The sequence below is a fragment of the Microbacterium sp. NPDC089320 genome (genome assembly GCF_040684875.1).
GTDB lineage: Bacteria > Actinomycetota > Actinomycetes > Actinomycetales > Microbacteriaceae > Microbacterium.
Window position 1 is genome coordinate 1 of sequence record NZ_JBFBGY010000006.1, and the last position, 106,811, is coordinate 106,811.

At 68.7% G+C, this 106,811-nt stretch carries 94 protein-coding genes; 50 read left to right on the forward strand and 44 right to left on the reverse strand.

Annotation, left to right across the window (positions count from 1 at the left end; genetic code table 11):
* Window positions 1–58 precede the first annotated feature (58 nt).
* The 4 genes from AB0N61_RS16270 to AB0N61_RS16285 all read right to left on the reverse strand — a co-directional run bounded on the left by AB0N61_RS16270 (window position 59) and on the right by AB0N61_RS16285 (window position 4,535).
* Complete coding sequence (locus AB0N61_RS16270) at window positions 59–964, reverse strand: carbohydrate ABC transporter permease (RefSeq protein WP_363365400.1); 906 nt, start codon at window positions 962–964, stop codon at window positions 59–61.
* Window positions 961–1,911 (reverse strand): sugar ABC transporter permease, encoded by a 951-nt coding sequence (locus AB0N61_RS16275; RefSeq protein ID WP_167948351.1) that lies wholly within the window; start codon window positions 1,909–1,911, stop codon window positions 961–963. Before AB0N61_RS16275 ends, AB0N61_RS16270 begins: the two co-directional genes overlap by 4 nt.
* A 3-nt stretch (window positions 1,912–1,914) precedes the next feature.
* Window positions 1,915–3,228 carry a sugar ABC transporter substrate-binding protein gene (locus tag AB0N61_RS16280; protein WP_363365401.1) on the reverse strand — a complete coding sequence of 438 codons (1,314 nt, stop codon included), beginning with the start codon at window positions 3,226–3,228 and terminating at the stop codon, window positions 1,915–1,917.
* A 71-nt stretch (window positions 3,229–3,299) separates the two neighbouring features.
* Window positions 3,300–4,535 (reverse strand): aminotransferase class V-fold PLP-dependent enzyme, encoded by a 1,236-nt coding sequence (locus AB0N61_RS16285; RefSeq protein WP_363365402.1) that lies wholly within the window; start codon window positions 4,533–4,535, stop codon window positions 3,300–3,302.
* Window positions 4,536–4,700: 165 nt separating this feature from the next.
* Here AB0N61_RS16285 and AB0N61_RS16290 point away from each other — a divergent pair, with 165 nt between their 5' ends.
* On the forward strand, window positions 4,701–5,420 hold the full coding sequence (locus tag AB0N61_RS16290) for an FCD domain-containing protein (protein WP_363365403.1): 720 nt from the start codon (window positions 4,701–4,703) through the stop codon (window positions 5,418–5,420).
* Window positions 5,421–5,563: 143 nt separating this feature from the next.
* Here AB0N61_RS16290 and AB0N61_RS16295 read toward each other — a convergent pair whose 3' ends face one another.
* The 7 genes from AB0N61_RS16295 to AB0N61_RS16325 all read right to left on the reverse strand — a co-directional run bounded on the left by AB0N61_RS16295 (window position 5,564) and on the right by AB0N61_RS16325 (window position 11,909).
* Window positions 5,564–6,076 (reverse strand): ACT domain-containing protein, encoded by a 513-nt coding sequence (locus AB0N61_RS16295; RefSeq protein ID WP_167948355.1) that lies wholly within the window; start codon window positions 6,074–6,076, stop codon window positions 5,564–5,566.
* A complete protein-coding gene (locus AB0N61_RS16300; protein WP_363365404.1) occupies window positions 6,073–7,446 on the reverse strand; it encodes an MATE family efflux transporter in 1,374 nt (457 codons plus the stop codon). The genes AB0N61_RS16295 and AB0N61_RS16300 overlap by 4 nt, the downstream gene beginning before the upstream one ends.
* Window positions 7,447–7,668: 222 nt before the next feature.
* Window positions 7,669–8,727, reverse strand: a complete 1,059-nt coding sequence (locus AB0N61_RS16305) for a PLP-dependent cysteine synthase family protein (protein ID WP_363365405.1) — start codon at window positions 8,725–8,727, stop codon at window positions 7,669–7,671.
* 20 nt (window positions 8,728–8,747) lie between these two features.
* Window positions 8,748–9,662, reverse strand: a complete 915-nt coding sequence (locus AB0N61_RS16310) for a hypothetical protein (RefSeq protein WP_363365406.1) — start codon at window positions 9,660–9,662, stop codon at window positions 8,748–8,750.
* 69 nt (window positions 9,663–9,731) lie between these two features.
* A complete protein-coding gene (locus AB0N61_RS16315; RefSeq protein WP_167948360.1) occupies window positions 9,732–10,535 on the reverse strand; it encodes a GntR family transcriptional regulator in 804 nt (267 codons plus the stop codon).
* 1 nt (window position 10,536) lies between these two features.
* Complete coding sequence (gene rbsD, locus AB0N61_RS16320; RefSeq protein WP_363365407.1) at window positions 10,537–10,941, reverse strand: D-ribose pyranase; 405 nt, start codon at window positions 10,939–10,941, stop codon at window positions 10,537–10,539.
* Window positions 10,942–10,958: 17 nt separating this feature from the next.
* Window positions 10,959–11,909, reverse strand: coding sequence for a ribokinase (locus AB0N61_RS16325; RefSeq protein ID WP_363365408.1), 951 nt, complete (start codon window positions 11,907–11,909; stop codon window positions 10,959–10,961).
* Between the two features lie 107 nt (window positions 11,910–12,016).
* On the opposite strand from AB0N61_RS16325, the gene AB0N61_RS16330 reads away from it, so the two are divergent.
* Window positions 12,017–12,679 carry a transaldolase family protein gene (locus AB0N61_RS16330; protein WP_363365409.1) on the forward strand — a complete coding sequence of 221 codons (663 nt, stop codon included), beginning with the start codon at window positions 12,017–12,019 and terminating at the stop codon, window positions 12,677–12,679.
* Between the two features lie 10 nt (window positions 12,680–12,689).
* Here the strand turns inward: AB0N61_RS16330 and AB0N61_RS16335 are convergent, their stop codons facing one another.
* Window positions 12,690–13,367 carry a FadR/GntR family transcriptional regulator gene (locus tag AB0N61_RS16335; protein ID WP_363365410.1) on the reverse strand — a complete coding sequence of 226 codons (678 nt, stop codon included), beginning with the start codon at window positions 13,365–13,367 and terminating at the stop codon, window positions 12,690–12,692.
* 46 nt (window positions 13,368–13,413) lie between these two features.
* Here AB0N61_RS16335 and AB0N61_RS16340 point away from each other — a divergent pair, with 46 nt between their 5' ends.
* Window positions 13,414–14,394, forward strand: coding sequence for an amidohydrolase family protein (locus AB0N61_RS16340; RefSeq protein ID WP_363365411.1), 981 nt, complete (start codon window positions 13,414–13,416; stop codon window positions 14,392–14,394).
* Window positions 14,395–14,572: 178 nt separating this feature from the next.
* Here AB0N61_RS16340 and AB0N61_RS16345 read toward each other — a convergent pair whose 3' ends face one another.
* The 3 genes from AB0N61_RS16345 to AB0N61_RS16355 form a co-directional block, all read right to left on the reverse strand.
* Window positions 14,573–15,424, reverse strand: coding sequence for a hypothetical protein (locus AB0N61_RS16345; protein ID WP_363365412.1), 852 nt, complete (start codon window positions 15,422–15,424; stop codon window positions 14,573–14,575).
* 383 nt (window positions 15,425–15,807) lie between these two features.
* Entirely contained in the window at window positions 15,808–16,581 is a 774-nt protein-coding gene (locus AB0N61_RS16350; RefSeq protein ID WP_363365413.1) for an SDR family oxidoreductase, read from the reverse strand.
* Window positions 16,563–17,423 carry a fumarylacetoacetate hydrolase family protein gene (locus tag AB0N61_RS16355; RefSeq protein ID WP_363365414.1) on the reverse strand — a complete coding sequence of 287 codons (861 nt, stop codon included), beginning with the start codon at window positions 17,421–17,423 and terminating at the stop codon, window positions 16,563–16,565. Before AB0N61_RS16355 ends, AB0N61_RS16350 begins: the two co-directional genes overlap by 19 nt.
* Before the next feature lie 134 nt (window positions 17,424–17,557).
* Here AB0N61_RS16355 and AB0N61_RS16360 point away from each other — a divergent pair, with 134 nt between their 5' ends.
* Complete coding sequence (locus AB0N61_RS16360; RefSeq protein WP_363365415.1) at window positions 17,558–18,853, forward strand: L-fuconate dehydratase; 1,296 nt, start codon at window positions 17,558–17,560, stop codon at window positions 18,851–18,853.
* Window positions 18,840–19,805: an aldo/keto reductase gene (locus AB0N61_RS16365; protein WP_363365416.1), complete on the forward strand. Its 966-nt coding sequence runs from the start codon at window positions 18,840–18,842 to the stop codon at window positions 19,803–19,805. Before AB0N61_RS16360 ends, AB0N61_RS16365 begins: the two co-directional genes overlap by 14 nt.
* A gap of 16 nt (window positions 19,806–19,821) precedes the next feature.
* Here AB0N61_RS16365 and AB0N61_RS16370 read toward each other — a convergent pair whose 3' ends face one another.
* Window positions 19,822–20,832, reverse strand: a complete 1,011-nt coding sequence (locus AB0N61_RS16370; RefSeq protein WP_363365417.1) for a LacI family DNA-binding transcriptional regulator — start codon at window positions 20,830–20,832, stop codon at window positions 19,822–19,824.
* Window positions 20,833–21,047: 215 nt separating this feature from the next.
* Here AB0N61_RS16370 and AB0N61_RS16375 point away from each other — a divergent pair, with 215 nt between their 5' ends.
* The 4 genes from AB0N61_RS16375 to AB0N61_RS16390 all read left to right on the forward strand — a co-directional run bounded on the left by AB0N61_RS16375 (window position 21,048) and on the right by AB0N61_RS16390 (window position 25,687).
* Window positions 21,048–21,917, forward strand: coding sequence for a sugar phosphate isomerase/epimerase family protein (locus tag AB0N61_RS16375; protein WP_363365418.1), 870 nt, complete (start codon window positions 21,048–21,050; stop codon window positions 21,915–21,917).
* A 187-nt stretch (window positions 21,918–22,104) separates the two neighbouring features.
* On the forward strand, window positions 22,105–23,607 hold the full coding sequence (locus tag AB0N61_RS16380; protein WP_167948372.1) for a sugar ABC transporter ATP-binding protein: 1,503 nt from the start codon (window positions 22,105–22,107) through the stop codon (window positions 23,605–23,607).
* A complete protein-coding gene (locus tag AB0N61_RS16385; protein ID WP_363365419.1) occupies window positions 23,607–24,638 on the forward strand; it encodes an ABC transporter permease in 1,032 nt (343 codons plus the stop codon). The genes AB0N61_RS16380 and AB0N61_RS16385 overlap by 1 nt, the downstream gene beginning before the upstream one ends.
* Before the next feature lie 47 nt (window positions 24,639–24,685).
* Window positions 24,686–25,687, forward strand: a complete 1,002-nt coding sequence (locus tag AB0N61_RS16390) for an ABC transporter substrate-binding protein (RefSeq protein ID WP_167948373.1) — start codon at window positions 24,686–24,688, stop codon at window positions 25,685–25,687.
* Window positions 25,688–25,765: 78 nt separating this feature from the next.
* Here AB0N61_RS16390 and AB0N61_RS16395 read toward each other — a convergent pair whose 3' ends face one another.
* The 8 genes from AB0N61_RS16395 to AB0N61_RS16430 all read right to left on the reverse strand — a co-directional run bounded on the left by AB0N61_RS16395 (window position 25,766) and on the right by AB0N61_RS16430 (window position 32,920).
* On the reverse strand, window positions 25,766–26,062 hold the full coding sequence (locus AB0N61_RS16395) for a putative quinol monooxygenase (RefSeq protein ID WP_363365420.1): 297 nt from the start codon (window positions 26,060–26,062) through the stop codon (window positions 25,766–25,768).
* A 56-nt stretch (window positions 26,063–26,118) separates the two neighbouring features.
* Window positions 26,119–27,090, reverse strand: a complete 972-nt coding sequence (locus tag AB0N61_RS16400) for an aryldialkylphosphatase (protein WP_363365421.1) — start codon at window positions 27,088–27,090, stop codon at window positions 26,119–26,121.
* A complete protein-coding gene (locus AB0N61_RS16405; RefSeq protein WP_363365422.1) occupies window positions 27,090–28,046 on the reverse strand; it encodes a shikimate dehydrogenase in 957 nt (318 codons plus the stop codon). The genes AB0N61_RS16400 and AB0N61_RS16405 overlap by 1 nt, the downstream gene beginning before the upstream one ends.
* Before the next feature lie 11 nt (window positions 28,047–28,057).
* The gene (locus AB0N61_RS16410; protein WP_363365423.1) at window positions 28,058–29,014 is read right to left on the reverse strand and encodes a phosphoglycerate dehydrogenase; all 957 of its coding nucleotides are present in this window, start codon (window positions 29,012–29,014) and stop codon (window positions 28,058–28,060) included.
* Window positions 29,014–30,516, reverse strand: coding sequence for a xylulokinase (xylB, locus tag AB0N61_RS16415; protein WP_363365424.1), 1,503 nt, complete (start codon window positions 30,514–30,516; stop codon window positions 29,014–29,016). Before xylB ends, AB0N61_RS16410 begins: the two co-directional genes overlap by 1 nt.
* A 9-nt stretch (window positions 30,517–30,525) precedes the next feature.
* A complete protein-coding gene (locus tag AB0N61_RS16420; protein WP_363365425.1) occupies window positions 30,526–31,116 on the reverse strand; it encodes a glucose-6-phosphate isomerase family protein in 591 nt (196 codons plus the stop codon).
* A 247-nt stretch (window positions 31,117–31,363) separates the two neighbouring features.
* Window positions 31,364–32,344: an acetylxylan esterase gene (locus AB0N61_RS16425; RefSeq protein ID WP_363365426.1), complete on the reverse strand. Its 981-nt coding sequence runs from the start codon at window positions 32,342–32,344 to the stop codon at window positions 31,364–31,366.
* A gap of 39 nt (window positions 32,345–32,383) precedes the next feature.
* The gene (locus AB0N61_RS16430) at window positions 32,384–32,920 is read right to left on the reverse strand and encodes a CGNR zinc finger domain-containing protein (RefSeq protein WP_363365427.1); all 537 of its coding nucleotides are present in this window, start codon (window positions 32,918–32,920) and stop codon (window positions 32,384–32,386) included.
* A gap of 39 nt (window positions 32,921–32,959) precedes the next feature.
* On the opposite strand from AB0N61_RS16430, the gene AB0N61_RS16435 reads away from it, so the two are divergent.
* The 5 genes from AB0N61_RS16435 (at window position 32,960) to AB0N61_RS16455 (ending at window position 38,243) form a co-directional block, all read left to right on the forward strand.
* The gene (locus tag AB0N61_RS16435; RefSeq protein WP_363365428.1) at window positions 32,960–33,940 is read left to right on the forward strand and encodes an EamA family transporter; all 981 of its coding nucleotides are present in this window, start codon (window positions 32,960–32,962) and stop codon (window positions 33,938–33,940) included.
* Between the two features lie 73 nt (window positions 33,941–34,013).
* A complete protein-coding gene (locus tag AB0N61_RS16440; RefSeq protein WP_363365429.1) occupies window positions 34,014–34,682 on the forward strand; it encodes a GntR family transcriptional regulator in 669 nt (222 codons plus the stop codon).
* On the forward strand, window positions 34,679–36,205 hold the full coding sequence (locus AB0N61_RS16445) for an MmgE/PrpD family protein (RefSeq protein WP_363365430.1): 1,527 nt from the start codon (window positions 34,679–34,681) through the stop codon (window positions 36,203–36,205). The genes AB0N61_RS16440 and AB0N61_RS16445 overlap by 4 nt, the downstream gene beginning before the upstream one ends.
* Window positions 36,205–37,107 (forward strand): methylisocitrate lyase, encoded by a 903-nt coding sequence (prpB, locus tag AB0N61_RS16450; RefSeq protein WP_363365431.1) that lies wholly within the window; start codon window positions 36,205–36,207, stop codon window positions 37,105–37,107. The genes AB0N61_RS16445 and prpB overlap by 1 nt, the downstream gene beginning before the upstream one ends.
* A gap of 2 nt (window positions 37,108–37,109) precedes the next feature.
* Complete coding sequence (locus AB0N61_RS16455) at window positions 37,110–38,243, forward strand: bifunctional 2-methylcitrate synthase/citrate synthase (RefSeq protein WP_363365432.1); 1,134 nt, start codon at window positions 37,110–37,112, stop codon at window positions 38,241–38,243.
* Window positions 38,244–38,339: 96 nt separating this feature from the next.
* On the opposite strand, the gene AB0N61_RS16460 is transcribed toward AB0N61_RS16455, so the two are convergent.
* Window positions 38,340–38,771: an META domain-containing protein gene (locus tag AB0N61_RS16460; protein WP_363365433.1), complete on the reverse strand. Its 432-nt coding sequence runs from the start codon at window positions 38,769–38,771 to the stop codon at window positions 38,340–38,342.
* A gap of 304 nt (window positions 38,772–39,075) precedes the next feature.
* On the opposite strand from AB0N61_RS16460, the gene AB0N61_RS16465 reads away from it, so the two are divergent.
* Entirely contained in the window at window positions 39,076–41,238 is a 2,163-nt protein-coding gene (locus tag AB0N61_RS16465) for a hypothetical protein (RefSeq protein WP_363365434.1), read from the forward strand.
* A 218-nt stretch (window positions 41,239–41,456) separates the two neighbouring features.
* Window positions 41,457–42,950, forward strand: a complete 1,494-nt coding sequence (locus tag AB0N61_RS16470) for an MFS transporter (protein ID WP_167948389.1) — start codon at window positions 41,457–41,459, stop codon at window positions 42,948–42,950.
* Window positions 42,951–43,012: 62 nt separating this feature from the next.
* On the opposite strand, the gene AB0N61_RS16475 is transcribed toward AB0N61_RS16470, so the two are convergent.
* The 5 genes from AB0N61_RS16475 to AB0N61_RS16495 form a co-directional block, all read right to left on the reverse strand.
* Window positions 43,013–44,536, reverse strand: coding sequence for an alpha-N-arabinofuranosidase (locus AB0N61_RS16475; RefSeq protein ID WP_363365435.1), 1,524 nt, complete (start codon window positions 44,534–44,536; stop codon window positions 43,013–43,015).
* A gap of 37 nt (window positions 44,537–44,573) precedes the next feature.
* Window positions 44,574–45,488 (reverse strand): carbohydrate ABC transporter permease, encoded by a 915-nt coding sequence (locus AB0N61_RS16480; RefSeq protein ID WP_167948391.1) that lies wholly within the window; start codon window positions 45,486–45,488, stop codon window positions 44,574–44,576.
* Window positions 45,488–46,444, reverse strand: coding sequence for a sugar ABC transporter permease (locus tag AB0N61_RS16485; RefSeq protein ID WP_363365436.1), 957 nt, complete (start codon window positions 46,442–46,444; stop codon window positions 45,488–45,490). The genes AB0N61_RS16480 and AB0N61_RS16485 overlap by 1 nt, the downstream gene beginning before the upstream one ends.
* Window positions 46,441–47,778, reverse strand: a complete 1,338-nt coding sequence (locus AB0N61_RS16490; RefSeq protein ID WP_363365437.1) for an extracellular solute-binding protein — start codon at window positions 47,776–47,778, stop codon at window positions 46,441–46,443. Before AB0N61_RS16490 ends, AB0N61_RS16485 begins: the two co-directional genes overlap by 4 nt.
* 166 nt (window positions 47,779–47,944) lie before the next feature.
* Window positions 47,945–48,991, reverse strand: coding sequence for a LacI family DNA-binding transcriptional regulator (locus AB0N61_RS16495; RefSeq protein ID WP_363365438.1), 1,047 nt, complete (start codon window positions 48,989–48,991; stop codon window positions 47,945–47,947).
* Window positions 48,992–49,029: 38 nt separating this feature from the next.
* On the opposite strand from AB0N61_RS16495, the gene AB0N61_RS16500 reads away from it, so the two are divergent.
* From AB0N61_RS16500 to AB0N61_RS16545, 10 genes are all read left to right on the forward strand, one after another.
* Complete coding sequence (locus AB0N61_RS16500; RefSeq protein ID WP_363365439.1) at window positions 49,030–50,289, forward strand: D-arabinono-1,4-lactone oxidase; 1,260 nt, start codon at window positions 49,030–49,032, stop codon at window positions 50,287–50,289.
* 140 nt (window positions 50,290–50,429) lie between these two features.
* Window positions 50,430–51,449 (forward strand): LacI family DNA-binding transcriptional regulator, encoded by a 1,020-nt coding sequence (locus AB0N61_RS16505; protein ID WP_363365440.1) that lies wholly within the window; start codon window positions 50,430–50,432, stop codon window positions 51,447–51,449.
* Window positions 51,446–52,993: a sugar ABC transporter ATP-binding protein gene (locus AB0N61_RS16510; RefSeq protein WP_363365441.1), complete on the forward strand. Its 1,548-nt coding sequence runs from the start codon at window positions 51,446–51,448 to the stop codon at window positions 52,991–52,993. The genes AB0N61_RS16505 and AB0N61_RS16510 overlap by 4 nt, the downstream gene beginning before the upstream one ends.
* A 177-nt stretch (window positions 52,994–53,170) precedes the next feature.
* Complete coding sequence (locus AB0N61_RS16515; protein ID WP_363365442.1) at window positions 53,171–54,169, forward strand: substrate-binding domain-containing protein; 999 nt, start codon at window positions 53,171–53,173, stop codon at window positions 54,167–54,169.
* Window positions 54,170–54,252: 83 nt separating this feature from the next.
* Window positions 54,253–55,860 (forward strand): sugar ABC transporter ATP-binding protein, encoded by a 1,608-nt coding sequence (locus AB0N61_RS16520; protein WP_363365443.1) that lies wholly within the window; start codon window positions 54,253–54,255, stop codon window positions 55,858–55,860.
* Window positions 55,857–56,924 (forward strand): ABC transporter permease, encoded by a 1,068-nt coding sequence (locus AB0N61_RS16525; RefSeq protein ID WP_363365444.1) that lies wholly within the window; start codon window positions 55,857–55,859, stop codon window positions 56,922–56,924. The genes AB0N61_RS16520 and AB0N61_RS16525 overlap by 4 nt, the downstream gene beginning before the upstream one ends.
* Window positions 56,921–57,958 carry a sugar ABC transporter permease gene (locus tag AB0N61_RS16530; protein WP_363365445.1) on the forward strand — a complete coding sequence of 346 codons (1,038 nt, stop codon included), beginning with the start codon at window positions 56,921–56,923 and terminating at the stop codon, window positions 57,956–57,958. Before AB0N61_RS16525 ends, AB0N61_RS16530 begins: the two co-directional genes overlap by 4 nt.
* Window positions 57,959–58,171: 213 nt before the next feature.
* Window positions 58,172–58,423 carry a hypothetical protein gene (locus AB0N61_RS16535; RefSeq protein WP_363365446.1) on the forward strand — a complete coding sequence of 84 codons (252 nt, stop codon included), beginning with the start codon at window positions 58,172–58,174 and terminating at the stop codon, window positions 58,421–58,423.
* Window positions 58,423–59,541 (forward strand): hypothetical protein, encoded by a 1,119-nt coding sequence (locus tag AB0N61_RS16540; protein ID WP_363365447.1) that lies wholly within the window; start codon window positions 58,423–58,425, stop codon window positions 59,539–59,541. The genes AB0N61_RS16535 and AB0N61_RS16540 overlap by 1 nt, the downstream gene beginning before the upstream one ends.
* A complete protein-coding gene (locus AB0N61_RS16545) occupies window positions 59,538–59,954 on the forward strand; it encodes a hypothetical protein (protein ID WP_363365448.1) in 417 nt (138 codons plus the stop codon). The genes AB0N61_RS16540 and AB0N61_RS16545 overlap by 4 nt, the downstream gene beginning before the upstream one ends.
* A gap of 21 nt (window positions 59,955–59,975) precedes the next feature.
* On the opposite strand, the gene AB0N61_RS16550 is transcribed toward AB0N61_RS16545, so the two are convergent.
* From AB0N61_RS16550 to AB0N61_RS16565, 4 genes are all read right to left on the reverse strand, one after another.
* Window positions 59,976–61,838 carry a beta-L-arabinofuranosidase domain-containing protein gene (locus tag AB0N61_RS16550; RefSeq protein ID WP_363365449.1) on the reverse strand — a complete coding sequence of 621 codons (1,863 nt, stop codon included), beginning with the start codon at window positions 61,836–61,838 and terminating at the stop codon, window positions 59,976–59,978.
* A 2-nt stretch (window positions 61,839–61,840) separates the two neighbouring features.
* Window positions 61,841–62,737, reverse strand: coding sequence for a carbohydrate ABC transporter permease (locus AB0N61_RS16555; protein ID WP_363365450.1), 897 nt, complete (start codon window positions 62,735–62,737; stop codon window positions 61,841–61,843).
* A gap of 17 nt (window positions 62,738–62,754) precedes the next feature.
* Window positions 62,755–63,660, reverse strand: coding sequence for a sugar ABC transporter permease (locus tag AB0N61_RS16560; RefSeq protein WP_363365451.1), 906 nt, complete (start codon window positions 63,658–63,660; stop codon window positions 62,755–62,757).
* 69 nt (window positions 63,661–63,729) lie between these two features.
* Window positions 63,730–65,028, reverse strand: a complete 1,299-nt coding sequence (locus AB0N61_RS16565; RefSeq protein ID WP_363365452.1) for a sugar ABC transporter substrate-binding protein — start codon at window positions 65,026–65,028, stop codon at window positions 63,730–63,732.
* A gap of 190 nt (window positions 65,029–65,218) precedes the next feature.
* On the opposite strand from AB0N61_RS16565, the gene AB0N61_RS16570 reads away from it, so the two are divergent.
* Window positions 65,219–66,241: a LacI family DNA-binding transcriptional regulator gene (locus AB0N61_RS16570; protein ID WP_363365453.1), complete on the forward strand. Its 1,023-nt coding sequence runs from the start codon at window positions 65,219–65,221 to the stop codon at window positions 66,239–66,241.
* Window positions 66,242–66,277: 36 nt separating this feature from the next.
* Here AB0N61_RS16570 and AB0N61_RS16575 read toward each other — a convergent pair whose 3' ends face one another.
* Entirely contained in the window at window positions 66,278–66,991 is a 714-nt protein-coding gene (locus AB0N61_RS16575; protein ID WP_363365454.1) for a hypothetical protein, read from the reverse strand.
* A gap of 67 nt (window positions 66,992–67,058) precedes the next feature.
* A complete protein-coding gene (locus AB0N61_RS16580) occupies window positions 67,059–67,904 on the reverse strand; it encodes an NAD(P)-dependent oxidoreductase (protein ID WP_363365455.1) in 846 nt (281 codons plus the stop codon).
* 57 nt (window positions 67,905–67,961) lie between these two features.
* On the opposite strand from AB0N61_RS16580, the gene AB0N61_RS16585 reads away from it, so the two are divergent.
* The 5 genes from AB0N61_RS16585 to AB0N61_RS16605 all read left to right on the forward strand — a co-directional run bounded on the left by AB0N61_RS16585 (window position 67,962) and on the right by AB0N61_RS16605 (window position 73,870).
* A complete protein-coding gene (locus AB0N61_RS16585; protein WP_363365456.1) occupies window positions 67,962–68,975 on the forward strand; it encodes a LacI family DNA-binding transcriptional regulator in 1,014 nt (337 codons plus the stop codon).
* A gap of 87 nt (window positions 68,976–69,062) precedes the next feature.
* Window positions 69,063–69,782, forward strand: a complete 720-nt coding sequence (locus AB0N61_RS16590; RefSeq protein WP_363365457.1) for an L-ribulose-5-phosphate 4-epimerase — start codon at window positions 69,063–69,065, stop codon at window positions 69,780–69,782.
* Window positions 69,779–71,383, forward strand: coding sequence for an FGGY-family carbohydrate kinase (locus AB0N61_RS16595; RefSeq protein WP_363365458.1), 1,605 nt, complete (start codon window positions 69,779–69,781; stop codon window positions 71,381–71,383). Before AB0N61_RS16590 ends, AB0N61_RS16595 begins: the two co-directional genes overlap by 4 nt.
* 37 nt (window positions 71,384–71,420) lie before the next feature.
* Window positions 71,421–72,944, forward strand: a complete 1,524-nt coding sequence (araA, locus tag AB0N61_RS16600) for an L-arabinose isomerase (RefSeq protein WP_363365460.1) — start codon at window positions 71,421–71,423, stop codon at window positions 72,942–72,944.
* Window positions 72,944–73,870, forward strand: coding sequence for an aldose 1-epimerase family protein (locus AB0N61_RS16605; protein ID WP_363365461.1), 927 nt, complete (start codon window positions 72,944–72,946; stop codon window positions 73,868–73,870). The genes araA and AB0N61_RS16605 overlap by 1 nt, the downstream gene beginning before the upstream one ends.
* A 108-nt stretch (window positions 73,871–73,978) precedes the next feature.
* Here AB0N61_RS16605 and AB0N61_RS16610 read toward each other — a convergent pair whose 3' ends face one another.
* Window positions 73,979–74,566, reverse strand: coding sequence for an antibiotic biosynthesis monooxygenase (locus AB0N61_RS16610; RefSeq protein ID WP_363365462.1), 588 nt, complete (start codon window positions 74,564–74,566; stop codon window positions 73,979–73,981).
* Between the two features lie 266 nt (window positions 74,567–74,832).
* On the opposite strand from AB0N61_RS16610, the gene AB0N61_RS16615 reads away from it, so the two are divergent.
* A complete protein-coding gene (locus AB0N61_RS16615) occupies window positions 74,833–76,017 on the forward strand; it encodes a thiolase family protein (RefSeq protein ID WP_363365463.1) in 1,185 nt (394 codons plus the stop codon).
* A gap of 213 nt (window positions 76,018–76,230) precedes the next feature.
* Here the strand turns inward: AB0N61_RS16615 and AB0N61_RS16620 are convergent, their stop codons facing one another.
* Window positions 76,231–76,563, reverse strand: a complete 333-nt coding sequence (locus tag AB0N61_RS16620; RefSeq protein WP_363365464.1) for a hypothetical protein — start codon at window positions 76,561–76,563, stop codon at window positions 76,231–76,233.
* A 10-nt stretch (window positions 76,564–76,573) separates the two neighbouring features.
* Entirely contained in the window at window positions 76,574–76,903 is a 330-nt protein-coding gene (locus AB0N61_RS16625) for a hypothetical protein (protein ID WP_363365485.1), read from the reverse strand.
* Window positions 76,904–77,593: 690 nt separating this feature from the next.
* On the opposite strand from AB0N61_RS16625, the gene AB0N61_RS16630 reads away from it, so the two are divergent.
* Window positions 77,594–77,965 (forward strand): helix-turn-helix transcriptional regulator, encoded by a 372-nt coding sequence (locus AB0N61_RS16630; RefSeq protein WP_363365486.1) that lies wholly within the window; start codon window positions 77,594–77,596, stop codon window positions 77,963–77,965.
* Window positions 77,966–78,460: 495 nt separating this feature from the next.
* The gene (gene pulA / locus AB0N61_RS16635) at window positions 78,461–84,502 is read left to right on the forward strand and encodes a pullulanase-type alpha-1,6-glucosidase (RefSeq protein WP_363365465.1); all 6,042 of its coding nucleotides are present in this window, start codon (window positions 78,461–78,463) and stop codon (window positions 84,500–84,502) included.
* A gap of 58 nt (window positions 84,503–84,560) precedes the next feature.
* Here the strand turns inward: pulA and AB0N61_RS16640 are convergent, their stop codons facing one another.
* The gene (locus AB0N61_RS16640) at window positions 84,561–86,606 is read right to left on the reverse strand and encodes a beta-galactosidase (protein WP_363365466.1); all 2,046 of its coding nucleotides are present in this window, start codon (window positions 86,604–86,606) and stop codon (window positions 84,561–84,563) included.
* A 197-nt stretch (window positions 86,607–86,803) separates the two neighbouring features.
* On the opposite strand from AB0N61_RS16640, the gene AB0N61_RS16645 reads away from it, so the two are divergent.
* From AB0N61_RS16645 to AB0N61_RS16660, 4 genes are all read left to right on the forward strand, one after another.
* Entirely contained in the window at window positions 86,804–88,306 is a 1,503-nt protein-coding gene (locus tag AB0N61_RS16645; protein WP_363365467.1) for a CoA-acylating methylmalonate-semialdehyde dehydrogenase, read from the forward strand.
* A gap of 26 nt (window positions 88,307–88,332) precedes the next feature.
* Window positions 88,333–89,514, forward strand: a complete 1,182-nt coding sequence (locus AB0N61_RS16650) for an acyl-CoA dehydrogenase family protein (RefSeq protein WP_363365468.1) — start codon at window positions 88,333–88,335, stop codon at window positions 89,512–89,514.
* Window positions 89,511–90,413 (forward strand): 3-hydroxyisobutyrate dehydrogenase, encoded by a 903-nt coding sequence (gene mmsB, locus AB0N61_RS16655; RefSeq protein ID WP_363365469.1) that lies wholly within the window; start codon window positions 89,511–89,513, stop codon window positions 90,411–90,413. Before AB0N61_RS16650 ends, mmsB begins: the two co-directional genes overlap by 4 nt.
* A 94-nt stretch (window positions 90,414–90,507) precedes the next feature.
* The gene (locus AB0N61_RS16660) at window positions 90,508–91,284 is read left to right on the forward strand and encodes an enoyl-CoA hydratase (RefSeq protein WP_363365470.1); all 777 of its coding nucleotides are present in this window, start codon (window positions 90,508–90,510) and stop codon (window positions 91,282–91,284) included.
* A gap of 25 nt (window positions 91,285–91,309) precedes the next feature.
* On the opposite strand, the gene AB0N61_RS16665 is transcribed toward AB0N61_RS16660, so the two are convergent.
* From AB0N61_RS16665 to AB0N61_RS16675, 3 genes are read right to left on the reverse strand one after another with little or no spacing between them, the layout of a single operon-like run.
* Complete coding sequence (locus tag AB0N61_RS16665) at window positions 91,310–91,753, reverse strand: YdeI/OmpD-associated family protein (protein ID WP_363365471.1); 444 nt, start codon at window positions 91,751–91,753, stop codon at window positions 91,310–91,312.
* Window positions 91,750–92,220 carry an SRPBCC family protein gene (locus AB0N61_RS16670; protein WP_363365472.1) on the reverse strand — a complete coding sequence of 157 codons (471 nt, stop codon included), beginning with the start codon at window positions 92,218–92,220 and terminating at the stop codon, window positions 91,750–91,752. The genes AB0N61_RS16665 and AB0N61_RS16670 overlap by 4 nt, the downstream gene beginning before the upstream one ends.
* Before the next feature lies 1 nt (window position 92,221).
* The gene (locus AB0N61_RS16675) at window positions 92,222–92,758 is read right to left on the reverse strand and encodes a MarR family transcriptional regulator (protein WP_363365473.1); all 537 of its coding nucleotides are present in this window, start codon (window positions 92,756–92,758) and stop codon (window positions 92,222–92,224) included.
* Between the two features lie 130 nt (window positions 92,759–92,888).
* Here AB0N61_RS16675 and AB0N61_RS16680 point away from each other — a divergent pair, with 130 nt between their 5' ends.
* From AB0N61_RS16680 to AB0N61_RS16690, 3 genes are read left to right on the forward strand one after another with little or no spacing between them, the layout of a single operon-like run.
* Window positions 92,889–93,665 carry an electron transfer flavoprotein subunit beta/FixA family protein gene (locus AB0N61_RS16680; protein WP_363365474.1) on the forward strand — a complete coding sequence of 259 codons (777 nt, stop codon included), beginning with the start codon at window positions 92,889–92,891 and terminating at the stop codon, window positions 93,663–93,665.
* A gap of 1 nt (window position 93,666) precedes the next feature.
* Entirely contained in the window at window positions 93,667–94,638 is a 972-nt protein-coding gene (locus AB0N61_RS16685) for an electron transfer flavoprotein subunit alpha/FixB family protein (protein WP_363365475.1), read from the forward strand.
* Between the two features lie 2 nt (window positions 94,639–94,640).
* Window positions 94,641–96,374: a cytochrome b/b6 domain-containing protein gene (locus tag AB0N61_RS16690; protein ID WP_363365476.1), complete on the forward strand. Its 1,734-nt coding sequence runs from the start codon at window positions 94,641–94,643 to the stop codon at window positions 96,372–96,374.
* Window positions 96,375–96,485: 111 nt separating this feature from the next.
* Here AB0N61_RS16690 and AB0N61_RS16695 read toward each other — a convergent pair whose 3' ends face one another.
* Window positions 96,486–96,992 carry a GNAT family N-acetyltransferase gene (locus AB0N61_RS16695; RefSeq protein ID WP_060928760.1) on the reverse strand — a complete coding sequence of 169 codons (507 nt, stop codon included), beginning with the start codon at window positions 96,990–96,992 and terminating at the stop codon, window positions 96,486–96,488.
* A 130-nt stretch (window positions 96,993–97,122) separates the two neighbouring features.
* Here AB0N61_RS16695 and AB0N61_RS16700 point away from each other — a divergent pair, with 130 nt between their 5' ends.
* From AB0N61_RS16700 to rocD, 8 genes are all read left to right on the forward strand, one after another.
* The gene (locus AB0N61_RS16700) at window positions 97,123–97,683 is read left to right on the forward strand and encodes an acyl-CoA thioesterase (RefSeq protein WP_363365477.1); all 561 of its coding nucleotides are present in this window, start codon (window positions 97,123–97,125) and stop codon (window positions 97,681–97,683) included.
* A 4-nt stretch (window positions 97,684–97,687) separates the two neighbouring features.
* Entirely contained in the window at window positions 97,688–98,512 is an 825-nt protein-coding gene (locus tag AB0N61_RS16705) for a hypothetical protein (protein ID WP_363365478.1), read from the forward strand.
* A gap of 130 nt (window positions 98,513–98,642) precedes the next feature.
* A complete protein-coding gene (locus tag AB0N61_RS16710; protein WP_363365479.1) occupies window positions 98,643–102,338 on the forward strand; it encodes a bifunctional proline dehydrogenase/L-glutamate gamma-semialdehyde dehydrogenase in 3,696 nt (1,231 codons plus the stop codon).
* A 95-nt stretch (window positions 102,339–102,433) separates the two neighbouring features.
* Window positions 102,434–102,868 (forward strand): hypothetical protein, encoded by a 435-nt coding sequence (locus AB0N61_RS16715; RefSeq protein ID WP_363365480.1) that lies wholly within the window; start codon window positions 102,434–102,436, stop codon window positions 102,866–102,868.
* Entirely contained in the window at window positions 102,868–103,098 is a 231-nt protein-coding gene (locus AB0N61_RS16720; RefSeq protein WP_363365481.1) for a helix-turn-helix transcriptional regulator, read from the forward strand. The genes AB0N61_RS16715 and AB0N61_RS16720 overlap by 1 nt, the downstream gene beginning before the upstream one ends.
* Window position 103,099: 1 nt before the next feature.
* Entirely contained in the window at window positions 103,100–104,116 is a 1,017-nt protein-coding gene (locus tag AB0N61_RS16725) for an NAD(P)-dependent alcohol dehydrogenase (protein ID WP_363365482.1), read from the forward strand.
* A gap of 165 nt (window positions 104,117–104,281) precedes the next feature.
* Window positions 104,282–105,169, forward strand: coding sequence for a dimethylargininase (gene ddaH, locus AB0N61_RS16730; protein WP_363365483.1), 888 nt, complete (start codon window positions 104,282–104,284; stop codon window positions 105,167–105,169).
* Window positions 105,166–106,377 carry an ornithine--oxo-acid transaminase gene (gene rocD, locus AB0N61_RS16735; RefSeq protein WP_363365484.1) on the forward strand — a complete coding sequence of 404 codons (1,212 nt, stop codon included), beginning with the start codon at window positions 105,166–105,168 and terminating at the stop codon, window positions 106,375–106,377. Before ddaH ends, rocD begins: the two co-directional genes overlap by 4 nt.
* Window positions 106,378–106,811 lie beyond the last annotated feature (434 nt).

Consider the following 106,811-nt stretch of genomic DNA (forward strand, 5'->3'; position numbering starts at 1 on the left):
AATCGCTTACTTTGCAGAAATCGCGGCCCAGAATCTGCAAAGTGCGCGATTCGAACGGCTATTCCTTGACGGCGCCCGCGGTGAGGCCCTGCACGATCCAGCGGCTCGCGAGTGCGAACATCACCATGGTCGGCAGGATGGTCAGCACGGCTGCGGCGCTCATCGAGCCCCAGTCGATGTTGAACGTCGAGATGAAGCCGTTCAGCGCCGAGGGCACGGTGCGGTTCTCGTCGGTGTTCATCAGCACCACCGACAGGAACAGCTCGTTCCAGCAGTTGACGAAGTTGAAGATGAACGCCGCGATGATGCCCGGGGTCATTACCGGGACCAGCACCCGGAACAGGGCGCCGAAGCGCGAGCATCCGTCGATCATCGCGGCCTCTTCGAGCGCATCGGGGACGTTCTCGAAGAAGCCTCGCAGCATCACGGTCGAGAACGGGATGCAGATCGCGATGTAGACGAGGATCAGGCCCGGCTTGGTGTCGACGAGCCCGAGGTCGGTCATCATCGAGTACAGCGGACCGAGCGCGATGAAGGCGGGGATCATCTGCGTGAGCAGGAACGCGACCAGCACCGTCCCCTTGCCGCGGAACTCGAAGCGGGCGATCACATAGGCGCTGAGCAGGGCGATCAGCGTCGCCACCGCACCGGCGACCGTCGCCACGATCGCCGAGTTCGCGAGGAAGACTCCGAACGAGCTCTGCTGGAACAGGCTGACGTAGTTGACGAAAGACGGCTCGCTGGGCCAGTACTCGATCGGGAACGAGTTGATCGTGCCGGGCGACTTGAAGGACGTCAGTGCGATCCAGTACAGCGGGAACAGCGTGATGACGAGCCAGAGGGCGAGACCGACGACGCGGATGACGCCGCCGACCGAGATCTTGCGCGCCGGTCGCGGTGCCTTCGCGATGTCGGGGACGGTGAGCCGCCGGGTCTCGGTGACCGTGGTTCCGGTGATGGTCATCGCTGGACCCTCCGCATCGCCATCAGGTAGAACGCGCAGAACACGAACAGGAACGCGACGACGATGAGTCCGATGGCGCTCGCGATGCCGTAGTTGCCCTGCTGTGTGTAGTTGATCATCCACGTCGTGATGATGTGGGTCTGGTTCGCCGGCCCGCCGTTGGTCATCGCGTAGATGATGTCGGGGAAGTTGAAGATCCAGATGACCCGCAGCAGGATCGTCAGCAGCAGGGTCATCGAGATGTACGGGATGATGATCGAGAACAGCTGACGCACCTTGCCGGCGCCGTCGAGGCTCGCCGCCTCGAGCATCTCATCGGGCACCGACTGCAGCGCCGCGAGGATCATGATCGCGAAGAACGTCACTCCGTACCAGATGTTGGCCACGATGACCGCGAACATCGCGAGCTTCGGGTCCGCCAGCCAGGGCAGCGGGGCGTCGATCAGGCCCGCCTTCATGAGCAGGTCGTTCACTACGCCGAACTCGGCGTTGAACATCCAGCGGAAAAGCATGCCGATCAGGAAGCCCGACACGGCCCAGGGGAAGAACACCAGCGCCTGGTAGACCCCGCGGAAGCGGAACCGCTTGCGCAGCGCGAGCGCGATCAGGAATCCGATCACGAGCTGGGGGACGAGCGAGCCGACGACCCACAGGACGGAGTTCCAGGCGACGATCGGGAAGGCCGGGTCCTGGAAGACCGTGACGAAGTTGTCGAAGCCCACCCAGGGGGTCGACGTGAGGTCCCACAGGTTCCAGTCATGGAAGGCCATGCGCGCGCCCTGCAGCATCGGCCAGTAGGTGAACCAGCACACGAACACGATCGCCGGGGCCATGAAGGCCAGCAGCGTCAGCGCGTGGCGGCCACGGAAGGGGCGGCGCCGGCGGGATGCCGGGGAGGCCCCGCCGGCGGTGCCGACGGAGCCCCCTTCGAGAGTGGTCCGGGACAAGGATCAGCCCTTTTCCGCGGCGTACTTCTCGGTCCAGAAGGTGTCCCACGACTCGAGCAGCTCGGCGGTGCTCATGTTGCCCAGGAGTACGTTCTGCACGTCCTGGTCGGACTTCTGGATCCACTCGGTCCACCAGCTGACCCCACGCGGCTGACGCACGTTGACGTAGGTCTCGGGGTCTTCGGTCATGGTGACGTAGCTCGTCCACGGGCCGGTCGAGTAGAACTCGTCGTCCGCGGCCTCCGAGATGATCGGCACGAGGCTGTTGGCCTGGGCGAATTCGGTGGCGGGCTCGGCCGACGAGAGGAACTCGACGAGCTTGACCGCGGCATCCTGGTGCTCGCTGTTCTCCGCGACACCCCAGCCGGCGACGGCGAGCGGCTGAGCCGCCTTGCCCGAGGGGCCGACGAGCAGCGGGGCGGTGTCCCACTGATCCTCGGTCAGCGAGGAGTCCTGCACGGTCGCGATGACCTCGGGGTCCTGCAGCAGGAACGCCGTGGTGCCGTTGGTGAAGCCGGCGACCATCTCGGGGTAGCCCCACGACACGGCGGAAGGCGGGGATGCCTCCTTGAAGAGGTCGAAGTAGTCGTCGACGGCCTCCTGCGCCTCGGGAGCGGCGAAGATCGTCGATCCGTCTTCCATCAGGAATGCGTCGTCGACGTCGAGGCCGTCGATCGTGTAGGCCTCGATCGCCGCGACGACGTTGCTGTTGGCGTTGGCGCCACCGCGGAAGGCGTAGCCGTAGATGTTGTTCGACGGGTCCTGGATCGCGCTGGCCTGCTCGAGCAGGTCCTTCCAGCTGTGCGGCGGTCCGTCGAAGCCGGCTTCCTCGACGAGGTCGGTGCGGTAGAACAGCGACAGGCCATAGAAGCCGTAGGGCACGAAGTAGCTCTTGCCGTCGGCGGCCACGGAGGCCGACTGCGCGTTGTCGGTCAGGGCGTCCCAGCCGTCCCAGTCCTCGAGGTCGGCCGAGATGTCGTGCAGCCAGCCGTTGTTCGCGAACGGGCCGACGGTGATGTCGCGGACCTCGAGCACGTCGACGCCCTTGCCCGACTGCAGCATCTGCTGGATCTTCGCGTCGGCCTGCTCGGTCGGGGGCGAGACGAGCGTGACCTTGATGTCGGGGTTCTGCTTCTCGAACTCGTCGAGCAGGCCGCGGATCAGATCGGTGCGCGCAGGGTTGGTCAGGCTCTCGACCATCTGCAGGGTGACGGTGCCGTCGGCGGAATCGCCGCCGCCTGCGGAACAGCCGGTGAGCGCGAGTGCGGCGACGGTGCCGATTCCCGCGGCGGTCGTCAAGATTCGGTTCTTCTTCACGAGGTGCCTCTCAGTTGGTGATGTGGTGGGTCGGGTGGTGGTTCGGGTGGTGGGTGGTGTGGTGAGTCGGGTCAGGAGACGATGATCGAGTCGGCGGTGCGGATGCCGGCCCGGCGGAGGATCTGCGGGATGCAGCGCTCGACGAAGGCCTCGAAGTCGGACGCCTCGGTGTAGAGGTGCGCCGAGAGGCGGAAGTACCCGATGCCGCGGAAGCTCGTGAACGCGGTCTCGACACCGGTCTCGTCGAGCAGGTCCATGCGCAGCGCGTCGGCCTCTTCACGGGTCGATCCGAGTCCGAGCGGCAGGCGCACGAGGCGCATCGACGGCACGGGGGACGGCAGGGGAGTCAGAGGGTCGACGTCGGCGAACGGGCGGAAGCCCTCGGCGATGATCTCGGCACCGGCATCCGCCATCTGCGCCATCGCCTGGCGGGCGTTGTGCCAGCCGAACTCGGCCTCGATGAACTCGATCGATGCCGGGGTGGCGAGATAGGTCGTCGCGTCGATCGTGCCCTGGGTGTCGAAGCGCTCGGGGTAGGTCTCGTTCGCGGCCCACGAGTCGATCAGCGGCCAGAGCTCGTCGCGGTCGGGAGCGGTCGTGACGAGCAGCGCCGAACCGCGGGGGGCGCAGGGCCACTTGTGCAGGTTGCCGAACCACCAGTCGCCGCCGGCGACCGCGGCGGCATCGGCGACGAGTCCCGGAGCGTGCGCGCCGTCGACCAGGGTGCGGATGCCGCGCTCGGCGGCGAGCTCGGCGATGCGGCGGGTCGGCAGCATCCGCGCGGTGGGCGAGGTGATCTGGTCGACCACGATCAGGCGCGTCGCGGGGGACAGCGCGTCGGCGAAGCGCTGCACGACCTCGTCGTCGGAGGCGAGCAGCGGCAGCTCGACAGCGCGGACGGATGCTCCGAAGCGGCGGGCCAGGCGCTGTGCGCCCATCGTGATCGCGCCGTAGCCCTGGTCGGTGACGAGGATCTCATCGCCGCCGTCGAGCTGCAGCGAGTTGTAGACGACCGTCGCGGCCGCTGAGGCGTTGGGGACGAAGACGCTGTCTTCGGCGTGGGCACCCACGAACGGGGCGGTGTGCTCGCGGGCGTCGCGCACCCGCTCGGCGATGCGGGGGAACCACTCGACCGGGCTGAGGTCGGCGCGGCGCCGCAGGGCGTCCTGCTGCGCGACGACGGCCGTAGGCACCGCGCCGAACGAGCCGTGGTTCAGATGGATGACGTCGGGATCGAGCGGCCACGCATCACGGGCTCGAATGCCGGAGTTCAGCGTGAGCGGTGCGGGAAAGAGTGGTGCGGGCATCGGTCCTCGTCGGTGCAGTGGGGGAGTTGTTGCACAACTTTGCCACACGGCTTGGGAAATGGCTACGAAAAGACGAGGATGAAACATAGTTGTCATACGAATTTGACGAAGGGTCTGTGTCCGACAGACTTCTCGACAGGGCGGGGCGGTGTCAGGAGGATGACGATGAGCGCTTTGGACACGGCTCTGCACGGGCTGCGGACGCTGATCGCCGACGGCGAGCTGAAGCCCGGCGACCGGCTGCCCAGCGAGGGCGAACTGTGCGAGACGCTGGGCGTCTCACGAGGATCGCTGCGCGAGGGCATCCGGATGCTGGCCGCACTCGGTGTGCTCGAGACCCGCCATGGCTCGGGCAGCTATGTGAGCGAGCTCCGCGCCGCCGACCTGATCGGCAGTCTCTCGCTCACGGTCGGACTGCTGCCCATGGCCGGAGTGCTGGAACTGACCGAGCTGCGTCGAGTGCTCGAACCGCACGCGGCTGCGCTCGCCGCCGCCCGGATCGATGCCGCGACGATCGAGGAGCTCAGCGGGGTGCTCGACGAGATCGAAGCCAGCGACGACTTCGAGCTGCATTCCCGCCTCGACCACGCGTTCCACATGACGATCTCGGAGGTGGCCGGCAACGACGCCCTCACGAGCCTGATCGACGTGCTGCGCTCGCGCTCCCGGGCGTATCGGATCCCGGATGCCGGCGACGCCGCCGAACTCAAGCTGCACTCGGATGCCGGGCACCGGGCGATCCTTCGCGGACTCGCGGCGGCCGATCCCGTGGCTGCATCGGCTGCGGCGTCCGCTCATGTGGCTCAGACCGAGTACTGGGTGCGCCGGTACACGGATACGGACATGCGAGCCGAGGGGTCGTCTGTCCCGTCGACGTCTCCGTGAGGTTCGCGCCTGCGGCGTTGTGCGCCCGCGGACGTTCCCGTCGCAGTTGGTGCCGCTTCGCCTGGTTCTCGGCGTCACGAAGTGCGACCGGAACGGAGGGTGGCGGCACGAAGTGCGACCGGAGCTGAGGGCGCTCCGACGCGTCAGGCGAGGGTGATGTCGACCTGGATCTCGGTGGCGATGCGCTCGAGGTCGCGGCGCAGCGCGTCGAGGTCGACGGATGCGGGGACCCGGGCGATCACGGATGCCTCGAACAGGCGGCCGCCGGCCATCGCGGCGTCCCTCGTCTCGGTCGCGAGCTCTTCGATGCTGAGTTCGTGCGCGTTCAGCACGTTCGACACCTCACGGACGATGCCGGATCGGTCGTTGCCGAGCACGCTGATCTCGAGCACCTGCGCCTCGGCATCCGCAGCGGGCGCGCCGGTGAGCACCGCCAGCGTCAGCAGACCCTGGCCCTGGAGCTCGCGGAGCGCGGCTTGAAGCCCGTCCGAATGCTCAGGAGCGACCGAGACCTCGATCACGCCCGCGAACGTGCCGGCGAGTTCGGCGAGCGAGCTGTTCTCCCAGTTGCCGCCGTGTGAATCGACGACATCGGCGACCGCCGCGACGAGACCCGGACGATCGGCACCCGCGACAGTGAGGATGAGAGTAGTCATGCGGCCAGCGTAGCCGGGGGTCGGTCGGTGCGCAGCGAATGCCGCCGCCACGCGAACCACGCGAGCAGCAGGGGGATCACCGCCACGACCCACGATGCCGGGCTGCTGATCGCGATGGCGAACACCCCGCCTCCGGCGACCGTGATGGCCGCGCACGCAGACTTCGCCACGAGCTCGCCGAGCCCGGACAGCACCGCCGGGCGAGTGATCGAGACGCCCTGCAGAGACGCGCGCAGCAGGAAGACGAGCGCCACCACCGGGTAGAACAGTGCAGACACCCGGATGTAGGTCGTCGCCGCATCGACGACCGTCGCATCCGTGTCGCCCAGGAAGGCTGTGGCGATCTCACCGGCCCACGCGATGACGAGCGCGCTCTCAGCGATCGCGAGCAGCACGCAGAGGGCACTCGCCTGCCTGACGCCGTGGCGCACGCGTTGCAGATTCGCCGCTCCCGCATTCTGCGCGCAGTACACCACCATGCAGATGCCGAATGCCGCGAGTGGGGCCAGTGCGAAGCCCTCCACGCGCATCCCGATCGACACGCCTGCGATGCTGGCGGCCCCGAGGGAATTCGCTGCCGCTTGGAGCAGCACGTTGCCGACTCCGATGCCCGCGGACTGGAAAGCCATGGCTGCGCCCTGTCGTGCCTGGGGACCTCCTCCGGCCAGCGCAGGCCACGAGCGCGTATGCAGATTCCGGTGAGCTCGGAGCAGAACGACGAGGCTCAGTGCAGCGGTGCAGAGACCGGCGCTCTGCGTGGCGAGTGCGGCTCCGAGCACGCCCATCTGCGCCGCAGCGACGAGCCACAGTGCGACGGCGGCATTCACCACTCCGCTGACGAGCATGATGATCGTGGGGCGGATGCTGTCGCCGAGACCTCGGATCGAGTGCGTGCAGAAGTTGGCGAACGCGGTCAAGGGCAGACCGAGGCAGAACACGAGGTAGAACGTGGTGGCGTCCGAGCGGATCTCGTGCGGAACGCCGATGAGAGTCATCGCGACAGGCGCTGTCAGGGCGAGCAGGGCACCCGCCACCCCGCCGACCGTCGTCGCGATGAGAGTGCCGGTCCAGAAGCTGCGTGCCACTGCGTTGTGGTCTCCTGCGCCGTGAGCCTGAGCCAGCCGGATGGCGACCCCGGCCGTGAAGGCGAAGACCGTGCCGAACAGCAGCGACACGAGACCGAAGGACGAACCGACCGCGGCGAGTCCGTCTTCGCCGACGAACCGGCCGAGGATCAGCGAATCGATCGTGTAATACGACTGCTGGATGACGTTGCCGATCCAGATGGGGACGATGAATCGCAGGATCGCTCTCCATGGCGCACCCTCGAGCAGCGTTCTCGCCGGGCGGCGGACTCGAGCGTCACTCATCGCTCACCGGGGTCTCGGTCTCGGTCGATGCCGTCGCGGCAGAGTCGAAAAACGGCACGGGCGCCCCCGGGTTCATGTCGTTGATCGCGCGTCTGCACGGATCGGCAGCGGGCCGCCGCGAAGATTCGCTCGGCACTACCGAAGCTAACTGCTCGAAACCTGTATTCCGATATGAAGCGGAGCGCTCCGGTGCCCCGGTCTGCGGGCAGAAGGTGGCGCGGCTCAGCCGACCCAGTCGCCGGTCTCGAGGAAGTGATCGAGGCGGTCACGATGCGGGGCGAGATCCCAGCCCTGCCCAGCGACCCACTCGTCGTTGAAGTAGGTGCCGGCGTATCGGATGCCGCTGTCGCAGATGAGCGTGACGATGCTGCCCGTCTCTCCCGCCGCGCGCATGCGCGCGATCAGCTGGAAGGCGCCGTACAGATTCGTGCCGGTCGAGCCGCCTGCCCAGTGCAGGGTGCGCTCGCGCAGCATGCGGATCGCGGCGATCGACCCGGCGTCGGGAACGCGGATCATCTCGTCGATCACGGTGGCCACGAACGAGGCCTCGACGCGCGGACGGCCGATGCCCTCGATGCGGCTGGGGCGCCCCGCGGGCGGATCGACGGTGCCCGCCCACCCGTCATAGAACGCCGAACCCTCGGGGTCGACGACCGCGATCTGCGTCTCGTGGCGGCGGTACCTCACATAGCGGCCGAAGGTGGCGCTCGTGCCGCCGGTGCCCGCGCCGACGACGATCCACCGGGGGATCGGATGCCGCTCCTGCGACAGCTGGCTGAACACGCTCTCGGCGATGTTGTTGTTGCCTCGCCAGTCAGTGGCCCGCTCGGCGAAGGTGAACTGATCGAGGTAGTGACCGTGGCACTCCGACGCCAGGCGCTGCGCCTCGGGGGACATGTCCTCGGCGCGGTCGACGAAATGACAGCGTCCGCCGTAGAACTCGATGAGGTCGATCTTCTCCTGGCTCGTCGAGCGCGGCACGACGGTGACGAACGGCAGCCCCAGCATCCGCGCGAAGTACGCCTCGGAGACGGCGGTCGATCCGCTCGAGGACTCCACGAGAGTCGAGTCCTCGGTGATGCGGCCGTTGACGAGTCCGTACAGGATCAGCGAGCGCGCCAGGCGGTGCTTGAGCGACCCGGTCGGATGCACCGACTCGTCTTTCAGATAGAGGTCGATGCCCCACTCGGGCGGCAGGGGGAAGAGGTGCAGGTGGGTGTCGGCACTGCGGTTGGCGTCGGCTTCCAGCAGGGCGATCGCGGTGCTGGTCCAGTCGCTCATGATTCGAGCGTAACGCCCCGCTATCTGGCGGTGTAGCCGCCCTCGCCCGTCTCGCCGTCGTAGGTGAAGATCTTCTCTTCCAGCGTGATGTTGATGTCGTCGCCGAGAGGCTGCTGCGCCAGAAGACGCTCCTCGAGCATCGCCATGCGCTCGTCGTACTCCTGCGCCTGCGCCTCGTCGACGCCCCAGATGGTCGCGACCTTCATGTCGGTGAGGAAGTAGAGGAAGGCCGAGACGGCCGTGCGATTGAACTCGGTGTCGGGGATGCTCTGCCAGAGCGCGCCGCTGTCGCGCAGGCGCTTGTATTCGTCGATCTTCGCCTGGAGCGCGTCGGCGATCTCGGCGCCTGCCGCGGCGTCGGGATCACCGCTGCCGTCTGAGGGGTCCTCGGACGGAGGATCGGACGGGGCCTCGGAAGGCTGGTCATACGGGTCTTCCGCGATGCCGCTCGGGGGTGCGACGGGCGACGGTGATGCCTGGGATCCCCCGGCCAGCAGGCCGATGAAGACGGCGATCGCGACGATGCCGAGCGCGACGACAGCGCCGATGACGCTGAGCAGCACAGCGGTGCTGCGCGAACCCGACCGCGCGGGCGGCGGTGCCACGCTCGACAGCGGGTATGCGCCCTGGTCGTAGAGCGGCGGCTGACCACCCGACGACGGGTATGCGGGCTGGGTGTACCCGGGCTGCGGGTATGCGGTCGGGTTGTAGCCGGGCTGCGGGTACCCGGGTGGCGGCGGCGGAGTCGCGCCGGGCCAGGGAGCCTGAGGAGCCCCGGGCGCGCCCAGGGGCGGCGCGAGCGGCGTCGTGGCCCAACCGGGCGAGTCGTTCGGGGCGATACCGCCCATCGGAGCATCGGCCGGCTCGGGCGGGCGCACCGCCTCCGGTGGTACGACGTGCTCCGGTGGCGATCCGGCATCCTGCTCGTTCGTCATCAGACGACCTCCCCCGAGACGGAGCGCACTCCGCACCCCCTGCGAGAAGGCTAGCCGAGGCCGCCGACGTCAGCTCACGGTGCCGGCGCGTGACGTGCTGCCGTCGCCGTCGACGTGCAGCAGCGACGCCTGCGACTGCTCCTGCTGCAGCTGGAACTCGAAGCGCGAGCGGTCACCGCGGTGATGGGCCACGAAGTACTCGATCGGCGTGCCGTCGGCGGACCGGCTCACGCTGCGCAGCCGCAGCAGGGCGGAGCCGGCGCTCACCCCGAGGTGCTGCGCCTGCTCGTGCGTCGCGACGGTCGCCTCGGCCGAGCGCACGCCGCTGGTGGCTACGATGTCGTGATCGGCGAGCAGGCGGTACAGCGACCTCTCCGACAGATCGACGCCGAGTGTGACGCCGCCGACGGCATCCGGCATCCAGGTCGTCGAGAGCGACCAGGGTTCGCCGTCGACATGACGGAGGCGGTCGAGCACCACGACCGGCGCGCCGGGCTCGACCTCGAGCGCCGCCGCGATCTCGTCGTCGGCGAGTGTCTGCTCGTGGCGCAGCACGTCGCTGTGCACGTGGCCGCCGCGGCGCTCGACGTCGTCGTAGAGTCCGATCAGGGTGTGCACCAGGCTCTCGCTCGTGCGCGGACGCGAGACGAACGTGCCCTTGCCCTTGACGCGCTCGACGAGCCCCTCGTGCTCGAGCTGTGCGAGAGCCTGACGCACGACGGTTCGCGAGATGCCGTAGCGCTCGCACAGGCGGTGCTCACCGGGCAGCGGGTCGCCGGGCTGCAGGCCGTCTCTCGAGATGCCGTCGACGATCAGCTGACGCAGCTGGTCGTACATGGGCGCGGCGGAGTGGCGGTCGATCGCGTCGTTCATATCAGTACGCCACGCCCGCGTGCAGGATCACGTTCGCGTAGGGGGTGAACTCTCCCGAGCGCACGAACGCGCGCGCCGAGTGGGTGAGCTCCTTGAAGGCGACGTGGGGGATCAGCTCGATCTCGAAGTCCTGGTCGGCGAAACGCTCACGCAGCGCGGCGAGCACCTCCGGGCTCTTCTCGGCGACCTCCGCCGACACGGTCGCCCCTTCGACGACAAGCTCGGCGAGCACGGTGTCGAGCACGTCGAAGAAGGCCGGGGCGCCGGGGCGGTAGGCGAGGTCGATGCGCTCGGATCCGGGTGGGATGGGCAGGCCCGCGTCGGTCACCACGATCAGATCGGTATGGCCGGTCTCGCTGATCACGCGCGAGAGTGCCGGGTTGATGGTCGTCGCTGTCTTGCGCATGGTGTCTCCTCGGGAGGTCAGTGGGCTTCTCGGGCGGCCAGGAAGGCGTCGACCTCGGCGCGCTGCGGAAGACTGGGCGATGCGCCCTGCTTCGTGACGGCGAGGGCCCCGGCGGCGGTCGCGAGACGCACGGCATCCGTCAGCTCCCAGCCGTTGGCGAGGGCGGCGCCGAGGTACCCGGCGTACGCGTCGCCGGCCGCGGTGGTGTCGACGGCCTCGACGGGGAAGGGCGGGATGACGGATGCTCCGGCTGCCGTCACGACGCACGAACCCTGGCCCGCGAGCGTGATCACAGCAGCCCCGACTCCGCGGTCGAGGAACCAGCGTCCGGCGAGCGCCGCCGAGTCGGCATCGGTCACCTCGAGGCCGCTGAGCACGGAGGCCTCGGTCTCGTTCGGGGTGACGATGTCGATACTCGCCCACACCGCGTCGTCGAGCGGAGCTGCGGGGGCGGGGTCGAGGATGACGGTCATGCCGCGTTCTCGCGCTCGGGCCGTGATGTGCGCGGTGAGGGCGGAGGGGGTCTCGAGCTGGGTCAGCAGCACCGAGGTGCTCGGTGCGAGCGCTTCGAGCGCGGCGTCGATCTGCTCGGTGCTGAGGGCGGCGTTGGCGAGCGGCACCATGACGATGTCGTTCTGCGCCGATGCGTCGACGCGGATGTGCGCGATGCCGGTCGGTCCGGGCACCGTGCGCAGGTGCGAGAGGTCGACTCCGGCCTCGCTGAGTCCGTCGACGACGAGGTCATGGAAGAGATCGTCGCCGACGCATCCGACGAAGCTCGTCCGGGCGCCCGAGCGTCCGGCCGCGACGGCCTGGTTCGCGCCCTTTCCGCCGAGCATCAGCGTGAACTCGTCGCCGAGGATGGTCTCGCCGCGGGCCGGAAGCCGGGTCGAGAAGGTCGTCACGTCTGCGGTCACGCTGCCGACGATGACGACGCCGGTGCGATCGGGCGAGGTGGCGGCTGTCATGGCACTCCTGATCGTCGTCGATGCGGGGTGCTTTGACATCCTCCGCGGCTGTCATTACATTAGCCGAATCCGAACCTGTAACGACAGGTTGTGCACAAGGAGACCCGATGACCTCGCTGGCCCCCCGTCTCTACGTCGACAGCGCAGACGTCGATCGCGTCTCCTCGCTCCTCGCTGCGGGTGTCGTGCACGGCGTGACGACGAACCCCACGATCCTCGAGCGCGGGGGTCGCAGGGCCGCCGAGATCCCCGATCTCTACGCGCGCTGGTCAGAGGAGGGCGCCCGAGAGATCTTCTTCCAGACGTGGGGCGGCGACGCGGCCTCTTTCCTGCGCAACGCCGAGGGCATCCGTGCACTCGGGGACCGCGTCGCCGTGAAGGTGCCGGCGACCCGCGACGGCTTCGCCGCAGCATCCGCTCTGGTCCGTGGCGGCGCGACCGTGCTGGTCACCGCCGTGTACTCGGTCGCACAGGCGCTGGCGTGCGCCTCGATCGGTGCGCACTACATCGCTCCGTACCTGGGGCGCATGCGGGATGCCGGCATCGACGGCGACGCCATGATCGCCCGGATGCAGGAGGTGTGCGCCGGGAGCGGATCGAACGTGCTGGCGGCCAGCCTGCGCTCGCCCGACGACATCACCGGCCTGCGCCTCGCGGGGGTGCCGTACTTCACGGCGGCGCCCGACGTGATCGAGCAGGTGCTGTTCCACGAGGTCAGCGACAGCTCGGCCGCCGAGTTCGACGCCGCGATGGTGCGACTCGGGGCCTGACGCCCGGCCGTCAGGCGGATGCCGCCTGACGCAGCCACCGCTCGACGCCGGCGATGTGCGCCGTGGCGAGCGATGTCGCGAGACCGGAATCGCGCCGGGCGATGGCATCCGCGATCGCGCGATGCTCCGACAGCGTGCGTTCGACGGCTCCCCCCTCGGTCAGGCCCCGCCACACCCGCGCGCGGACGGTCTGGCTGCTCAGGTGCTCGATGAGGCTGGCGAGGTAGGCGTTGCCGGCCATGCCGACGATCTCGCGGTGGAAGCGGATGTCGTGCTCGACGAGCTCCTCGATGCTGACCGTCGAATCGATCGATGCGACTTCTCGCTCGAGCCCTGTGATCGCGTCGTCGGTGCCGAGCGTGGCGGCGAGGCCGGTCGCCTGCGACTCCAGCATCCGTCGCACCGCGAAGATCTCGAGCATCGAGTCATCGTCGTGCATGTCGACCACGAACGAGATCGCCTCGAGCAGCAGATGGGGTTCGAGGCTGGTGACATAGGTTCCGTCGCCGCGCCGCACATCGAGCACCCGGATCACCTCGAGCGCCTTGACGGCCTCGCGCATCGAATTGCGTGACAGGCCGAGTCGCTCGGACAGCTCCTTCTCGGGAGGAAGCCGGTCGCCGGGAGCGAGTTCGCCCGACACGATCATCGCCTTGATCTTCTCGATCGCGTCGTCAGTCACTGCCATGGCGTCATCCTAACCATTCATCGGATGTCTGAGGCAGGATGGGGGCATGCGCGTACTCGATTCGCACCTGCACCTCTGGGATCCCGAGCTTCTGCACTACACCTGGCTCGAGGGTCCGCTCGCGTGGTTGTTCGGCGCGACCGAGATCGAGCACGCCCGCATCGCCCGTGCGACGACCGAGCGCGCCGTGTTCGTGCAGGCCGAGACGATCGAAGACGACTTCCTGGGCGAGGTGCAGTGGGTCGCCTCGCTCGCCCCGCGCGTGGGCGTGGTCGGCATCGTCGCCGGTGCGCGACTGGATCGCGGCACCGACACCACGGCCCACCTGGAGGGTCTCGACGCCGAGCCGCTCGTGGTCGGGGTGCGGCACAACCTGCAGGGCGAACCCGACGGTCTCGCTGTGTCGGCCGACTTCGTGACCGGAGCGCGCGAGGTCGCGGCGCGAGGGTGGTCGTTCGATGCGTGCGTGCGCGCCGCACAGCTGCCCGAGGTGGCCCGCCTCGCTGGGGCGGTGCCGGAGCTGCGGATGGTGCTCGATCACCTCGGCAAGCCCGAGGTCGGCACGGCGGATGCTCCCGCGGCGCCGACGATGGAGTGGGTGCGCGACCTGGACGACCTGGCCCGGCATCCGAACGTGTGGTGCAAGCTGTCGGGCCTGCCGGGCGAAGCCGGCGGCGACTGGTCGGCGGAGCAGCTGCATCCGTTCCTCGACGCGGCGGCCGACGCGTTCGGAGGCGAGCGGCTCATGTGGGGCAGCGACTGGCCGGTGTCGGTCATCGGGCCCGCCGAGGAGGGCGACCCGCACGCCAACGAGGACGGCTCGCCGATGTATCAGCCGACGGCGCGCATCCGATGGGCGGATGCGGTCATCGCCTGGGCCGAGCGCCGCGGGCACGACGTCGACGCGATCATGTGGCGCAACGCCGAGGAGTTCTACCGCATCGGTCAGCGCCCGGCACACGCGGATGCCAGCGACGAACGCCCCCGCCGCGGCATCCTGGGGTGGCTGCGGGGCGGGCGCTCGTAGGCATTCCGTCGCCCCGCGCCTTTCGTTCCGGTCGCACTTCGTGTCGCCAGCCTGCGTTCCGGTCGCACTTCGTGTCGTGTGCCTGCGTTCCGGTCGCGCTTCGTGTCGCCAGATGCCGCATCGGGCGGCACGAACTGCGACCTGAGGGCCAGCAAGGCAGGGCTGGGCACGGGGCGTGTCACCGGGATGCGGCGAGCGCCCGTCGCACGCGGTCGACGAGATCGACCGGTCGGGCGAGGAGCTCGGCGGACACCTCGATCACCGTCCACCCCGCGTCTCGGAGCGCGGCGATCCGTTCGACATCCGCCGCGTAGCGCGAGTGATGGAGCATGCTCTGATACTCGATCGCGACCTTCCGCTCGGGGTAGGCGAGGTCGACGCACGCGAGGAAGCGCCCGCCGGCGTCGTAGACGTCATGATTGAGCTCCGGCTCCGGCATGCCTGCGAGTACAAGATGACATCGGACCTTCGATTCTCGCGGCGACCAGGAATCCTCCCGCACGAGATCGACGGCCTGCCGCAGGCGCTGGATGCCGACGCGCCGGCCCGACGCGATCGTCGCCCGCAACGTGTCTACGGTGGCCATCGGGCGCCGCCCGGCGTCCGGGCGGCCGTAGCCTGTGCGCCAAGCCCGGCAGAAGTAGTCGCCGAGAGCCACCAGATCCAGGAGGTCCCACGATCCGAGCTGAGCCCACGCAATCTCAGGCCGGGCGATGCGCGCGCCGCCGATTCCTTCGAAGGTCGCCGCTGAGGTCTGAGCCCTGTGATGCGCGATGCCCTTCGCTCTGACGAGCGGTCCTGACCCGGCCGTGGAGACGTGGACAGGCAAGGTCATCCCATTCACCGGACGGCCCTCGTGCCGCACGAGAGGCAGCGGACCGCCGAGCAGCGCGACGGCCGACTCGTGGCTGAAGAACTGATCGCCTCGCAGTCGGGGAACGTAGTGCTGAGCGCGCAGGCGACGCTGGGCGGCCTGTCGCTCGAACGGATCGAGGTCGTCGAGCTCCGGCTTCTCCTCACAGATGCGCACGCCGCGAAAAGGGATCTCCAGATCTGCCCGGCGCAAGCGTCCACGACTCACGCCGGCGGACCCGGCATCCTGCACGCTGAATCGAGGTCCGAGGTGTTCCGGCAGTGCCCGTGGTCGTCCCATCCCGACACGGTGCCAGTGGATCGCCGGGCATTCGCGACTATCCACAGGGTTCGGACACCGCAGTCCCGGTTGAGGGCCGGCATCCCGGTCGCAGTTGGTGCCGCTCGCCGCTGCCTCGACGCTGTTCCGGTCGCACTTCGTGCCGGTAGTTCACGTTCCGGGCGGCACAAAGTGCGACGGGAGCATGGCCGGGCGGCACGAAGTGCGACCGGAGCGCGGGGCAGCGGGCTGGAGCAGCACGCTGCGGGGCTGAGGGAGCCTCAGCTGCCGACGGGGCGAAGACGCAGCTGAGCCATGCCTCCGTCGACCTCGATGAACGTGCCCGTGGTCGAGCCGGCGGCAGGGCTCACCAGGTAGGCGACCGCTGCGGCGACCTCGTCGGGGGAGACCAGACGGCCGTGCGGCTGGCGTGCCTCCAGGGCGGCGCGCTCGGCGGCCGGATCGTCGGCCGAGTCGAGCAGGCGTCCGACCCACGGGGTGTCGGCGGTGCCCGGGTTGACGGCGTTGACGCGGATGCCTTCGCGCAGGTGGTCGGCGGCCATGGCGCGGGTCAGGGCCGAGACGGCACCCTTCGACGCGCTGTAGAGCGCGCGCTGGGGCAGGCCGGTGGTCGAAGCGATGGATGCCGTGTTGCAGACGGCCGCGCTCGGCGACTTCTTGAGCCAGGGCAGCGCCGCCGAGGTGACGCGCGCGATGCCCGTGACGTTGATCGAGAGCACGCGCGCCCATTCGTCGTCGTCGTTCGCGCTGATGTCTCCCTGTGCACCGACCCCGGCGTTGTTCACGACGATGTCGATGCGGCCGAACTTCTCGGCGACGGCGGCCACGGCGGCATCCACGGAGGCGCGGTCCGAGACGTCGGCCGTGAACGCCGCGTGGGCGGCATCCGTCCCGGAGGTGTCGCGGTCGAGCACGGCGATCTGCGCGCCGTCGGCGTGCAGGCGGGCGGCGATCGCCGCGCCGATGCCCGATGCCCCGCCGGTGACGATGGCGACGAGTCCGTCGAGTGCTGCGCTCACTTCTGTGCCTCCCATGCCACGAACTCCTGGCGCTGATGCCCGAGTCCCTCGATCTCGATCTCGACCACGTCGCCGGCCTTCAGATACGGGAACTTGCCGCCGAAGGCCACGCCCTGCGGGGTGCCCGTGAGGATCAGGTCGCCGGGCTCGAGCGTGACGTACTGCGACAGGTGGTGCACGATGACGCGCACGTCGAAGATCATGTCGTCGGTGTTCGAGTCCTGGCGCGGCTCGCCGTTGACCCAGCTGCGCAGCCGCAGGTTGTCGACGTCGACCTCGTCGGGTGTGACGAGCCAGGGGCCGGTCGGGTTGAAGCCCGGGGCGATCTTGCCCTTCGACCACTGCCCGCCCGAGACCTCCATCTGGAACGCGCGCTCCGAGACGTCGTTCGCCACGACGTAGCCGGCGATGTGCGCCTCGGCCTCGTCGGTTGAGTCGAGGTAGGCCGCGCGTGCCCCGATCACGATGCCGAGCTCGACCTCCCAGTCGGTCTTCTCGCTGCCCCGCGGGATCGTGACCGCATCGTTCGGGCCGACCACCGTGTTCGGGGTCTTCAGGAACATGATCGGCACGGTCGGCGGCTCGGAGCCTGACTCGCGCGCGTGGGCCGCATAGTTCTGACCGATGCAGATGACGGCGCTGGGCCGGGCGATGGGCGCTCCGATGCGCAGCGTCTCGGCGCCGTCGAGCGCCGGGAGCTCGTCCGCGGCTCGGGCGGATGCGACGCGGGCGCGAAAGTCGCCGGCGAGGAAGTCACCGTTCACATCGGATGTCACGGAGCGCAGATCGAGGTACCGGTCGCCCTCGACGAGGACGGGGATCTCGGCACCGAGGGTGCCTAGCCGTGCGAACTTCATGTCTCTCCTGCTCAGTGAGGTGTCCGTGGTGACGAGACGCCTCAGCGCGGCCCGTCTCGTTGACAGTATAGACATCCGATGTTTACACTCCAAGAGATCTGCACGGATATCCTTCCCGTGCACGAGAGGAACCCGTGAGCCGCATCGTCGCCCTCGACACGACCGACATCCGCTTCCCGACATCGCTGAGTCTGGACGGGTCGGATGCCATGAACCCCGACCCCGACTACTCGGCGGCATACGTGATCGTGCGCACGGATGCCGAAGACGGCATCGACGGTCACGCCTTCGTCTTCACGATCGGGCGCGGCAACGATGTGCAGGTGGCCGCGATCGACGCACTCGCCGGACACCTCGTCGGCAGAGAGATCGAGCCGCTGCTCGACGACATGGGCGCGACGTTCCGCGACATCATCGGCGACTCGCAGCTGCGCTGGCTCGGTCCCGAGAAGGGCGTCATGCACATGGCGATCGGCGCGGTCATCAACGCGCTGTGGGACATCAAGGCCAAACGCGCAGGTCTCCCGCTGTGGCAGCTGCTGGCGCGCATGACTCCGGAGGAGCTCGTCGGCCTCGTCGACTTCCGCTACCTGACGAACGCGCTCACCCCCGAGGAGGCCCTCGAGATCCTGCGTGCCGCAGAGCCCGGGCGGCTCGACCGCGAACGTGAGCTGCTCGCCACCGGCTACCCCGGATACACGACCAGCCCGGGCTGGCTCGGATACTCCGACGAGAAGCTCGAGCGCCTGGCGCGCGAGGCCATGGCCGACGGCTTCACGCAGATCAAGCTGAAGGTCGGCGCCGACCTCGACGACGACATCCGCCGGTTCCGCAAGGCCCGCGAGGTGTGCGGCCCCGACTTCCCCATCGCGATCGACGCGAACCAGCGCTGGGAGGTCTCGGAGGCGATCGAGTGGGTCAACGCGCTGGCCGAGTTCCACCCCGCGTGGATCGAAGAGCCCACGAGCCCCGACGATGTGCTCGGCCACGCCGAGATCGCCAGGGGAGTGGCGCCCATCAGGGTTGCCACCGGCGAGCACGCGCAGAACCGCGTGATCTTCAAGCAGCTGCTGCAGGCCGAGGCGATCTCGGTCATGCAGATCGACGCCGTGCGCGTCGCGGGCGTCAACGAGAACATCGCCAACCTGCTGCTCGCCGCGAAGTTCGGTGTTCCGGTGTGCCCGCATGCCGGCGGGGTGGGGCTGTGCGAGGCCGTGCAGCACCTGTCGATGTTCGACTTCGTCGCCGTGACCGGCACTCGAGAAGGGCGCATGATCGAGTTCGTCGACCACCTGCACGAGCACTTCGTGATCCCCACCGACATTCAGGGCGGCTCGTACACGGCGCCCACGGCGCCCGGCTCGGGCATGGAAATGAAGGCCGAGAGCATCGCCGCCTACACGTGGACGGGGCAGCATGTCGGGGTCTGATCGACTGAGTGTCCCCCGACTCGGGTACGGGGCCGCGAACGTCGGCAATCTCTTCCGAGAGCTCAGTGACGACGAGTCATGGGCCGTGCTCGAGGCGGCGTGGGACAGCGGCATCCGCTACTTCGACACGGCTCCGCACTATGGGCTCGGGCTCTCGGAGCGTCGTCTCGGAGCGTTCCTGCAGACGAAACCGCGTGACGACTACGTGCTGTCGACGAAGGTGGGGCGTCTGCTGCGGCCCAACCCCGACCACGAGGGCGGTCTCGACACCGCGAACGACTTCCACGTGCCCGACGACCTCCGGCGCGTGTGGGACTTCTCGGCCGACGGCATCCGCACGAGCCTCGACGAGTCGCGCGAGCGTCTCGGGATCGAGCGTATCGATCTCCTCTACCTGCACGACCCCGAGCGGCATGATCTCGACCTCGCCCTCGCCGAGGCGCTACCGGCACTCGAGCAGCTGCGCGCCGACGGCCAGGTGACCGCCGTCGGCATCGGGTCGATGGTGACGGACGCGCTCGCCGCATCCGTGCGATCGGCCGACCTCGACCTGGTCATGGTCGCCGGTCGCTACACGCTGCTCGAACAGCCCGCCGCCGTCGAGGTGCTGCCAGCGTGCCGGGAGACCGGCACGGGCATCGTCGCGGCATCGGTCTTCAACTCGGGCCTTCTCGCCTCGAGCGAGCCGCGGCGCGACGGACGGTACGAATACGGGCAGCTTCCCGACGAGCTGTGGGAGAGACTGCTGCGCATCGCCCGGGTGTGCGCCGAGCACGACGTGCCGCTGCCCGCCGCCGCGATCCAGTTCCCCCTGCAGTCGGACGTCGTGCGCTCAGTGGTCGTGGGCGGCAGCCGGCCGGCGCAGCTCGCGCAGAACGCCGAGTACGCGTCGCTCGAGATTCCCGGTGCGCTGTGGGACGAACTGGCGGCGGAGGGCCTGATCCCAGCCTGAGTCCGACGCGGAGAGCTCAGCGACCGACGGTCGACTCGCGGACGATCAGCTCGGCGGCGAACGGCGTCGGCGCGGGCAGGTCGGCCGCCGGGTCGGTGAGCTGGCGGATGAGCGCCGAACCCGCAGCCCGGCCGATCTCGTAGCCGGGCTGTCGCACGCTGGTCAGCGGTACGACGGTCTGGTGCGCCTGCGCGACGTCGTCGAAGCCGACCAGCGCGATGTCCTCGGGTACTCGGATGCCGTGACGCAGCAGCTGCGTGAGCACGCCGATCGCCACCATGTCGTTCGCGGCGAAGATCGCGTCGGGGCGCTCGGCGGCGGGCATCTCGGCGATCCGGGCGCCGACGTCGAGACCGTCCTCGGTCGTCAGGTGCGGCACGTCGATCACGTCGATCGCTTCGGTCGCCGCGTCGGCAGCCGTGACGGCATCGCGCAGCCCCTGCAGCCGGTCGTTCGACTGGCTGACGCTCGGCGTGCCGACGAAGGCGATGCGGCGGCGCCCGAGCGACAGCAGGTGCTCGCCCGCGAGCCGCCCGCCGCCGCGATCGTCGAACAGCACCGAGGCGACGGTGGTCGACGGGGGGATGGGGCCGACGACGACCGAGCGGATGCCGCGGTCAGCCAGCTGTTCGAGCCGAGGCACCACGTCTTCGAGGGGGTAGATCACGATGCCCTGCACGCGGTGCGCCTCGAACATGTCGATGTTGCCGCGTTCGACGTCGGCGTCGCGATTGCTGTTGCTGAAGAACAGCGACCAGCCGCCTTCTCGCGCGACGTCCTCGACCCCGCGAGAGAGCTCGTGGAAATACGGCAGCCAGGCGTCGAGCAGGATCAGGGCGAGTGCCTTGCTCGAACCCGCGCGCAGCTGCCGCGCGGACTCGTTGGGCACGTAGCCGAGCTGCGCGATCGCGTCCCTGACCTTCGCCGCACTCGTCTCGCCGAGCACGTGCGGATGGTTGAGGTAGTTCGAGACGGTCGAGGAGGACACCCCGGCGAGGGCGGCGACATCTTTGACGCTGGCGGGCATGGAGCTCCTTGTCGGCGGTGTCGGTGCGCGCATGCGCGAAGCCGGCCGCGCGATCGAGCGGCACCGATCCGTCCACAGTAGCCCAGCGGTTGCAACGTGCCAAGAAAGTTCTTGACACCGCCTCGCAGACCCGCGTACCGTGACCTGAACGCAGAGTTGCAACGTGCCAATCCTGCCGAGGCGAAGGTGCCGCACACCCGTCTCCGAGAGGTCTCATGAACATCGGATGCCACGGACTCGTCTGGACCGGACACTTCGATGCCGACGGCATCCGTCTTTCTGTCGAGAAGACCAAGGCGGCGGGATTCGACCTGATCGAGTTCCCGCTCATGGATCCGTTCTCGTTCGACGTCGCTGCCGCGAAGAGCGCTCTGGAAGAGCACGATCTCGCGGTCAGCGCTTCGCTCGGGCTCTCGGGGGCGACTGACGTCACCAGCTCCGACCCGGCCGTCGTGGCCGCGGGGGAGGCGCTGCTGCTCAGGGCCGTCGACGTGCTCGCGGACCTCGGCGGCCAGCACTTCTGCGGCGTGATCTACAGCGCCATGCAGAAGTACATGGATCCGGTGACGGCCGAGGGTCTGGAGAGCAGCCGCCGCACGATCGCTCGCGTCGCCGACCATGCTGCCGAGCGAGGCATCTCGGTCTCGCTGGAGGTCGTGAACCGCTACGAGACGAACGTGCTGAACACCGCTCGGCAGGCGCTCGCGTACCTGGCGGAGGTCGACCGCCCGAACCTCGGCATCCACCTCGACACGTACCACATGAACATCGAGGAGTCGGATATGTTCGCGCCGGTGCTCGATGCCGCCCCGGCCCTGCGCTACGTGCACATCGGCGAGAGCCACCGCGGCTATCTGGGCACCGGCACGGTCGACTTCGACACCTTCTTCAAGGCGCTGGGACGCATCGCGTACGACGGCCCGATCGTGTTCGAGTCGTTCTCGTCGGCAGTCGTCGCTCCCGACCTCAGTCGGATGCTGGGCATCTGGCGCAACCTCTGGACCGACAACGTCGAGCTCGGTGCGCACGCGAACGCCTACATCCGCGACAAGCTCGTCGCGGTCGACTCGATCAGGCTCCACTGAGCCGGCTCGACCCTCCGATCGGCAGACCTGTTGCCAACTTGTTATTACAGGTCTTCCCTTCAGAAGAAGTCTTAGTTACATTTAGATACAACTTGCGCAGGGTGGGGCGCAGGCCGCAGAATTGATCCGATGTTTCCGGACCCGACCGGAACATCGCATCACGACCTTCAAGGAAGCAGGTGAGCACATGAGTGACCCCATTCTCAGAGTCGAGGGGATCAGCAAGGGATTCCCCGGCGTGCAGGCTCTCAAGGATGTGCACCTCGAGGTGCGAGCCGGCGAAGTGCTGGTGCTCGTGGGCGAGAACGGCGCCGGCAAGTCGACCCTGATGAAGATCCTCTCGGGGATCTACACCAAGGACGAGGGCACCATCACCTTCGAGGGCCAGGAGGTCGAACTCACCAGCCCGCTGCAGGCGCAGCAGCTCGGCATCACGATCATCCATCAGGAGCTCAATCTGATGCCCGATCTCACCGTGGCGCAGAACATCTACGTCGGTCGTGAGCCCACTACGGGCCCCTTCCTCTCGGAGCGCAAGCTCAACCGGCAGACGGCCGAGCTGCTGCAGCGCCTGGACATCAGGGTCAACCCGAAGCAGCTGGTCGGCGAGCTGACCGTGGCCGAGCAGCAGATGGTCGAGATCGCCAAGGCGCTCTCGTTCAACGCCAAGGTGCTCATCATGGACGAGCCGACCTCGGCGCTCACCGACTCCGAGACCGAGACGCTCTTCGTGCTCATCGAGCAGCTGCGGGCCTCGGGCACCGGCATCGTCTACATCTCGCATCGCATGGACGAGCTGCGGCGCCTCGCGGACCGCGTCACGGTGCTCCGCGACGGCACATACATCGGATCACTGGAGAAATCCGAGGCGAGCATCCCGAAGATCATCGAGATGATGGTCGGCCGAGTGATCGACGAGGGAACCCGCCCCGTGGCGCGCGAGCACCTGAACGACCCGGTCGTGCTCGACGTGCAGGGGCTGTCGACCAAGAGCCTGCTCAGCGACGTGTCATTCCAGCTGCACAAGGGCGAGATCCTCGGCTTCGCCGGCCTCATGGGGGCGGGGCGCACCGAGACCGCGCGGGCCATCATCGGAGCCGACCATCGCGACGGCGGCACCGTCTCGATCGGCGGTCGTGTCGCACGCATCACGCAGCCCGCGGATGCCGTCAAGCACGGCGTCGGCTACCTCTCGGAGGACCGCAAGCTGCTGGGCCTGATGCTCGAGCAGGACGTCACCTTCAACACCGTGCTCGCATCCCTCGGGTCGTACGCCAACGCGATCGGCTGGATGGGTGACGGCAAGGCGAAGAACCGCACCAAGGACTACGTCCAGCAGCTGCGCGTCAAGACGCCCTCGGTCAACCAGGTCGTCAAGCTGCTCTCCGGAGGCAACCAGCAGAAGGTCGTCATCGCCCGGTGGCTGATGCGCGACTGCGACATCCTCATCTTCGATGAGCCGACGCGAGGAATCGACGTCGGCGCCAAGGAAGAGATCTACCGCCTGATGCAGCAGCTCGCTGATCAGGGAAAGTCCATCATCGTCATCTCGTCGGAGCTCCCGGAGATCCTCCGAGTCGCGAACCGCATCGCGGTCTTCGCGAACGGTCGCATCACCGGCACGCTCCGCAACGAAGACGCCAGCCAGGAGAAGATCATGCAACTCGCAGCCCACGGAGAGGAAGACTGATGAGCGCTCCGCAGAACGGGTCGTCGACGACGACGATCATCCAGACGGCTCTCGACGAGAACACCGACAAGCGCGACGTGGTCGGCTTCCTGAAGCGTCAGGTGCAGCAGTCCCTCGCATTCGGCACCCTGATCGTGCTCGTGATCTTCTTCTCGATCGCCAGCCCGAACTTCTTCACCTTCAGCAACATCGCGACCGTGCTGCTCTCGACCGCGGTCATCGGCATCCTCGCCCTCGGCACGACGTTCGTCATCATCACCGGCGGCATCGACCTGTCGATCGGCACCGGCATGGCGCTGTGCGCCGTGATGACCGGCGTGATCGTCACCAACCTCGGGCTGCCGGTCTGGGTCGGCGTGATCGGCGGCATCGCGACCGGTGTGCTGATGGGCCTCGTGAACGGCGTCAACATCACGTTCCTGCGGCTGCCCCCGTTCATCGCGACCCTCGCGATGATGATGATCGCCGGCGGACTCGCCCTCGTCATCTCGAACGTCGCGCCGATCTACTTCTCGACCTCGGCACCCGACTTCAAGAAGATCGCCCTCGGCGTGATCATCCCCGGCATCCCGAACGCCGTGCTGATCACCGCCGCCCTCGCGATCGTCGCCTGGCTGGTGCTGTCGAAGACGCTCCTGGGCCGGTACACCTTCGCGATCGGCTCGAACGAAGAGGCCACGCGTCTCTCGGGCGTCAACACGCGCCGCTGGACGATCTTCATCTACATGTTCGCGGGAGCCTTCACCGGCATCGCGGGCATCGTGATCGCCGCCCGTCTCGACTCGGCGCAGCCGCAGATCGGCACCGGCTACGAACTGCAGGCCATCGCGGCCGTCATCATCGGCGGCACCTCGCTGCTCGGCGGACGCGGGTCGATCCTGGGCACCGTGATCGGCGCGCTGATCATGAGCGTGCTCGTCAACGGCCTGCGCATCATGTCGATCCAGACCGAGTGGCAGAACATCGTGGTCGGCATCGTCGTGCTGCTGGCCGTGTTCCTCGACTCGCTGCGCAACCGCCAGCACACCTGATCAAGATCTATCCCCCCCACCACCACACAGAGAACAATGGAGTTTCCATGAAATTCGGCAAGAAGACCGCATTCGCGGCACTCGTGGCCGCATCCGCCCTCGTCTTCGCGGGCTGTGCAGGCGGCGGTGACGTCATCGAAGAGGGCAGCGGCAGCGACGGAGGCAGCGGCGACGGCGAGATGTACATCGCCATGGTCTCGAAGGGCTTCCAGCACCAGTTCTGGCAGGCCGTCAAGAAGGGCGCGGAGCAGAAGGCCGAAGAGCTCGGCGTCCGCATCACGTTCGAGGGCCCCGCAGCCGAGACCGAGATCGCCCAGCAGCTCGAGATGCTGACCGCCGCGATCGACAAGAACCCGGATGCCATCGCCTACGCAGCGCTCGACCCCGAGGCGTGCGTCGCCCCGCTCGAGCAGGCGAAGTCGAAGGACATCCCCGTGGTCTACTTCGACGCTCCGTGCGACGGAGACGTGGGCCTGAGCCTCTCGGCCACCGACAGCAAGGTCGCCGGCGCGCTGGCAGCCGAGCACATGGCCGACCTGATCGGCGGATCGGGCGAGGTCGCGATCGTCGGCCACTCGCAGATCAACTCGACCGGTGTCGAGCGTCGCGACGGCTTCGTCGAGAAGATCGAGGCGGACTACCCCGACATCAAGATCGTCGACATCCAGTACGGTGACGGCGACCACCTGAAGTCGGCCGACATCGCCAAGACGCTGATCGCGGCGCACCCCGACCTCAAGGGCATCTACGGCACCAACGAGGGTTCCGCCATCGGCGTCGTCAACGCCGTGAACGAGCTGGGTCTCGAGAAGGGCAAGATCACGATCGTCGGCTTCGACTCGGGAGCGGCCCAGATCAACGCGATCAAGGACGGCACGATGGCCGGCGCCATCACGCAGGACCCGATCGGCATCGGCGAGCAGGTCGTGCAGGCGGCCTACGACGCGGCCAACGGCGAGGATGTCGAGGAGTTCTACGACACCGGTTCGTACTGGTACGACAGCACGAACCTCGAGGATGAGGACATCGCAGCGGTCCTCTACGAGTGATCCGCTGAGATCGACAGAAGCCCCCCGCCTTCGGGCGGGGGGCTTTCTGCGTGGCGCCGGAGTGGAGCGGGCGCGGGGTCAGATGCGGCGCAGGAACGTGAGGATCGACGACGGCTCGACGATGAGCTGCTGCAGGGCCTCGTTGAACGGCACTCCGGCAGGCGCGGCGATGTGCGCCTGGAAGGCCGCCTCGTCGCGATAGACCTCGTAGACGAAGAACCGGTCGGGATCGTCGACGAGGCGTGTCGCATCGAAGACGATGTTGCCCTCCTCGGCGCGGACGACCTCGGCGAAGTCACGCAGCAGCGCGGCGACCTCGTCGCCCTTCTCGGGGCGGGCGGTGAAGACGGCGTGCAGGATGGTCGGCTCGGTCATGCGGGCTCCTTCGGTTCGAACGGACGGACGGTGCGGGCGGTCGACACGACGCGGGGTCAACGGGCGGAGAGCGTGAGCAGGTGCGCGGGATTCGCGACCAGCATCCGCTCCACGGCGTCGTCGCCGACCGCGGACCGCAGCCGGGGCAGGTAGCGCTCGCCGAGGTAGGCGAGACCCGGCATCCCGCCGTATGCGAGGTAGCGGGTGCGGCGGGCGACATCGCCACCGAGCAGGATGCGGTCTGCGCACCCCAGGGAGAGTGCCTTCTCGGTCAGGGCGAGCAGCTCGGCATCCGATCGGGTGCGCGGCCGGGCGAATCCGTCGTACCCCAGGTAGGCGCCGCGCTCGGCGAGGGAGGCGTGCAGTCCCGCGTCCGGATCGCGGTCGGCGTGTGCGAGCACCACGCGATCGGATGCCACGCCGTCGGCCTCGAGCAGATCGAGCACCTCGTGGGCGGCTGTGCAGAACTCCAGATGCACCATGACCGGAGCCCCGGTCGCCCGGTGAGCGGCCGCGACGGCGAGCAGGGTCGTGTGCTCGAAGGGCGAGATGCGCCAGTAGTCGACGCCGGCCTTGAGCAGGCCGGCGCGCACGGGCGAGCCGTCGGGCGCAGCTGCCCGGGGCACGTCAGGGGTCTCGAAGACCAGGGCGTCGTCGACGACCATTCCGTCGGCCAGCTCGCCGATGAACAGGGCAGTCAGGCGCTCGACGTCCCACACCTGCATCGGATGGTCGTCGCCGTAGTGCGCCTCCCGGTGTCGCCCGGTCGTCGCGACGATGTGCATCCCGGTGCCCGCACTGATGCGTGCCACCGCCTCGGGGTCGCGCCCGAGGCCGAAGGGCGTGGCGTCTACCATCGCCGCGAAGCCGCTGGCCCTGAGCAGGGCGGCCTCCTGGCCCGAGAGGTCTTCGTCGTCGAGCTCGTCGCCCGCCAGCAGCGGCGAGATCTGGAACAGGTGCTCGTGATAGTTCGTCGCCCCGAGCTGCGCCGGGTCGATGTCGCCGAGCACCGACCGGACGACGGGCATCAGCGCACCGACTCCGCGGCCTCGGCGAGCCGCTCGACGATCTCGGGGGTGAGGTCGATCTCGAACACGTCTGCGACGACCTGCGACCAGCCGTGGATGAAGTACCGCCACCCGTCGATCACGTGCAGGCCGCGCGCGGCCTCCTGGGCTCGCGCCTGGTGCAGGAACTCGAGCGACCCGCGGTAGTTGAACTCCCACACCCACGCGCCCTCGGGGAACACGACGTCGTCGGGCAGAGGTGAGCCGGGGCGGTCCTTGCCGAGGCCCGTGGCGTTCACGATCAGCGACCCCGCCGGGGCTGCGGCGACGATGGCGGCGCCATCCTGCACGGTGTCGGTGCGCACGTAGGCGATGAGGCCGTCGGGGGTGCCGTGCTGGCGGTGCACCTCGCGCAGGTGGTCGAGCTTGTCATCGTCGCGGGCGGTCACGGTGATGCGTGCCGGAGCATCCGCTCGCTCGGCCAGCGCCCAGCTGAGTGCGGTGCCGGATCCGCCGGCCCCGAGGATCACGACCTCGGCCCCGGTGCGGGCGAAGTGATCGATCGGCAGGAAGTCGTTCAGCGCGAGGTCGACCGTGAGGGGGTCCTTGGCGCGGCCGATCAGGCGGTCGCCGCGCTTCGAGATGCTCGAGATCTCGGAGCACGAGACGGCGAACGGGTCGAGCTCGTCGAACAGGTCGGATGCCGCGGCGAACACGTTCATCTTGTGGGTCGTGACGAGCGCGCCCCGGTGGTGCGGATCGTCGCGGATCTGCTCGACCATCCCCACGTACTGCTCGGGCGTGGCATCCATCGGCAGGTCGTGGCCGACGAGGTTCCGGGTGGGGAGGCCCAGCACCTCGGCCCACGTCGGGAACACCTTCATGATCGACGACGAGCCGGTGCTCACGCCGACGAACCCCATGTAGCCGCCGGTCTCGGCAGTCGTGGGAGTCGCGGGGGTCTCGGTGATGGTCATCGCGGGATCCTTCAGGGTCGGGGAGAGACGGGGTGGGCGGGCGCGGTGCCCGCGAGGACGGCCAAGACGTCGTCGAGCGACATCGAGCCCATGTTGTCGACCGCCTGCGTGGTCTGCGCACCGAGATGCGGGGTGACGGTCACACGGTCGGCGAGGTCGTCGGCGAGCAGCGGGCTCGCGCTCGCCGCGGTGTCGCCGGTCAGGGTGTCAGCGGCGTAACCGCCGAGGCGTCCGTCGCGCAGAGCCTGCGCGAGAGCCTCCTCGTCGACGAGATCGGGGCGGGCGGTGTTCACGAGGATCGTTCCCGGACGGATGCCGTCGAGCCGGTCCGTATCGACGAGCGTCTGTCCGCCGGGAGCATGCAGGGTGATGAGGTCGGCGATCTGGAACAGCTCGTCGAGGCCCACCGGCTCGGCGCCATGGCCCGCGATGACGTCGGCGGGCAGGAACGGATCGGCCGCCAGCACTCGCGCGCCGAAGCCGCTCAGCCGTCGGGCCACGCCCTGGCCGATGCGACCGAAGCCCACGATGCCGACCGTCGCGGCACCGAGCTCCCGCCCGCGGCGCACACTCCAGTCACCTGCGCGCACACGACGATCGCCGTCGGGGATGAACCGGAGGGCTGCGAGCATGAGCCCGACGGCGTGGTCGGCGACGGCATCCGCATTCGCTCCGGGGGTGTTCGTCACCGGGATGCCGCGCCGCAGCGCCGCCTCGAGATCGACCGCTTCGGTGCCGACCCCGTAGCGGGCGACGACCCGCAGGTTGGGGGCGGCGGCGAGGTGCTCGTCGGTCACCGGGCCCGTGCCCGCGATCCACCCCTCGGCGGCGGCGAGCAGCGGGGCGAGCTCCGTGAGGCCGTGATGTGCGGGACCTCGGACGATCTCGTGGCCCGCGGCCCTCGCGCGCCCGACGAGGTCGAGGTCGCCGTCCGAGAACGATCGGCTGGTGGCGAGGATGACACCCATCAGGCGCCCCGGGTGGACGGCGCCTGGGCGAACCACGGCTCGAGGGCCGTGTAGGCGTCGACGAAGCGGTCATGGCGCCGAGCGTGCACGCTGTGCCGGCCGGCATCCGGAGTGAACTCCGCCGTCACCTCGCTGAGCGCCCGCGCCGCCGAGAAATCCGCAAGACCGAGGCCCACGGCGCCGGTCACCGCTGCTCCGAGGCTGTTGGCCTCCTCGACGATCGTGCGGCGTCGGATCGGCACGCCCCAGACGTCGGCCAGGATGCCGAGCCACGCGTCGCTCTGCGCACCGCCGCCGACCGCGTCGATGCGGTCGATCGTGGCGCCCGACTCGCGGAAGGCCTGGATGCAGGTGAGCAGGTTGTAGGCCACGCCCTCGAGCACCGCGCGGGTGAGGTGCGCGCGGGTGTGATGACGCCCGAGCCCGACGAACGCCCCACGGGCGTGCGGATCCCACAGCGGCGAGCGCTCGCCGAGCAGGTAGGGCAGGAAGTAGAGGTCTTCGGTGTCGAGGTCGCCGGCGGCCTCGGCCGTGAGCCGGGCGGTGTCCGGGTGCGCGGGATCGGGCGACAGCGCCTCGGCGATCCACTGCACCGAGGCTCCGCCGGCCTGCATGGTCGCGGTCGGCACGAAGGATCCCGGCACGACGTTGTCGAACGTCATGGTGCGCATCTGCGGATCGTGCAGCGGGGTGAGGCTCGCGAACGAGATCCACGACGAGGTGCCCAGGCACACGTAGGCGCCGTCCTCCGGGGCGACGATGCCCGATCCGACCGCGGCGAGCGGGCCGTCTCCGCCGCCCATGACGACGCGCACGGAGGCGGGGAGTCCCAGAGCGTCCGCCGCCGCGTTGGTGAGCGAGCCCGCGACGGTCGTCGACTCGAGGATCTCGGGGAACAGGGCGGCGTCGAGTCCCGCGGCGCCGAGCACATCGGTCGACCACGTGCCGCGCTGCTGGTCGTAGGCGTTCGTGCCCGAGGCGTCGGAGCGTTCGGTGGCGAGGCGCCCGGTGAGGCGGTAGACGATGTAGTCCTTGGCGACGCAGAAGTGCCGCACGCGCGCCCACACCTCGGGTTCGTTGTCGCGCACCCACATGATCTTCTCGACCGAGTAGGTGGGGTTCAGGCGGTGGCCGAGCGTGCGGTAGGCGTTCTCCGCGCCGAGCGCCTGTTCGAGTGACCGGGTCTGCGCGCCGGATCGCGTGTCGGCCCAGATGATCGCGGGGCGCACGGGGTCTCCGTGCGCATCGAGCAGCACGGTGCCCATCATCTGGCCGCTCACGACGAGACCTCCGATGGATTCGGGGGCGACGGCCGCGCTGGTCAGCAGCTGCCGGGTGGCGGCGACGACGGCATCCCACCAGTCCGCCGGATCCTGCTCGGCGATGCCCCCGGCGGCGAAATGCGCCGGATAGGGAACGGTGACCGACGTGATGAGGCGACCGTCGTCGTGGTGCAGGGAGGCCTTGTTGCCGGTGGTCCCGAGATCGTGCGCGATCAGCATGGCCGGAGCCTATTCCGCGGAGGGGGACGCGGAATAGGGGCGCAGGTCCACGCCCTCGCCCGCGCGATACGCCCGCGAGCCCATCCCGTGCTCGAGCACCCAGCCGTAGTCATGGCCCGCGCCGCCCGGGTAGACGGCGAGGAACGCGTAGGGCTCGTCGCCCGTGTTGACCGAACGGTGCGCCCACCCCGGCGGGATGTAGCCGATCGTGCCCGGCAGCATGTCGAGCCATTCGGTGCGCTCGCCGTCGAACATGAGCAGCCCGCCGCGACCCTTCAGGGCGAGGTAGATCTCGCCCTGGTGGTCCGGGTGCTGGTGACCCTTGGTCATCCAGAGCTCACCCGAGGTGTCGCCCGGCATGATCGTCGTGATCGACTGCGGCAGCTCGCGGTCGACCTCGGGCACGGGCGAGCTGACCACGGTGTAGACGACGGGGTTGTCACCGGCGGACGACGCGGCCCAGGCATCCGCGTCGAGGAACAGGCCCTCCAGATCGGACATCCGCCGGGTGAGCGTCGGCCCCTCGGGAGAGAGCGTGAGCTTCTCGGCGTCGAAGGCGATCGCCATCGGCGAGATCGGGGGAGTGTGGAACTGGGGCATCGGTGCTCCTCGTACGGGTGCTGCGGCGCTGCGCAACCTGTAATGACAAGCTGAGCATACCTGTTATGACAAGTTGCGTCCAGTGCTCGGATGCGCGGCGCGTGGAGCGCGCGTGCGCGGCGCCGGATTCGCTGTCCCCGGTTCCGGTCGCAGTCTGTGCCGCGTTGACGTCGACGGAGCGGCACGAAGTGCGACGGGAGTGGGCGGGTGCGGAAACGGAGCGGCGCGAAGTGCGAGGGGAGTGGGCTCAGGATGCTGCGCGCAGCACGCGGGCGAGATGCTCTCGACCGTCGCGGATGGCCTCGGCGGTCACCGCGACGACCCCCGGGTACTCGGCATGCCCCGCAGGAAGCACGGCGAGCTCGAGCACCCGCGCCGCATTGGCGACGGCGTACTGCCCCTGCGGCGGAACGGACTGGTCCCACAGGGCTGCTTCGACCCGCACCGGCACGTCGGCGAACCCGAGCGCGGTGGACGCGTCGAACCAGCGCAGCGCGTCGCGGGCCTCGGGATGCGTCGCCACATGCTCTCGCACAGCCTCGCCGCTGCCCAGGCATCGCACAGCCAGTCGTTCGTCGTACTGCCCGAAGCTCGGCACGACGAGCGTCGCCCCGATGTACCGGTCGTCCCACGGGAGGGCGAGGGCGCCGATCCCTCCGCCGAAGCTCTCGCCCACGTAGTAGAGCGGAAGGGGACCGACGAGCGTCTCGAGAGCATCTGCGGCGAGCCAGAGATCGCGAGCGCACAGCCCCAGCGCGTAGTGCTCGGGGTCGTCGATGCCCGAGATCACGTGCTCGAGTGGCTGCTCGGGTGCGCCGACGCCCCTGTTCAGCGTCGTGAGGCCGCGAGCCACAGGGAAGATCGCCACCGCATCATCGGGAACCCGAGCGAGATCGATCGCATCCCGTCCGCCGTAGCCGTGGCTGTGCACGACACCGACCCGCGCCGGCGTGGTGACGGACTCGACCACCCACGCCCGCAGACGGATGCCGTCGGCGCCCGTATGCTCGACGATCGACACGCGCCGACCGTCGACGATCTCCGCCGAGAGCTCGGTGGGCGCGGCATCCACCGTCTTCGCGTGATCTCTCCACTCCTGCCATCGGGCGGCGAAGTCGGCGGGCGCGGGAACCGGCGCGACCTCGCGCAGAGTCGCGAGGGTGTGGCCGTAGCTGCCATCGAACTCTGCGTCGGGGAACCAGGTGTCGTAGGGAGAGGGGAAGGTCATGGCGAGACGACGCTACCGAATCCGCATCGGAGGCGCCGGTCAGGTGCTCGCGCGGCGGGCTCGATAGGCCGCCACCGCATTGCGATTGGTGCAGGCCGTCGAGCAGTAGCGCTTCGACCGGTTGCGGGAGAGGTCGAGGGCGAGGGCCTCGCACGTGTCGTCGGCGCAGATCGTGATGCGCGATCCCTCGTCTGCGCGGATGACGTCGATCAGCGCCATCGCGGTCTCGATCAGCACGCGCTCGGCGAGGGGGCGCTCGTCGGCGACGGCGTGCAGATGCCAGTCCGCGCCGTCGTGTCGGACCAGCCGCGGCGACAGATGTGCTTCGGCGAGCGCGGAGTTGACGTGCTCGACCATCTCGTCTCGGGGCGCGATGAGCATGCTGCGCAGGCGCGGACGGATCTCGCGCAGCGACGTGAGCTCGGCGTCGTCGCGGTCGAGGCGCCCGGAATAGGGGAAGTCCGACAGGAAGGCCTCGTAGTCGGCGAGCGTCTCGAGCGTCTGCGGATCCTCCGCCGAGTTCACCAGCCAGACGGCCGAACGCAGCGCCTCTTCGGTGTCATCGGTGAAGTTCATGTTGACACCTTACATCCTGCGCGAGTAGCGTCACCTGTCATGAGCACAGTCGCAAATGACAGCGGGGCGCACGGCGTGCGGTTCGGTCTGCCGCTAGCGATCGGCGCAGCCTTCGCGTTCGGCATGTCGGGAGCGTGGGCTCGGGGGCTCATCGACGCGGGGTGGACGCCCGGCGCGGCCGTGACCGTACGGGTCTGGGTCGCCGCGCTCGTGCTGCTCGTGCCTGCCGTCCTGTCTCTGCGCGGGCGGTGGGGAGTGCTCCGCAAGAACGCCGGCATGGTCGCCGCCTACGGCCTGCTCGCCGTCACGGCCACGCAGCTCTGCTACTTCCAGGCCGTCGCCGTGATGGACGTCGGCCTCGCCCTGCTCATCGAGTACACCGCGCCGATCGCCGTCATCCTCTGGCTCTGGCTGCGGCGCGGTGAACGCCCGAGTCGGCGCAGCGTGATCGGCGCCGCCATCGCGTTCGTCGGACTCGTGCTGATGCTCGACATCATCACGGGTGCCGAGGTCAACGTCGCCGGAATCCTCTGGGCGCTCGCCGCCATGGTCGGCGCCGCGACATACTTCCTGCTCTCGGCCAAGGCTGACACGGGGCTGCCGCCGATCGCACTCGCCGGGGGAGGACTGCTGCTCGGCGCGGTCGCGCTCACGGTCGCCGGAGGCGTCGGCATCCTGCCCATCGCCTGGACGACCGACGACATCGCCTACCGCTTCGGCACCGTGCCGTGGTTCGTGCCGGTGCTCGCGATCGGTCTGATCGCGACGGCCCTCGCCTATGTGCTCGGCATCGCCTCGACGCGGATGCTGGGCTCGCGCCTCGCATCGTTCGTGGCTCTCTCGGAGGTCGTCGCCGCGCTCCTCTTCGGCTGGCTCCTGCTCGGTCAGCTGCCTGACCTGCTGCAGGCTCTCGGAGGAGCGCTCGTGCTGGTCGGCGTCGTCGTGGTGAAGCTGGGCGAGCCGCGTCCTGCCGAATTCGTCGAGCCCGTGCCGGATGCCGCGACGCTGTCCCAGCGGTAGACCAATGTATACGTGAAGCGGCCTTTAGTAATTCCAGAGCGCTCCGATCCGGATTTATGTATACACTGAGGGAATGAGTTCCGTCGCCGATCGCATCACGGCGAGCGACCGAGCCCACGCAGCGCTGTTGGACGAGATCCAGTCGGGCGCCCTCCCCGCCGGCTTCGTGCTCGGCGAGGTCGAGCAGGCCGCGCGCCTCGGCGTCAGCCGCACCCCGATGCGTGAGGCGCTGCGCCGACTCGCCGCCGACGGGCTCGTCGTGCAGCAGTCGCCTCGGGTCACGGTGGTCGCAGACCTGGATGCCGACGACATCCGCGCGCTGTTCGAGATCCGCCGTGCGCTGGAGGAGACCTCCGCCCGACTCGCCGCCCAGCGGGGCGATGCCGCGCTCTTCTCCGCGCTCGCCGACGAGTTCGCGCACGTCGACCTCGACGCCGTCGAGGGGCGCGACGCCTACTACGCGCTCATCGCCCGCTTCGACGCCGCCCTGGACGCGGCCGTCGACAACGACTACATCGCCTCGGCGCTGCGCACCGTGCGCACCCACCTGGTGCGAGTGCGCCGCATGGCCCGCGACAAGCCCGACCGCCTCGCCGCCTCAGCCGCCGAGCACCGCACGATCGCCGCCGCCCTGGGCGCACGCGACGGCGAGCTCGCCGCCCACGCCACGCATGTGCACCTGCACAACGCGCTCACCGGCATCCTCGACTCCCTGACCGCCAACCCCGAAGGTGTGAAATGACCGTCACCCACCACGTCCGCGTCCACCGCAGCGACGAGAACCTCGCCCGTGAAGACCAGCTCGCCTGGAAGATCGCCGAGGTCGCCGCCGACCCCGTCGAGGTCGAGCAGGGCGTCACCGACATGATCATCAACCGCATCATCGACAACGCGTCGGTCGCCGCGGCATCCCTCACCCGCGGGCCCATCAACGCTGCCCGCGCCCAGGCGTTCAGCCACCCCGTCTCGACCGGCGGCATCGGCGCCACCGTGTTCGGCGCAGCTCTCGACAACCGCACCAGCCCCGAGTGGGCGGCCTGGGCCAACGGCGTGGCCGTGCGCGAGCTGGACTACCACGACACGTTCCTCGCGGCGGAGTACTCGCACCCTGGCGACAACATCCCGCCGATCCTCGCGGTCGCCCAGCACGTGCAGGCCGACGGTCGCGCGCTGCTGCGCGGCATCGCCACGGGCTACGAGATCCAGATGGACCTCGTGCGCGCGATCTGCCTGCACAAGCACAAGATCGACCACGTCGCGCACCTCGGCCCGTCGGCAGCCGCCGGCATCGGCACCCTGCTCGGGCTCGATGTCGAGACGATCTACCAGGCTGTCGGCCAGGCGCTGCACACCACCACCGCCACGCGTCAGAGCCGCAAGGGCGAGATCTCGACCTGGAAGGCCCACGCCCCCGCATTCGCCGGCAAGCTCGCCGTCGAAGCGGTCGACCGGGCCATGCGCGGCCAGACGAGTCCGGCCCCGATCTACGAGGGCGAAGACGGCGTGATCGCGTGGATGCTCGACGGCAAGGATGCCGCATACGAGGTGCCCTTGCCGGCTGCCGGCGAGGCGAAGCGGGCGATCCTCGACTCGTACACGAAGGAGCACTCTGCCGAATACCAGGCGCAGGCGTGGATCGACCTCGCCCGCAAGCTCGGCATCGAGAACCCGGCGCTGCGCGACCCCGCGAACATCGAGTCGATCGTGCTGCACACCAGCCACCACACGCACTACGTGATCGGCTCGGGTGCCAACGACCCGCAGAAGTACGACCCGACGGCATCGCGTGAGACGCTCGACCACTCGATCCCGTACATCTTCGCGGTCGCGCTGCAGGACGGCGGCTGGCACCACGTCGACTCGTACACCCCCGAGCGCGCCGGACGCGCAGACACCGTCGCCCTGTGGCACAAGATCACCACGGCCGAGGATGCCGAGTGGACGCGCCGCTACCACTCCGAAGACCCCGATGTGAAGGCGTTCGGCGGTCGCGTCGAGTTCCGTCTCACCGACGGCACCACCGTGATGGACGAGATCGCCGTCGCCGACGCGCATCCGCTGGGCGCCCGTCCGTTCGCCCGTGAGAACTACATCGCGAAGTTCCGGCTGCTGGCCGAGCCCGTGCTCGAGCCCGCCGAGATCGAGCGCTTCCTCGAGCTCGTGCAGCGTCTGCCCGAGCTCACGGCCGCCGAGGTGGGCGAGCTGTCGATCATCGCGAAGCCCGGCCTGCTCGAGAGCGCCGACGCGCCGAAGGGCCTGTTCTGATGCTGTACTCGCACGTCACCCCGGCCGAGAAGCGCCGCCTGTTCCGCGAACGCCTCGCGAGCGGCGAGCTGCTGCGCTTCCCCGGCGCGTTCAATCCGCTGAGCGCCCGCCTGATCGAGCAGAAGGGCTTCGACGGGGTCTACATCTCGGGTGCCGTGCTCTCGGCTGACCTCGGCGTGCCCGACATCGGGCTCACCACGCTCACCGAGGTCGCCGGTCGCGCGAAGCAGATCGCGCGCATGACCGACATCCCCGCGATCGTCGACGCCGACACCGGCTTCGGCGAGCCGATGAACGTCGCCCGCACGATCCAGGAGCTCGAGGACGCGGGGCTCGCCGGCACGCACATCGAGGACCAGATCAACCCGAAGCGCTGCGGCCACCTCGACGGCAAGAGCGTCGTCGACGAGAGTACCGCGATCCGTCGCATCCGCGCCGCCGCCGATGCCCGCCGCGATGAGAACTTCCTCATCATGGCGCGCACCGACATCCGGGCCATCGAGGGCCTGGACTCCGCGATCGACCGCGCCAAGGCGCTGGTGGATGCCGGAGCGGATGCCGTGTTCCCCGAGGCGATGCGCACCCTCGGCGAGTTCGAGGCGATGGCGAACGCCCTCGACGTGCCGATCCTGGCCAACATGACCGAGTTCGGCAAGAGCGATCTGTTCTCGGTCGACCAGCTGCGCGACGCCGGAGTGAACATGGTCATCTGGCCCGTGTCGCTGCTGCGCATCGCGATGGGCGCGGCCGGCCGTGCGCTCGATACTCTGAACGAGGAGGGGCACCTCACCGCGAAGCTCGGTGAGATGCAGCACCGTGCCGATCTCTACGACCTGATCGACTACGAGTCCTACAAGGAGTTCGACTCGGGCGTCGCAGGCTTCACCGTCACGAAGGAGTGAGCATGACCGAGCCGGACATCAAGAAGGGCCTCGCCGGGGTCGTCGTCGACACGACCGCGATCTCGAAGGTCAACCCCGAGACCAACAGCCTGCTCTATCGTGGCTACCCCGTGCAGGAGCTGGCGGCGACGCAGCCCTTCGAGGCGGTCGCCTACCTGCTCTGGCATGGCGAACTGCCTACGGCCGATCAGCTGGCGGCCCTGCGGGAGACCGAGCGCGAGCACCGCGCGCTGGCCGACAACGTGAAGACGGCGATCGACCTGGTTCCTCTCGAGGCGCACCCGATGGACGAGGTGCGCACCGCGGTCAGCCTGATCGGCGCGTCGGACCCGAACGCGGGCGGCTCGGTGCTGAATGCCGGCGGCAGCCCGGAGGAGAACCTCGAGCGCAGCATCCGTCTGTTCGCCTCTCTTCCCGCGATCGTCGCCTACGGCCAGCGCCGTCGCCGCGGGCAGGAGCTGATCGCACCGCGCGACGACCTCGACTACTCGGCGAACTTCCTCTGGATGACGTTCGGCGAGGAACCCGATCCGGTCGTAGTCGACGCCTTCAACCGCTCGATGATCCTCTATGCCGAGCACTCGTTCAACGCCTCGACCTTCACGGCCCGCGTCATCACGTCGACGCTGAGCGACCTGTACTCGGCCGTGGTGGGCGCGATCGGAGCGCTCAAGGGGCCGCTGCACGGCGGTGCCAATGAGGCCGTGCTGCACATCTTCGACGAGATCGGCGACGCCTCGAACGTGGTGCCGTGGCTGGATGCGGCCCTCGCCGAGAAGCGCAAGATCATGGGCTTCGGGCACCGCGTCTACAAGAGCGGCGATTCGCGTGTGCCGACGATGAAGGCCGCGCTCGACACGCTCGTCGAGCACTACGACAAGCCCGAGGTGGCCGCGCTGTACGACGCACTGGAGTCGGAGTTCGTCGCGCGCAAGGGCATCTACCCCAACCTCGACTACCCGTCTGGGCCGGCCTACAACCTGATCGGCTTCGACACGCTGACCTTCACGCCGCTGTTCGTCGCAGCGCGGGTGACCGGGTGGACGGCGCACGTGATCGAACAGGCCGGCGCGAACGCGCTCATCCGTCCGCTGTCGTTCTACGACGGCGTCGACGAGCGCCACATCGAGAACTGAGGGACGGCTCGACTCGCCGCTCGTTCGAATCGCGCACTTTGCAGAAAAACCGCAACCGGAACTGCGAAGTGCGCGATTCGAATGGTGTCTTGGGGGTCAGCTGGCGCGCGGGAGGGTGCCCAGCTCGGTGCCGGACGCGTCCTTGATCACGAGGACATCGCCGTCGATCTCGACCGCGCGCACGCCCCGCATCCAGTCGTCGACTCCGGGGCACGCCTTCAGCGTCGAAGCGAATCGGGCGAGGTCGACGCGGTCGCCGTTCACCGAGTAGGTCGTGGTGACGCCGTTGCAGCCGTCGCTTCCGTGCACCTCGCCCCCGGCCGTGAACTCGAGGTGCGGCTGACCCGGGGCATCCTCTCCCCACACTCCGACGAGCTTCTCGACGATGGCGCTGTCGTCGCCGTTCGGTTCGGCGCTCGACGTCGGCGCGCTGCTCGGACCGCCGCTGGCGCACGCCGCGCCCATCACGGCGACGGCTCCCAGGATCGCGAGGCCGACGAGGGTGCGTGGGCTGCGCTGGGTGCTCATGCTGGCCATGGTAACGGTGTCGTCTGCGAACGCAATCCGCTGGCCAGCGGGGTCAACGGCCCCCGTATCGCAAACGATAGGTCCAGGTCAAGAAGCGAAATTCTGGTAAACAATTTCCCCATTCTGTGGATTTACTGGGTACTCTGCATGAGATCCCTGTTCGTCTCGACGGACTGGATCCTGCTTGTCGGGGGGCCAGCGTCGCAGTTCACGCTTCCACCCGGGGCGAACGGTTCTGTGTGCAACGCACACTGCCGACGATGAAACTGACTGACGATCCGTGACCAGCAAGGACATACATCACATGACGCACAGAGTGACAGGCCGCCGCCCACTGGCGCTGACGGCCGCCACCACGCTCGCCCTGTCGGGGCTCTTCCTCGGAGCGCCCGCGGCGTTCGCGGAGGACTCCGCAGATTCATCCGGACAGGATGCTCCTGTCGAGGTGCTCAAGACTCAGGCGGAACTCGACAAGGTCGGCACCGACATGGTCGCCGTCGGTCAGACCGCTGATGGCGGCAATGTCGTCGTCGTGACTGCGGACAGCGCGGCTGCGGACTCCGAGATCGCCCAGATCGCGGCATCCGAGGGCTTCCCTGACGCATCCGTCGTGAAGGTCGACACCGCGCTCTCGGCATTCGATGAGGGCGACGTCGTCGGCGGACAGGGCTACCTGTCGGTCGCCCCCGACCTCGACGGATTCCTCGCCAACGAGCCCGGCAGCGCGGCATGGTCGTGCTCCATCGGCTTCGCCGCCTTCACGCCCGAGGGTGACCCTGCGCTCCTGAGCGCCGGCCACTGCGCATTCGGCGCGAACGACGAGCGCCTCACCGACACGACACTGACCGTCCCCAGCAGCGAAGACGCAGCCGGGAGCAGCCAGGTGCAGCTGCCCGCCACCATCGACCTGCTCGGCACGTTCGGCTTCGCCCAGTTCGGCGGCGGCGACGGCGGGCTCGGCTCGAACGGCGACACCACCGCGACCGACATCTCGGTCATCGACATCGACGAGTCCGCGGGCTGGAACCCTGTTCCCGCGGTCACCGACTGGAGCACGGCCGGCGAGTCGCTGAGCTCGCTCGCCGACGGCGTCATCGCGATCAAGTCCGTCGCCGCTCCGGCGGTCGGCGAGGTCTCGAAGAGCGGTCGTACGACCGGCTTCACCACCGGCGTGGTCGCCAGCGACGACGTTCTCGACGGCTGGGCGAACATCGACGGTCACTGGGTGCAGGGCTTCTCGAGCAACACGCCCGCCGCGCCCGGCGACTCGGGTGGCGCGGTCATCCAGGGCAACGCGGCCGTCGGCCTCATCAGCGGTGGCACGGAGGCGACCGCCACCCAGGAGCAGTTCACCTGGGCGGCTTCGCTCGTGACCGCTCTGCCCAAGACGGGTGGCTACCAGGTCGCGCTCGACCTCGACGCACCGGTCATCACGAGCCCCGCCGACGGAGCCGAGGTGCAGCCGGGAACGGCCATCACCGGCACGGTCTCCGGCGCTGAGAAGGTCACGGTCAGCGGCTTCGGCGCCGACCAGACCGTCGATGTCGTCGACGGCGCGTTCTCGGTCGTGGGCCCCGTCGAGCTCGGTGAGCACACCGTCTCGGTTCGCGCACGCACCGGCTTCAGCTCCTCCGAGACCGTCTCGATCGACGTGACCGTGGTTCCTGCGCCGCTCGTCGCACCGGTGATCACGTCACCGGCTGACGGCTCGACCGTCAACGACACCGTCACCGCGATCAGCGGCACCGGCCTGCCGACCACCGCCATCACGGTGACCGACGCCGAGACCGACGACGTGCTGGGAACGACCGAGGTCGCCGCAGACGGTTCCTGGACCGTCGACGGACTGGACCTCGGATTCGCGAACGAGGACTACAGCGTCGTCGTGACGCAGACCCGCACGATCGACGGCGTGGATGAGGTCTCGCCCGAGGCCACCTCGACGTTCGCCGTCCGCCCCGCCTCGCCGGCCGTGACCTCGGTCGCCAACGGCGCGGAGTTCGCCCACAACGGCGGTCCTTCCGGGCTCGCGGGTTCGGGCATCGACGGAGCGACCGTGACGGTCACGCTCAACGGCGCCGAGCCGGTCTCGGCCAACACGGCAGCCCTCGCGGGCGCGTTCGCCGCGGCGAGCGGCACCTTCACGGCCACGGTCGAGGACGGTGCCTGGAGCGTCGACTTCGGTGCGGCTCTCGAGTCGGGCACCTACACGGTCTCGGCCACGCAGGCCGTCGACGGCGTCTCGTCGACCCCGACCGACCTGTCGTTCGCTGTCCTCGCCGCACCGGTCGCCGGTGGTGGCGGAGCCGCCCCGGGCGAGGGTGGCGCAGCCGCACCCGGTGACGGTGGGCTCGCAGCGACGGGTGCCGACATGCTCGTGCCGCTGACGGCCGGAGCCATCGCGCTCGCTCTGCTGTCGGGCGGACTGCTGCTGGTCGTCCGTCGTCGCCAGCAGGTCCAGAGCTGATCTCGCTGAACACGATCTGACGGAGTGACCGGCCTCGGCCGTGAACCCGATCGCTGAGAAGCCCGGTATCGATCGATACCGGGCTTCTTCGCGTCTGCAGGATGCCGGTTCAGGGGCATTAGCGCTCGGAGCGCGTCGCGGTCAAGCGGATGCGCAGACGGCGGCCCGAGGAGTATCACTGTTGCGGGGCACACGCGCCCCCGCGAGAAGGAGGCTCCATGTCCGCATCCGATTCTCCCGTCAGGGAGGTCCGGTCGCTCGTCCCCGCGCGCATGGACCGTCTGCCGTGGTCGAGGTTCCACTGGATGATCGTCGTCGGACTCGGGTTCTCATGGATCCTCGACGGCCTCGAAGTGCAGATCGTCGCCGCGAACGGCTATGCCGCCACGCTGGGGATGGGTCCGGCCGAGGTCGGCCTCGCGGGCACCTGCTATCTGCTCGGCCAGGTGTTCGGCGCGCTCGTGTTCGGACGCCTGACCGACAAGCTCGGCCGCAAGAAGCTCTTCATCCTGTCTCTCGCGATCTACCTGATCGGGTCGGCCGTCGCCGGTCTCGCCTTCGCTCCCTGGTTCTTCTACATCTGGCGCTTCGTGGCCGGAGCCGGGATCGGCGGCGAGTACGCCGCCATCAACTCGGCGATCGATGAGATCATCCCCGCCAAGTACCGTGGCCGCGTCGACATCGCGATCAACGGCACCTACTGGGGTGGCGCGGCGCTCGGCGCGGTCGCGAACCTCTTCTTCCTCAACACCGACATCCTCCCCGCCGACATCGGGTGGCGGCTCAGCTTCTTCCTGGGTCCCGTGCTCGGCCTGCTGATCATCTGGCTGCGCCGGCACATCCCCGAGAGCCCGCGCTGGGAGATGACGCACGGGCGGGAGGATGCCGCCGAGCGCAACGTCGACGCGATCGAGGAGCGCATCCGCAAGGAGGGCAAGACGATCCCTCCCGTCGACGAGAGCAAGGCGATCACGGTCAAGGAGTACGGTCGCGTCCCGTTCCTCGTGATCGTGAAGGTGCTGTTCAAGAAGTACCCGCGGCGCACCCTGGTCGGGATCACCATGATGGTGACCCAGTCGTTCCTCTACAACGCCATCTTCTTCACCTACGCGCTGGTGCTCGAGAACTTCTACGACACGCCCCCGGCCTCGGCCTCGCAGTACTTCATCATCTTCGCGGTGGGCAATCTCGCCGGTGCCCTCCTGCTGGGGCACTTCTTCGACACGTGGGGTCGGCGACGGATGCTGTTCGCCACCTACGTGCTCGCCGGCAGCATCCTGCTCGTCAGCGCGTTCCTCTTCAATGCGGGAGTCCTCAACGCCGCGACGCACACGGCGTTCTGGTGCGCGTCGTTCTTCTTCGCCTCCGCAGGCGCCTCGGCGGCCTATCTGACTGTGAGCGAGATCTTCCCGCTCGAGCTGCGCAGCCAGGTCATCTCGTACGTCTTCTCGATCGGGCAGCTCGTCGGAGCCATCGCTCCCGTGCTCTACGGCTCGCTGATCGGCGCGAGTGCCGAGACCGGTGACCGCGGACCGCTCTTCTGGGGCTATGTGCTCGGCTCGGGGGTGATGATCTTCGGCGGGGTCGTCTGCGGGATCTTCGGGGTGAGCGCGGCCGGGAAGTCCCTGGAGGACATCGCCGACCCGCTCTCGCTCGTCGAACCCGGAGACAAGCCCGTGACGCCCGACCCCGCGGAACGCGCGTCGTCCTGACCCGCTGCACCCGCAGAGATGCCCGGGTCCTCCGAGGACCCGGGCATCGTCAAGTCAGGCGATCACGCCAGCTCGATCACCGACCACGACAGCGGCGGCAGCGTCGCACGCACCTGGCCGTCGACGACCTCGGCGCCCGCGAGCGGCACCATGTGCACGGCATCCTGCGTGGTCTCGAGGTTGGCGGTGTGGCGGTCGCCGCCCTCGGGGATCGTCAGCGTCTCGGCGTTCACGACGCGCAGACCGGTGAGGCCGCGCAGCTCGACCGTCAGGTCGCTCTCCTCGTCGAGCGACCGGTTCGCGACGAACACCACGACGCGTCCGCTCTCCTCGTCCCAGGTCGCTGCGGCATCGACCGCGTCGACACCGCCGTAGCGCTTGGTCTCGATCTGCGGGGCCGACACCGCGAGGCGCAGGATGCGACCCTTCGCCAGGCGGGCCATGCGCTCGAAGGGCCAGAAGCTCGTCTGACGCCAGGCCGGGCCGTTCTCCTCCGAGCGGATCGGAGCGATCACGTTCACGAGCTGCGCCTGGTTGGCGATCTTCACGCGGTCGCCGTGGCGGAGCAGGCTGTTGAGCAGCGTGCCCACGACCACCGCATCCGTCACGTTGTAGGTGTCTTCGATCAGACGCGGATGCTTCTTCCACCCGGCCTTCGCGATCTCGACCGACTCGACGTCGTTGAACTTCACCTGGTCCCACACGTTCCACTCGTCGAACGAGATGTCGACCTGCTTCGAGTGCTTGCCCGCGGCCTTCACCGCGTCGATCGTGGCGATCACGCCGTCGATGAACGCATCCATGTCGACCGACTCCGCGAGGAACGACTCGGCGTCGCCGTCGTGCTCCTGGTAGTAGGCGTGCATCGAGATGAAGTCGACCTCGTCGTAGGCGTGGGTGAGCACGGTGTGCTCCCAGGTGCCGAACGTCGGCATCGAGCGGCCGGACGAGCCGACCGCGACGAGCTCGATCGTCGGGTCGACGAGCTTCATGGCCTTGGCCGACTCCTGCGCCAGACGCCCGTACTCGGTCGCGGTCTTGCCGCCGATCTGCCACGGGCCGTCGAGCTCGTTGCCCAGGCACCACAGCTTGATGTCGAAGGGCTGCTCGGCGCCGTTCTTGCGGCGAAGGTCAGACCAGTACGTGCCGCCCGGGTGGTTGGCGTACTCGACGAGCGAGCGGGCCTCTTCGACGCCACGGGTGCCGAGGTTGATGGCCTCCATGACCTCGACGTCGGCCTCCTTCGCCCAGTCCATGAACTCGTGCAGGCCGAAGGCGTTGGTCTCGATCGTGTGCCAGGCGCCGTCGATGCGCACGGGGCGGTCCTCGACCGGGCCGACCCCGTCTTCCCAGCGGTAGCCCGAGACGAAGTTGCCTCCGGGGTAGCGGACCACGGTCGGGCCCATCTCCTTCACCAGGGCGAGGACGTCCTGACGGAAGCCGCGCTCGTCGGCCTGCGGGTGCCCGGGCTCATAGATGCCGGTGTAGACGCAGCGCCCCATGTGCTCGACGAACGAGCCGAAGAGCCTCCGGGGGACGTCGGCGATGGTGAAGTCGCGGTCGATGGTGATGCGGGCCTTGCTCATTGCTCTCCTTGATCGGCGGATGCCGGGTTGGTGGGGACTACTGACCGCCGAAGCCGCTGGTCGCGACGCCCTTGACGATCTGCTTCTGGAAGATGATGAACACGATGATCAGCGGCAGTGCGGCCAGCACGGCCTGCGCCATGACCTGCGCATACTGCACGCCGTAGGCGCTGATGACCGTCTGGAGTCCGACCGGAAGCGTCATCAGCGTGGTGTCGTTGATGACGAGGAACGGCCAGAGGAAGTTGTTCCACGCGGCGATGAACACGAAGATCGCGACGGATGCGAGGATCGGCCGCGAGAGCGGCAGCACAATCGACCAGAAGATGCGGAACCGCCCGGCGCCGTCGACCCTCGCCGCGTCCTCGAGTTCGATCGGCACGGCGTCGAAGAAGCGCTTGAGGATGAACACCATCGCCGGTGCGACGACCTGCGGCAGGATCAGGCCCCAGTACGTGTCGATGAGGTTGAACGCCAGCATCTCGTAGAACAGCGGGATGATCAGCGCCTGCGGCGGAACGACGATCGAGGCGATGATCACTCCGAACAGCCACTTGCGCCCGGTGAAGTCGAGACGCGACAGCGCATACGCGGCCATCGCCGAGATCGCGAGGGTGATCACCGTGATCGCGACCGACGTGAGAAGGCTGTTGAACGCCCAGGTGTAGACATTGCCCTGCGACAGGATCGCGGTGAACGCCTCGATGGTCGGCCCGCTCGCGCCGATCCAGTTCGGGTCGCCCGACGCGGCATCCGTCTCTGTCTTGAAGGCGGTCGCGACCGCCCAGAGGAACGGCAGCAGCCAGCCGACCGCGAGCAGGAGGAGGACGACGAAGGCGGCGATGCGGAGCGGACCGAAGGGCTTCTGGCCCGGGAGGTGAGAGCGCCGCGGGCCGCGGGCCTGTGTCGTGGTGATGGTTTCAGTGCGGGTGGCGGTGGCGGTGGAAGACATCACAGCTGCTCCTTCCGGCGGCGCATGATCAGAGCCTGCGCGACGCCGATGATGACGATGAGAGCGAAGAACACATAGGAGATCGCGGCGGAGTAGCCGAATCGGTAGCTGACGAAGCCTGCCTCGTAGATGTACTGGACGATCGAGCGGGTGGTGTCGCTCGCGACGCCGCCGAGCATCTGGTACGCCTGATCGAAGAGCTTCAGCGATGCCAGGATCTGCAGGATCAGGATCAGCACGGTCGCCGGGCCCAGCTGCGGAAGCGTGATCGACCAGAACTGCCGCCAGGCTCCCGCTCCATCGAGCGCCGCCGCCTCGTACTGCTGCGGCGGGATGTTCTGCATCGCGGCGAGGTAGAGCAGGAAGTTGAACCCGACCGTCCACCACACGGTGGCGACGACGATCGACAGCATGTTGGTGTCGGGGTTCTGCAGCCACGCGATCGGCTCGAGACCGAAGAACACGAGGATGTTGTTGGCTGCACCCACCTGCGGGTTGAAGATCCACACCCAGATCTGCGAGATCACGGTCGAGGCGAGCAGGAACGGCATGAAGAACGACAGTCGCCAGAGCCACTGCCCCGGGATTCCTCGGTCGACCAGCGCCGCCATCAGCAGGGCGATCACGACGAGCGGCACGGTGGAGATGAGGGTGAACCACACCGTGTTGCCCATCGACTGCCACATCTTCGGGTCGGCGAGGGCCTCGGCGTAGTTGGCGAAGCCGACGAACGATCCGCCGGCACCGGTGAGCGACTGGTCGGTGAAGCTGAGGATGATGCCGTGGATGATCGGCCAGACCAGGAACAGCGCGAAGGCGACGAGGAACGGGGCCAGGAATGCCCAGCTGATCAGCTGTTCGCGATTGCGTGAGCCGGCGCGGCGGCCGCGCGACGTGCTGCGCGAGCCGGTGACGATCGTGCGGGTGGAGTCCGTGGGGGCGGTCGAGATGCTCATGATGCGAACGTCCCCTCGGGGTCGGCCGGGTTGGGTTGGCGCAGCAGCGCGTTGACGCGGGCTTCGAAGCGATCCACCGCCGCCGCGGGGTCGTCACCCGAGAGCAGCACGCCCTGGACGGCGGCGCCGAACTCGGCTTGGAAGTTGGATCCCGACCCGGTGAACCACGCGGTGGGATCGTAGACGACGTGCTGCGCGGCCTCGGCGTAGTGCGCCTGGGGGATCAGGTCGTCGTACTCGGGAGACTCGGTCACCGGCAGGAAGGCGGGGATGTGCCCGGCCTCCGCCCATCCGAACGACCCCTTCAGCATGTCGGCGACGAACTGATAGGTCAGGTCGCGCTTCTTCTCGTCGGCATTGGTCTGATGCGGCAGGACGAACGAGTGCGAGTCCGCATAGACGGCGGGCGTGCCGTAGAGAGTCGGGATCATGGTCGCGTCGAACGGGAGCTCGGCCGCCTGCATGGTGCGCAGCTCCCAGACGCCGGTGAACAGCATCCCGCTCTTGCCGGTCGCGAACTCGGCGACCGCGCTGCCGTAGTCGGCCTGCGCGAGCGCGATCTCGCCGTCGAGCAGGGTGCGCATGAGCGTGAGGGACTCGACCGCGGCATCCTTGTCGATCACGGCCGTGCCGCCGCTCGGGAGCTCCATCGGGGCACCGTGCTGCGAGTAGAACGTATAGAAGAGGCGCCACATCTGCGCCCCGTCGCCGAGGTAGCCGTAGGAGAGAGCGTGGCCCTCGGCCTGACCGCCGATGGTGCGCAGCTGGTCGAGGAACTCCTCCGGAGACGACGTCTCGAGGAGGCGACCGTCGCTGTCGAGCACGCCGGCGGCATCGCAGATGTCGGTGTTGAACATCGCGACGAACGGATGCGCGTCGAGTGCGACGCTGTACATGTTCTCGCCGACGAAACCCTTCTCCCAGATGGGCTTCGGGAACGTCGAGGCGTCCACGCCGAGATCTGCGAGCCGGTCGAGGTCCCACGGGTCGAGCAGGCCGCCGGGCGCCCAGCCGACCGTGCGCGTGGCGTGCATGATCGCGACGTCGGGGGCCCGGCCGCCCGCGCCGGCCATGGCGAGCTTGGTGTAGTACGGAGTGCCCCACGCGAGAACAGTGGGACGGATGCGGTACGCGCTCTGCGCCCCGTTGGCGGTGTCGAGCAGCTGCGACATGGTGACGCCGTCGCCACCCGAGAGCAGATGCCAGAACTGGAGGGTGGTGGTGTTCGATCCCGGAACGGTGCCGGGTGCACAGCCGGCGAGCAGCGCTGCGGCGGCCGTGACGGAGGCGGCGGTCAGGAACTGCCGTCTGGACATATCGAGCGGGGGCGTCATCGTCACTCCTTCGTGACAGCGGGCGGGGTCGGGGTACATCATTACATCGATGTAATCGAAACGGCAAGGTTTCCCCTGGCTTTCGAATCGCGCACTTTGCAGTTTCCCGCCCCCGGAAACTGCACAGTGCGCGATTCGAAAGGAGAAAGGAGAGGGGAGCGGGCCCTCAGGGGCGGTAGCCGCGCGGGGTGCCCTGTGTGCTGTCGCGTTCGAGCAGGTGGTGCGAGAGGGTGAGCGCCCGGGGTGGGGCGGTGCGGTCGTCCATGCGCGACTCGAGCAGGCTGAGGGCGGCATCGGCGAACGCCCGCCGGTCGAAGGCGATGGTCGTGAGCGACGGCGACGTGTAGCGCGAGAACTCGACATCGTCGAAACCGGTCACGATCACGTCCTCGGGAACGCGGATGCCGTGATCGTGCAGGGCGTGCAGTGCGCCGAGCGCCAGAGAGTCGGTGAAGGCGATGATCGCATCGAAGGGCACCCGCCGTCGGAGCAGCGTCTCGACGGCATCCGCGCCACCCGTCATCGCCCACGGCATCGGGTTGATCTCGAGCGCTCTGTCGCGGTCGATGCCCACTTCTCGCAGCGCGTCATGCACACCCTCGAGCCGCAGGCGACCCGTCGCGGTCGCGACCGACGGGTCGTCATCGGCGCCGATCACCGCGATGCGGGTCGCTCCCCGAGACAGCACGTGCCGGGTGACATCCGCCGCCGCTCGGCGACTGTCGATGCGCACGTGATCGGCCCGATTCTGCTCGACCTCGCCGAGCACGACGAGCGGTGGCAGCCGGTCGGCGTACTTCAGGACGCTGTCTTCGAGGCGGATGGGATTCAGGATCAGTCCGTCGACCAGGTGCGCACGAGCGCGCGAGACGAGCTCCCGCTCGCGTTCGGGGTCGGTCGCGGTCTCCTCGATCTGCACGGCGAGGCCCCGATCGTGCGCCGCGTCGACGATGCGGTGCATCAGCTCGGCCGAGAACGCGGTCGCGAGGTCGGGCAGGGCCACGGCGATGATTCCCGAACGGCCCTTGCGGAGCCCGCGGGCGTTGAGGTTGGGCACGAAGTCGAGCTCGACCATCGCGGACTCGACCCTGAGCCTGGTCTCCTCGCGAACGGCGACCGTGCCGGTGACGACGTTCGAGACCGTCTTGGGCGAGACGCCCGCGAGTGCGGCGACGTCCTTCATCGTCGCGCGCGGCGGCGGCATCGCTGTCATCCGGTCAGCCTATCCATGGCCGTGGCTACTATGGCCCGATGACCATCGAACGCAACTGGGCCGGCAACCTCACCTACCGCGCATCCGCTGTCGAGCATCCGCGCTCGACGGATGAGCTGCGCGAGGTGCTCGCCCGGGGCGGAGCCGTGCGCATCCTGGGATCGCGACACTGCTTCAACGACATCGCCGACACCGACGGGGTGCTCATCGCCCTCGACCGGATGCCGGTGGTGTTCGAGGTGAACGGGTCCCGAGATGCCGTGCGCGTGTCGGGTGGTCTGCGGTACGGCGATCTCGCTCCGCTGCTCGAGGCCGAGGGGCTCGCACTCGCGAACCTCGCCTCGCTGCCGCACATCTCGATCGCGGGTGCCGTCGCGACCGGAACGCACGGATCCGGCGATGCGACCGGATCGCTGGCCTCCGCCGTGCGCGCGCTGACGATCATCACTCCGGCGGGGGAGGCCCGCACGCTCGCTCGCGGAGACGACGACTTCGACGGTGCGGTCGTCAGCCTCGGCGCACTCGGAGCGGTCGTCGACGTGACGCTCGACGTCGAGCCCGCGTATGAGGTCGCCCAGCATGTGTTCGAGCATCCGTCCTGGGATGCGATCCTCGCCGACTTCGACGAGGTGACGAGCATCGGCACGAGCGTCAGCATCTTCTCGCGGTGGGAGCACACTGATCTCGCCGACCAGATCTGGGTCAAGCAGCGGCAGCCGGAGGCGCGCGAGAACACCCGGGCCGACCTCTTCGCCCGACTCGGAGCAGAGCCGGCGACTGCGAAGCGGCATCCGATCATCGGCGTCGATCCGGTGGCGTGCACCGAGCAGCTCGGGGTGCCGGGGCCGTGGTTCGAACGCCTCGCGCACTTCAAGCTGGAGTTCACCCCCTCGGCCGGCGCCGAGATCCAGAGCGAGTACCTGGTGCCCCGCGCCGATGCGGTCGCCGCCATCCAGGCGGTGCGAACGCTCGCCGGGCAGATCGCCCCGCTGCTGCTCGTGAACGAGATCCGCACGGTCGCCGCGGACGATCTATGGCTCAGCTCGTCGCAGGGCACGGATGCCGTGGGCATCCACTTCACCTGGAAGCCCGACGAGGCGGCGGTGCGCGAGTTCCTGCCGACACTCGAGGCTGCGCTGCCCGAGACGGCCCGCCCGCACTGGGGCAAGGTGTTCACGCTCGATGCCGCCGAGGTGCGCTCGCGTTACGCGCGCTGGGACGATTTCGCCGCCCTCGCGTCACGGTTCGACCCCGAGCGCCGCCTGGTGAACCCGTTCCTGGAGCGCCTCGGGCTGTAGCGCGACGACGCGGCGATCCATTGCAGCCTCTCTGTTGTTCTCGGTAACATTCACCGAGGCTTTTCGAATCGCGCACTTGGCAGATTCCGGGCCGCGAAATCTGCCAGGTGCGCGATTCGAAAGCGGCGACGGAGGTGTGCATGGCGAACGTCGGTTCGGACAAGCCCAACATCCGTCAGGTCGCGACCATCGCGGGCGTCTCGCACATGACGGTCTCGCGGGTCCTCAACGATCACCCGAACATCAAGCCCGACACGAAGCGCCGCGTGCTCGAGGCGATCGAAGAGCTCGACTACCGCCCGAATCTCGTCGCGAGGGCTCTCGCCACGCAGCGCACCCGGCGCATCGGCGTGATCGTCGAGAGCGCGGTGGCGCACGGTCCGACAAGCATCCTGCGAGCCGTCGAGCTCTCGGCGCGTGCCACCGGATACTCCGTCACCCCCATCGCGCTGCACGAGGGCGACCCGCTGTCGCCGCAGCAGGCCGTCGACAACCTCGTCACGCAGGGCGTCGATGCACTGTGCGTCATCGCGCCCCGCTCGTCGTCGGTGGCGGCTCTGCGCCGCATCGCGATCACCGTGCCCATGCTCGTGGTCAAGGCCGACGCCGACCCGACCTTCCTCACGGTGTCGATCGACCAGCATGCGGGCACGACGTCGGTGGTCGATCACCTCGTCGCGCTCGGGCACCGCGACATCCTGCACCTCTCGGGGCCGCTCGACTGGCTCGACGCGAGGGCGCGGGAGCGCGCCTTCCATTCGAGGGCCAAGTCGTGGGGCATCCGTGAGCGGCCCATCGTGGTCGGCGACTGGTCGGCCGACTTCGCCTACGACTTCGCCAAGGGACTCACCCGGCTGCCGGACTACACGGCGATCTTCGCCGCGAACGACGACATGGCGATGGGGCTGATCCATGGCCTGCACGACCGGGGCTTCGAGGTGCCGCGGGATCTGAGCGTGGTCGGGTTCGACGACATCCCGTTGGCGCGGCACTTCATCCCGCCGCTCACGACGGTGCGCCAGGACTTCGGGGCACTGGGCGTCGCGGTGGTCGAGATGCTGCGCGCGGCGATCGAGGGACGCGACATACCCGCGCTCACCCGGATCCCGACCGAGCTGGTCGCCCGCGGGTCGTCGGCCGCACCCCGGGAGGTGCGATGACGCCCGACCGTGGTCCCGAGCCTGTCGTGCGGCTCGAGGGCATCACGGTCGACTTCCCCGGCGTGCGTGCGCTCGACAGCGTCGACTTCCGGCTGTTCCCCGGCGAGGTGCACGCCGTCATGGGCGAGAACGCCGCGGGCAAATCGACCCTCGTCGCGGTGATCACCGGCACGCTCGTGCCCGAGGAGGGGGCGGTGCTCGTCGACGGCGAGCGGCGGCGGTTCTCCGGAGTGGCCGACAGTCGAGCGGCGGGGATCGCGACGGTGTTCCAGGAGACCCAGCTGAGCCCCAACCTCAGCGTCGCGGAGAACGTGATGCTCGGAAGAGAGCGGCGGGGTCGGTTCGGCATCGACTGGCGCAGGACGAGGACGGATGCCGCCGAGGCGCTCGCCAGGCTCGGGCTCGACGGCCTCGACCCGAAGACGCCGCTGTCGCTGCTCACTCCCGCGCAGAAGCAGCTGGTCGCCCTCGCGCGCGCCGTCGTCGACGAGCCGAGGGTGCTCGTGCTCGACGAACCCACGTCGAGCCTCGACGTCGCCGAGGTCGCGACGCTGATGCGGGTCATCCGCGGCCTGCGGCAACGAGGGGTCGCGATCCTGTTCATCTCGCACTTCCTCGAGCAGGCGTTCGCGATCAGCGACCGCATGACCGTTCTGCGCAACGGGCGGCGGGTCGGCGAATTCGCGACGCGCGACCTCGACCGCGCCGACCTGATCTCGAAGATGCTCGGCAAGGACATCGACAGCCTGCGGGCGCTCGGCTCGGAACGCAAGGCCCATCACTACGCATACGACGGGGAGCCGGCGATGCAGGCATCCGGGGTCGGTCGACGCGGCGAGCTCGAGCAGATGGACGTCGAGATCCAGCGCGGGGAGATCGTGGGACTCGCGGGGCTGCGGGGCTCGGGGCGCACCGAGCTCGCGTCGCTGCTCAGCGGCTCGGCCCGCGTCGACACCGGAGAACTGTGGGTCGACGGCGAACGGGTGCAGCTGCGGAGCCCGTCGGCGGCGCTGCGGCACCGGATCGCACTGTCGGCCGAGAACCGGGGGACCCAGGGCATCATCGGCGAACTCACGGCGCGAGAGAACATCATCCTCTCGCTGCAGGCGCTGCGCGGGTGGACTCGGCCGCTCTCGCACGCCGAGTCGCGGAGTCTGGTCGAGACCTACGTCGAGGCTCTGCATCTCGACGCCGCCGACCTCGACCGCCCGGTCGGGCTGCTGTCGGGGGGAACCCAGCAGAAGGTGCTGCTCGCCCGTGCGCTGGCCGTGCGTCCGCACGTGCTGATCCTCGACGAGCCCACCCGCGGGATCGACATCGCGGCGAAGATCGACGTGCAGCGCCGGATCAGCCAGCTCGCCGGAGACGGAGTGGCCGTCGTCTTCATCTCGTCCGAGCTCGAAGAGGTGGTGCGTCTGAGCGATCGCATCATCGTGCTCAAGGACCGCGAGAAGATCGGCGAGCTGAGCAACGGTCCCGGTGTCACGGTCGACACGGTGGTCGAGATGATCGCCGCCGAGCTCAGCCACAGCATCGATCTGTGATCGGTAACAAGAACCCGCCTCGTTGACATCGCCGAGTTTCGGATCACCTCTTGTGTTCCAGAAATTGTTCCCGGTAACATCGCCGCAGGACATGCGATGCAGATGTCCTGCAATCACGATCGGACCATGACTGGTCCCCCACCGCCGGAGTGACCGGCATCTCAACGAGGAGAAGAAATGTCCGCGAAGAAGCGCATTCGCATCGCGTTCGGCCTGGCAGCAGTCGGCGCACTCACCATCGGCCTCGCGGCCTGCTCGACCGGCGACTCCGACGCCGGAGGCGACGGCGGCGGGGACGGGATCACGACCGTCGGCTTCGTGGCCGTCGGCCCTGAGGGCGCGTGGCGCGAGGCCAACGAGCAGAACATCCAGGACACCTTCACGGAGGAAGCCGGATACGACCTCAAGTACGCGCCGGCCACCAACCTCGACCAGAAGTCGCAGATCGACGCATTCACGTCGTTCGTCGACGAGGGCGTCGACGTGATCCTGCTCTCGGCCACCGAGGCTTCGGGCTGGGAGGACTCTCTCAAGCGCGCACAGGAGGCGGAGATTCCCGTGATCCTGCTCGACCGCGGCATCGAGCCCGACGACGACAGCCTCTACGTCACCCGCATCGCCCCCGACAACGTCGAGGTCGCGAAGGAGGTCGGCACCTGGGCCGCCGCGACCTTCCCCGACGGCGGCAACTACGTCGTGCTCGAGGGACCGGCCGGCGTGGGCGTCGTGAACGAGCGCAACACCGGCTTCGACGAGGGTCTCGGCGACTCGTCGCTCACCAAGGTCGACGCGCAGACGGCGAACTGGTCGGCGGAGGAGGGCAAGAGCGTCTTCGAGACCATGCTCAAGTCCTCGAACAACGACATCCAGCTCGTGTTCGCGCAGAACGACGAGATGGGCCTCGGCGCCGCGCAGGCCGCCGAGGAGGCCGGCCTGGTCGTCGGTGAGGACGTCAAGATCGCCACGATCGACGGCACCAAGAACGCCATGCAGGCTCTCGCCGACGGTCAGCTCAGCTACGTGCACGAGTACAACCCGCTCTTCGGCGAGACGGCCCTCGAGGTCGTCGAGAAGGCTCTCGCCGGCGAGGACGTCGACTCGTACATCGTCGTCCCCAGCGAGGCGTTCGATTCCGCAGAGGCAGCGCAGGCCGTGCTCGCCGACCGCAAGTACTGATCCGCCGCCGGAGCGATCAGCCAGTGAGCCCGGGCGGTGCGCACAGCCGCGCCGCCCGGGCTCGTCCGGAGGAGGAGACACCGATGAACCACCAACTGCCCATCGTCGAGATGCGCGGGATCTCGATCGAGTTCCCCGGGGTGAAAGCCCTCGACGGGGTCGACTTCCGGCTCTTCCCCGGCGAGGTGCACGCGCTCATGGGTGAGAACGGCGCCGGCAAATCGACCCTCATCAAGGCGCTGACCGGCGTCTATCCGATCGACTCGGGGTCCATCGTCGTGGCGGGCGCCGAACGCAGCTTCGCCGGCACCGGAGACGCGCAGGATGCCGGGATCTCGACGGTGTACCAGGAGGTCAACCTCGCCCCGAACCTCTCGATCGGCGAGAACGTCATGCTGGGCCATGAGCGGCGTGGCGCGTTCGGCATCAACTGGACGGCCACCCATCGGGCCGCCACCGAAGCCCTCGAGCGCCTCGGCCTCGGCCACCTCGACACGCGCAGGCCGCTGTCGACACTCTCGATCGCGCTGCAGCAGCTCGTCGCCATCAGCCGGGCGATGGCGATCAAAGCCAAAGTGCTCATCCTCGATGAGCCGACATCGAGCCTCGACGCGGCCGAGGTCGAGGGACTCTTCGCCGTCATCCGCTCGCTGCGCGACCAGGGGGTCGCGATCCTCTTCGTCTCGCACTTCCTCGATCAGATCTATGCGATCAGCGACCGGCTGACGGTGCTGCGCAACGGTCGCTACCAGGGCGAGCACCTCACCCGCGACCTCGACCGGCACGCTCTCATCTCGACCATGATCGGCAAGGACCTCGACGCGCTGAAGTCCCTCGGCGGCAACCGCCGGCGCGCGCCGCGAGATGCCGACGAGAAGCCCCTGCTGTCGGCGGTGGGCATCGCTCGACGTGGTGCCGTCGAGACGACCGACCTCGACATCCGACCCGGCGAGGTCGTCGGCTTCGCGGGCCTCCTGGGCTCGGGTCGCACAGAACTCGCCCGTCTTCTCTACGGAGCCGATCGCGCCGACGACGGCGTGATCGAACTGCACGGACGCCGGATCGACCTGCGATCGCCGTCTGACGCGCTCCCGAAGAAGATCGCCTTCTCGACCGAGAACCGTCGCGACGAGGGGATCATCGGCGACCTCACCGTCCGCGAGAACATCATCCTCGCGGTGCAGGCCGAGCGGGGGTGGGCGCGGCCGATGAGTCGGAAGGAGCAGGATGCGATCGTCGACCGCTACATCGAGCAGCTGAACGTGCGTCCTGCCGACCCGGACCGGATGATCAAGAACCTGTCCGGCGGAAATCAGCAGAAGGTGCTTCTCGGGCGCTGGCTCGCCACGCAGCCCGAGCTGCTCATCCTCGACGAGCCGACCCGCGGCATCGATGTGGGGGCGAAGGCGGAGATCCAGGAGGCGGTGGCCGAGCTCGCCGAACAGGGCGTCGCCGTCGTCTTCATCTCGTCCGAGCTCGAAGAGGTGGTGCGACTGTCCGAGCGGATCGTCGTGCTGAAGGACCACCGCAAGATCGGCGAGATCCAGAACGGGCCCGACGTCACCGCCCAGGTGATCGTCGACGTCATCGCCGCGCACGGAGTGGAGGCCGCCGCCGACACCCTCGACGACGCCGACCGTGCACTGCCGGATACGATCGGCCACACGACTGACAAGGAGGCAGCGCGATGACCGCGGCAGCCGGCACCACCCTCTGGCGGGAACTGATCCACAAGCCGTTCTTCTGGGGCATCGTCGCGATCCTCGCGCTGCTCGCCCTGAACGTGATCAAGGACCCGACCTACCTCGCGCTCTCGATCAATCCGAACAACGGCAACCTCGTCGGCAACCTCATCGACATCCTGCGCCAGGCGGCCCCGATCATGATGATCGCGATCGGGATGTCCCTCGTGATCGCCACCGGCGGCATCGACCTCTCCGTCGGCTCGCTCATGGCCGTCGCGGGGGCGGTGTCGATGGAGTTCCTCAGCGCCGCCGGCGACTCGTTCGGCGCGGCACTGGCCGCCGTGGGGCTCGCGCTGCTGATCACCGGCATCCTCGGTGCGGTGAACGGCATCCTGGTCGCGTATGTCGGGCTGCAGCCGTTCATCGCGACGCTCGTGCTCATGCTCGCCGGCCGCGGCATCGCCAAGGTCATCACCGGCGGGCAGAACACCACCGCATCGAACGACGCGTTCCGGTGGATCGCGAACGGCTTCGTGATCGGCATCCCGGTGGTGTTCATCCTGGCCGTGCTGATCGTGATCGCCGTCGGCTGGGTGGTGCGCCGCAGTGCTCTCGGACTCATGATCGAGGCGATCGGCATCAACCCGCGGGCCAGTCGGATGGCGGGCATCAAGCCCAAGGGCCTGCTGCTCACGGTGTACATCATGAGCGGCATCCTCGCGGGAATAGCCGGGATCATGTCGGTGGGCAGCGTCATGACCGTCGACATCTCGCGCACCGGGTACCAGCTCGAACTCGATGCGATCCTCGCGGTCGTGATCGGCGGGGCCTCGCTGGCGGGCGGCAAATTCTCGCTCAGTGGCGCGTTCGTCGGCGCCCTGCTCATCGCGACTCTCGACAAGACCGTGCTGTATCTCGGCGTCTCGTCGTCGGCGACCCCGGCGTTCAAGGCCATCGTCATCGTCGTGCTGTGCCTGCTGCAGTCGCAGCGCGTGCGCAGCTGGTTCCGATCGCGTCGTACAGCGCGACCGGTCGAACAGACCGTCGCGAAGGAAGAGGTGTCCGCATGAGCGTCATGACCGCCCCGCCGTCCGCTCAGGCGACCGAGAGCGTCGTCGACCGCCTGCGACGCATGATCACGGCGAACCCCTCGGTGCTGCCGACGATCGCCTCGGTGGTCATCTTCGTGGGCATGGTGATCTTCGGCGAGGTGGCCTACGGCCGCATCGTGCAGTTCAACACGCTGTCGAACCTGCTCATCAACAACGCGCACCTCATCGTGCTCGCGGTCGCGCTGACCTTCGTCATCCTCACGGGCGGCATCGACCTCTCGGTCGGATCCATCATCGCGGTCTCCTCGGTCGCCGGCGTCATGCTCTCGAACGCCGGATGGAACGCCTTCGCGGTGATCATCGCGATGATCGGCATCGGGGTGCTCTTCGGCATCGTGTCGGGTGTGCTGATCCGCTATTTCGACGTGCAGCCGTTCATCGCGACGCTGGCGATGATGTTCCTCGGGCGGGGTCTCGCCTCGCTGCTGAGCACCAAGCCCGAGCGTCTGGGCGAGGAGTCGCCGATCCGCTGGATCGGCACGCAGCTGAAGATCATCGACGGTCCCAAAGTCAACGACCTCGTGATCACCCCGGCGGTGCTGGTGGCGGTGATCGTCGTGGCCGCCGCGTTCTTCGTGCTGCACCGCACGCGCACCGGCCGCACCGTGTATGCGATCGGCGGCTCCGAGAGCTCGGCGCTGCTCATGGGGCTGCCCGTGCACCGCACCAAGGTGCTGGTCTACGTGATCAGCGGCGGCCTGGCAGGTCTCGCCGCGGTGCTCTACACCGCGCGGCTCGGCACCGCCCAGAACATCACCGGCATCGGATGGGAGCTCGACGCGATCGCGGCGGCAGTCATCGGCGGCACCGTGCTGACCGGGGCCTACGGCTACGTGCTGGGATCGGTCGTCGGCGCGCTGGTGCTCGGTCTGATGAACGTGCTCATCACGCGAGACGGCGGCATCCCGCCCGAGATGACGACGATCATCACCGGGGGCATCCTGCTCGTCTTCGTGCTGCTGCAGCGGGTCGTGACGAGGAAGCGGGAGTAGCGCTTCTCGACGAGTCGCGCGAAGGACCCCCTGTCCGGTGGGCAGGGGGTCATTCGCGCGCCGGGGAGGATTAGCGGTCCCGCTCTGCGTATTGGAATACAACACGCATGAACCGTTATGTGCGTCATTCGGGGACACTACTGTGAGAGCACGTAATTTTGGGGGGAAAACGTGCGCCAGCCGATCCATGTGGACTACGACGGTATGCAGGGCATGACTAGAACGCTGAACGGCCTCGCCGTCGGCGGATCAGCGAGTGGCTTCGATCTCTCGCCGATGAGGAGCGATCTCGTGGCCTCGGCCGCCTCGACGTTCTCGCGCGGCTGGGGAGATGTGCTCGTCGCGCTCGAATGGGATGCGCGCAGTCTCGCCGGTTCCGTCGATGAGACGGTCGCCGACTTCGTCGCTGCCGAACAGGCGCACGTGGATGCGCTCACTCGCTTCGTCGCTGCGCTGGATGAATGATGCCTTCCCACTGGACACGGTCGGATCCGGGGGCGGGCGATGTCGGAGCATGCACGGTCGCCGCTCGATGGGCTGAGCTGCAGGTCTCCGATCTGTCCGACGCGCAGGTCGCGGTGACGACGATCCTGCGTGCTCTCGACGCCTCGTGGACTGGGGAGAGTGCCGACGCCTTTCGCGGGCGTGCGGTCCGGCTGCGACGCGACCTCGAGGACTCCGTCGAGGCGATGGATGCTGCGCGCAAGGGTGTCGGGGAGTACGGCGACGCTGTGGCCGAGATCGCGGCGAGGGCTGAGCTGCTGAGGCAGGACATCGCTGCGGCGCAGCTGACCCTTGACATGGTGCGCGAAGGACAGGTCTTCGACAACGACGCCGCGGGACTGGAGCACGCGTACCAGGCGGAGCGGCAGGCCACGATCGATGCGAGAACCGCGACCGACGCACTCGCCGAGCTCGCCAGGGACAGAGCGAACGCGGATCAGACTCTCGCGAGTCTGCTGGCCCGCGTGGCATCAGCCGCCTGGGACGGGTTGCGTTGCGTCGCCGCGACTCAGGAGGGCTCGCGCCGTGATCGTGCGAATGAAAGCGTCATGGAGATGCTCGCCCGGTTCTGGAAGGGCGACCTCGGACGGGGGACGGTCCTCGGCCCCGACGATCCCTTCGTGTCGACCTTGATGCGGAGCGAACACATCCAGAAAGTGCGAGAGCGCGTACTGGCAGATCTGCGAAGTGGAACTCTGACGTCGGCAGAAGAGGAGTCCTACGACCGCTCCATCAGCAACAATCCATCGGTGCTCATCAACGATGGCGTGAACCTCGCAACCAGCACGATGTCCGGCCCCGTTGCAGATTTTCACCTGGGCAGCCAGAATCTTCCGGAGTCGTTCCTCGGGTCGTACTCGCTCCAGGTGTTCGCGGGTGACCCCAGCGTCGATGGAGGCGTCGAGGTGACCTACGTGATCAATAACGACACGACCATCGATTCCGCGACACGCATCCCGGGACCCGGAGGCGGCCATCTTCCGATCGTCTACCCTTCGATGATCGCCGCGGAGGCCGACAGCGGCGAGTGGGCATCGCAGCACCAGACGATCGCGTGGACGGAGACGGTTTTTCCATGAGGGAGCTCATGCACCAGAGGAGGGGCGTCGCCGTGGCGGGCGGAGGTATCGTCGTGGCCGTGGTGCTCACAGGATGCGCGCCGGAACTCTCGTCCCCCGTCGGAGTGTGGGAGGCGGTCGGCGATGACGAAGGAGCTCTTATCGTCAATGCCGACGGCACCTTCGCGGCGGATGCTGTCTCATACGATCTCGTGAACGACCGTGACTCGGACAACGACTTCAGCGGTGCCGGCACCTGGCGGTTGGTAAGGGGAGGTACCGAGATCAAACTCCACATCATCGAGGCCGAACGAGGGGGCTTCGAAGTCGAGCCCGCCAGCTTCTCCGTCGCGTTCGCCAATGGAGTGATGAGATTTCACGACGCCGAGGAGACGGTCGGCATCGAGTTCCGTATCGAAGAGTCAGCAGAGTGATGACCGAAAAGGCCGTCGTCGTCACACCGTCGGAATCCACACCCTCATGGTCGACGGGCCGCGACGGGCCCAGTCGTGATAGGCCACGAGCGGGGCTTCCACCACGTCGTCGGAGGAACGCCGACGCACGGGCAGCACCACCTGTCCATCGCGCTCGGCGGGGTCTCCGGCCACGACCGCGTCACCGACATCAGCTCCGAGATCGATCGACTCGAGCGCCAGAACCTCAGGTCCGCGTTCGATCACGACGCTGCCGCGCACGGCATCCACCATCGGATGCGGTGAGGTGATGCGCGCCACGATCGGCAGGTGCAGCTCGACGACGTCGCCGGCGCGGAACGCACGAGCGACCTCGACGGCACCCGCAGGCGCAGGCGACTCCGAGACATCGTCCTCGCTGTGCACACGCACTGCCGCTCCTTCCGCCCACGAGGGCACGCGCAGCGTGAGCGTGAACTCGGCGTCCTCGGAGATCATGACCCGCACATCGCCGTCGGCGGGGTAGTTCGTCGACACCTCGAACGCCACGACCCGACCGTCGGGCAGCGTCGTTCGCACGGTCGATGGCGCGTACTGGTGCAGCTGCACACCGTCATCATCCGCCGTGGCCACATAGGCGGCGAGGCTCGCGAAGGTGCGCGCCACGTTCGGCGGGCAGCATGACACCTCGAACCAGGGCGCGCGCAGCGACGACGAGGCGCGCATCGAGGTGGCATCCGGATCCGCGGGCACGCCGGGAGTGCGCTGGTGCAGCGTATTGGCATAGAAGAACGAGCGCCCGTCGTCACCCGGCGAGGTCGCGACGACGTTGAACAGGGTCCGTTCGATCAGGTCGGCGTACTGCGGTTCGCCGGTCGCGAGCAGAAGGCGCCACGAGAACATGATCGAGCCGATCCCGGCGCAGGTCTCGGAGTAGGCGCGATCCGGCGGAAGCTCCCAGTCGTCGCCGAACGCCTCGTCCTGGTGATGCGACCCCTGGCCGCCCGTGACATACGTGCGTCGCTCGACCGTGCGACCCCACTGCGATCTCAGGGCGTGGAGGAGCGGCTCATCCGACAGCTCGGTGGCGACGTCTGCGGCGGCCGATGACAGGTAGTTGGCCCGCACCGAGTGCCCGCGCAGCGCCTCGGCGTCGCGCACGGCCACGTCGTCCTGGAAGTACTCGCGCCCGAACTCGATCTCACCGAGCGATCCGCGACCATGCCGCTCGACGAACAGGGCGGCCTGGTCGATGTAGCGCTGCTCGCCGAGCGCACGGCCGAGTTCCGCGAGGCCGACCTCGACCTCGGCGTGCCCACAGATCGCGTCGCGTCCGGTCGCTCCGAATTCACGGCAGACGAGGTCGGCGGCGCGGCGGGCGATGTCGATCAGCCCGTCGTCGGCATCCGGCCTCGTGCGCGCCCGTGCGACGGCGGCCTGGAACAGGTGGCCGAGGCAGTACAGCTCGTGACCCCACTGCAGAGCCGACCAGCGCTCGCCCTGGCCATCGCGCCCGAACATCGTGTTGAGGTACCCGTCGGGCTCCTGCGCGGCAGCGACTCGGTCGACGACCCGGCGGAAGCGCTGCTCGAGGTCGCTGTCGACAGCCGCATCCGTCCGACCGATCTCCCACGCGAGCGCCTCGAGGTACTTGTAGATCTCGGAGTCGGCGAACTCACGCCCCCGGCGACCGTCCGGCAGGGTGCCGGCGGCGGCGAGATCGAAGTTCGGAAGCCACCCCTCCGACTCGAGCCGTGACTCGATGTGAGAGAGAGTGGCCGAGCCGTTGACGGCCTGACGGTCGCTCCAGAATCCGCCGGTGATGCGCACCTCGGAGACGCCGAGCGGGCGCAGCCGGCCGCGGGTGGGGACCACGGGAGCGGCCGGTGTTGTGGTGTCGAACATGGTCATCCCTTGAAAGCGCCGGACATGAAGCCGCGCACGTAGTGTCGTTGCAGGATCAGGAAGAGCAGGATGCAGGGGAGCGCCAGCACGACGACCCCCGCTTCGGTGGCGCCGTAGTCGACGACGCCCTGCACCTGCCCTCGGAGGTTCGCCACCGCCAGCGGCAGCGTCATGCGGTTGGTGTCGTTGATGAGGATCAGCGGCGCCATGAAGTCGTTCCATGCGGTGAGGAAAGCGAACAGGCCCACGGTGACGAGCCCGGGCTTGACCGCGGGAAGCAGCACGCGCCACAGGGCGCCCCAGCTGGAGCATCCGTCGACCATCGCGGCCTCGTCCATCTCCTTCGGGATCGACTCGAACGAGATGCGCATCATGAACATCGAGAACGGCAGCTGGAACATCGTGATCACGAGTGCCACGCCGACGAGCGAGTTCTGCAGGCCGATCGCGTTGAGAATCACATAGAGCGGGATCAGCAGGGTCGCGTACGGCACCATCAGGATCGCGAGGGTCAGCAGGAACAGCGCGTTCTTGCCCGGGAATGAGAAGCGCGCGAATGCGTAGCCGCCCAGCAGCGAGATGAACAGGGTGAGCGCGACGGTGAGCACCGACACGAACAGCGAGTTACCCAGGTACACCCAGATGCCCGCCTGGTACTCGCCGAGGGCGGCGTAGTTGCCGAAGCCCCATCCGTCGGTCTGGCTGGTGCCGGCGACGGGGCTCAGCGACGAGACACCCGTCCAGATCAGCGGGTAGAGGAAGATCAGGGCCAAGGCGGTGGTGAACACCCAGTACGGGATGCCGAAGATGACGCGTGCGGCCGTCGAGCGGTAGCGCGGCGGGGTCGGCTGATGGTTGGGCGCGACGATCGTGCGGGTGAGGGTCTGCGATTGAGTCATGGTGTTCAGCTCTCCGCTCAGTTGTCGTCGGTGCGGCGGAACGCGCGCAGCTGGAAGACGTTGATGACGATGAGGGCCAGCAGCACGATCACCGAAAGGGCTCCCGCGACGCCGAGGTTGTTCTGCCCCTGGAACGCGACGTTGTAGATCAGCTGCACGACCGTCATGGTGCTGTTGTCGGGTCCGCCCTTGGTCAGGATGTAGAACTGCTCGAACGCGAGCAGCGACCCGGTCACGCACATCACCGTCGTGAGGGCGAAGGTCGGCTTGAGCAGCGGCACCGTGATGTCGCGGAAGGTCTGCCAGCGGCTGGCGCCGTCGATGCGGGCCGCCTCGTAGACGTCGTCCGGGATTCCCTGCAGGCCGACGAGCATGAGCAGCATGTAGAACCCCGCGAAGCGCCACACGATCAGGAAGATAGTCGACCACAGCGCGCCTTCGGGGGTGCCGAGGAACGTGATGCCCCACGACTTCATCAGTTCGGCGAACGGGCCGGCGATGGGGGAGTAGAGCACGTAGAACAGCAGCGAGGCGGATGCCAGGCCGAGCGCGCTCGGGATGAGGAAGGCGGTTCGCAGGAACCCCTTCCACCGTGTCGACTCCTGCACGAGAAGGGCGAGGCCGAGCCCCAGGCCGATGAGGATGACGGTGGTGATGACGGTATAGAGCAGGGTGAAGCGGATCGAGTCCCAGAAGAGGCGGTGCGTGACGGCATCCGTGTAGTTCTCGGGGAGGTTGATGCCCTGGTTGCCGCTCAGCAGGGGCCAGTCGGAGGCCGACATCTGGAACACGAGCACCAGCGGGACCACGAACAGCAGGGCGACGAAGATCGCCGTCGGGGCGGCGTACAGCCACCCCTGCACGGGGCCGCCGAAGCCGGTGCGCGGTCGGCGACGGCGCAGCGGAGGAGCGGTGGAGGTCATCTCGTTCTCTTTCGATCGGGGACGGACGAGGTGGGTGGGGGCGACGCGAGTCGCGCCGCCCCCGCGCGATCACTGCGACAGGATCGCGGTGATCTCCTCGTTGTCGGCCGGAACGGAGTCGTCGCCGTTGAGCACGGCATTGCGCACGAGCGTCAGCCACGGGCTTCCGGGGGCGTTGAACGCCTGCTGGAAGTTCAGCGCCACCGGGGTGTCGCCCTGGGCAGCGACCTCGTTGATCGTGACGAGGCGAGGGTCGGCTGCGGCGTACTCGTTGTCGGCCAGATCGCCGCGGGAGACGGCGTTGCCGTCCTTCGCGAGGACCTCCACCTGAGCATCCTCCGACATCATCCAGTTGAGGAAGTTCCAGGCCTGCGCCGCCTTCTCGGAGTCCTTCGAGATGCCGATGCCGTCGCCGCCGACGAACGTCGAGGCGCCACCGTCGACGCCGGGGATGCCGGCGACCCCGGCGTCGAACTCGAGCGAGGGGAGCAGCGTGGCGGGGAACGGCATGACGCCGACCTTGCCCTCGCTGAACGCGGCGGTCCAGGTGGGGCCGGCCTCGTCGGTCGAGCTGGGGAGCACGGCACCCGCCTCCTCCAGCTTCGCCCACGTGTCGTACACGGCCTGTGCGGAGTCGCCGTCGAGCAGCGACTCGGTGCCGTCGTCGTTCATGACCTCGTCGCCGGACGCCCAGATCGAGGGGAACCACGTGAAGACCAGGCAGCCGCCGCAGTTGAGGCCGGTGGCGGTGCCGTATGTGTCGGGCTTGTTCAGCGCCTGCACGGCCATGGCCGCTTCAGCGAACTCCTCCAGAGTGGCGGGTGCCTTCTCGGGGTCGAGCCCGGCCTCGGCGAAGAGCTCCTTGTTCCAGAACAGCATCGACAGGTCGAGCGCGAACGGCAGCACGTACTCGGCCCCGTCCACGGTACCGGCCGCGAGGTGGCCGGGGTTGATGTCGTCCTTGAAGTCGAGAGCGTCGATCTGCTCGGACATGTCCTGGAACAGGCCCTGCTGTGCCCAGTTGGGCACGTAGACGATGTCTGCGGCGAACAGGTCGGGCAGTCCACCCGAGCCGGCGGCGGCGCCGACCTTGGCGACATAGTCGTCGTTGGGGACGACCGTGAGCTCGACCTGGTTCTCGTGGCTGTCGTTGTAGGCGTCGACGAGCAGCTTCGCCTGGCGCTCGATGGGCGCGCGGGTCCACAGCGTCAGGGTCGTGCCGTCGTCGGTGCCTTCGGCGGTGATCGGCTCGTCGGAGGCGGCGTCGTCACCGGCGGGTGCGCAGGCGGCGAGACCGCTGACGAGCAGGCCGGCCGCGATGACGGCGGCTGCTGCCCGACGTGCGGCGTGGGTGCGGGTGGTGTTCATGGGCGGGGGCTCCTCTGGGCTCGTCCTCGAGCGGGTGCGATGTGGCGCTTCGACAGTGCAGCGCCGGTGTGGAGATGAGGTGGAGATCGGGTTCTCCGAAATCTACGAAAACCCTTTCGAAAAGGTATAGCGTGGTTTCGGCGGGGGCGTCAACCCTCGTTCCGATAACCTTTCAGCACAGAGGAGTGGGATGACGGATACGACCGGAGCGCGAGCTGCGACCCTCGGCGACGTCGCCGCGCGAGCGGGGGTGTCGATCTCGACGGCGTCCAAGGCGCTGAATGACCGCGGCGATGTCTCGGCCTCGACGCGGGCCAAGGTGCGCGCGATAGCCGAGGAGCTCTCGTTCACCCCCAACGCCATGGCGCGTGGCCTCCTCGCCGGCCGCACCGGAACAGTCGGCCTGCTCACCAGCGACCTCGAGGGTCGCTTCATGATCCCGATCCTGATGGGTGCGGAGGATGCGTTCGGGGCCGGTCGCATCAACGTGTTCCTGTGCGACGCGCGGGGTGACGCGATCCGCGAGCAGCACCACCTGAAGGAGCTGCTGAGCCGCCGCGTCGACGGCATCATCGTCGTGGGTCGGCAGACGGACGCTCGACCCTCGCTGGGTCAGGAGATCCCGGTTCCGGTCGTCTATGCATACGCCCCGTCAGACGATCCTCGGGACCTGTCGCTGACCCCCGACAACTACGCCGGAGGGCGTCTCGCGATCGAGCATCTGCTGTCCTGCGGGCGGCGGCGCATCGCGCACATCTCGGGTGACCCGACCTACGCCGCAGCGCAGGATCGCCTCGCCGGCGCCAGGGCGGCGCTCGCCGAAGCCGGTCTCGAACTCGTCGGCGAGCCGATGTTCTCGGAGTGGACCGAGCACTGGGGGCGGGATGCCGCGGCCATGCTGCTGCAGCAGCATCCGGACATCGACGCCGTGTTCTGCGGATCCGATCAGATCGCTCGCGGCGTGCTGGATTCGGCGCGGGATCTCGGCCGGACCGTGCCGGACGACCTCGCGGTGATCGGCTACGACAACTGGGAGGTGCTGGCCACCAACTCCCGCCCCGAACTCACGAGCATCGACGCGAATCTGCAGCAGCTCGGCCGTCAGGCGGCGCTCCGGGTGTTCGACGCGATCGACGGGATCGACGTCGGCGAGGGATCGCACCACCTGCCGGTGCGGCTCGTGATCCGCGGATCGACCATCGCCCGGCGCTGAGCGCGGCGCTGCCGTCGAGTCTTCGCGGGCCGCCGATCACCCCACTATGAGCTTGCGTTGCTCCTCTGTCAGACCATCCAACCGTCCTCCGGGAAGAACATCGGTGAGTTTCCCCGTCGCCCGCGCTCCCAGAAAGGGCCACAGCTGTTCGCCCGTGTCGGACGGGTTGGTAACGATGAAACCCTGAGGGCTCAGAAGGGGCCAGCGCGGCTTGCCGGCAGCGTCTGCGTCGCCTGCTTCGACTCGATACTCCTCCGACACCTGCAGCTGCTCACGACTCAGCTCATCGTCGAGATAGGCCACCACCTCGAGGTCTCGCGGCAGTGCCTCGGAGACCTCTTGAGGCTCCAACGATGGTGAGATCACGGGTATGTAGATGACGTCCCCTGGGTGCAGCGGTGTCCCGTCGTTCTTTGTGACCTTCTTGACCTCCACTTCGGCGAGGAGTGCTGCGCCAACGGGGGTTCCAGTGGCGGTGGTGACTTTGTCTCCCGCGAGCCAGCGGTGCACGGTACCGGTGATCACAGCCGCCGAGCGTTGCCCGACATCTGTCGTGTTCTGGAAGATGATGGTCGAAACGGCACTGACATCGAGAGACAGGAGCATGTCAACGGCGTCAGATTGCGCTCCTTCCTGTGCGACGGATACCGGAGCCGGGTGGGTTCCTGCCGCTGGCGCGCACGAGCTCAGTAGCAAGACCAACGCCGGCACCAGTGCGGCACCCGCTCGGACGAAACCACGCTGTTCCATACGCTCAGGCTAGGCCCGTCGTGCCGAGATACCGGAATGTGGTGAAGCCCTTGCGGGTAGATTCCGATCAGACCTCGTCGCGCCAGGAGTGCTGCGGGTCGAAGCCCAGGATGCGGCGGGCCTTGTCGATCGAGAGCAGGGTCTCGTTCGGACCGAACTCGCGGGCGACGGGCACCTCGGGGAAGACCTCGGCGAGCAGTTCGGCGTTCGGGCGCGTCATCACGGTGTCGGCCGCAGCGATGATGAAGTTGTCGAACCCGGGTGCTGCGACCTCGAGCGCACGCTCCACCGCCTGTGCGCCGTCGCGCGCATCGATGTATCCCCAGAGATTCCACTTGCGGCGCAGCGCGTCGCCGTTGAACGACGGGAACTCGGCGTAGTCCTCCGGATTCATGACGTTGGAGAACCGCAGCGCCGTGATCGACAGGTCGGGGTGCCAGCGCACGAGCTCCTTCGCCAGCTGCTCCTCGAGCGTCTTGACGAGCGAGTAGACCGACTCCGGGCGAGCGGGGTAGTCCTCGTCGACCGGCACGTAGGGCGGGGGCACATCGAACGGCAGCCCCAGCACGGTCTCGCTCGACGCGTAGACGATGCGACGGATGCCGAGTCGCACCGCCGCCCAGAACACGTTGAACGTGGCGGGCATGTTGTTGTGGAAGGTGGCCACGTCGCTGCGGATGCCGGGCGCCGGGATGGCGCCGAGGTGCACCACGGCGTCGAAGCCGTCGTGTCGGTCGCCGACCGCCGTGAAAGCATCCACGACCTGGCCGTAATCCGTCAGGTCGACCTGCACGAAGTCGGGGGCGCGGGTCCCCGCGAGGTCCATGCCGATGACCTCGTGTCCGTGGGCGCGGAGCTCCCGCGCGACGACGCTGCCGAGCTTGCCCGATGATCCCGTGAGTGCGATGCGCATGTCACCAGAGTGGCACGAACGCGAAGGGCGGGGGCCGCTCGGCATACACTCGTCGGCGTGAGTGACACGAGCAGCGAGCCCCGTCGCACCGTCGGCGTGCGCGATGTCGCGGTGCTCGCGGGGGTCTCGCGGCAGACGGTGTCGCGCGTGCTGAACGACCACCCCGAGGTGGCGGCGGAGACCCGCGAACGGGTGCTCGCCGCGATGACCGAGCTCGGCTACCGCATGAACAACGCCGCCAGGGCGCTGGGCACCCGTCGCTCCCGCACTCTCGGCGTGCTCGCGACCGACGCCCTGCACTACGGCCCCTCGCGCAGCATCGCCGCGCTCGAGGCGTCTGCCCGCGAAGTCGGCTATTGGCTGAGCGCCGCCTTCGCGGATGCCGGAGATGCGGATTCCGTGGTCGCCGCCGTCGATCACCTCGTCATGCAGGGAGTCGAGGGCGTCGTCGTCGTCGCACCCCACGCCCACACCCTCGACGCGCTCGACGCCGTGCGCATCGGCGTTCCCGTCGTCACCCTGCACGCGGCCGACCGCGGAGCGAGGGGCCTCTCGGTCGACCAGGCGGCTGGGGCGCGACTCGCCGTCGCGGCCCTCGCTGACGCCGGACACACCCGCATCGCGCATCTTGCCGGACCGGCCGACTGGCTCGAGGCCGAATCGCGCATCCAGGGCTTCACCGCCGAGCTCTCCGCCCGCGGCTTGACTCCAGGCCCCGTGGTCGAGGGCGACTGGACCGCCGGCTCGGGCTATGCGGCGGTCGACGCGGTGCGGGCATCGGGTGTGACTGCCGTGTTCGCCGCGAACGACCAGATGGCGCTCGGGCTGCTCGGCGGTCTGCACGAGGCCGGGCTCTCAGTGCCTGCGGACATCAGCGTGGTCGGCTTCGACGACACTCCGGACGCCGCGTTCTACTGGCCGAAGCTGACGACCGTGCGGCAGGACTTCTCCGAGCTGGCCCGCCGTGCCGTGGCGGCGGTGCTCGCGGACAGCGCCGACGCGGAGGCATCTGACCTCCCGCCTGTCGCGCCCGTGCTCGTGACCCGCGCCTCGGTCGCCCCGCCGCGCTGAGCGCCGCCGACGCCTTGACGGTCGACAGGCCGCCGTGACACACTTCTGTGACCGGTCACAGTGACACCCGCCGACCCCGAGGTACCCGTGAGCAACGAAGCCCCCGTCTTCTCCGCAGAGATCGATGCCGCCATCCAGGCCGTGCGCGAGGACGTCGCGCGTCTGCACGGCGAACTGGTCCGCTACGACCTCATCGTCTGGACCGGCGGCAACGTGTCGGGCCGCGTGCCCGGTGCCGACCTGTTCGTGATCAAGCCCTCCGGCGTCAGCTACGACGACCTCGCCCCCGAGAACATGATCCTGTGCGACCTCGATGGCGCCGTGATCCCCGGCACTCCCGGCAGCGATCGCTCGCCCTCGAGCGACACGGCCGCCCACGCCTACGTCTACCGCCACATGCCCGAGGTGGGCGGCGTCGTGCACACGCACTCGACGTTCGCCGTCGCCTGGGCCGCCCGCGGCGAGGAGATCCCGTGCGTGATCACGGCGATGGCCGATGAGTTCGGCGGACCGATCCCGGTCGGCCCTTTCGCGATCATCGGCGACGACTCGATCGGTCGCGGCATCGTGCAGACGCTGAGCGGCCACCGCAGCCGCGCCGTGCTGATGCAGAATCACGGCCCGTTCACGATCGGAGTCGACGCGAAGGATGCCGTGAAGGCCGCCGTCATGGTCGAGGACGTCGCGCGCACCGTGCACTATGCCCGTGAAGCCGGCCCGTTGATCCCCATCCCTCAGGAGGCCATCGACAGCCTCTTCCACCGCTACCAGAACGTCTACGGACAGAACTCGGACGCCCGACGATGAGCGACACGACCACCCCCACCACCGCCCGCGACGACATCCTCGCCGGACGCACCAGCCTCGGCATCGAGCTCGGCTCGACCCGCATCAAGGCCTGCCTGATCGGATCCGACGCCACGGAGGTGCTCGCCACCGGATCCTTCTCCTGGGAGAACCGGCTCGAAGACGGCCTGTGGACCTACGCGATCGACGAGGTCTGGGCAGGGCTCCAGGCCGCCTATGCCGCACTGGTCGCCGACACCGAGCAGCGCCACGGCGTGCGCCCTGAGACCTTCGGGACGATCGGCATCTCGGCGATGATGCACGGCTACCTCGCGTTCGACGCGCAGGGCGAGCTGCTCGTGCCGTTCCGCACCTGGCGCAACACCAACACGGGTGCGGCGGCGGCCGAGCTGACCGAGCTTCTCGGCGTGAACATCCCGCTGCGCTGGTCGATCGCCCACCTGCACCAGGCGGTCGTCGACGGTGAGGCGCACGTGCCCCAGCTCGACTTCGTGACCACCCTCGCCGGCTACGTGCACACGCGCCTGACGGGCGAGCGGGTGCTCGGCGTCGGCGATGCATCCGGCATGTTCCCGATCGATTCGGCGACCGGAGACTACGACGAGCGGATGCTGCAGGCCTACGACGCTCTCGCTGCCGACCGCCTCCCGGCGAGCGCGCGCGACCTCCTCCCTAGGGTCCTGTCTGCCGGCGCCGCCGCGGGAACGCTCTCCGCCGAGGGCGCCGCCCTGCTCGACCCGACGGGTGCACTGGCACCCGGCATCCCCCTCTGTCCGCCCGAGGGCGACGCGGGAACCGGAATGGTCGCGACCAACTCGGTGTCGCCGCGCACGGGCAACGTGTCGGCCGGCACGAGCATCTTCGCGATGGTCGTGCTCGAGCGCCCGCTCGCCGAGGTGCACCACGAGCTCGACCTGGTGACCACCCCAGCCGGCGACGCCGTCGCGATGGTGCACTGCAACAACGGCGCGAGCGAGCTGGCCGCCTGGGCCGGGCTCTTCACGCGCTTCTCGGCCGCCGCGGGCCAGCCCCTGAGCGACGATGCGGTCTTCGACGCGCTCTTCCGCGAGGCCCTCGACGGTGAGGCCGATGCCGGCGGGCTGCTCGCCTACAACCACCTCGCCGGCGAGCCGATCGCCGGTCTCACCGAGGGGCGTCCGCTGTTCGTGCGCACCCCCGACAGTGCGTTCACGCTCTCGAACTTCATGCGCGCGCAGCTCTACGGAGTCTTCGGCACGCTCGCCCTCGGGATGCAGGTGCTCGATGCCGAGGGAGTCGAACTCGACCGCATGTTCGCGCACGGGGGCATGTTCCGCACCGCCGGGGTGGCCCAGCGCTTCCTCGCCGGAGCCCTCGGCGCCCCCGTCGCGGTGGGCGAGCTCGCCTCCGAAGGCGGAGCCTGGGGCATCGCGGTGCTCGCGTCGTACCTCGCGCACGCTGAGACGCAGTCGCTGGGGGAGTACCTCGAGCGCGACGTCTTCGCTTCGGCATCCCTTGCGGTCGCCGACCCCGACCCCGCCGACGTCGCGGGGTTCACGGCCTACCTCGACCGCTACCGCGCCGGTCTCGCGATCGAAGCCACCGCGACCACTGCTCTCTGAACTCGCCCGCTCATCCCGGAACACCGAAGGACCCCTCATGCCCCGCACCCCGCTCACCACTTCGCTCGACGGCTACGAGGTCTGGTTCCTCACGGGCAGCCAGCACCTGTACGGCCCCGAGACGCTCGCGCAGGTCGCCGAGCAGTCGCAGCAGATCGCACGCATCCTCGACGAGGCCGGCGAGGTGCCGGTGAAGATCGTCTGGAAGCCGGTGCTCACCGATTCCGCCGCCATCAAGCGCACTGCGCTCGAGGCCAACGCCGACGACAGGGTCATCGGCCTGATCGCGTGGATGCACACGTTCAGCCCAGCGAAGATGTGGATCGCCGGTCTCGATGCGCTGCAGAAGTCGCTCGCGCACCTGCACACGCAGGCCAACGTCGAGCTGCCCTGGGCCGACATCGACTTCGACTTCATGAACCTGAACCAGGCGGCGCACGGCGACCGCGAGTTCGGCTACATCCAGACGCGCCTCGGCGTGCCGCGCAAGACCGTCGTCGGGCACGCGAGCGACCCGCGCGTACGTCAGGAGATCGCGACCTGGCAGCGTGCGGCGGCCGGTCTCGCGGCGTCCCGCTCGCTCAAGCTCGCCCGCTTCGGAGACAACATGCGCTACGTCGCCGTCACCGAGGGCGACAAGACCGAGGCCGAGCTGCGCTTCGGCGTGCAGGTCAACACGTGGGGCGTGAACGACCTGGCGGATGCCGTCGCCGCGGCATCCGACTCCGAGATCGATGCCCTCGTGGCCGAGTACGAAGAGCTCTACGAGGTCGTGCCCGAGCTGCGCCGCGATGGTGACCGTCACCAGTCGCTGCGCGACGGAGCCGCGATCGAGATCGGTCTGCGATCGTTCCTCGAGGAGGGCGGCTTCGGCGCCTTCACCACGTCGTTCGAAGACCTCGGTGCGCTGACGCAGCTGCCGGGTCTCGCCGTGCAGCGCCTGATGGCCGAGGGGTACGGCTTCGGCGCCGAGGGCGACTGGAAGACCGCGATCCTCGTGCGCATCGCCAACGTCATGGGTGCCGGGCTGCCGGGCGGTGCGAGCCTCATGGAGGACTACACCTACGACATGACCCCGGGCGACGAGCTGATCCTCGGCGCGCACATGCTCGAGGTGTCACCGTCGCTCACGACCGCGAAGCCGACGCTCGAGATCCACCCGCTCGGCATCGGCGGCAAGGACGACCCGGTGCGCCTGGTCTTCACCGCCGACCCCGGCCCCGCCATCGTCGTGGCGCTGAGCGACATGCGCGACCGGTTCCGCCTCACCGCCAACGTCGTCGAGAACGTCGAGCCGCGCGCCGCACTGCCCAAGCTCCCCGTGGGCCGCGCGGTCTGGAAGCCCGCCCCCGATTTCACCACCTCCGCCGCCGCGTGGCTGACCGCGGGCGCCGCACACCACACAGTGATGTCGACGGCGGTCGGACTCGAGGCCTTCCGCGATTTCGCCGAGATGGCCGAGGTCGAGCTGCTCGTGATCGACGAGGCCACCACGCTCCCGGAGTTCCAGAAGCAGGTCCGCTGGAACCAGGCCTACTACCGACTCGCGCAGGGGCTGTGATGACGGCAGCGGGCCGGCCGCGGTCGGGGCGTCAGCTGCGCATCGCCGGGCACGGGTACGAGGCCGTGATCGCGAGCGTCGGCGCGTCGCTGCGCGTGCTCGCCTTCGAGGGGCGCGACCTGGTCGTGCCGTTCGGGGCAGACGAGGTGCGGCCCGGATACCGCGGCGCCACCCTCGCGCCGTGGCCGAACCGCATCGTCGACGGCCGGTACGCGTTCGGCGGCGTCGAGCACCGGCTCGCCCTCACCGAACCCGCTCGTGGACAGGCGCTGCACGGTCTGCTCGGCTGGGCGGAGTTCGACGATCGGCTGGTGCTCGACGACCGCGTCGTGCTGGCGGCGGTCATCGAGCCGCAGACCGGGTACCCGTTCCGCGTCGAGGTCGAGACCGAATACCGCATCGACGCCGACGGTCTGCACCAGACCGTCACGGCGCACAACCTCGGAGCGGACGCCGCGCCCTGGGGCACGGGACCGCATCCGTATCTCGTGGCCGGACCGGACGGCCGGGTGGATGACTGGACCCTCACCCTGCGGGCATCCGAGGTGCTGACCGTCACCCACGACCGGCTGAGCCCGGTGGCCGTCGAGTCCGTGACCGATCACGCGGAGTGGGACTTCCGCTCGCCGCGTCCGATCGCCGACGTCTTCATCGACCACGCGTTCACGGGTCTGGCCCGCGACGGCGGAGTAGCCGAGGTGCGCCTGGTGACGGATGCCGGAACCGGCGTCGCGATGGCGTTCGACGAGCGTTGCCCGTGGGTGCAGGTGCACACGGCCGACACCCCCATCGCGACGACGAACCGCATCGGCCTGGCGGTCGAGCCCATGACCTGCCCGCCCGACGCCTTCAACTCGGGCACCGACCTGGTCGTGCTCGAGCCGGGCGCGACGCACGCGGCATCCTGGAGGATCTCCGCCGTCTGAGTGCGCGCCGGTGCTCGTTCCGGTCGCACTTCGTGCCGCTCAGCAGGTGGAGGAGGGGCACGAACTGCGACCGGAATGCCGAGCAGGCAGTCGCGGCCGAGCCGAGTGTCAGCGGTTGAGCCAGCGGCGCAGCGAGCGCGTGACGAACGGCAGCACCCAATAGGCCATGATCGGCGTGAGCGTGGCCGTCGTGGCGAGCACGCGAACCCAGATCGGCAGCTCGTTCCATCCGGGCACGGGGCTCATCGCATAGGTGAAGGCCAGGTTCACGGGGAAGAATCCGAGCCAGATCGACACGGCCTGCTTCCATCGCGGGGGAGTGCTGACCATGGCGACGGTCGTCGTCGAGCCGTCGGCGCGCGGCAGGGTGATCGTGTCGGTGGTCGGCTCGTCGAACCAGCCCTCGATGCCGGTGCGGCGGTGCACGCGCTCGCTGCGCACGAACTGGTCTCCGGTCGACTTCCACCACTCGCGCTCGCCGGACTGCTCCCAGGCGATCAGCGATTTCTCGTCGGAGAACCGGTAGAGCATGTGCCAGATGTGCGAGTCCTGGCCATCGCGCACCCACCCCGAGCCGAGGAAGCCCGGGTAGCGGTTAGCGAGGTTGACGCCGGTCTGCACCCAGGCGGTGGCAGCGGCCACGTGTTCGGGGTCGACCTCGCGGCGGATGGAGACGGTGATGGGTTCGCTGGACATGGTGGGGTCCTCGGAGAGAGCGGTCGACCCGGGTCACGGGCGCCTCGACGGTGGGGATGCGCCGGGGTGCGGGCGCACCAACGATTGTATTTCGGATGCCGGATGCCGGATGCCGGATGCCGGATGCCGGATGCCGGATGCCGGATGCCCCGCCTCTGGCTGCGCCGCCTCTGGCTGACTTTCGAATCGCGCACTTTGCAGAGCACGGAGGTCGATTCCTGCACAGTGCGCGATTCGAAAGGCATCCAGGGGAGAGAATTGGCCCCATGAGCACGCGCAGTGAAGCCGTCCTGATCGATGTCGTCCGCACCCCGGTCGGACGCGGCAAGCCGGGCGGTGCGCTCTCGGGCGTGCATCCGGTCGATCTCGCCGCCGGCGCGCTCGCCGCGATCCTCGAGCGCAGCGGGCTGGAATCGAGGCAGATCGACGACGTGCTGCTCGGCTGCGTGAGCCAGGTGGGCGATCAGTCGTCGAACATCGCCCGGCAGGCGGTCCTCGCCGCCGGATTCGACGAGACCGTTCCCGCCACGACCATCGACCGTCAATGCGGGTCGAGTCAGCAGGCCGTGCACTTCGCCGCACAGGGGATCATGGCCGGCGCATATGACGCCGTGATCGTCGGCGGCGTCGAGTCGATGAGCCGGGTGCCGCTCGGGTCGTCGGCAGCGGGCGGGTCGCCGATGTCGCCTCGCCTGCGTGAGCGCTACCCCGAGGGCCTCGTGAACCAGGGCGTCTCGGCCGAGCTGATCGCCCAGCGCTGGCGACTGGATCGTGATGCGCTCGACGCATATGCAGCCGAATCGCACAGACGAGCGGCCGCCGCCTGGGCCGAGGGATTCTTCGACCGCACGGTCATCCCCGTCGCGGAGGCACCGGATGCGGTCGTCGACGAGACCGTCCGTGCGGGGACGACGGCCGAGGGTCTCGCAGGGCTGAACCCGGCCTTCCACACGGATGCTCTCGCGGCCCGCTTTCCCGACGTCGACTGGCGCATCACTCCCGGCAACTCGTCACCGCTCACCGACGGGGCTTCCGCCGCGCTGCTCATGAGCGCCGAGCGCGCCGAGGCCCTGGGACTCACCCCGCGGGCGAGGTTCCATGCGTTCACGGTGGTCGGGGACGACCCGCTGATGATGCTGACGGGGCCGATCCCTGCGACGCGGCGGATCCTCGAGCGCACCGACCTCACCATCGACGACCTCGACGCTTACGAGGTCAACGAGGCGTTCGCCTCCGTGCCGCTCGCGTGGGCCGCAGAGCTCGGGGCGGATGCTGCGAAGCTCAACCCGCGCGGAGGGGCGATCGCCCTGGGCCACGCGCTCGGCTCGTCGGGCACCCGACTGCTCGGCACCCTGATCGACCACCTCGACGCGATCGGCGGCCGCTACGGCCTGCAGACCATGTGCGAGGGCGGCGGCATGGCGAACGCGACGATCGTCGAGCGGCTGTAGGCCGCTGTTGCGGTCCCGGTCCCGGTGCACATCGTCGGGACGCACTGCGTCCGGTGGTCCGAGATTGTGAGGGGTAGCTCTGATTGGTCGCAGCACGAGAGATAGGTCAGCGGACACAGCGCACCCGCAAAGAATAAAAGAATAGGAGGGGAGTCCCGATACTCCGGGACGCCCCTCCGATCACTCCCCATCTCTTCGAATTGTCAAGCGCGATCAGGTTGCGATGTTTAGTGCGATGATGTTGACGAGCCCGACTGAGATGACGAGTGCCGCGCCAATACCCACCGCCCACCAACTTTCGTGTGCCTTGCGGGAGAGAACGACCACAGCAGCGATCGACGCGAGCAAGACCAAGGGGCCTACCCACAGCTGAACGATCCAGGCGCCATTCACCAGACCGTAGTCGCAAGCGTCCCCGCATCCAGCGACGCGGAATGTCTGCATGAAGACCAGGAAGGTCATGCTCAGTGAGAGCAGGGCTTGGACCACCAGGGCGCCGATGCCTCTGGCCTGAGCGTTGGGATTCCGCCGGAGATTCTCGGCCACGACCGTCATGTTAGTTGAAATCCGAGATCATGTAGCGAATCCAGTTCGCCGCGATGGTCATAGACGTGTTCTTGTAGGAGTTGTGGATCGCGAAGTTTGAATCTCCGGGGTTCTTCTGGCAGAAGTAGTCACCGGTTGCGCAGTAGGACCGGATCTTGGGGACCCACCCCGGGTTGGGGTTCGTGCTGTTCTCCGCCCACCCCCAAACGCGATAACTCGCTAGGTTCGCCGCTACCTGGGTATTTCTCGTGAACGTTCCGTAACCGCCGGGGGAGTAAGGCGCGTTCCAGACATCGCTTGGCCAGTACTGGGGGTCTCCGAAGAACGTGACAGCCTTGATCTAAGCCTTCGCCTGAGCAGTCAGTGTTGGGCCGTTTGGCCACTGCGCGGCGCCCAGAGCATCTGAGATGACGTGTGCGCCTTGCGAATGGCCAGCGATAACTACTGCTGGTCCGTACCCACCGCAGAGGGTCGACAAGTAGTTGAGCTCGTTGATGAGCGTTGCCGATCCGGTCGCAACGCTCCCGGAGTAGTTCGTGGCTGAGGCAGGGTAATTGAGAGACGAAAAGTAGGTTGGATACAGCTCGCTTCCAATCTTGCCCGCGAGCACGGAGAGCTGGTCTCCCATACCTCCACTAGTCCACACTCGACCCCCGTGGGCCGAAGCGGACCCCGCCGGTGCTCCGGTGCCGCGGACTCCGATGAAAACCGCGAAGTCGCACGGATTGCTGGTCGAAGCGGCAGTGGCCGATGGCGCAGTTGCAATCGTGCCAAACGTCATCACGGCGGCGCATACCAGCGCTGCCACTCGGCTCCGGACGTGTCGCCACTTGTTGCTGCTGGTCCCGGGTGAGGTTGTGTTCATGAGGTTCTCCTTGTCGGCGCATGTGCGCTCCAGGAGAAATCAACCCGTTCGGCGGTGACAGAGCCAGTGCTCAAAATCCCTTGACGTGGGCGTAGCAGGATGCTGAGCCAGCCGAGACGAATTGTTTATTGCTTCGTTTCGATCAATTGGGCATCATCCATTTCTATGAAGCGCCCGTCTGCGGAGGATGCCGCCTTGGCGGTGGCGATCGGCCAATGGCTACGCATCCTGCGACTAAGGCGTGGGCTGTCACAGGAACGGATCGCCCTGGAGGCCGGGCTCGATGTCACCACCTACGCCCGAATCGAGAGAGCGGTAAGTGGAGATCGGTGGGCAAATCCGCGGCTCCACACGGCGGGCCGGATACTGCGAGCCCTCGAGATCAGCCCCGGCGAGCTCTATCAGTTTCTGATTGGCGCAGGTCCGGAGACAGGTGGTCATCCAGAGTGTGATCCGCGCGAGGCGAGCGCTGATCACGCCGCCGGGATATTCCCCGGACCGGGTGTGCGCAGTCGACGTCATCGGCTGGGTCGATAGTCGGCATCAGCCGCCCGTCGGCGACGCTCGCGTGTTCCTGCCAGTGCTGGAGTGAGCGAGATCGCTGGCATCCGCTTCCTGGGCGAGTACGAAACCCCCAGGTCTTGACTTGCGAACGGGACTCCGTCGCTGGAAACTTCGAAAGCCGAAAGAAGAGACCCCCGCCGACCCGATTCGGCGGGGGTCTTCGGGAGCAGACGCTCACCGTGTCGCGCGGATGACGTGACTACCCGATCCGGTCTGAGTCTGTGTCCGCGCACCTGCAGTTGTAGTCGGTGAAGGTGTCCGGGCGGTGAACGCGGCGAGAAATGCTCGCGCCCCGCGATTCGCCGACCTGGAAGCGTTTGCGACTTAAGGCCAGCGGCACCCCGCGCACCCCTGACTTTTCGCCAGAGCACTGCTGCAAGCGCTTGCAGCAGTCGCTTCGCCCCTGCTAGCTTCACTCGCAAGACTTCGGACACGTCGTGGTGTCCGCCGCCATCCAGGGAGCATCACTTGTTCAAGCCGGCTCGGTCGAAGACGACCGCTTCACGTCCGCTCGCCCTCCTCGCCGCCTCCGCGCTCGTCGTGTCGGGCTTCGGCGTGATCGGCGCGACGGGCGCCCTCGGTGGCTCTCCCGCCTCCGCTGCTGAGCGAACCGTGGCCCTCGTGGGCTCGCTGCAGTCCGAGCTCGGCTGCGCGGCCGACTGGGCCCCCGACTGCGCCGAGACCGAGCTCGAGCCCACGGGCGCTGACGGCATCTACTCTGCCGAGTTCGACGTCCCCGCGGGCAGCTACGAGTACAAGGTGGCCGTGAACGACTCGTGGGACGAGGCGTACGGACTCGACGGCGGCGGGGAGAACATCCCCCTCACGGTGGCAGGCCCCACGACCCTGCGCTTCACGTTCGATGACACGCTCAAGCGCGTGGGGCTCGAGGCCACCGACCTGCGCGGCGGCTACACGTCCGACGACGACGCACTGATCGCGAGCCCGGCCCGTCAGGCCGGCGCAGGCGAGCAGTTCTACTTCGTGATGACCGACCGTTTCGCCAACGGTGACCAGAGCAACGACACCGGCGGCCTCGAGGGCGACCGGATGACCACCGGGTTCGACCCCACCGACAAGGGCTTCTATCAGGGCGGCGACATCGCCGGCATCCGAGACAACCTCGACTACATCGAGGGGCTGGGCACGTCGGCGATCTGGCTCACCCCGAGCTTCGCCAACAAGCCCGTGCAGGGCGAGGGAGCGAACGCCTCGGCCGGCTATCACGGCTACTGGATCACCGACTTCACCCGCATCGATCCGCATCTCGGCACCAACGAGGAGCTGCAGGCGCTGATCGCCGAGGCCCACGACCGCGGCATCAAGGTCTACTTCGACATCATCACCAACCACACGGCCGACGTCATCGACTACGCCGAGGGGCAGTACTCCTACATCGACCAGGCGACGAGCCCCTACACGGATGCCGCGGGCACGGCATTCGACCCGGCCGACCACGCCGGCAGCGAAGATTTCCCGGCACTCGACCCCGCGACGAGCTTCCCATACACGCCGGTGGTCGCCGACAGCGAGGCCGATGTCAAGGTGCCGGCCTGGCTCAACGACCCCTCGCTCTATCACAACCGCGGCGACTCGACCTGGTCGGGGGAGTCGGTCACGTACGGCGACTTCAGCGGACTCGACGACCTGATGACCGAGCACCCCACCGTCGTCAACGGCTTCGTCGAGGTGTACCAGGACTGGATCGACCTCGGCATCGACGGCTTCCGCATCGACACCGTCAAGCATGTGAACTTCGAGTTCTGGGAGAAGTGGACCACTGAGGTCCTCGACTATGCACATGCCAAGGGCGACGACGACTTCTTCATGTTCGGCGAGGTCTACGACGCCGATCCGGTCAAGCTCGCCCCTTACGTGCGAGACACCGACATGAACTCGATCCTCGATTTCACCTTCCAGTCCTCCGCCGTCAGCTATGCCTCGGGCAACTCGGCCAAGGGGCTGCAGACCCTGTTCGCGGGCGACGATCGCTACACGACACCCGACTCGTCGGCGACGGCACTGCCCACGTTCCTCGGCAACCACGACATGGGAAGGGTCGGATCGTTCCTGCAGACGACGGATGCTCCGCTCGAGCGCGATGAGCTGGCGCACGAGCTCATGTTCCTCACCCGAGGCCAGCCGGTCGTCTACTACGGCGACGAGCAGGGCTTCACCGGCCCCGGCGGTGACAAGGACGCGCGGCAGTCGCTCTTCGCGTCTCAGGTCGCGGAATACGCCGACCAGAATCTGATCACCGGCGAGCGGGCCGGCTCGGTCGACCGCTTCGCGACGGATGCCGCGCTCTACGAGCACATCTCGGCACTGTCTGCGCTTCGAGAGTCGAACCCGGCGCTCAACGAGGGCGCGCAGATCGAGCGGTATGCGGCATCCGGTGCGGGCGTGTACGCGTTCTCCCGCGTGGATGCCGACGACAAGGTCGAATACCTCGTCGCGGTCAACAACGCCGTCACCGCACAGACGGTCGACCTCACCACGCTGACGGCGGACGCCTCGTACGAGGTGCTCTACGGGGACGCGGCACCGCTGGCCACGGATGCCGGTGCCGCCGCCTCGATCACGGTGCCGCCCCTGTCGGCGGTGGTCTGGAAGGCGGACGCGACCGTGACCGCGCCGTCGGAGGCGGCATCCGTTCAGGTGGCTGTGCCCGCCGCCGGAGCCGGGGTCACCGCGCAGTCCGCGGTGCAGGCCGACATCGCCGATCAGTGGGCGCAGACGAGCTTCGCGTGGCGCGTCGTCGGCTCCGACGAGTGGCACGCGCTCGGAACCGCAGAGGACACCGACCCGCGCGTCTTCCACGACATCCGCGACCTCGCGAACGGCACGCTCATCGAGTACCGGGCGGTGACGACGGATGCCGCCGGCAACCACGCCGCAGCCTCGACGTATGCATCCGTGGGCAATGCCGTGACGCTCGAGGTCGGCGAGGAGCCCGAGTCGCCCATCGACATGGTGACGGTGCCCGGCAGCCTCAACTCCGAGATCGGCTGCGCGGGCGACTGGGACCCGGCGTGCGAGAAGGCGAAGCTGATCCTGCGTGCCGACGGCGTGTGGGAGGGGACCTTCGATCTGCCCGCCGGCGACTATGAGTACAAGGCCGCGATCAACGGCAGCTGGGCGATCAACTACGGCGCGAACGGCGTGCCCGACGGTGCGAACGTCACGCTCACGCACCCGGGTGGGCCCATCACCTTCTACTTCGACCCGCGCACGAACATCGTGCAGTCCACGGCCGACGGCCCGATCGTCACGCTGCCCGGCTCTCTGCAGGACGAGCTCGGGTGCGCGGCGGACTGGTCTCCTGACTGCCTCGGAACGCTCATGGCCGACGGCGACCGCGACGGCGTGTACGAGTTCTCGACGGCGGATCTGCCGACCGGCGCCTACGAACTCAAGGTCGCACACGGCCTCAGCTGGGCCGAGAACTACGGCGCAGACGGCGTGCGCGACGGCGCGAACATCTCCTTCAGTGCGACCGAGGGCTCCGTGACGTCGTTCCGCTACACGCTCGCGACCCACGTGCTCGAGGTCACCAGCGCCGACCCGCAGCTTCCCGGCACGGGCGAGCAGCGTGCGCAGTGGGTCGACGCCGAGACGATCGCCTGGCCGGCGACCCTCGGGTCCGTCGACCAGGCCGCGTATGAGCTGTACTCCTCGACGGACGCCTCACTCGCGGTGGTCGACGGCGAGGTCTCAGGAGCAGAGCCGGTCGGGCTCGACGTCATCGAGGGCGGGCTGACCGACGAGCAGCTCGCCCGGTTCCCGGCTCTCGACGGCTACCTCGCTCTGCGGGTGACGGATGCCGACGCGGCGGCGCTCCTGCGCACGCAGCTCGCGGTCGCCCAGCGCGACGAAGCCGGGGCGCTCACGGCGTTCACGGGTGTTCAGATCGCCGGAGTCCTCGACGACCTGTATGCCGTCGCCCTCGACGACGTCGATCTGGGCGTGACGTTCTCGGGCAAGAAGCCGACCTTCCGGTTGTGGGCACCGACCGCGCAGAGTGCGACGCTGCTCACCTGGGACGAGGCGGCCGAGGGTGACCCTGCTCGGCACGAGGCCGCGTGGGATGCCGCATCCGGTGTCTGGTCTGTCGCGGGCGGCAAGGATCTCAAGGGCGACGAGTTCGTGTGGGAGGTCGCAGTGTATGCGCCGACGACGGGCGCGATCGAGACGAATCAGGTCACCGACCCCTACTCGACGGCGCTGACCCTCAACTCGCAGCGGTCGGTCGCCATCGACCTCGACGACAAGGCCTGGCAGCCGAAGCAGTGGCAGAAGGCGACAGCGCCCGTCGTCGAGCGCGCGGTGGACCGCGCGATCTACGAGCTGCACATCCGCGACTTCTCGATCAGCGACGAGACGGTTCCGGCCGATGAGCGCGGAACCTACCTGGCCTTCACCCGCGACAGCGCGGGTACGGCGCAGCTGCGCGAGCTCGCGGATGCCGGCATCAACACGGTGCACCTGCTGCCGTCGTTCGACATCGCCTCGATCGAGGAGGATCGCGCTGCGCAAGCGGTGCCCGACTGCGACCTCGCCTCGTTCGGCCCGGCCGACTCGGCGCAGCAGGCGTGCATCCAGGCGGTCGCCGATGCCGACGGCTTCAACTGGGGCTATGACCCGTACCACTACTCGACGCCCGAGGGCTCGTATGCCGTCGACGCGGACGGCGGCGCGCGGGTGAGCGAGTTCCGGTCGATGGTCGGCGCGCTGCACGACATGGACCTGCAGGTCGTGCTCGATGAGGTGTTCAACCACACGGCGGCATCCGGTCAGGCCGAGAAGTCGGTGCTCGATCAGGTCGTGCCCGGCTACTACCACCGGCTGAACGCCGCGGGCGGCGTCGAGACCTCGACCTGCTGCCAGAACGTCGCGACCGAGCACCTCGCCGCGCAGAAGCTCATGGTCGACTCGATCGTCACCTGGGCGCGCGACTACAAGGTCGACGGTTTCCGCTTCGACCTCATGGGTCACCACTCGACGACGAACATGCAGGCGATCCGCGACGCGCTCGACGCGCTGACCCTCAAGAAGGACGGCGTCGACGGCTCGGCGATCCTGCTCTACGGCGAGGGCTGGAACTTCGGCGAGGTGGCCGACAACGCGCTGTTCGAGCAGGCCGCGCAGGGCCAGCTCGGCGGCACCGGCATCGGCACGTTCAACGACCGACTGCGCGACGCGGTGCACGGCGGCAGCCCCGTCGACTCGTCGTCGACGTTCCGCCAGGGCTTCGGCACCGGGCTCGGCACCGACCCGAACGGCGATCCGATCAACGGCACGACGGAGCAGGCGCTCGCCGACCTCGGGCACGAGACCGATCTCGTCAAGGTCGGGCTCGCCGGCAACCTGCGCAACTTCTCGTTCACGACGAGCGACGGCGCGGTGACAGCGGGAGAGGCGATCGACTACCGCGGCTCCGCGGCGGGCTATGCCGATCAACCGGATGAGGTGATCAATTACGTCGACGCGCACGACAACGAGACGCTCTACGACCTCTCGGTGCTCAAGCTGCCGGTCGACACGACGATGGCCGACCGCGTGCGCATGAACACGCTGTCGCTCGCGACCGTGACGCTCTCGCAGTCGCCGTCGTTCTGGCACGCCGGCACCGAGCTGCTGCGGTCGAAGTCCCTCGATCGCAACAGCTACAACTCGGGCGACTGGTTCAACCGCATCGACTGGACCGGTCAGGAGTCGACCTTCGGATCCGGTCTCCCGACCGCCGCCGACAACGAGGAGAAGTGGCCGATCATGGCGCCGCTGCTCGCCGACCCCGCGCTCAAGCCGGCGGCGGCCGACATGGCGGCCGCCGAGGCATCCGCTCTCGATCTGCTGCGCATCCGCGACGAGGTCGATCTGTTGCGGCTCGGCTCGGCCGAGCTGATCCAGCAGAAGGTCACCTTCCCGAACGGCGGGGCGGAGGCGGCGCCGGGCGTGATCCTCATGCAGATCGACGATCTGGTCGGCCCCGACGCCGACGCGGATCTCGACGGGGCGCTCGTGGTGTTCAACTCCTCTCCGGCACCGGTCACGCAGACCGTGGCAGGACTGGCGGGACGCTCGTTCGCGCTGACGCCGGCTCAGGCGAACGGAGCGGATGCCGTCGTCAAGACCACGACCTGGGATGCTGCGACCGGCACCGTCACGATCCCTGCCCGGTCGGTCGCCGTGCTCGTCGACGACCAGGTGCAGCCGATCGACACCCGCGTGCGCGCCACCTCCGACCTGCTGGTGAAGGCGGGCAAGAGCGCGTCGGTGAAGGTCACCGTGGCGGCCGACGACGGCAGCGCACCCGTGGGCACGGTGACGGTGCGCGACGGCGGAAAGGTCGTCGCCACGGTCGAGCTCACCCCCTCCGCCAAGGGCAGGGTCACCGTCTCGGTCCCGAAGCTCAGCCGCGGGGTGCACCTGCTGACGGTCCGCTTCGACGGCACCGAGCCGTGGCAGGACTCCCGCAGCCCGCACAGCCTCCCGGTGATCGTGTACTGAGATCGGGGGGTGCGGCGGCGAGCCGCACCCCTCGGTACGTCCGCTCGGGCGGCGTGATCTACGCGGGGTCGGTTCCGCTCGACCCGCTCGTGTCGATGAACGCCCATCCGTAGGCACCGAGTTCGCGTCGCTCCTCGGTCGACCCCGAGAGCACATCGCGGCCGGGCACATCGACCGCGAACGGCTCTGCGCTGTGGTTGATGACGGTGAGGATGCCGCCTCGGCGCGCGATCTCGACGTGCTCGGGCAGCCCCTCGATCTCGGCTGTCACCCCCGCCTCGGTGGCGAGCCAGCGCAGCACGGCGGCCATGCCGGCATCGTCGGGGATCGTCGCGAGGTAATAGCCGCGACCGTTCCCGAAGGTCTTACGGGTGAACGCCGCGCGCCCCGCTGTGCGTCCGTCGGTGAAGCGACCGAGCACCTCGGCATCCTGCACGAGGAGCTCCTCGGCGAAGTACTGTCCCACGATCGTTCCCGCCGGGCCGTCGAGCGTGGCCTCCGACTGGCCGGGTCCGTCGGGTCGGGCGTGGCTCGCGGTCTCGCCGGCCGAGTCGGCGGGACGCACCGATTCGGGTGGGACCAGTGCCCCGAAGTCCTCGAGGGCGACGCCGAGCGCATCGCGCAGCGACACGATGAACCCGCCCTCGCGGAAGGCGTCGTCCTGGTCGACGACATCGCTGAACGCCGAGACGAACAGGTTGCCGCCCTGCTCGACATACGCCGTGAGATTCGTCGCGCCCTCGTCGCCGAGCAGATACTGCTGCGGCGCCACGACCAGCGAATACGCGCTGAGGTCGCTGGTGGTGTTCACGATGTCGACCGCGAGGTTCTGCCGGTGCAGCGCCGCGTGCCAGCGGTGCGAGAGCGTCAGATAGTCGAGCGCGATCGGGTGGTCGCGCCCGCCGATCGCCCACCAGTTCTCCCAGTCGAAGACCAGGGCGATCTTCGCACTCGACGAGACGTCCGGCATCGCGGGGAGCTGCGCGAGTCGACCACCCAGCTCGACGACCTCCCGCCAGGTGCGGGTGTCGAGACCCGCCTGCGGCACCATCGCCGAGTGGAACTTCTCGCTGCCGCGCCGCGACTGCCGCCACTGGAAGAACATGATGCCGTCGGCGCCTCGCCCGACCGCCTGCGCGCTGATCGCCGCCATCTGACCCGGTGCTTTCGGCGCGTTGGTGGGGCGCCAGTTCAGCGCGTTCGTCGACTGCTCGGTGAGGATCCACGGCACCCTCGGCTTGAGCCCGCGCATCAGCTCGCGTGCGAACGCCGCCCCGCGGAACGACTCCGGGTCGTTGGGGTCGGGGTAGTTGTCGTCGCTGATCACGTCGACCTCGGCCGCCCACTTCCAGTAGTCGGCCGGCGGGAACGCGCCCATGAAGTTGGTGGTGATCGGCTGGGTGGCGCCCGAGGCGCGGATGATGTCGCGCTCCATCACGTACAGCTCGAGCAGGGTGTCGGAGGTGAAGCGCTTGAAGTCCAGCACGCTGGTCGGGTTGATGCTGTACGGAGCCTTGCGCGGCGGCACGATCTGCTCGAACGCGGTGTATCGCTGCGACCAGAAGTCGGTGCCCCAGGCGTGGTTCAACGCGTCGATCGTCGAGTACTTGCGCTCGAGCCACACGCGGAAGTGGTCGCGTGCCGCGTCGGAGTAGTCGTAGTGCAGGTGGCATCCGTACTCGTTGTTGACATGCCACAGCACGACAGCCGGATGCTGCGCATAGCGCTCCGCGAGAGCGGTCACCAGCTCCGCGGCGAGGCGGCGGTAGACCGGCGACGACGGCGCGAAGGCCTGACGGCTGCCCGGCCAGAACGTCGTGCCGTCGGCATCCTGCGGCAGCATCTCGGGGTACGCGGCCGACGCCCACGGGGGAGGGGACGCGGTGGCGGTGGCGAGGTCGACCTGGATCCCGCCCTCGTGCAGCAGGCCGATGATCTCGTCGAGCCACTCCCAGTCGAACTCGCCCTCGGCCGGCTGGATGCGCGACCACGCGAAGATCCCCAGGCTCACGAGCGTCACGCCGGCCTCCCGCATGAGCCGCACGTCGTCGGGCCAGACGTCGCGAGGCCACTGTTCCGGGTTGTAGTCGGCGCCGTAGTGCATGCTGCCCACCCTATCGGCAAGCGCTTTCCAGCGTGGCGCCCTTTTCCCCCCTGCTTTCGAATCGCGCACTGTGCAGAAGTCGCGCCCCCGAAACTGCACAGTGCGCGATTCGAAGGTAGGAGGACGTCCTAGTAAATCCCCGGATGCCGAAGTACCATCGTCATAGTGCCAACGACGGCGCGAAGGGACATCGCACAATGACTCGTACCATTCCCCACTTCGTAGGCGGAAAGCACCTCACTCCCGAGAGAGGCCGATTCGCCGATGTGTTCGATCCGAGCACGGGATCCGTCCAGGCGCGCGTTCCTCTGGCCTCCGCGCAGGAGGTCGCCGACGTGATCGCGGATGCCGAGGCGGCACAGGTCGAGTGGGCGGCGACCAATCCGCAGAAGCGCGCCCGCGTGCTGCTGCGCTTCCTCGACCTCGTGCAGCGCGAGATGCAGTCACTCGCCGAACTCCTCGCGAGCGAGCACGGCAAGACCGTCGACGACGCGAAGGGCGACATCCAGCGCGGCCTCGAGGTCATCGAGTTCTCTGCCGGCGCCCCGCACCTGCTCAAGGGCGAGTACTCGACCGGTGCAGGTGCCGGGATCGACGTCTACTCCATGCGCCAGCCGCTCGGAGTGGTGGCGGCGATCACCCCGTTCAACTTCCCCGCCATGATCCCGCTGTGGAAGGCAGGCCCTGCCCTCGCCGCCGGCAACGCCGTGGTGCTCAAGCCCAGCGAGCGCGATCCCTCGGTTCCGGTGCGCATCGCGGAGCTCTTCCTCGAGGCGGGGCTGCCCGCGGGTGTGCTCAACGTCGTGCACGGCGACAAGGAGGCCGTCGACGCACTGCTCACCGACGATCGCATCCGTGCCGTCGGCTTCGTCGGCTCGACCCCGATCGCCGAGTACATCTATTCGACGGCGGCGGCGAACGGCAAGCGCGCGCAGTGCTTCGGCGGCGCCAAGAACCACATGATCGTGATGCCCGATGCCGACCTCGACCAGGCCGTCGACGCCCTGATCGGCTCGGGATACGGGTCGGCGGGCGAGCGCTGCATGGCGATCTCGGTCGCGGTGCCGGTGGGGCAGGAGACGGCGGATGCGCTCGCCGACAAGCTCACCCAGCGTGTGGCGCAGCTGCGGGTCGGCCCGTCGCTCGCATCCGACGTCGACTATGGACCGCTCGTCACGCGGGCGGCGGTCGAGCGGGTCGAGGGCTACATCCAGCAGGGTGTCGACGAGGGTGCGACGCTTCTCGCCGACGGCCGAGGCTTCACGGTTCCCGGGCATGAGCAGGGCTTCTACCTCGGACCGACGCTGTTCGACCACGTCACGACCGATATGGCGATCTACCGCGAGGAGATCTTCGGACCCGTGCTCGTGATCGCCCGCGCCGCCGACTATGAAGAGGCGCTGCGCATGGCATCCGAGCACGAGTACGGCAACGGCGTCGCGATCTTCACGCGTGACGGAGATGCGGCCCGCGACTTCGCCGCCCGCGTCGAGGTCGGGATGGTCGGAGTCAACGTGCCGATCCCCGTGCCGATCGCGTATTACACGTTCGGCGGCTGGAAGCGCAGCGGATTCGGCGACCTCAACCAGCACGGTGCCGACGCCTTCCGCTTCTACACGAAGACCAAGACCGTCACGAGCCGCTGGCCGGCCGCGGGCATCCGCGACGGCGCCAGCTTCGTGATCCCCACCATGCACTGACCTCTCGACGCCCACAAGGAATCGACATGACAATGACTGCCGTCACCACCACCGCCGAAGAGCGCGAGGCCATTCTCGACGCCGTCCGCGAGTTCGCCGAGACAGAGCTCGCACCCTTCTCCGCCGAGCGCGACGAGAAGCACATCTTCCCCCGGGAGTCGCTGGGCAAGGCCGGAGAGCTCGGCCTCGGCGGCATCTACGTGAGTGAGGAGTTCGGCGGCACCGGACTCAGCCGCTCCGACACCGTCGCCATCTTCGAGGAGCTCGCGAAGGGCGATCCCGCCGTCGCCGCCTACATCTCGATCCACAACATGGTGGTGTGGATGATCGACACCTACGGCGACGACGCGCAGCGCGGCCGGTGGCTGCCGGCTCTCACCGCGATGCAGGAGTTCGGCGGATACTGCCTGACCGAGCCGGGCGTCGGATCGGATGCCGCGAACGTCGCCACGAGCGCGGTGCGCGACGGAGACGACTATCTGCTCACGGGCGTGAAGCAGTTCATCTCGGGAGCGGGCGAGGCCGCCGTCTACGTCGTCATGGCGCGCACCGGCGAGCCGGGAGCCCGGGGCATCAGCGCCTTCCTCGTTCCCGGTGACGCGGAGGGGCTCAGCTTCGGGGCGCCGGAGCAGAAGATGGGCTGGCATGCGCAGCCCACCCGCCAGGTGATCCTCGACGGCGTCCGCATCCCGGCATCCGGGATGCTCGGCGACGAGGGCCGTGGCTTCGCGATCGCGATGTCGGCGCTCAACGGCGGTCGTCTGAACATCGCGGCCTGCTCGCTCGGAGGCGCCCAGTGGGCGCTCGACCGTGCCGTGCAGTACGTGCACGAGCGCGTGGCCTTCGGCGAGCCGCTGGCCGAGAAGCAGTCGATCCTGTTCGCCATCGCCGACATGCGCACCGACCTGCAGGCCGCGCGCCTCATGGTGACCGACGGGGCGCTGGCGGTCGACGAGCACGCTCCGGACGCCACGATGCGCTGCGCCATGGCCAAGCGCTTCGCGACGGATGCCGGATTCGACGTCGCCAACCGCGCGCTGCAGCTGCACGGCGGCTACGGGTATCTGCAGGATTACGGCATCGAGAAGGTCGTGCGCGACCTGCGGGTGCACCAGATCCTCGAGGGCACGAACGAGATCATGCGCCTGATCGTCGGTCGCGAGATGCTTCGGCCGGCGGGATCCACCTCGATGAGGAGCGCATCATGACCGAGCCCTCGACCGTGCGGATCGCGTTCCTCGGACTCGGCCACATGGGGCTGCCGATGGCCAAGAACCTCGTCGCGGCGGGGCACGAGGTGCACGGCTTCGATCCGGTGCCCGCGGCGATCGACGCGGCGCGGGCCGCCGGCATCCCCGTCGCCGCCAGCGGAGCGGATGCCGTCGCCGACGCCGACGTCGTGATCACCATGTTCCCCGCGGGCAGACATGTGATCGACGCGTACCGCACCGGGCTGCTCGCCGCCGCCCGACCCGACACCCTGTTCATCGAGTCGTCGACCATCGCGGTCGACGAGGCCCGCGCCGCACACGCTCTCGCGCTCGCCGCGGGTCACCGCAACGTCGACGCGCCTGTCTCGGGCGGCGTCGTCGGAGCCGAGAACGGCACCCTCGCGTTCATGGTGGGCGGCTCGGACGAGGACTTCGCCGCGGCGCTGCCGGTGCTCGAGGTCATGGGAAAGCGCATCGTGCACTGCGGCGGATCAGGACTCGGCCAGGCCGCGAAGGTGTGCAACAACATGGTGCTCGCCGTCTCGCAGATCGCGGTCGCCGAGGCATTCGTGCTCGGTGAGCGGCTCGGCCTCGAGCATCAGGCGCTGTTCGACGTCGTGTCGCAGGCATCCGGCCAGTGCTGGTCGATCACGACGAACTGCCCCGTGCCGGGGCCGGTGCCGACGAGCCCCGCGAACCGCGACTACCAGCCCGGATTCGCCGGTGCTCTGATGGCCAAGGACCTCGGGCTCGCGTTGCAGGCGATCGAGCAGACCGGCACCGACGCGCGCATGGGGCGACTCGCCCAGCAGCTGTATGCCGCGTACGCTGCGGGCGAGGGGGCATCCCGCGATTTCTCCGGCATCATCACCGACATCCGAAGCGATCGTGTGTGACGATCGTCCCCGAGGCACTTTCGAATCGCGCACCTTGCAGTGATTCGGCCCTCAGATCTGCACAGTGCGCGATTCGAACGGAGAGGCAACCTTCATGACCGAATACGAGACGATCCTGGTCGAGCAGCGCGGGCGGGTCGGGTGGATCACCCTCAACCGTCCCGAGGCGCTGAACGCGCTGAACAGCCGCCTCGCCGACGAGGTCACCGCGGCAGCCGTGGCGTTCGATCTTGACGACGGGGTGGGCGCCATCGTCGTGACCGGGTCGGAGAAGGCCTTCGCCGCCGGTGCCGACATCAAGGAGATGGAGGGCATGTCGGCCTCTGAGATGCTCGAGACCGATCACTTCGGCGTGTGGCACGAATTCGCGGCGGTGCGCACTCCCGTGATCGCGGCCGTCTCGGGCTTCGCGCTCGGGGGCGGATGCGAGCTGGCGATGATGTGCGACATCATCCTCGCCGCCGACACCGCGAAGTTCGGCCAGCCCGAGATCAACCTCGGCGTCATCCCCGGCATGGGCGGCACGCAGCGGCTCATCCGCGCCGTCGGCTACTACAAGGCGGCCGAGCTCGTGCTGTCCGGCCGGTTCATGGGCGCCGATGAGGCGGAGCGTTCGGGCCTCGTGTCGCGGGTCGTGCCGGCACCCGACCTCCTCGACGAGGCCACGACGCTGGCCGAGACCATCGCGTCGAAGTCGCTGCCGTCGGTGTTCGCCGCGAAGGCCGCCCTCGACGCCGCGATGGAGACGACGCTCTCCGAGGGTCTCGCGCACGAGAAGCGGGCGTTCGCCGAGCTGTTCGACACCGCAGACCAGAAGGAGGGCATGTCGGCCTTCCGGGAGAAGCGTGCGCCCGACTTCCAGAACCGCTGACCGCCGGGCCTCGGGTCGCCGCGGCTCAGCCGCGCAGCGCCTCGATGATCTTCGCGACGCGCCGCTCGCGGGTCGCATCCTGCTTGGCCTCCGCGACCGAGCGGGCGTGCTCCTTGCGTGTCGAGTAGGTCAACGCGTCGAAGGCGGCGCGCAGTGCGGGATCGGAGGCGAGAGCGTCGGCGAGGGCGGGCGGTGTCTCGACCTCGCGCTCGGCGGAATCGAGACGGATGACCGCATCGACCTCCTGGTCGATCTCGACACCCAGGTCAGCACGCACGGCCTTGCTGAAGCCGATCAGGTTGGCGCCTCCCATGCGCGCCAGGCGCAGTCGAGCGGTGCGCCCTGCGATCGTGACCGCGACGGGGAACGTCTTTCCCGTCCCGAACGAGGCGACCTGCTCGTCGGTGAGGATGATCGCGGCGGCGGGGCCGCGGCCTTCGAGGGTCGTGTGCAGGCGCAGTTCGCTCATGCGGGCAGTGTACGCCCGCGCCCCTCGGCCTCGGATGCCAGGTGGTCGTTGCGCTCCTCGATCAGCCGTCGCATGTACGAGCGAAGGATCAGACGGTCGACGAGGTGTCCGAGAGGGCCGAACGGGGAGTGGAAGACGATCGTGTCGCGGGCCAGAGTTCCCCGCGGATGCTCCTCGAACACGTGCTCGTGCTCGAACGCGCCGAACGGCCCGGAGAGCTGCCGGTCGCGGAATCCGCGCGGCGGGTCGACGTCGTACACGATCGTCCGCAGCCGGAACGGGATGCCGAAGTGTCGTGCACGCCAGGTGACGGTCGACCCCTCCGTGAACGTGCCGCCCGCGGGGGCCTCGACCATCGTCTCCCCATATCGCGCCATCGACCGCAGGTGCATGCCGGGGTCGAGAGCGATCGCGAACACCGTCTCCCTCGGCGCTGCGATCACCGTCTCGAGCACGAACTCCGCCATGTCAGAGCGGCTCGGGTTGCGGCCTGGGATCGGCGAAGTCGCCCGCGGCCTTGCGCATGCGCGCGACGATCGCGACGAGCTCGGCGGCATCCTCCCGGGTGATGCCCGGGTCGGCGAACACGTCGGCGTTCAGGGCGTCCGTGGCCCGAGCCACGAGGTCTCGGCCCGATTCCGTGAGGGCGAGCAGCGCGGCTCGGCCGTCGTGGGGATGCGGTTCGCGCACGATGAGCCCGTCGCGCACGAGGCGCTCGGCGGTGCTCGTGACGGTCGTCGCGTGCACCTGCAGTCGGGCGACGACACTCGACAGCGGCAGGCGACCAGACCGGCTGAAGGCCAGCAGGCGCAGCATCTCGTATCGGGCGAAGCTGAGCGCGAAGGGCTTGAGGGTCGCATCCACCCGCGCGAGCAGCAGCTGCTGAGCTCGCATGACGGACGTGACGACGGTCATGCCGTCGGCGGCATCCGTCCACCCGTGCGCGAGCCACTGCCGCTTCGCCTCGGCGAGCGGATCGACGGGCAGCGGACGCGATCGGTTCACGGTTCTACGGTAGGCCATCGTGTCGCCGTAGCCGGGACCCGACGCCCCGACGGCGGCTGGTCCTCAGTCGCTCTTCGAGTGGAACTCAGTATCAGGGGACTAGAATCGACGCAGTCGTGAGGAGCAATCGATGAAGATCTTCGTCCTGGTCAAAGAGGTGCCGGACACCTATGGCGACCGCAAGCTGAGCCTCGAGACGGGCCTCGCCGACAGAGGTGCCGGCGACGTGGTGCTCGATGAGATCACCGAGCGCGCACTCGAGGTGGCGCTGAGCCACGCCGACAAGAACGAGGGCACCGAGGTGGTCGCGGTCGCGATGGCGCCCGCGGGCTCGACGGCATCCGTGCGCCGAGCGCTCGCGATCGGTGCGGGCGCAGCCGTGCACATCGCCGATGAGCAGCTCGCGGGTGCCGACCTCGGGCTCACGGCAGAGACCCTGGCCGCGGCGATCCGTCGGGGCGAGCCCGACCTGGTGATCACCGGCAACCTGTCGACCGACGGCTCGGGCGGGGTGATGGCGGCGATGCTCGCCGAGCACCTGGGATGGGCGCAGGCGACCGCGCTGACCTCGGTCGAGATCACCTCGGAGGGGATCTCCGGCACCCGGGGGGCGGATGCCGGAGCGCAGCCGATCTCGGCATCCCTCCCGGCGGTGATCTCGATCACCGAAGCGCTGCCCGATGCGCGCTTCCCGAACTTCAAGGGCATCATGGCGGCGAAGAAGAAGCCGCTCGAGGTGCTCACCCTCGACGACCTCGGCGTCTCCGCCGATCCGGCCGTCGCTCCGCGCACGATCATGACCTCGGTGGCCGAGAAGCCACCGCGTGCGGCGGGCGTCAAGATCGTCGATGAGGGCGATGCCGCCGACAAGCTGGTCGAGTACCTCGTGCAGAACAGGCTGGTGTGACATGACCTACCCCGAGAACCCGATCCTCGTCGTGATCGACCTCGACCCGGCGGGCAACCCCGCGAGCAGCACGGCGGCCCTCATCGGCGCGGCCTCGACGGTCGGCGCTCCCGTCGCCCTCGTCGTCGGAGGCTCTGCCGAGGCGGCGGCCCAGCTGGCCGCGGCCGGAGCGTCGGTCGTGCTCACCGCCGACGCCGACCCGACGGTGCTCACAGTGCCGATCGTCGAGGCACTGCACGCCGCCTTCGAGCAGGTTCGACCGGATGCCGTGCTCATCTCGAACTCGATCAGCGGACGCGATGTCGCCGGGCGGTTTGCCGTGCGCGCGAAGCTGGCGCTGTCGGTCGACGCCGTCGGCGTCTCGCGCGATGACGAGGGCATCGTCGCTCAGCACTCGGTCTACGGAGGGGCGTATCTCACCGAGTCCGCCCCCACGTTCGGCGCCCCGGTCATCACCGTGCGCCAGGGGGCGGTCGACGCGCGCGCCGAGGCGGTGGAGTCGCCGATCATCGAGGCGCTCTCGGTGTCGGCATCCGGCGCTGTCGGGGCGACCGTCGGACCCGTCGAAGCGGTGGAGTCCACGTCGACGCGGCCCGAGCTGCGCGGCGCGACCCGGGTCGTCTCGGGTGGCCGCGGCCTCGCGTCGAAGGAGAAGTTCGTGCTCGTCGAAGAGCTGGCCGACGCCCTCGGCGCAGCGGTCGGCGCATCCCGCGCCGCCGTCGACGCCGGATACATCCCGCAGTCGCACCAGGTCGGTCAGACCGGCGTCTCGGTCTCGCCCCAGCTGTATGTGGCCCTCGGAATCTCGGGGGCGATCCAGCACCGCGCGGGAATGCAGACGGCGAAGAACATCGTCGCGATCAACAAGGACGCCGAGGCGCCGATCTTCGACGTCGCCGACTTCGGCATCGTCGGCGATTTGTTCACGATCGTCCCGCAGGTGGTCGCGGCCCTCGAGGCGCGGAAGAAGTAGTCATGGCGACGCGCATGCTCAGGCGCGGGCTCCCGCGCGTTCCCGGCGGTGAGCCGTGGCCTCCCGGTGACCTCAGCGTCGCCGCGTCGGCGGATGCCGAGGACGCACCTCCCCTGGCGCCGCCGACGTCGCTGGACGAACGGGATGCTGTCACCGCGGAGGCCGTCGCTTCTGAGGGTGCTCGCCCGGAGGTCGTCGCTCCCGAGTCAGAGTCGTCGGTCGGCACGCCCGCAGCGTCGGGACTCCGGGTCGAGGGCTCCCTGCGTCGGGGCCTTCCGCGCACGCCCGGCGGCGAGCCGTGGCCTCCTGCAGGCACGGCGGCCGGGCTGAGAGCGTCGCCGGCCCCTTCTCTCGAGGCCGAACCGGCCGGCGCTGGCGCCGCCACCGGCGCCACTGGCGCCGTCGCGGATGCGTCGCCTCGCGTGGCGTCCGCGCTGGACGCGCCGTCGACCGCTCCGACGCCATCGCCCACGGGTGACGAGTCGACGGTCGAGTCGGCCGCGGCCGAGTCGGCCGCGGTCGGCACGCAGGCGGGATCCGTGCGTCGCGGTCTGCCGCGGGTCGCAGGCGGAGAGCCGTGGCCTCCGGCAGACACCGTTCCTCTGGCAACCGCGGCTGCCCCGACCGCCGATGTCGCTGCGGCCACCGCCATTGCTCCGGCAGGCGCGGGCGCAGCCCCCGAGGTCGCGGCATCCGCGCAGACCGAGGCACCCGCCGCGGTCGTCGCGACGCCTACCGCGTTCGCGCTCGGAGACCCCTCGGTCCCGCTGCCTGCACCCCGCACGGTCTGGAACGGCAGCGCTCCTCGCCACGTCACGGCGACCGCTCCGGCATCCGGCCGCCCTCGCCCGACCTGGACCCAGGCGATCGCCGTGCTCATCGGTGCCGCAGCTCTCGGCATCCTGGCGGCCGCCGCCGTGGCCTTCGTGCGGGCCCTGCTGAGCGTCCCGTTCATGCAGGACTTCCTCGCCGCGTTCCCTGGCGAATACGAGCCGGCCGTCGCGGTCGAACCCGGATTCGCGCCGTGGACCAACTGGGCGCACTTCTTCAACGTGTTCCTGATGGTGCTGATCATCCGGTCGGGCCTGCGCATCCGCAACGAGAAGCGGCCGACCGCCTTCTGGACCCCGCGCAACGACCCCAAGGGCAAGGTCAGTCTGACGATCTGGTTCCACCAGGCGCTCGACATCCTCTGGCTCGTGAACGGCGTGGTCTTCGTGGTGCTGCTGTTCGTCACGGGACACTGGGCGCGCATCGTGCCGACCAGCTGGGAGGTCATCCCGAATGCGCTGTCTGCCGCGCTGCAGTACGTGTCGTTCGACTGGCCGACCGAGCACGGCTGGGTGAACTACAACAGCCTGCAGCAGCTGGCGTATTTCGTGACCGTGTTCATCGCGGCTCCGCTGGCTGCTGTGACCGGGTTCCGCATGTCGGGCATGTGGCCGAAGAAGGCCGAGCGCCTGTCGAAGGCCTATCCGATCGAGTGGGCTCGCGCGCTGCACTTCCCGGTGATGATCTACTTCGTGGTGTTCATCATCGGACACGTCGCCCTGGTGTTCCTCACCGGGTTCCTGCGCAACCTCAACCACATGTACGCCTCGTCGGATGCCGTCGGATGGACCGGGTTCTGGGTCTTCGTGGCATCCCTCGTGGTCATCGCGCTCGGCTGGGTCGCCGCACGCCCGCTCGTCATCGCCCCGATCGCGAAGCTGTTCGGCACCGTCTCCGGACGCTGACCCGTTCACGATTGCGCACGGCTCTCTCCCGAACCCAGCGAAACGGCCCCCTGCCTCAGGCAGGGGGCCGTTCTTGCGGGATCGTGAGCGCGAGCATCACGAGGCGCGGGGTCAGCGCACGAAGCGCACCTCGGTCAGCGTCTCGCCGAGGAACGGCTCGGTGTGGCTGGCGCCGTCGAGCGTGAAGCCGTTGCGGGTGTAGAAGCGGTGGGCCCGGGGGTTGTCCTCCGCCACCCACAGGTAGAGAGGCTCGTCCTTCTCGACGGCGGCGTCGAAGAGCTTCTGGCCGATGCCGGTGGAGTGATACGCGTCGAGCAGGTAGATGAAGTACAGCTCGCGGAACGCCGGAGCGTCCTTGTCGCGGGCGGGACCGGAGCCGACGAACCCGACGATCTCTCCGTCGACGAGGGCCGCGCGCATCGTGAACTCGGGGCCCTGAGCTGCCCAGTGCGTCCACAGCTCGGCCATGCGGCGGGGCGAGACCTTCTCGAGGGCTGCCTTGCTGATCAGGTGGTCATAGGTCTCGTGCCAGCACTGCGCGTGCACGCGACCCAGGGCTTCCGCATCCACATCACGGACCGGACGGACGATGACTTCAGGCTGGGCTTCGGCGCTCATATCGCGACTCTACGCGCGGGTTCCACGAAGAGGAAATCGAACGGAAGCGTTCCCACAGCACCGATATGTCGGTGGAGACATCGCACAACGATCTTCGCGACTCGTTCGCCGATGGCTACGATCAGTGCTCGTGAACGTGATCTGGCGCACTCTCCTCGTGATCCTCTCCGCCCGTCGCCGCGTGCGGCGGGGAAAGACCCTCGATGCATCCGCGGTCAGCAGCATCCGTCTGACCACGCTGCCGACCGATATCGACATCCTGCGCCACATGAACAACGGCCGGTACCTGTCGCTCTTCGACCTCGGCCGCTGGGACCTGCTGATCCGCACGGGGCTGTTCGACGCGATGAACGGACGCGGCTGGTACGCCGTCGTGTCGAGTGAGACCGTCACGTTCCGCAAGTCTTTGCAGCTCTGGCAGCGGTTCGAGGTGCAGTCGCGCTTCATCGGGCACGACGACAAGGCGGTGTTCCTCGAGCACCGGGCGGTCGTCGACGGCGAGATCTATGCCCGGGTGATAGTGCGATCGCGCATGCTGCGCCGCTCCGGCGGCACGGTCAGCAACGAAGAGCTGTTCGCCGCCGTCGGCAAGCCCGAGGGGGTGCCCGAGATCGATCCGTGGGTGCACGACTGGGCCGCGGCATCCGCTCTGCCTTCCGTGCGCAGCTCCGCGCCGAGCGTGTGGAGCTGACGTCGTGACCGATCCGTGGGGTCTCCGGACACGCGCACCGGGGCACGTGCTGCTGGTCGGATGCGGCAAGCTCGGCGTGCGACTCGGCGAGCGACTCGTCGAACAGGGGGCACAGGTCACGGCCATGCGCCGGACCGCGGGCGCGCTGCCCTTCCCGACGATCGAGGCTGACCTGCGGCAGCCGCTCGACCGCGAGCTGCCGCCCTTCGACTCGGTGGTGATCACGCTGCCGCCCAGCACCGAGGGCGACTCGATCTATCCGCCGGCGTTGCGCGGGCTGGCGAAGGCGCTGCCGTCGATGCCGGAGCGCGTCGTGTTCGTCTCGTCGACCCGGGTGTTCGAGGGGCGTCCTGGCGAGACGCCGCTGACCGAGCGCGATGCGACGCGGGTCTCGAGCGAGCGCGGCGGCGATCTCGTCGAGGGTGAGCAGCTGGCCATGGAGCTGTTCGGCGCGCGCATCGTGCGGCCGGCGGGCATCTACGGCCCCGGTCGGGACTTCCTCATCAGACGAGTGAGAGAGGCGGCGCCCGTCGATCACACGCGCCGCACCAACCGCATCCACGAGACCGACCTCGTGCGGCTGCTCGAGGCGATGCTGCGCGCCGACTCCGCGCCGCCCCTGATCCATGCCGTCGATCGCGAACCGGTGCTGCTCGGCGAGGTCGTCGGTCACATCGCCGCCCGGCTCGGCGTGACGTCGCCGCCGCACCTCGACCCGGAGGTCGGGGGCGGGACGGTGCTCGACGGTCATCTGCTGCAGGAGTTCCTCGGCGACCTCGACTACCCGACCTTCCGAGAGGGCTACGACGAGATGATCGCCGCGCTCTGAGTCGCCCCCCTGTTCCGGTCGCAGTTCGCGCCGCCCGTTCACGCGGCCGGCGGCACGAACTGCGACCGGAACAGCGCGACGCGAGCGTCGGCTCAGGGCCAGGCGCGCACCGCAGTCCTAGGCTGAGGTCATGGCCGACCCGATGCCCTCCACGCATCCCGAATCCGTCTCGCTCAGGGACCGTGCGGTCGAGCTCGCCCGACGGTGGGTGATCGAAGCTGCGGCCGCCGATGTCGACCCCGCGGCGGCGCGGCTCGCGGGTGTGCTGCAGGATGCCGACGGGCTGCCGTTCACACTCGGGTTCGTCGATGGTGTCATGCGCCCCGAGAGCCTGAGCGCCGCGGCGTCCCAACTGCACCGCATCGCGCCGATCGTGCCCGACTTCCTGCCCTGGTATCTGCGCTCGGCCGTGCGCATCGGCGGCGGGGTCGCACCGATGCTGCCGACTCCGGTGGTGCCCATCGCCCGCCGGGTGCTGCGCGACATGGTCGGTCACCTGGTGGTCGACGCCCGCCCCGAGAAGCTCGGCCCGGCGATCGCGAAGATCCGCGAATCCGGAGCACGACTCAACCTCAACCTGCTCGGCGAGGCGGTGCTCGGCGAGGCAGAGGCCCAGCGACGGCTCGAGGGCATCCACGACCTGATCCGCCGCCCCGACGTCGACTACGTCTCGGTGAAGGTGTCGGCGATCGTCAGCCATATCTCGATGTGGGCGTTCGACGAGGTCGTGGACTCGGTCGTCGAGCGACTGCTGCCGCTGTATCTGACCGCCGCGTCGGACCGCACCTTCATCAACCTCGACATGGAGGAGTACCGCGACCTCGATCTGACGATCGCGGTGTTCACGCGTATCCTCGAGGACCCGCGGCTCGAGGGACTCGAGGCCGGCATCGTGCTGCAGGCCTATCTGCCCGACGCCCTGCCGGCGCTGCAGCAGCTCACCGCCTGGGCTCGCGAGCGCGTCGACCGGGGCGGGGCCCCGATAAAGGTGCGGCTCGTCAAGGGCGCCAACCTCGCGATGGAGCGCGTCGAGGCGCGGATGCACGGATGGGCGCAGGCGACCTACGACACCAAGCTCGACACGGATGCCAACTACCTGCGCTGCCTCGACTGGGCGCTGCGCCCCGAGAACGTCGCCGCCGTGCGTCTGGGGATCGCGGGTCACAACCTGTTCGGCATCGCGTATGCGTGGCTGCTGGCAGGGGAGCGCGGCGTGCGCGCTGTCGACCTCGGCTCGGAGAGCGCCGCGAACTCTCAGCCGCCGATCGAGTTCGAGATGCTGCTGGGCATGGCACAGGGGCAGGTGCAGGCCGTCTCCCGTGAGGTCGGCGAGGTGCTGCTCTACGTCCCTGTCGTGAAGCCGCGCGAGTTCGACGTCGCGATCAGCTACCTGGTGCGCCGGCTCGAAGAGAACGCCTCCAGCGAGAACTTCCTCTCTGCGGCATTCCGCCTCGGCGACGACGAGGCGCTGTTCGCCCGGGAGCGCGACAGGTTCCTCGACGCCGTCGACCGTTCGACGTCGCCGACCCTGCAGGTGGGGGCGCTGCGCAGCCAGGACCGACTCGCACCCGTGCACGAGTCCCTGCGTCCTGTGCCCGTCGCGCCCGCGCCCGAAGAGGGGCTGACCCAGGCGGTGCTCGGCATCTCGCGTGGATCGGATGACGCGACCGGGCCGTTCCTCGAGACCGCGGTCTATGCCCCGCGCGAGCTCGACGAGACGACCGGCGGTGCTCCCGGATTCACGAACACCCCCGACAGCGACCCATCACTTCCGGCCAACCGCGACTGGGCTCGCGAGATCACCGCCCGCGTCCCCGACTCCGCCCTGGGCGTCTCGACGATCGAGGCCGCCCGGATCGACGACGCGGACGCACTGGACAACACGATCGCCCGCGTGCACGACGCTGCGGCGCTCTGGGGCGCGCGTCCCGCCGCTGAACGCGCCGAGGTGCTGTGGAGAGCGGCCGCCGCTCTCGAGGGGCGACGCGGTGACCTGATCGAGGTCGCCGCATCCGAGACCGGCAAGGTCTTCGCCGAAGCCGACATCGAGGTCAGCGAGGCCGTCGATTTCGCCCGCTACTACGCCGCCAAGGCGCGGGAACTGGATGCGGTCGCCGGCGCCGCGTTCGAACCGGCGCGCGTGACCGTGGTCACCCCGCCGTGGAACTTTCCCCTCGCGATCCCCGCGGGCGGCGTGCTGGCCGCGCTCGCCGCGGGCTCGGGAGTCGTCTTCAAGCCGGCGCCGCAGTCCCGTCGCTGCGCCGCCGTCATCGCCGAGACGCTCTGGGAGGTCGGGGTCCCGCGCGACGTGCTCGCGCTGGTCGACATCGAAGAGGGCGATCTCGGTCGCGAGCTGATCTCGCACGACTCGGTCGATCGGGTCATCCTCACCGGTTCCTGGGAGACCGCGGCGCTGTTCCGCTCGTGGCGCCCCGACCTGCCGCTGCTTGCCGAGACGAGCGGCAAGAACGCGATGATCATCACGGCCTCGGCGGATCTCGATCTCGCGGTCGCCGATCTCGTGCGCAGCGCCTTCGGGCACGCGGGGCAGAAATGCTCGGCGGCGTCGCTCGCGATCCTCGTCGGACCCGTCGGGCGCTCCCAGCGTTTCGCCCGCCAGCTGGCCGATGCCACTCGGTCGCTGCACGTCGGCTGGCCCACCGATCCGCTGGCCGAGGTCGGGCCCGTGATCGAACGCCCCGAGGGCAAGCTCGCGTGGGCGCTCACCGAGCTGGAGGGCGATGAGCAGTGGCTCATCGAGCCCGCCGTCTCGACCGATGACCCCACCGGCCGCTTGTGGCGACCCGGCATCCGCGTGGGCGTGCGGCCGGGATCGCGCTTCCACACCGAGGAGTTCTTCGGCCCGGTGCTCGGCGTCATGCACGCGCCGACGCTGGAGCGGGCGATCGAGCTGCAGAATGCGGTCGACTACGGTCTGACGGCCGGGCTGCACACGCAGGATCCGGCGGAGCTCGCGCTCTGGCTCGACCGCGTGCAGGCGGGCAACCTGTATGTGAACCGAGGTATCACGGGTGCGATCGTGCAGCGTCAGCCCTTCGGCGGGTGGAAGCGCTCGTCAGTCGGCCCCGGCGCCAAGGCGGGCGGACCGAACTACCTGATCGGGCTCGGATCCTGGCGGTCGAGCGGGTCCGGCACCCCGTCGAGCACGCTTCATCTGCGCGGGCTGGACTCGCGGATCACCGACCTCATCGAAGCCGCGCAGCCGTCGCTCGACTTCGAGGCCTTCGAGTGGCTGCGTCGCTCGGCGCTGTCGGATGCGCTCGCCTGGGATCGTGAGTTCGGCCAGGTGCGCGACGTGTCGCACCTCGGGGTCGAACGCAACCTGTTCCGCTACCGCCCGGTTCCGGTCGCGATCAGGGCCACCGCGGATGCCGGCTGGCAGGAGCTGCTGCGCGTCGTCGTCGCCGCGGTGCGCGCTGGCGCCGGCTTCGTGCTGTCGACCCCCGTCGGACTGCCGGCCGCAGTGCGACACGCGCTCGGCGAACTCGGCGCCACGGTCTACATGGAGACCGACGAGGAGTGGATCGAGCGGATGCGGCGGCGCGACGACGCGAGCGAGCTGCCCGAGTCGTCCGACGAGCTGCGGCCGAGCCGGGTGCGGCTGGTCGGGCCTCGCGGCTCGGTGGCGGCGCTTCACCATGCACTGGCGGTGGCCGTGGATGGCGATCCCGACCTCGCGGTGTACGACGGCGAGGTCACGTCTGCCGGACGCATCGAGCTGCTGCCGTTCGTGCACGAGCAGGCCATCGCGATCACCGCGCACCGCTACGGCAATCCCGACGACTGGAGCGCCTCCGTGATCTGACGCTCGCGTCGTCGGGCGATCGTGTAAAGAATTCTTGACAAGCTGAAGGCAGCAGGCGTAGCCTCCTGTAAAGAATCTTTTACACTGGAGGCGTCATGGTCTACGAGGAGCGCAATGCCTGGGCAGGTCTCGTCGTCAGCCTGCTCGCGATCACGGCGTATGTCGTCACCCTGCTTCAGCAGGCGGCCGGCGGTCCTGTGACCGAGGTCGACTGGCCACCGCTGATGCTGTGGATGATCGGCGGCGGCATCGTCGTCACGATCGCGATCAGCATCATCTGGGGGATGATCGCGGGCGCCCGCGACCCCGACGGTGCGGGGAGGTCCGACATCCGCGATCGGGACATCGGTCGCATGGGCAGCCGTGTCGAGCAGGCATTCGTCGCCATCGCGGGAACCGTGGTGATCCTCCTGTGCGCGCTGCGCGCCGACGTCTTCTGGATCGCCCACACCATGTTCGCCGGCTTCGCGGTCGCGGCGATCGTGGGCGGGTTCGCACGGGTCGTGGCCTACCGCCGAGGTCTCGTCTGATGGTCAAGCCCACTCTCGTCTCGAACCGCATCCGGGCGCATCGAGAGGCCGCCGGCCTGACCCAGGCCGAGCTCGCCCGCCGCATCGGCGTGACGCGGCAGACGCTGATCGCGATCGAGCAGGAGAAGTACTCGCCGACGCTCGAGCTCGCGTTCCAGATCGCTCGCGCCTTCGGCGTGGGGATCGACGACCTGTTCCAGTACCCCGAGCCCACGAGCGCGGAGGCCTGAGATGACCGAGACCATGCCGGCCTGGGTGCGTGAGACGTATGGTCCCGCCGACGGAGTCCACCTCGAGCAGATCCCTCTTCCGGCCCCGCGCCCCGGCGAGGTGGTGCTGCGCGTCGAGGCGACCGCCCTCAACGCCGGAGACGTGCGCCTCATGCTCGGCGACCCCCTGCTCGTTCGTCCGGTGTTCGGCCTGACCCGCCCGAAGCATCCGGTGCGCGGAATGGAGGTCGCGGGCACGGTGGTCGCTGTCGGCTCCCAGGAGATCGGTGCCGAGCTGGGCGAGCGGGCGGTGGGCGAGCTCGTCGGCGGAGGGGGCCTCGCGTCGCATGTCGCCGTGCCCGCCACGCGCCTCGTCCCGATCCCCCCGGTGGTGGCATCCGAGAGCGCGGCCTGTCTGCCGATCGCCGCCGGCACGGCGTGGCAGGCCCTCGATCATGCCGGAATCGGCTTCCGCCCGATCGCGCACGCTCCGGCGGGTCATGTGCCTCGCGTCCTCGTGGTCGGCGCCTCCGGGGGAGTGGGCACGTTCGCGGTGCAGCTCGCGGCGCTGCGCGGTGCCGAGGTGTGGGCCACGTGCGGCGAACGCAACGCCCGCCTCGTCGAGCACCTCGGCGCCGTCCGGACCCTCGATCACCGGCGGTCGCCGCTGACGGAGCTGCCTGCAGCGCACTTCGACGCCGTGATCGACATCGCCGGGGGGATCCCCCTGCGCGACCTGCAGCGCCTCGTGGTCTCCGGCGGCAGAGTGGTGCTGGTGACCGGCGACGGCGGCCGCGTGCTCGGCCCGATCCCACGGATGCTGAAGGCGGCGTTCCTGTCGATCGGCTCGCGCCGCCGCATCCGTCCGCTCGCAGCGACGCCCCGCCCCGAAGTCCTCGCGAAGCTGCTGGAACTCACCGCGGAAGGGCGGATCACGCCCGTGATCGAGCGAGAATTCGACTTCGACGACGCCCCCGCGGCGCTCGCACACCTCGAGCGCGGTCACACGGTCGGCAAGGTCGTCGTCCGCGGAGCCTGAGCGAGGAGCGTCCGCGCTCTGGCGGCGTCCAGGGGACGGGTGACAGAATGGATGCTGGCGTGCCCGAGTCGCATCTTCCCCGGGCGCCGGCTCTCACGGAGCGGCGCGGGTCGAAGGACCGCCGGGCCCCTGGACAGCGTCCGCCGCATCCGTTCGAGGAGCCCCATGTCTGTCGAAACCACTGCGCCGGCATCCGAGACCGCAGCACCGGTCCGCACCGCACACCGCCGTCACTACCTGATGTGCAAGCCGTCGCACTTCACGGTGAACTACTCGATCAACCCGTGGATGGAGCCGTCGAAGCCGACCGACACGGGCAGGGCGGTGGAGCAGTGGCAGAAGCTGCACGACCTGTACCTGGAGCTCGGTCATGAGGTCGAGCTGATCGAGCCCCTCCCGGGTTTCCCCGACATGGTCTACACCGCGAACGGCGGCTTCCTGATCGACGGCCGGGCCTATGTGCCGAAGTTCCGCTTCGTCGAGCGCCAGGGCGAGGCGCCCGCGTTCGCCGACTGGTTCCGCGCCGCCGGCTACGACACCGTCATCCCCGAAGAGGTCAACGAGGGCGAGGGCGATTTCCTGCTCGTGGGCGACGTGATCCTCGCCGGCACGGGCTTCCGGTCGACCGGCGACAGCCACCGCGAGGTGGGCGATGTCTTCGGCCGTGAGGTGGTGTCGCTCAACCTGGTCGACCCGCGCTTCTACCACCTCGACACGGCGATCGCGGTGCTCGACCCCGTGCAGGGCACGGACAGGGGCGGACCGGAGCGCGCGAACATCGCGTATCTCCCGGGCGCCTTCGATGACGAGAGCCGGGCGATCCTCGAGGAGCGCTTCCCCGAGGCGATCCTGGTGTCCGACGAGGACGGATCCGTGTTCGGGCTCAACTCCGCGAGCGACGGCTACAACGTGATCATCTCGCCGCGCGCCAAGGGATTCGAGAAGCAGCTGCGCGAGCGCGGGTACAACCCGATCATGATCGACCTGTCCGAGCTGCTGCTCGGCGGCGGCGGCATCAAGTGCTGCACGCTCGAACTGCGCGGTGAGTCGTGACCGCCGTCGACTCGGGCGTGAGCGTCGAGGTCGCCGCAGAGCCCCACATCGCCCACAACTACCACCCGCTGCCGGTCAACATCGCCCGCGGCGAGGGTGCATGGGTGACGGACGTCGAGGGCAAGCGCTACCTCGACCTGCTCGCGGCCTACTCGGCGGTGAACTTCGGCCACCGGCATCCGGCTCTCGTCGCGGCGCTGACCGAACAGCTCGGTCGCGTCACCCTCACGAGTCGCGCGTTCATGAGCGATCGGCTCGAGCCATTCGCCGCAGCGCTGTCGGCGCTCGCCGGCAAAGACATGGTGCTGCCGATGAACACCGGGGCCGAAGCGGTCGAGACCGGCATCAAGGTCGCTCGGGCGTGGGGCTATCGGGTCAAGGGCATCGCCGACGGGCAGGCGCGGATCATCGTCGCGGCCGGCAACTTCCACGGCCGCACCACGACCATCGTCAGCTTCAGCGACGACCCGGAGGCGAGAGCGGACTTCGGCCCCTACACCCCGGGGTTCGACGTCGTCCCCTACGGGGATGCGGATGCCATCGCCGCGGCGATCACAGGTCACACCGCTGCCGTGCTGATCGAACCGATCCAGGGCGAGGGCGGTGTGGTGATCCCGCCCGAGGGATACCTGCGCCGCATCCGTGAGATCTGCGACGAGAAGAACGTGCTGTTCATCGCCGACGAGATCCAGTCCGGTCTCGGCCGTGTGGGCGAGACTTTCGCCTGCGACCGCGAGGGTGTCGTGCCCGACCTGTACCTGCTGGGCAAGGCGCTCGGTGGCGGGATCCTTCCCGTCTCCGCTGTGGTGGGGAACACCGATGTGCTCGGCGTCATCCGCCCCGGTGAGCACGGCTCGACCTTCGGGGGCAATCCGCTCGCGGCGGCGGTCGGACTGAGGGTCGTCGAGATGCTCGAGTCGGGGGAGTTCCAGGAGCGCGCCCGCGCACTCGGCGCTCACCTCGCCGCGGGCCTCGAACCCCTGATCGGTCATGGTGTCACCGAGGTGCGCATCGCCGGGCTGTGGGCGGGAGTCGACATCGACCCCGCCAAGGGCACCGGGCGCGAGATCGCCGAGAAGCTGCTCGACCGCGGCGTGCTCGTCAAGGACACGCACGGTCAGACGATCCGCATCGCTCCGCCGCTCGTCATCCGGGCGACCGAACTCGACTGGGCCGTCGAGCAGCTGAAGCTGGTTCTCGGGGCCTGACCCGCTGTCCGCCGGGCGACACGCCCGGCGGACAGCCCGGATTTGCCGGAACCCCGGAACCCACGTAACTTATTACTTGTTCGCCCCACAGGGAAGCGGAGAGGCCGAGAGCCTTACCCCCCTCAAGCGGAGAACCACCTCCACTCGATCAGCTCCTCGGAGCAGATCGCAGACACACTTCTGTCTGACCTGGAGCTTCCACCTCGGAGAAACGGTCGATTTGACAGCGGCTCCGAAACGGATAAACTAGTGAAGTTGCCTCGGCGGCCTTGAGCCCCGAGCTGCAGATCTGGTTCTGAGCTTCACGGCGTGTCGATTTGACAGCCTGAACAGCGAAGATAAGATAGAGAAGTTGCCCTTCGGGCCTGGTTGTGATGACTGGGTCGTGGGAGCATCCGATCCTTGAGAACTCAACAGCGTGCACTTGTCAAATG

Coding starts and splice junctions, on each gene's coding strand:
- AB0N61_RS16270 (WP_363365400.1), bottom strand. CDS start 964: ATGACCATCACCGGAACCACGGTCACCGAGACCCGGCGGCTCACCGTC.
- AB0N61_RS16285 (WP_363365402.1), bottom strand. CDS start 4,535: ATGCCCGCACCACTCTTTCCCGCACCGCTCACGCTGAACTCCGGCATT.
- AB0N61_RS16290 (WP_363365403.1), top strand. CDS start 4,701: ATGAGCGCTTTGGACACGGCTCTGCACGGGCTGCGGACGCTGATCGCC.
- AB0N61_RS16295 (WP_167948355.1), bottom strand. CDS start 6,076: ATGACTACTCTCATCCTCACTGTCGCGGGTGCCGATCGTCCGGGTCTC.
- AB0N61_RS16300 (WP_363365404.1), bottom strand. CDS start 7,446: ATGAGTGACGCTCGAGTCCGCCGCCCGGCGAGAACGCTGCTCGAGGGT.
- AB0N61_RS16305 (WP_363365405.1), bottom strand. CDS start 8,727: ATGAGCGACTGGACCAGCACCGCGATCGCCCTGCTGGAAGCCGACGCC.
- AB0N61_RS16310 (WP_363365406.1), bottom strand. CDS start 9,662: ATGACGAACGAGCAGGATGCCGGATCGCCACCGGAGCACGTCGTACCA.
- AB0N61_RS16315 (WP_167948360.1), bottom strand. CDS start 10,535: ATGAACGACGCGATCGACCGCCACTCCGCCGCGCCCATGTACGACCAG.
- rbsD (WP_363365407.1), bottom strand. CDS start 10,941: ATGCGCAAGACAGCGACGACCATCAACCCGGCACTCTCGCGCGTGATC.
- AB0N61_RS16325 (WP_363365408.1), bottom strand. CDS start 11,909: ATGACAGCCGCCACCTCGCCCGATCGCACCGGCGTCGTCATCGTCGGC.
- AB0N61_RS16330 (WP_363365409.1), top strand. CDS start 12,017: ATGACCTCGCTGGCCCCCCGTCTCTACGTCGACAGCGCAGACGTCGAT.
- AB0N61_RS16335 (WP_363365410.1), bottom strand. CDS start 13,367: ATGGCAGTGACTGACGACGCGATCGAGAAGATCAAGGCGATGATCGTG.
- AB0N61_RS16340 (WP_363365411.1), top strand. CDS start 13,414: ATGCGCGTACTCGATTCGCACCTGCACCTCTGGGATCCCGAGCTTCTG.
- AB0N61_RS16350 (WP_363365413.1), bottom strand. CDS start 16,581: ATGGGAGGCACAGAAGTGAGCGCAGCACTCGACGGACTCGTCGCCATC.
- AB0N61_RS16355 (WP_363365414.1), bottom strand. CDS start 17,423: ATGAAGTTCGCACGGCTAGGCACCCTCGGTGCCGAGATCCCCGTCCTC.
- AB0N61_RS16365 (WP_363365416.1), top strand. CDS start 18,840: ATGTCGGGGTCTGATCGACTGAGTGTCCCCCGACTCGGGTACGGGGCC.
- AB0N61_RS16370 (WP_363365417.1), bottom strand. CDS start 20,832: ATGCCCGCCAGCGTCAAAGATGTCGCCGCCCTCGCCGGGGTGTCCTCC.
- AB0N61_RS16375 (WP_363365418.1), top strand. CDS start 21,048: ATGAACATCGGATGCCACGGACTCGTCTGGACCGGACACTTCGATGCC.
- AB0N61_RS16380 (WP_167948372.1), top strand. CDS start 22,105: ATGAGTGACCCCATTCTCAGAGTCGAGGGGATCAGCAAGGGATTCCCC.
- AB0N61_RS16385 (WP_363365419.1), top strand. CDS start 23,607: ATGAGCGCTCCGCAGAACGGGTCGTCGACGACGACGATCATCCAGACG.
- AB0N61_RS16390 (WP_167948373.1), top strand. CDS start 24,686: ATGAAATTCGGCAAGAAGACCGCATTCGCGGCACTCGTGGCCGCATCC.
- AB0N61_RS16395 (WP_363365420.1), bottom strand. CDS start 26,062: ATGACCGAGCCGACCATCCTGCACGCCGTCTTCACCGCCCGCCCCGAG.
- AB0N61_RS16400 (WP_363365421.1), bottom strand. CDS start 27,090: ATGCCCGTCGTCCGGTCGGTGCTCGGCGACATCGACCCGGCGCAGCTC.
- AB0N61_RS16405 (WP_363365422.1), bottom strand. CDS start 28,046: ATGACCATCACCGAGACCCCCGCGACTCCCACGACTGCCGAGACCGGC.
- AB0N61_RS16410 (WP_363365423.1), bottom strand. CDS start 29,014: ATGGGTGTCATCCTCGCCACCAGCCGATCGTTCTCGGACGGCGACCTC.
- xylB (WP_363365424.1), bottom strand. CDS start 30,516: ATGCTGATCGCGCACGATCTCGGGACCACCGGCAACAAGGCCTCCCTG.
- AB0N61_RS16420 (WP_363365425.1), bottom strand. CDS start 31,116: ATGCCCCAGTTCCACACTCCCCCGATCTCGCCGATGGCGATCGCCTTC.
- AB0N61_RS16425 (WP_363365426.1), bottom strand. CDS start 32,344: ATGACCTTCCCCTCTCCCTACGACACCTGGTTCCCCGACGCAGAGTTC.
- AB0N61_RS16430 (WP_363365427.1), bottom strand. CDS start 32,920: ATGAACTTCACCGATGACACCGAAGAGGCGCTGCGTTCGGCCGTCTGG.
- AB0N61_RS16435 (WP_363365428.1), top strand. CDS start 32,960: ATGAGCACAGTCGCAAATGACAGCGGGGCGCACGGCGTGCGGTTCGGT.
- AB0N61_RS16440 (WP_363365429.1), top strand. CDS start 34,014: ATGAGTTCCGTCGCCGATCGCATCACGGCGAGCGACCGAGCCCACGCA.
- AB0N61_RS16445 (WP_363365430.1), top strand. CDS start 34,679: ATGACCGTCACCCACCACGTCCGCGTCCACCGCAGCGACGAGAACCTC.
- prpB (WP_363365431.1), top strand. CDS start 36,205: ATGCTGTACTCGCACGTCACCCCGGCCGAGAAGCGCCGCCTGTTCCGC.
- AB0N61_RS16455 (WP_363365432.1), top strand. CDS start 37,110: ATGACCGAGCCGGACATCAAGAAGGGCCTCGCCGGGGTCGTCGTCGAC.
- AB0N61_RS16460 (WP_363365433.1), bottom strand. CDS start 38,771: ATGAGCACCCAGCGCAGCCCACGCACCCTCGTCGGCCTCGCGATCCTG.
- AB0N61_RS16465 (WP_363365434.1), top strand. CDS start 39,076: ATGACGCACAGAGTGACAGGCCGCCGCCCACTGGCGCTGACGGCCGCC.
- AB0N61_RS16470 (WP_167948389.1), top strand. CDS start 41,457: ATGTCCGCATCCGATTCTCCCGTCAGGGAGGTCCGGTCGCTCGTCCCC.
- AB0N61_RS16475 (WP_363365435.1), bottom strand. CDS start 44,536: ATGAGCAAGGCCCGCATCACCATCGACCGCGACTTCACCATCGCCGAC.
- AB0N61_RS16480 (WP_167948391.1), bottom strand. CDS start 45,488: ATGTCTTCCACCGCCACCGCCACCCGCACTGAAACCATCACCACGACA.
- AB0N61_RS16485 (WP_363365436.1), bottom strand. CDS start 46,444: ATGAGCATCTCGACCGCCCCCACGGACTCCACCCGCACGATCGTCACC.
- AB0N61_RS16490 (WP_363365437.1), bottom strand. CDS start 47,778: ATGACGCCCCCGCTCGATATGTCCAGACGGCAGTTCCTGACCGCCGCC.
- AB0N61_RS16495 (WP_363365438.1), bottom strand. CDS start 48,991: ATGACAGCGATGCCGCCGCCGCGCGCGACGATGAAGGACGTCGCCGCA.
- AB0N61_RS16500 (WP_363365439.1), top strand. CDS start 49,030: ATGACCATCGAACGCAACTGGGCCGGCAACCTCACCTACCGCGCATCC.
- AB0N61_RS16505 (WP_363365440.1), top strand. CDS start 50,430: ATGGCGAACGTCGGTTCGGACAAGCCCAACATCCGTCAGGTCGCGACC.
- AB0N61_RS16510 (WP_363365441.1), top strand. CDS start 51,446: ATGACGCCCGACCGTGGTCCCGAGCCTGTCGTGCGGCTCGAGGGCATC.
- AB0N61_RS16515 (WP_363365442.1), top strand. CDS start 53,171: ATGTCCGCGAAGAAGCGCATTCGCATCGCGTTCGGCCTGGCAGCAGTC.
- AB0N61_RS16520 (WP_363365443.1), top strand. CDS start 54,253: ATGAACCACCAACTGCCCATCGTCGAGATGCGCGGGATCTCGATCGAG.
- AB0N61_RS16525 (WP_363365444.1), top strand. CDS start 55,857: ATGACCGCGGCAGCCGGCACCACCCTCTGGCGGGAACTGATCCACAAG.
- AB0N61_RS16530 (WP_363365445.1), top strand. CDS start 56,921: ATGAGCGTCATGACCGCCCCGCCGTCCGCTCAGGCGACCGAGAGCGTC.
- AB0N61_RS16535 (WP_363365446.1), top strand. CDS start 58,172: ATGACTAGAACGCTGAACGGCCTCGCCGTCGGCGGATCAGCGAGTGGC.
- AB0N61_RS16540 (WP_363365447.1), top strand. CDS start 58,423: ATGCCTTCCCACTGGACACGGTCGGATCCGGGGGCGGGCGATGTCGGA.
- AB0N61_RS16545 (WP_363365448.1), top strand. CDS start 59,538: ATGAGGGAGCTCATGCACCAGAGGAGGGGCGTCGCCGTGGCGGGCGGA.
- AB0N61_RS16550 (WP_363365449.1), bottom strand. CDS start 61,838: ATGTTCGACACCACAACACCGGCCGCTCCCGTGGTCCCCACCCGCGGC.
- AB0N61_RS16555 (WP_363365450.1), bottom strand. CDS start 62,737: ATGACTCAATCGCAGACCCTCACCCGCACGATCGTCGCGCCCAACCAT.
- AB0N61_RS16560 (WP_363365451.1), bottom strand. CDS start 63,660: ATGACCTCCACCGCTCCTCCGCTGCGCCGTCGCCGACCGCGCACCGGC.
- AB0N61_RS16565 (WP_363365452.1), bottom strand. CDS start 65,028: ATGAACACCACCCGCACCCACGCCGCACGTCGGGCAGCAGCCGCCGTC.
- AB0N61_RS16570 (WP_363365453.1), top strand. CDS start 65,219: ATGACGGATACGACCGGAGCGCGAGCTGCGACCCTCGGCGACGTCGCC.
- AB0N61_RS16575 (WP_363365454.1), bottom strand. CDS start 66,991: ATGGAACAGCGTGGTTTCGTCCGAGCGGGTGCCGCACTGGTGCCGGCG.
- AB0N61_RS16580 (WP_363365455.1), bottom strand. CDS start 67,904: ATGCGCATCGCACTCACGGGATCATCGGGCAAGCTCGGCAGCGTCGTC.
- AB0N61_RS16595 (WP_363365458.1), top strand. CDS start 69,779: ATGAGCGACACGACCACCCCCACCACCGCCCGCGACGACATCCTCGCC.
- araA (WP_363365460.1), top strand. CDS start 71,421: ATGCCCCGCACCCCGCTCACCACTTCGCTCGACGGCTACGAGGTCTGG.
- AB0N61_RS16605 (WP_363365461.1), top strand. CDS start 72,944: ATGACGGCAGCGGGCCGGCCGCGGTCGGGGCGTCAGCTGCGCATCGCC.
- AB0N61_RS16610 (WP_363365462.1), bottom strand. CDS start 74,566: ATGTCCAGCGAACCCATCACCGTCTCCATCCGCCGCGAGGTCGACCCC.
- AB0N61_RS16615 (WP_363365463.1), top strand. CDS start 74,833: ATGAGCACGCGCAGTGAAGCCGTCCTGATCGATGTCGTCCGCACCCCG.
- AB0N61_RS16630 (WP_363365486.1), top strand. CDS start 77,594: ATGAAGCGCCCGTCTGCGGAGGATGCCGCCTTGGCGGTGGCGATCGGC.
- AB0N61_RS16640 (WP_363365466.1), bottom strand. CDS start 86,606: ATGCACTACGGCGCCGACTACAACCCGGAACAGTGGCCTCGCGACGTC.
- AB0N61_RS16645 (WP_363365467.1), top strand. CDS start 86,804: ATGACTCGTACCATTCCCCACTTCGTAGGCGGAAAGCACCTCACTCCC.
- AB0N61_RS16650 (WP_363365468.1), top strand. CDS start 88,333: ATGACAATGACTGCCGTCACCACCACCGCCGAAGAGCGCGAGGCCATT.
- mmsB (WP_363365469.1), top strand. CDS start 89,511: ATGACCGAGCCCTCGACCGTGCGGATCGCGTTCCTCGGACTCGGCCAC.
- AB0N61_RS16660 (WP_363365470.1), top strand. CDS start 90,508: ATGACCGAATACGAGACGATCCTGGTCGAGCAGCGCGGGCGGGTCGGG.
- AB0N61_RS16665 (WP_363365471.1), bottom strand. CDS start 91,753: ATGAGCGAACTGCGCCTGCACACGACCCTCGAAGGCCGCGGCCCCGCC.
- AB0N61_RS16670 (WP_363365472.1), bottom strand. CDS start 92,220: ATGGCGGAGTTCGTGCTCGAGACGGTGATCGCAGCGCCGAGGGAGACG.
- AB0N61_RS16680 (WP_363365474.1), top strand. CDS start 92,889: ATGAAGATCTTCGTCCTGGTCAAAGAGGTGCCGGACACCTATGGCGAC.
- AB0N61_RS16685 (WP_363365475.1), top strand. CDS start 93,667: ATGACCTACCCCGAGAACCCGATCCTCGTCGTGATCGACCTCGACCCG.
- AB0N61_RS16690 (WP_363365476.1), top strand. CDS start 94,641: ATGGCGACGCGCATGCTCAGGCGCGGGCTCCCGCGCGTTCCCGGCGGT.
- AB0N61_RS16695 (WP_060928760.1), bottom strand. CDS start 96,992: ATGAGCGCCGAAGCCCAGCCTGAAGTCATCGTCCGTCCGGTCCGTGAT.
- AB0N61_RS16710 (WP_363365479.1), top strand. CDS start 98,643: ATGGCCGACCCGATGCCCTCCACGCATCCCGAATCCGTCTCGCTCAGG.
- AB0N61_RS16715 (WP_363365480.1), top strand. CDS start 102,434: ATGGTCTACGAGGAGCGCAATGCCTGGGCAGGTCTCGTCGTCAGCCTG.
- AB0N61_RS16720 (WP_363365481.1), top strand. CDS start 102,868: ATGGTCAAGCCCACTCTCGTCTCGAACCGCATCCGGGCGCATCGAGAG.
- AB0N61_RS16725 (WP_363365482.1), top strand. CDS start 103,100: ATGACCGAGACCATGCCGGCCTGGGTGCGTGAGACGTATGGTCCCGCC.
- ddaH (WP_363365483.1), top strand. CDS start 104,282: ATGTCTGTCGAAACCACTGCGCCGGCATCCGAGACCGCAGCACCGGTC.